The following is a 115,343-nucleotide window of genomic DNA, read 5'->3' on the forward strand; positions in this document are numbered from 1 at the left end:
CTTTTGTATTCGTGATGTCATAACCATTTACTTTGGATTCATATCCATCTACCGGTTGTTCTTTCACTTCATACTTGTATGCTTTTCCATTTGCATCGAACGCTACTAAATCTTTAAATTCATACTTCCAACCTGTTTCTTTGCTTACCTCTTGTGTCGCAATCACTGTACCGTCTTGTAGTAAGTCTACTTTGATGGCTTTATGCTCTTCCTCTGTGCCACCTTTCCACGTCTTCGTTCCTGCAACTGATGTCTTGCCTACTTTTGTATTTGTGATGTCATAACCATTTACTTTGGATTCGTATCCGTCTACTGCTTGTTCTTTCACTTCATACTTATATGCTTTTCCGTCTGCATTGTTTATCGCCAGATCTTTAAATTCATATTTCCAGCCTGTTGCTTTGCTTACTTCTTGCGTCGCAATCACTGTACCGTCTTGTAGTAAGTCTACTTTAATCATCGTCGGACGACCTTCCGCATTTCCGTCCTTCCATGTTTTCGTTCCTTCTACTTTAGTTGTTTGTACCACTTTTGTATTTGTAATGTCATAACCATTTACTTCTGTTGTGTATCCATCTATCGGTTGTTCTTTTACTTCATACTTATACGCTACTCCATTTGCATCATAAGCTGCTAGGTTGTCAAATTTGTATTTCCAACCATCTGCCGCTGTTACTTCTTTCGTGTCTACTACTTTCTCATTTTGTAGTAATTCTACTTTGATTGAACTTGGACGATCTTTCTCGTTATCGCCTTTCCACATCTTCGTTCCTGAAACAGATGTAGTTTTCACCTTATTTGGAATATCCAGTTCGACTCCATTTTCATCATTTGATTTTATTTCAAACTCTACTTTTTTCTGAGGATCGAAATCAATATAGTCTGGAGCTGAAACCTCTTGTACATAATATTTACCTGGTGATAATTGAGGAGTTTCAACTATCCCTTTTTCATTTGTTTTATATTCGCCCCCAACCTGTTCACCAGACTCTTTATACAACTTAAATGAAACATTTGGGATTACTTTTTCTTTATTTCCTTCAATATGTTTAACAATTTTCAGCTTTCCTTTTGGAACCTTGTTGCCAGTAGCACCACCGCCAGCTGTCATATTTTCGACTGGGTAACTGCCCGATTCATTAACTGGCTCTTTGTTTACAACTTGGTAATCAATCGTATAATCATTCTTAAAAAAATCTTGCTTCATTCCGGCTTCCGTTATAGTAGATGTATAGCCAATCGAAAAGGCGGTAAGACTTGCTTTATCCTTATTAAGCACAACTTTAAATGATCGGTCACCAGTAAAGGTAATCGTTCCGTAGCCTTGCTGTTCAAACTCTTGTAGCGTTAAATATTGACGACCTAGAGAATTATCTACACTTATATAGAAACTATCCTTATTAAGTGTTTGGCCTTCCTGTAAATTATCAGTCACAACAATATCGCGACTTAACTCTTCTTTATTTAAGTTTATATTCAAGAACCAACGCACTACATCGTCCTTACCTGAGTTCATATCACCAGTTTTATAAAAAAACGGTCCCGTTCCAGGATCTGTACCACCACCACTAGTTGGGCCGGTAATTGTTACAGATTGCTTATCTACAGTTGTACCGAAATTGGTTTCAATTTCTTTCTTTTCATCCGTCCCTACATTAGTAGCTTCCACGAAAAAGTTTAAATACCCATGAATATTTTCATATGTACTCACTTTATCATTAAATGTACATACCACAGTACCTGCTGTAACTTTGCAAGTACCATAGTCATCTAATGGAAACTCTCTATCTAATCCTTTTAATTCTGGAGGCAGTGTTAATGTTAGTGTGTCTCCAGGCTTCAGCCTAAGTCCATCTTTTTCACTGAAGTTTACAGTTACTTTAGTCCGTTCTGTGGTACTTAGATTTGTTTTACCAATCTGAAAACTATCCACAAGTCCTGCTGTGTTTAGCTCTTGTGCATTTGCTACTATAGGTAAGAGACTCTGGCCTATAGTAAACATGAAAATCATTATAATCGAAAAAATTGAAGTAATTCTTTTTAAATGCATATTTTATGCTATCCTCCCTATAAAATTAAATCTAAATATATTTCAGAAAAAACATACTATGACAAGGATTCTATTATTCAATGTCATTAAGCTATTTTACTAAAATATGTTTGATAGCTATTATCATCTTTTTCTCTTTTTTCAACCCTTCTATTATTTAGAAAATTGAAGTTCGACTCTTATATGGATTCATCTAATTTCTCCGACATTTTATTTCTAGCCTATGCCATTTAACAAAAACAGATACAGGACAGGACAAATTTTGATAAAGAAATTCAAATTATAAATACATATGAACCGACCATAGGATAACTTCAAAGTCAGAAGAAGACAATTCGAAAAGCGCTCACGATAAAACTCATGACAGTCATTCGCCTTATTATGGTGTAGAGTTTCCGAAATTTTTTCACACCCAGAACAAACGTTTGTTCTATAAATACAAAAATTTCATTGCCGGCAGGTACGGAAGAGTTACTTCACCCAACTTCCTTACTTATCCCCCTAAAGAATAGTAAAAAGTAATGCGTATAATCTAACCTGGCACACAAGCCAAAGAAGTTTACGGCCATGAAATGTGCTAGGATACTCGTATTCTAAAGGATGTCATTGAAGATGTGTTTTCTATTATTATGAGTTGTAGTGCAATTGATCATATGTTAAAAAGGTTTGTGTTTCATTAAACAACCGACCTACACACTGAAACAAGTAGAACAAGAAGCGTTCCACCGCCAGCATTCTATAATTAAAAACACTCTGGATGAAGTATTGTTTGCCTATGCAAGATGAAAGTCATATTCTCCAAATTTGAATACAGTGGACCGAATTTGGGGGTAACTAAAAAAGAGTATGATTGTCAACTGATTTCATATAAATCGTATATAAATACGAAATTCAGCCTTTTCATTTTTAGAGTATATAAATGGATGTCAAGAAAAAACACTTTGCCTAATGGGTTCCATGGCTATGTCGAAGAATTAAAATGAGCTTATATATGATGATAATATCAAAACCGAGAGATTTATATCCTTTCATTATTTTTTATCAAATCATGAAAACCTTAATTGTACTATATGTACTATTTTAAACATGCCACCCCTAGTTTCTTGACTAAGTTGGAAGTTTTCAAGATTCATTACTAATTGATCAGATACTTGATTAGATGCATTGTTATTTTAGTACTTGGCATAGCTGTAACAATGCTTTTTACAACAATCACACCATTTCCTAGTAACATTCCAATGACTAATAATACATATATGGATTTTTGATAATTGTACCCCCAACAGTCTATTATTCTAGAATCGTTCCTAAAAATCAATAGTTAATTGGTGTTTTACTATTTTCACTTCATCACCATAACATATATTTGTCACATGTATTTAGATTAGAAAATTGGCACAGAAAAAGAGATAGCTTTGCCATCTCTTTTTCTGTTTCAATTTCCCCTTATCAAGCCACACGACTTTTCGGTGCTCTTCTTTCTTTGACTTCTGATCAGTCTATAGACTAATCAGAAGTTTATATATCAACTTGTATATCAATTCTAAACAAAAATAGATATCTTTTCTTGACTACATCTTTTCTGGTGCAGATACTCCTACGATTGCTAATGCGTTTTGAAGTGTAGTGCGTACTGCTTTCATTAACTCGTAACGAGCTTTACTTAATTCTAAGTTATCTTGGTTTAATACTTTCTCTGCATTGTAGAAGCTATGAAGTGCTGCTGCTAATTCAAATGCATAGTTTGTAATACGGTGTGGCAGACGTTTTTGCGCTGCATCCGCAACTACAGCTGGGAATTCACCAAGTTTTTTCAGTAACTCTACTTCTTTCTCAGAAGTAACAAGTTTGTAGTTTACATCTCCACCTGTAGCTAATCCTAACTCTTCACCTTGACGAAGGATGCTGCATACACGAGCATGAGCATATTGCGCATAGTATACTGGGTTTTCATTAGATTTTGATACAGCTAAGTCCATATCGAAGTCTAAATGAGAATCACCGCTACGCATTGCGAAGAAGTAACGCATTGCGTCTACGCCCACTTCTTCCATAAGCTCACGAAGTGTAACTGCTTTACCTGTACGCTTACTCATCTTCATTTTCTCACCATTTTGGTACAGTTGTACCATTTGGATGATTTCTACTTCAAGCGTTTCTTTATCGTAACCAAGCGCTTGAATAGCAGCTTTCATACGAGGAATGTAACCGTGGTGGTCAGCACCCCAAATATTGATTAATTTATCAAAGCCACGCTCTAATTTGTCACGGTGGTAAGCGATATCTGGCGTTAAGTATGTGTAAGAACCGTCGTTTTTAATTAATACACGGTTTTTATCGTCACCGTAAGTCATAGAACGGAACCAAGTTGCACCATCTTCTTCAAAAATCTCTTCACGCTCTTTTAATACAGCAAGAGCTTGATCGATTTTTCCGTTTTTGTATAATGATGTTTCTGAGAACCATACATCAAATTTAACACGGAAGCTTTCTAAGTCTTTTTGAAGTTTTGCTAATTCATATTTTAAACCGTACTCACGGTAGAATTCGTAGCTTTCTTCAGCATCCGCTTTCGCATAACGATCGCCAAATTCTTCTGCTAAACGTTTACCGATACCGATAATATCTGCACCGTGGTAACCGTCTTCTGGCATTTCTTTATCTAAACCTAACGCTTGCATGTAACGAGCTTCAACAGAAAGCGCTAAATTATGAATTTGATTACCAGCATCATTAATATAGTACTCACGAGATACATCGTATCCTGCTTTTGCTAATAGGTTACATAAAGTGTCACCTACTGCTGCACCACGTGCATGTCCTAAGTGAAGGTCACCTGTTGGATTCGCAGATACGAACTCAATTTGTACTTTTTCACCTTTACCAGTATTTGTTTCACCGTAAGCTTCACCAGCGTTAACGATTGTTGGGATTAAGTCTGTTAAGTAACTGTTATCCATGTAGAAGTTAATGAAACCAGGACCTGCGATTTCAATTTTTTCAATAGAAGCTTTTGCTTTATCGAAGTTTGCAACTAATTCTTCTGCAATCATACGAGGTGCTTTTTTCGCAACGCGTGCAAGTTGCATTGCCATATTTGTAGAGAAGTCACCATTTGTTTTATCTTTTGGAGATTCTAATACAACGTTTGGCATTTGTTCTTCTGTCGCTAATTCTGCCTTTAATACAGCAGCTTGAATTTCTTCTTTAATCAATCCTTTTACTTGTTCTAAAGAATTCATTATTTTGCCTCCTTCAAATTAAGTGTAATTGTATATCTGCCAGCTTCTTGTTCACTTAGAAGCAATGCGTACGTTAAGAAGAGTTGTCCTTTTTTCTTTTCATCCGACCATTTAAAAAGAACGTTATCAGTCTTTGTTTGCAATGCAAACGTACCAAGTTCACTCGTATACGTACCAGTTGTCCATTCACCTTTCACATGCGTTTGACGCATCGAAACAGCACCTGAACGCATAATGAGAACTTGTTCATCTTGAATTTTAATAATTGTTTTCACTTCGCCTTGTTCGTTCGGCTCTTGGAATGTTACATATGTACCTTGACCTTTTACATAGTATTGACCATTTGCTTCAAAAGCAACGGTTTCCTTCCTCGCCCCTTCACGGATTTCTGTTACGAAATGAACGTGTACCGGCAAGCCTGCAAGTTGTTTCTTCACGTCTTGCACACCCTTCAAATGTTATAGATATTAAATACTACTTATAATAAATCACTTTTCCTATCATATCAAAAAAAGACTCTGTCTGTCTGCTGAAAAATCAGGAAAACTCCTTTTCAAAAAATAATTCACCCGCACTTTATTTCATATGTTAAAATATTTTTTAAATCTAAATATTCTTTCATTTAAAGGAGTGAATTTAGTGCTACCAACAAAATTAAAAAAAGGTGATGAAATAAGGGTTATTTCACCATCTTTTAGTTTAAGTATTGTCTCAAATGAAAACAGAAACCTTGCTATAAAAAGATTAACTGCTATGGACTTTCAAGTCACATTCTCAAAACATGCTGAAGAGATAGACCGATTCGCTTCCTCTTCTATTTCTTCACGAGTCCAAGACCTCCACGAGGCATTTAGAGACCCTAATGTAAAAGCAATTTTGACGACACTTGGTGGATACAACTCTAACGGTTTATTGAAACATCTCGATTACGATTTAATCCGTGAAAACCCAAAGTTTTTCTGTGGCTATTCTGATATTACTGCTTTAAATAACGCAATTTATACAAAAACAGGTCTTGTTACATATTCAGGTCCTCACTTCTCTTCATTTGGAATGGAGAAAGGTCTCGAGTATACAACCGATTACTTTTTAAAATGCTTAACTTCTAATGATTCTATTGAAATTCTACCATCTGAGACGTGGAGCGATGATTCTTGGTACATAGATCAGGAAAATCGAGCATTTATTAAAAATGAAGGATATGTTTCGATTCAAGAAGGAGAAGCTACAGGAGATATTATCGGAGGAAATATGAGCACTTTGAACTTATTACAAGGTACACCATATATGCCAAGCTTACGAGATAAAGTTTTATTTCTTGAAGAAGATAGTTTGACGGGAAAAGCTACACTTAAAACATTCGATCGCCATTTACATTCCCTTATGGGGCAGCAAGATTTTGAACATATAAAAGGTATTGTAATAGGAAGAATGCAAAAAGACGCAGAATGTACGATAGAGGACATTCAAGAGATGTTCGCTTCAAAGTCTGAACTTACACATATCCCAATCATCGCAAATGCAAGTTTCGGTCATACAACTCCTATTTTTACTTTCCCAATTGGCGGACGCGCAAAAATCATTTCTACCAAAGGGAATTCATCTATCACCATTTTAACGCACTAAAAAAGGAGCGAACGATTCGCTCCTTTTATGGTTTTTCTATTTTTTGCAACGCCTTTTGTGGGATTGAATCTTTCGGGATTTCAGCCCACCCTTTTCCTTGCATACCTTTTGCATAAATTTTTATAAAAGCACCCGTATGTAATTCACGGTTTACCATTTTTTTAATAACTTGTAACTTTCCGTCCTCTGTATACCCGTTAAACGTATACAAATATTCATCGTCTTTTTTCTCGCCCTTATCTATAACAGCATAATAATCTTGTATTTCTTTATTTGAAAAGAAGTTGTCCACAAAAGCATGCACACCTTCTGTTTTTGTGTTTAAATAATACGCTGTTCCACCTAAAATAATGGCGAACACAGCTAAAACTTTAATTACCAATTTCATAAATGCGCCTCCTGTTTGCACTTCTTTCTCACTAACCGTATGTCTATACCTGTATTATACGAAAAAAAGCATACTATACTCTATCGAAATGCCTTACACTTTCCTTACATTATTGTAAGGGTTTTTCACCTTACAACCATTTCCCAATAAAAAATTTTTTCCGTTTCATGCACTTTTATATTATTATTGAATGATACGAATTTTTATCCAACATTAACGGGTAGTTAACTGCCCGATTAGTGAAGACTAATATTCAGTTTGGATGGTCAACATCCCCACTGATTAAAGTTTCACTTTATTACAAAAATCAAAGGAGACAGTTTTCAAATGGCTATCTTGCAAGGTTTAGCACTATTACTTGTTGTACTTTGTCTATTTACACTTTTTAGTTACCGTGCTCCTTACGGAATGAAAGCAATGGGTGCTTTAGCTAATGCAGCAATCGCAAGTTTTCTTATTGAAGCATTTCACCGTTATATCGGTGGAGAAATGTTTCATAATGACTTTTTACAATCAGTTGGAGAAGCTTCTGGTAGCATGAGCGGTGTCGCAGCTGCGATTTTAGTAGCACTAGCAATTGGCGTTTCACCCGTATACGCTGTTTTAATCGGTATCGCTACTAGTGGATTCGGTATTTTACCAGGATTTTTCGCTGGATACGTTTGTGCATTCATCGTGAAATTTCTCGAAAAGAAATTACCAGCTGGTGTAGAATTTTTAGCAATTTTATTTATTGCCGCACCACTCTCACGCGGAATGGCGATGCTTATGGATCCGCTTGTTAACGCCACGCTCGGTAAAATCGGTTCTATGATTTCAGTTGCAACTACAGAAAGTCCTATCATTATGGGAATTATGCTTGGTGGATTAATAACGGTTATTTCTACATCTCCATTAAGTTCTATGGCACTAACCGCCATGCTTGGATTAACAGGTTTACCAATGGCAATTGGTAGTCTTGCCGTAGCAGCCTCAGCCCCAATGAACTTTATTTTCTTTAAACGACTAAAAATTTGTTCAAAGAAAGATACAATCGCTGTAGCAATCGAGCCGTTAACACAAGCAGATGTTGTCTCAGCAAACCCAATTCCAATTTATGCGACTAACTTCGTTGGCGGTGCACTTGCCGGTATTATTACATCGCTATTCCAACTTGTTAATAATGCGCCAGGAACAGCATCACCAATCCCAGGACTTCTTGTCTTATTCGGATTTAATGACGTTATAAAAGTAACGATCGCTGCCGTGCTATGTGGAATCGTTACCATTATTGTTGGATACGTCGGATCAATCGTGTTCCGCAATTATCCAATCCGTTCTGCTGATGAAATTCGTGGCATTACTTCGGAAGAGAAAGTTGCATAAGAAAAAGAGCTACTCTCATTGTTTGAGAATAGCTCTTTTTCTTTATGTCACGCGATGATAAGTGAAATTATATCGGCGATTTTTTTAATATATCGACTTACCGATACATAACGAAAAAATAAGAGCCCCTAGACCCTTGCGTCTAAGAACCTTCCCTGCCAAAAGGCAAAAAGCACCTTTTGCAGGAAAGAACCTTAGTCACCGGGTCTAAACAGTCGGCTTCACTTTTACTTTATCCAGCTACAGCAGCTAGAATAATCGGTGGCTTCGCTTCTTCCTTCGAGGCAAAAAGCGCCTCTACGTCTGAAGCTCCATCCCCCTCACATTCTGAGCGAGCTGCCTCCGCTTTTATTTCACCCAACCGAGCAGCATTTCCCGCACGAATTTGCTTGCTGCGACTGGTGTTTGATCACTATGGTCGTAGACTGGAGCTACTTCTACTAGGTCCGCCCCAACTACATTTATATTTGAATTTGCAATTGCCACGATGGAATCTAATAATTCTTTAGATGTGATACCTCCAGCTTCTAACGTTCCTGTTCCCGGAGCGTGAGCTGGGTCTAATACGTCAATGTCGATTGTGACATAGACTGGGCGTCCTGCAAGTTTCGGTAATACTTCTTTTAACGGTTCTAGTACGTCAAATTTGTATAAGTTCATACCTACTTCTTTCGCCCATTCAAATTCTTCCTTCATTCCAGAACGAATTCCGAAAGAATATACGTTTTCCGGACCAATTAAATCACACACTTTACGAATTGGTGTAGAGTGGGATAAAGGCTCCCCTTCATACGATTCACGTAAATCAGTATGAGCATCCATATGGATGATTGCTAAATCCGGATATTTTTTTGCCATTGCCTTAAAAATTGGCCAAGACACTAAGTGCTCACCGCCGAGACCTAGTGGAAACTTATCGGCATCTAAAAGTTTTGATACATACTCTTCAATCATGTCTAAGCTACGTTGTGCATTTCCAAATGGTAATGGGATATCACCCGCATCAAAATATTTTACCTCTTCTAGTTCACGATCTAAATACGGACTATATTCTTCAAGACCGATTGATACTTCACGAATACGTGCAGGGCCAAAGCGAGATCCCGGACGGTAACTTACTGTCCAATCCATAGGCATCCCGTAAATAACTACCTTTGACTCTTCAAAACTTGGATGACTTTTAATAAATACTTTACCTGAATAAGCTTCATCAAAACGCATATTCTTTTCCTCCTTATGTGGAACTTAAGGTATCCCAACCTTTCATATTTCTCAAATTTGGAGCGCACTGCTCCTCTTTCTCGATTTACCGGGGTCTTCTGTTTCATAACAAGAAGACGATTTTCTTTACAGAAGTGTAAATAGCTAGCATGTTCAAGTCTTCTGGACAAACACCTTAAATGAGCTATTTACACTTTATTTGTTAAAATTCGATTTTCTTACTTAATTAAATCGCCAACAAATTTCGGTAATGCGAATGCTGCATTGTGCAATTCTTTTGTGTAATATTTCGTTTCGATTTCATGGAAACGCTCTTCACTTACTTCTAGTGGATCATGTTTTTTAGATCCAATTGTGAACGTCCAAAGACCACTTGGGTATGTTGGAATATTTGCTGTGTATAAACGAGTAATCGGGAAAATCTCTTTTACATCTTTAAACACAGTCGTAATTAATTCTGGTGTGAACCAAGGGTTGTCCGTTTGTGCAACGAAAATACCATCTTCTTTTAACGCTTTAGAGATTCCAGCGTAGAAACCTTTCGTAAATAAGTTTACTGCAGGTCCTACTGGCTCAGTAGAATCTACCATAATTACGTCATATTCATTTTCGCTTTCCGCGATGTGTAGGAAACCGTCTCCTACTTTCACTTCTACACGCTCATTGTCTAATGCGCCTGCAATTGATGGTAAGTACTGTTTAGAGTACTCAATTACTTTTCCATCGATTTCAACAAGAGTTGCTTTCTTTACGCTTGGGTGTTTTAACACTTCACGAATAACACCGCCATCACCACCACCTACAACTAAAACGTTTTCAGGGTTTGGATGTGTAAATAAAGGTACGTGCGCTACCATTTCATGATAAACGAACTCGTCTTTTTCTGTCGTCATAACCATGCCGTCTAAAATAAGCATGTTTCCGAACTCTTCCGTTTCAACCATATCAATCTTTTGGAATTCTGTTTGCTCCGTATGTAATGTGCGGTTAATACGCGCCGTAATCCCAAAATGTTTTGTTTGTTTTTCAGTGAACCATAGTTCCATCGTACAATCACGCCTTTCAATGCAAATTTATAATAGGGACATCATTAATGTCCCCTAACAAAAATAAAACAAAACATCCAAAAAGTATAGTTAAAAGTACAAAAATACCGAAAATATATTTTAGTCAGAGGGTTCTAACATATATGTGAACAGGGTTTGCTCTGTAATAGGAAAGAAAACCCTTTCCTAAGAAAGGGCCTTCGTCTCTATTTCTACCGGTTTACGAATTGGAATTAAAATCATAATACAACCAACTAATACAACAATTCCACCGACTAAAAACGGACTTTGTGGTGAAACCGTGTGCCCGATAATTCCTGATAAAATGGGAGCAATCGCGCCTCCTAACCAACGAACGAAGTTATAAACACCTGATGTAACAGATCTTTCATAAGGTGAAATATCCATTACATAACTTGTAAATAATGCGTTATTTAATCCTGATGCTAATCCAGATAGAACGATTAACACGATTTGTAACCACATAATTTTCACAAAGAATAGCGCAATTAATAACATCGCAAATACGAGTAAACTACCCTTTAATACTGTTTTCGGTTCATATTTACCTTCTAGCTTATGCGCTAAAATTGCTGATCCGTAAGCTAGCGCTAATCCCCATCCACAAAATACAAAACCTAATTGAATGGCAGATAAATGCATAATAAGTGGTGAATATGCTAAAACGACGAAAAATCCATAGTAATATAACATCCCTGAAATGGCACCTTGCATAAATGGTTTATACTTCACCAAGTTAAGTAATTCTCCCATGCCCGCTGCTTTGCGCTTCACGTTTCGCTCCGGTTCTTTTACAAAAAAGAAAACTAAAATAAATGCTAAGAAAATTAAAATACTCGTCGCGAAAAATGGGTAACGCCAAGAATGTCCACCTAATATCCCGCCTAATAACGGGCCACCTGCCATCCCTAAACCGATAGCTGCTTCATATAATCCTACTGCTTCATGAACTTCTTTACTTAATGCAATTAATAATGTCATCGCCGTTGCGAAGAACATCGCATTTCCTAATCCCCACCCTGCGCGGAAAATAGATAATTGAGCAATCGTTTGCGATATACCGCATATAAAAGCAAATACAGTTACAATCGCAAGACCAATTGTCATCATTCGTTTATCACCAAATCTTGATGCAAATATTCCAGCTGGTAACATCATAATTGCCATCGTTAAAATATATGCTGTAAATAACATCTCGACTTGCCAATGCGAGGCACCAATTTGTTCAGCAATACTTGGTAAAATTGGATCGACTACCCCTATACCTGAAAAGGCAAGGAAGGTAGCGATCACTGTAATCAATCTCCCTAATTTTTGTTTGCTCTCCATTTTAATTACTCTCCTTTTGTACTCTCTAAAAATGTCACTGCACGATGTAAACTATCCTCGAGCTCCGCCTTCACGCGCTGCATTTGCTCCATTTTCTCGTCTAACGTTTGCACTTGATTTTCAAGCATCTCTTTAATTTCTTGAATCACTTCGCGATCACGAGGGTTCTCACTATTTCTTCTTTGCTCCATTCTTTCTTTTAATGATAAGAAATGTTGCATTTCTTGAAGCGTAATTCCAAGTACTTCTTTCGCTTCTACAATCCTTTTAATTCTTGCAATATCCTCATCTGTATACAGACGAATATTTCCCTCACTACGTTCTGGGGGATGAATTAAGCCAATTTCCTCATAATAACGAAGTGTACGCTTTGTTAAACCAACTTGCTTTGTTACTTCATCGATTTTATACATGTTTATTCCTCCCTTCACTCAACTATTACATTTTACGTTAACGTTAACTTTTGTGCAACTGTTAGATTTTTGTAAATATTTTCCCTGTTCAATTGTATTTTTTCCCAAGCAGTTTCATAATGAAAGAAAAGAGATGATAAGGAGAATCTAACATGAGTAAACCACTTATTTTCGCTCACCGCGGGGTAAAAGGAACACACCCCGAAAATACGATGATCGCCTTCCAAGAAGCTGAACGCATTGGCGCTCATGGGATTGAACTTGATGTCCATCTATCAAAAGATGGCGAACTTGTCGTGATTCACGATGAAACAGTCGATCGCACAACAAATGGCATAGGACTTGTTTCTGAAAAAACTGTAGAAGAATTACAAGCTTTAGATGCTGGCAGCCATAAAGATCCTTCTTTCCATGAAGCAAAAATCCCAACGTTACGCGAAGTATTTATTTGGCTCTCTACAACACATTTACAACTTAACATTGAACTAAAAACGGATGTGATTCACTATCCAACTATCGAAGAAAAAGTTGTTGCTCTTGTTCGAGAATATCATCTATCTAATCAAATTATATTCTCATCATTTAACCACGACTCTGTTTCATTATTAGCAAAAATTGCACCAGAAATTCCAAGAGCAATTTTGTACGATACACCACTTGCAGATCCTATTGCTGAAGCAAAAAAACGAGAAGCAACTGGATTACATCCAAACTTTCAATTATTAACGAAAGAGTTTGTCCAATTAGCACAGGAACAAGGATATATTTTCCGCCCTTACACCATTAACGAATATACAGATTTACAAACGATGATTGATTATGGCGTAGATGTCATTATTACCGATTGGCCAGCACGTGCCTTTGAGCTCCTTTCTTAATGGAATGAGCTTTTTTATTTTCGAAATTTCATTGTTTAAAATAACTCAAAACCCTCAATACTAATACAATAACGCTTGTATTAATGAGGGGCTGAAAAAAGATGGATCAAACTATGAATCCAAAACTTAAAAAATATAAACGTCTTTTCTTCACCGCAATGTTTTCTTGCGTCCTTTTCTTCGTTTTTTCCTTTTTTGTTATTCTTATAGTTGCAAAAATTATGGGACCTCCTCCTGTTGCGGTCCCACAAACAAGCGTCTTTTACGCGAACGATGATACCGTTATTGGACAAAGTAATGAAGTACAAAAACGTTACAATGTCTCTCTTAATGAAATTTCTCCTTATGTAAAAGAAGCGACACTTTCTATTGAAGATCAAAGGTTCTATAAACATCACGGCTTCGATATGAAACGTATTGCAGGTGCAATTATTGCTGATTTAAAAGCGATGGCAAAGGTGCAAGGAGCTAGTACGATTACACAACAATACGCACGTAATCTATATTTAGATCATGATAAAACGTGGAAACGAAAACTATTAGAGGCAATGTACACCGTCCGCCTTGAAGTGAACTATAATAAAAATCATATTTTAGAAGGATATTTAAATACAATTTATTACGGACATGGCGCTTATGGCATCGAGGCTGCGTCCCGTCTATATTTCGATAAAACAGCAAAAGAATTAACATTAGCCGAAGCTAGTATGCTCGCAGGTATCCCAAAAGGACCAAGTGTCTACTCTCCCTTTTTGAAAGAGGATCGTGCTAGGGGACGACAATCTCTCATATTAGATGAAATGGTGGAACAAGGTTATATTACGAAGAAACAAGCAGCTTCAGCAAAAAAAGAACCGCTGACCCTCGCCTCATTAGATACGAAAAAGGTGGCAGAGGTCGCACCTTATTTCCAAGATGCTGTACAAGCTTCTCTTCTTCGTGATATCGGATTAGATGAGCAAGCTTTACAGCGAGGTGGCTTGCGTATTTATACAACGCTAGACCCTAAATTACAATCTGTAGCAGAGCAAGCTGTAAAAGACCATATACCCGACACAACAAACATACAAACTGCTCTCGTCTCTATGAATCCAAAAACAGGTGAAGTGGGTGCCCTTGTTGGGGGAACCGATTATAATACGAGTCAATTTAACAGGGCTACACAAGCCGCTCGTCAGCCTGGTTCTACATTTAAGCCATTCCTATATTACGCGGCTTTAGAACGAGGATTTACGCCTGCTACACGCCTAAAAAGCGAATATACTGTATTCACCTTAGGCGATGGTGTATCAAAATATAAACCGAAAAACTATAAAGATTATTATGCAGATGATTTTGTAACGATGGCACAGGCACTTGCAGTTTCTGATAACGTATATGCTGTGAAAACGAATTTATTTTTAGGAGAAGACACGCTCGCAAAAACAGCGAAGCAATTCGGAATTACGAGCGCATTAACAGATGTACCTTCTCTAGCTCTTGGTACATCCCCAGTAAAGCCAATTGAAATGGTGAATGCTTATAGCATGTTCGCGAACGGTGGAAAAGAAGTAAAACCTATCTTTATTCGCCGCATTATGGATCACGAAGGGAATATGTTATACGACGCTCATTTGGAGAGTAAACAAGTTCTCGACAAGAGCAAAGCATTTGTGATGGAAGAAATGATGACAGGTATGTTTAATAAAACCCTAAGCAGTTATGCCGCTGTAACTGGTCAATCGATGTTATCAAAACTATCAAGAACATATGCCGGAAAATCTGGTTCTACTGAAACGGATAGTTGGATGATTGGATTCACTCCGCAGCTCGTAACCGGTGTATGGGTTGGATACGATCGACCTAAATCTATTTCAAATGTAGCAGAACAAGGATATGCGAAGAAAATATGGACCGATACGATGGAAAATGGGTTAGATGGACAGCCTAAAAAAGAATTTAAACAACCAAGTGATGTCGTTGCAGTCAATATTAACCCTGAAAATGGAAAAATCGCTACAAAAAATTGCCCAATTTCAGTTAAAATGTATTTCGCAAAAGGCACCGAGCCGACTGAATATTGCATGGATCACGTCGACGATAAAGAAGAATTTGAAAAAACTACTGAAGAAAAGAAGAAAACAAGTTGGTGGAAAAAATATCTTCCTTGGTAAAAGCGAGGTTATTCCAAAATAAAAAGGATGTCACCTAGTCAAAAAGCTCGACTTACGGGACATCCTTTTCTTTTATTCACCTAATAATGCACGGCGCAATTCTTCACTAGATTCGTTCCAAATTGCTTCATTATGTTCTTTCAAGAATGTACCAAGTACTTTTTTAGATGATTCATCCATATGGTCAACCATAATGTGACGCTTTAATGATTTATCCATTTTGTTTACGTGCTCCGGAAGTGATTTATATCCGCGGCGAATTTCACGATCAACTGTCATTTCACAAGCAGTTACACCTGCGTAATATGCACCTTTTGGTGTTCTTTCAATCGTTACCCAAACAAGCCAAAATGGTTTTCCGTTTGGAACTTCATCTTTATTCGTTAAAAACTTAATTCCCTTTTCTACTGTACTACGCGCATGCATCGCACCAATATCAACGAACGCATTTTTTTCTAATACATCAACAAATACAGGAGAAATATTTTCCAAACTAAGTGCTCCAACACCAAACCCACCATGTCCATCTGTTGAGTCATTTTTCACGATATTAAAACCGATTTTTTTCTTTTTCTCTGTCATATGTAAACTCCTCCTCGCTTAATAATTATAGAAGCCCGAAAATAGGCGCAATGATACTTTGTAAAAATACTAATACATACGGAATGACAACATTGAAAATAGGCTGAATTGTGTAATTGCTAAGCGGTGTAATAACAAGAATTAATAACGCAATTGCTCCATATTTTTCATACTGTGTCATTTTCGCACGCACATTTGCTGGTGCCAAATCTTCCACAACACGATATCCATCAAGTGGCGGAATCGGTAATAAGTTAAATACAAGTAAAACAATATTAAGCATGATAAAAATTTGGAAGAATTGACCTAATGTATCTGCTACTGCAAATGGAATTGAATCTAATACTCCAAATGTTAATAAACTATACCAAATAATTAAACCGATCGCACTCAAGATTAAGTTACTTATCGGTCCTGCAATGGAAACTAATATCCCTGCAAGACGTGGTCTTTTAAAGTTATACGGGTTAACCGGTACCGGTCTTGCCCAACCGAATCCAAGAATTAATACAGCAATCATACCGATAGGATCTAAGTGTGCCATCGGTGATAACGTTAAACGCCCTTGTTTTTTCGCTGTATCGTCTCCAAATTTATATGCAACATACGCATGCGCAAATTCATGCACTGAGAGCGCAATAATAATCGCCATTGCTACCAACGGAATTTGGTGCAATGGATATCTAAATAACTGATCCATACTTCATCTCCTCTTCAATATGTCAAAAAAAGAAAATATTTGTTTTTTCGATTGTTCTTCCCCATAATCCGCTATAATAAGAGTGTAACTTACATAAAAGGAGCGATTGTACATGCCATACGTAACAGTGAAAATGCTAGAAGGACGCACAGAAGAACAAAAGAAAGCTCTTGCTGAGAAAGTAACAGCAGCAGTAAGCGAAACAACTGGTGCTCCTGAAGAAAACATCGTTGTTTTCATCGAAGAAATGTCTAAAAACCATTATGCAGTTGGCGGAAAACGCTTAAGCGACAAATAATTTCAAGTTCTTTCATAAGAAGCAGCTAATGGCTGCTTCTTATTTTTTCCCTTCTAACAACTCGATAATTCTCTCTTTATATTTTCCTTTTCTTCCATCTTCATAGATTAAATCATGTGGATAGAATAATTTTTGATCCGTTCTCTTCTTACCTGTAATCGCCTCAACAATATCCGATTCACGTGAAAGTTCTCGAAGCTCTCCATTTGGCATAAGAAGTAAGATTGGTAGACGCTCTTCTTCTTCTCCAGCGCGATAAAAGTCGTACGGTAAATCCGACGTCGAATCCACAACTAAATAATACTCCGGGTCCAGTCCAATCTTTTTAAATAAACTACTTAATTCCATCCAATTATCCAAACCATGCTTATCTGTAAACTCTACATATTTAAATAGATTTCGATTCATAAAACGACGACATAAGTCACTTAAAATTGGATCTTCTTCGTCCTGCCATACTTGGAAGTAATAATACATAACGTTCTCGTCTAACTTTAAATAATCCTCTACCGTTACTTCTTCTTCAAATAAAGAATAGAAATGAACAGGATGATTTTTAAACGTATAATACTTCTCATGCAATGATTTAGCACGGTGTAGAATTTTTGTTAAAATAACTTCTGCACTACGCGTTACCGGGTGGAAATATACTTGCCAATACATTTGATAACGGCTCATAATATAATGCTCAACAGCATGCATACCACTATTTTTAATAACGACTTGATTCCCGTACGGACGCATTACACGCAATATACGTTCCATATCAAAGTTTCCATACTTCACGCCTGTGAAATAAGCGTCTCTTAATAAATAATCCATACGATCTGCATCAATTTGGCTTGAAATCATACTAATCGCTAATTTATTAGTAGACGTTTTCGCAATTACATCGGCCACTTTTTGCGGGAAGTCCTTATCCACACGACTTAATACACGATTAATTTCCGTATCTCCAACAATAATCTTTTGCGTAAATTTCTCATGATCTAATGTAAATACTTTTTCAAACGAATGAGAAAACGGGCCATGACCGACATCATGAAGTAATGCCGCGCATAAACATAACAATCTATCTTCAGCATTCCAATTTGGTCTGCCATCAAACACATCATCAATCATACGACGAATAATTTCATATACACCTAACGAATGAGTAAAGCGACTATGCTCTGCACCGTGAAATGTAAAAAATGTCGTTCCAAGCTGCTTAATACGGCGCAAGCGTTGAAATTCTTTCGTTCCGATTAAATCCCAAATAACGCGATCACGCACGTGCACATATTTATGTACTGGGTCTTTAAACACTTTTGTTTCGCTGAGTTTGTCGTTTAAATATACCATCTTCCGACATCCCCCTTCCTTTACTACATTCTTACTTTATATTATAAACGAAATGAGAAACAGAAAGAAATGAAAGACTATATTAATTCCCTTTATAAAAAGAAAAAATCACCTTTACCGAAGTAAAAGTGATTTCTTTTTATACATTATTTCCCTAAAACAAACTCAGCAACTTCGTCTAAGATCATTTCTTTACCTAATGGGAAGTAACCTTTGTTTAAGTCTTCATTGCTAATTGTGAATACGTGGTTGTTTTTAACAGCGTTCATGTTTTTCCAAATTGATTCTTCTTGGAATTCTTTTAGACGCTGAGAACCGTCACCAGTTGTAAATACGAATAAGTAATCTGGGTTGTAATCGATTAAAGCTTCTTTTTGTACTTGTACTAGCGGTTTATCAGTTGGTGTACCTTTAACTGCTGGTAACTTTAAGTCATTAAAGATTACGCTACCGTAACCGTAGTCACCGTATACGCGGAAAGCATTTGGATATGCAGCCATTTTCATGAATGTTGCATCACCAGTTTTAGCGATGATTTTGTCATGTAATTTGCTTGCTTTTTCATCATACTGTTTGAACCATTCTTTTGTTTCTTTCTCTTTACCGAAGATTTGACCTACTTCTTCGAATTTTGGACGCCATTGATCTAATGGAGTTTTTAACATAACTGTTGGTGCAATTTTGGATAATTGATCATAGATCTTTTCTTGACGATTGTTTACAAGAATTAAGTCTGGTTTTGCAGCAGCTACTGCTTCGATGTTAATTTTATCGCCCCAAGCAGAACCTACTGGTTTTACACCTTCTAATTTATCAGCAATATGTCCATCAATTTTTTCTTGTGTTGTATTTGCAGTAATAATCGGCTTCATACCGAAGATTAATAATTCTTCTGTTGAACCACTAAGGTCAGCAATTTTCTTTGGGTTTGCAGGAATTTTAATTTCCCCTTTTGCGTGTTGCACAGTGCGCTCTTCAACCTTCGCATCTGCTTTCTTTTCTTCCTCTTTGTTAGAACAAGCTGCAAATAGTACAGAAGTAACAACTAGTACCATTGCTAATAGTGCCATTTTAAAATTCTTCATATCCCCACTCCTTCTAGCTATATTTCTCTTATAATTTGCATGTAACTATAAGAAACGAAAACAACATTTAATCAATATATTTTTATTAATTGTTGTTTATAGCCCGTTCTAACGGGCGTTCAACTTCCCATCCATAGATCAGAAACTCAACGTCCATTAGAACTCCCCCTCACCTCTTTAAGAGGGGGAGGAAATTCTATGCATTATGCTTTTTTACGTAATTGATTATTAATCATTGCTAAATCGTATGTTAAACAAATTGGTTTACAGTTTACTGGACATGGAACGATTTGAGCTTCAATCTCAAATACATTACGAAGCGTTTCACTTGTCATCACTTCATCTGGCGTTCCTTGTTTCATTAACTTACCTGCTTTTAATGCAATCATATGATCAGAGAAACGAGAAGCATGATTTAAATCGTGAATAACCATCACAATCGTTCTGCCTTCTTCTTGATTTAGCTTCTTCAGTAAGTTTAATACTTCAAGTTGATGAGCCATATCTAAGTATGTTGTTGGTTCATCTAACACGAGTAAATCTGTTCCTTGTGCAAGAGCCATCGCAATCCATACGCGTTGACGTTGTCCACCTGATAAAGCTTCTGCTGGACGATTTGCGAATTCTGTCATTCCCGTCACTTCAAGCGCCCAATGAATATAGCGATAATCCTCTTCTTTCAATGTCCCAAATCCTTTTTGATGAGGAAAACGCCCATATGAAACAAGTTCAAACACAGTAAGGCCAGTTGGCACTTCTGCAGTTTGTGGTAAAATCGCCATTTTCTTTGCGATTTCTTTCGTTGGCTGTTTCTCAATTGCTTTTCCATCAAGATAAACAGTACCTCGCTTTGCTTTCAAAATACGAGAAGCCGTTTTTAATAATGTGGATTTCCCACAACCATTTGGTCCAATAATTGTTGTAATTTTCCCTTCCGGAATTTCAACTGTTAATCCATCTATAATTAACCCTTCGTTATAGCCAACAGATACCGCATCAACCGCTAAAGTTGCCATACAAAAAGCCTCCCTTTATTTTGTCCTCATAAGTAAATATATGAAATATGGTGCGCCAATTACAGAAATAACAAGACCGACCGGTATTTCTGAAGTTGGTAACACACTTCTTGAAATTACATCTGCAAATAAAAGCAAGAACGTTCCTATTAATGCAGCTGTTGGCAACATAATTTGATGCTTACCGCCAACGAGGCGCCTCGCTAAATGCGGAGCCATTAAACCGATAAAACCGATTCCGCCCGCAACGGCAACAGATGCACCTGCTAAACAAACTGCAATAAATAATAATTTCCGTCTTTCTTTTTCTACGTTTACACCAAGGCCAACTGCTGTAGAGTCGCCTAAATTCATTACATTTAATATGTGTGCTTTGCTAATAGCAAGTGGTAAGAAAATCACCATCCATGGAAGTACACTTAATACGAATTTCCAATCTGTACCCCATAGACTTCCCGCTAACCAAATCGTTGCAAAACGGAAGTCATTAGATGTCATCTTCATAGAAAAGATTAAACTAACAGCACTAAATCCTGCTGCAACTGCGATACCGACTAATATTAAGCGAGTCGATGAAACGCCATCTTTCCATGCTAATAAATAAATAATAACCGCCGCCAATATCGCACCGATTAATGCGAAGAACGGAAGAATAAATACTGATAATAGCGTTCCAGTCCCAACTTTTCCAAAGAAAAAGTATACGAATACAACAACAGTTAATCCCGCTCCGGCGTTAATACCGATAATCCCTGGGTCAGCAAGCGGATTTCGTGATAAACCTTGTAAAATCGCACCTGACATAGCTAACGCAGAGCCTACTAATATAGCAATAACCATACGTGGCATACGAAATTCAAATAAAATAACTGACTGATCTTCTGCCCCAAGTCCAACCAATGATTTCAATACATCCATTGGTGGTATTTTAAATGTCCCTGTATTTAAACTCACTAAAAATACAGTAACGATTAATCCTACTAAAATTGTTAAAATAGAAATGTTCTTTTTTGTTAAGACGCTCGTCCTCACATTTTCCCTCTCCCTTCGTTACGTGCTAAGTAGAGGAAGAATGGAACCCCAATTAGCGCTGTAATTGCCCCAATTGGCGTTTCAAACGGCGGATTAATAACGCGAGATAACATATCTGCACATTCAATTAACAACCCACCTAAGACTGCAGAACATGGAATAACCCATCTATAGTCTGAGCCTACAAGGAAACGAGTCATATGTGGAATTACAAGACCAACAAATCCAACTGATCCTGCCATAGAAACTGCAGAACCTGTTAATACAAGAACAAGTACTGTTCCTATAAATTTAATTAATTTCGTATTTTGACCAAGTCCAATCGCAATTTCTTCACCGAAACTCAAAATCGTAATATACCTCGACATCATAATTGCGATAAAGAGGCAAACGAGACCAATCGGCACTAGCATATTGATGCTTTCCCATTTCACCCCAGCAACTCCGCCTGCATTCCACATACTCACCTCTTGGGCAAGGTTGAAATACAGCGCAATTCCAGATGAAATGGCCCCTAATAAAGCACTAATTGCCGCACCTGCTAAGGCTAATTTCACAGGTGTTAATCCACCTGGTGAAGAAGACCCAATTCCATATACAATGCTCGCACCAAACGCAGCTCCAATAAAGGATGCGATAACGAACATTAAATAAGGTGAATTAGGGAAAAATGCATACATAATTGCAATTCCAAATACAGCCCCATCTGTAATTCCCATTAACGATGGGGAAGCAAGCGGATTTCGCGTCATACCTTGCATAATTGCTCCTGATACCGCTAAAAAGGCCCCTGCAACTACGCCCCCTATTGCTCTAGGCATGCGAAGTTCTTGGATTACGTTATGATGCGTGTTAGACCCATCAAACTGAAATACAGCTTGCCATACAGTCTTTAGACTAATATCTGCCGCGCCAAACGAAATAGAGACGGCCATGCTTAAAGCTAACAAAACTGTGCCCGCTACTAAAATAATAGAAGCGACAAGCGGTCTGCTCTTAATCTCTTTAACATTCTCTTCTTGCTGTTCTATACTCCTTGCACTCGCTTCCATCCCTCAACCATCCTAACCAACAACATATATTTAATAAAATGAAATTTATTCTCAAATAGCAGTAAAAAAATTAGGTGAATTGCCCCTTTTTTGATAATGATTCTCAGAATCATATACTCTCTATTCTACCTATCGTTTTAAAAGACTGTCAACCATTATTTTGAAATACGAATTTGCATAAAACATTTTACTTGTGGGCATAAAAAAAGAAGAGGAATCGGTTCACTCTTCTTTTTCTTACTTATTTAGCTTTACTTCAATTTTTGTAATTAATTCATCTTCTGTTGGAGCCGCGACCGGACGATTATTTACAAATGCAAATGATTTTTTACGACCAGGACCACAGTAAGACTGACATCCAACTTCAATCTTTGCACACGAATCTACTTTTTTTAACTTCGGAATTAACGTTTTAACGTTCGTTGCCTGACAATCATCACACACACGAAATTCGTTTCCCATTATATAAACACTTCCTCTATTTTAAACTTTTCTCAAGTACATTTAAAAATAAACACTAAATGGTATTTTACCGCTCTTTGAAGCTCGTTGCAAGTCTTCAGACATAGCCTTCTCTCTGTACAGCGCTACTTATTATTTATATTTTCTCCTTCAAAAGCTCCCACCATTCATAGTAAAAATTTCTTCCTTTCATGGAAATCTACCATATTTTTAAAAGCTTTGTATAAAAGCCTTTTTTTTTGCCCATTATAAAAATAGGAAGTTCATAAAAAGAAAGGGAGTTGAATCTATGAAAGTAAGACAAGATGCTTGGACAGACGAGGATGATTTATTATTAGCTGAGACGGTACTTCGTCATGTTCGAGAAGGAAGTACACAATTAAATGCATTTGAAGAAGTAGGAGATCAGTTAAATCGAACATCGGCTGCTTGTGGCTTCCGATGGAACGCTGTCGTTCGCTATAGCTACGAACAAGCTCTTCAACTAGCAAAAAAACATCGTAAAGATAAAATGCGTGCTGCAAGCGGCGAACAAGCAAAGAAACGTTTACTTTATACGCCACCTGCTTCAGAAGCGATAACGGATTATGAAGATTTTGTTTCACATGAAGCAACTGTACAATATAAAGAAGCTCTTCCGTATCAAGAAGCTCTTCCATATCAAGAACCAATTGTTCCTACTGCAAAAACGTCTATAACAATGCAAGATGTTATTTACTTTTTACAAACTGTTGGATCTTCGAATATAAAGGTAACCGCTCTTGAAAACGAGAATACGAGATTAAAACAAGAAATGAAAGCACAAATCCTTCGAAATGAAGAGCTAGAAAAGAAACTAGAAAAATTAGAAAAGCAATCTAATACTGTACAAGAAGATTACGAAACACTTATGAACATTATGAACCGAGCTCGTAAATTAGCAGTAATGGATGATGAAGAACGTTCCCAAACATCGTTCCGAATGGATCGAAACGGTAATTTAGAAAAAATCGCAGAATAAAAAGGATGCGTGCACGCATCCTTTTTATTATTTCACTTCAACCATATGAACTTCTTCTACGTTAGAACCTTTCTTTATATCTGGGAAAATTTCTTTCTTTGGATTCTCTTTAAAGGCTGCTAATCCAATTGTTTTTACCGGTTCATTTATCTTTGCATATTCTGTATCACTAACCACTGCATACATATCTGTATATTTACGCGCATCACCAATTACCACGTTACCTTCATACTTCATTTTCTTCCCATCAATTACTACATCTTTTTGTTCCTCTTTGGCAAATACGATTCCAACTTCATCAGAAATAGACGGCAATTCTTTAATCGGTTCTACATCTTCTTTCACTACTTTTTTCAGCATTTTTTCTTTTACCATCTTGTCGGCTGTTGTTTTATTCATAATTAAAACCTTTTTCTCATTAACAGTACCTAGTTTTGCTTCAAATTTATTTTGAGATTCAATTTTATCTTTATATTGATCCATTGTTTTTTGAACGCCTGTTTCATCTCCGTACATAACAACACCCTTTGCTTGTGGTGCAACCATATCCATAATAGAACAGCCACTAAATACAGCAGCTGACATAATCGCGACTAGTTTAACCAATTCACTTTCCTTACAACAACCTTACAATTCGGTAAGGTTTCCTCCTAAAAACTACTTTCGTTATTTTTTGTTATAATAGAGATTGTCATTTTAAAGATAAGGGGTTAGTTATATGAGCAATTCCCGTTCGATTTTATCTCAGCCGGAGTGGCGTATTGTAGATCAGTCTAGTTTAGGACCGACATTCCATGCACTTCAGTCGTTCGCAATGGACGACACATTATGCACAAGCATTGGAAAGGGCGAATCAGCTGCAACAATGCGCTCTTGGGTCCATCACAATACAGTTGTTCTTGGCATTCAAGATTCACGCCTACCACATTTAGAAGAAGGTATTTCCTTTTTGAAAGAAAACAACTTCAATGTTATCGTTCGTAATTCAGGTGGACTTGCGGTCGTATTAGATGAAGGTGTTTTAAATGTATCGCTTTTATTCCAAGAAACAGAGAAAGGTATCGATATTGATCTTGGATACGATACGATGTGGCATTTAATTAAGGAAATGTTAAAAGATTACGATGTTACTATTGAGGCAAAAGAAATTGTTGGTTCTTACTGTCCTGGTAGCTACGATTTAAGTATTCGCGATCAAAAATTCGCTGGTATTTCACAGCGCCGTATTCGCGGTGGCGTTGCTGTACAAATTTACTTATGCGCTACAGAAAGTGGATCTGAACGTGCTGCACTTGTTCGTGATTTCTACAACTTAGCAATCCAAGGAGAAGAAACACGCTTTACGTACCCTGAAATTGTGCCAAGTACGATGGCTTCGCTCTCTGAATTACTTGGCGAAACAATTACAGTACAAGATTTAATGATGCGTCTTTTAAAAACACTGCAACAATTCGCTCCAAAGTTAACACCATCCCAATTAACAGTAGATGAAATTCCTTTATATGAGACGAATTTACAACGTATTATTGATCGTAACAATAAAGCGCTTGGCTTAGAAAAATAAAAAGACCACCTTGTTCCGTTATACACGAAACAAGGTGGTCTTTTTTTTTATCAATTCGTTATAGAATTAAAGTGCTTGAGCTGCTGTAATTAAAGCTAACTTGTACACTTCTTCTTCGTTACATCCACGAGATAGGTCATTTACAGGCATATTTAAGCCTTGTAAGATTGGTCCTACTGCTTCGAAGTTACCTAAGCGTTGAGCAATTTTGTAACCGATATTACCAGCTTCTAAGCTTGGGAATACGAATACGTTAGCATCACCTTTAATTGTAGAACCTGGAGCTTTTTTCTCAGCTACAGATGGTACGAATGCAGCATCGAATTGGAATTCTCCATCTAAAGTTAACTCTGGAGCCATTTCTTTTGCAATGCGAGTTGCTTCTACAACTTTTTCTGTTTCTGGAGATTTCGCAGAACCTTTTGTAGAGAAGCTTAACATAGCAACGCGTGGGTCAATACCGAATAATTCAGCAGTTTTCGCACTTTCGATACCGATTTCAGCTAAATCTTGGCTGTTTGGTGCAATGTTAATTGCGCAATCAGCGAATACATATTTCTCTTCTTCACGTACCATGATGAATACGCCAGAAGTTTTTGTAACGCCTGGTTTTGTTTTAATAATTTGAAGTGCTGGACGAACTGTGTCAGCTGTAGAGTGAGCTGCACCACTTACTAAACCGTGTGCTTTGCCCATGTATACAAGCATTGTACCGAAGTAGTTTTCGTCTTTAAGGATTTTGCGAGCGTCTTCTTCTGTTGCTTTACCTTTACGGCGTTCAACGAAAGATGCTACCATTGCATCCATTTCTTCATATGTAGCTGGGTCATAAATATCAACGCCTGCTAATGTTAAATTCATGCTAGCAGCTTTTGCGCTAATTTCTTCTTTATTACCAACTAAGATTGGTTTTACTAACTCTTCTTTTGCTAAACGCTCTGCAGCGCCTAAAATTCTTTCATCAGTTCCTTCAGGAAGCACGATAGAAATATCTTTCCCTTGAACTTTTTCTTTTACTGTTGTAAATAAATTGCTCACGAATAAACCCTCCTACAAATGTTAAAAAACTCTATCTTTAAGAATACTGCTTTTCCTCTATATTTTAAACTTATAGCCCCCAAAAAATAGATAAAATAAAAATGATTATATTTTCATAAAATTCAGCCGAGAAATAAAGCCTACTTAAGCCTTATTTTCTCCCGTTTTCCGATAAATAGAAATGTGACAATTTTATGTGCCGAAACTTTATATAGATGATTTTAAACCTATATATGCTATAGTTAACGTGTAAAATATCATTAACTGAGGTGAATAGAATGAGTGAAGCAACAACAACGTTAGATGGCTGGTATTGTTTACATGATTTACGTTCTATTGATTGGGCTGCATGGAAAACATTATCTAGCGACGAACGCGGACAAGCAGTGTCTGAATTTTTAAATGTCGTTGAAAAATGGAACGAAGTAGCTACTGCGAAAAAAGGCAGTCATGCAATGTATACAGTTGTTGGTCAAAAAGCTGATATTATGCTGATGATTTTACGTCCAACAATGGAAGAGTTAAATGAAATTGAGACAGAATTAAATAAAACAACATTAGCTGAATATATGATTCCTGCATATTCTTACGTATCTGTTGTTGAACTAAGCAACTACCTTCCAGCTGATGAGGATCCATACCAAAATCCACAAATTTTAGCTCGCTTATATCCTGAATTGCCGAAAGCAAATCATATTTGCTTCTATCCAATGGACAAGCGTCGCCAAGGTGATGACAACTGGTACATGCTTCCTATGGAAGAGCGTAAAAAAATGATGTACAGTCACAGCAAGATTGGTCGCCAATACGCAGGTAAAGTACGCCAAGTTATTTCAGGATCTGTTGGATTCGACGATTTCGAGTGGGGCGTAACATTATTCGCTGACGATGTTCTTCAATTTAAAAAACTTATATATGAAATGCGCTTCGATGAAGTAAGTGCTCGTTATGGTGAATTTGGAACATTCTTTGTTGGAAATATTTTACCAAACGAAAAAGTAGAGACATTTTTACACATATAATAGTGAAAAAGGAACGAAATTCGTTCCTTTTTTTATTATCTCCTATATTTCCCCTCAAAAAACTTCTTTTCTCTGCAAATCTGAACAAAAATCGACAAATTATTTTCAAATTTCTTGTAAAATTGTAACCTTTTTATATGAAAAGTTATGCTAAAATGGTACGAGCTATATGCTAATAACGATGCGAAGGTGATAATGTATATGAAGAAAATCTTGTCTATTTTACTATTGTTTCTATTGTCATTTTCTTCCTTAGGAGTAACAACATCCCATGCGGAAGAAAAAATACACATAGAAGCAGCTGCTGCACTTCTATTTGATGCAGATACAGGAAAAGTACTGCATGAGCAAAATCCAGACGAATTACTAGCTATCGCTAGTATGTCAAAATTAATTATTGTGTACGCTGTTTTAGAAGCGATTAAAGAAGGGAAAATTACTTGGGATACGAAAGTAAATATTTCTGATTACGCTTATGAAGTCTCTCGTAATAATGAATTCTCTAACGTACCATTTGAAAAGGGACGTCAATATACTGTAAGAGAATTATACCATTCTATCGTTATCTTCTCTGCGAATGGATCTAGTATTGCTTTAGCAGAACTTCTTGCTGGAAGCGAGAAAAACTTCTTAAATCTTGCAAATGAACATGCAAAAAAACTAGGGTTAAAGAAATATAAATTTGTAAACGCTACTGGGTTAAATAACGCTGATTTAAAAGGGAAACATCCTGAAGGAACTGATCCGAATGGAGAAAACTCTATGTCAGCTCGCGATATGGGTATTCTTTCAAAAGAAATTATTACAAAGTATCCAGAAATGCTAGAGGATACAAAACAAAGATTTAGAAACTTCCCAGATAATCATCCGAAACCAATTCGTATGGAAAACTGGAACTGGATGTTACCAAGTGCTGCTTTCGCTTATGAAGGAACAGATGGTTTGAAAACAGGAAGTTCAGATACAGCTGGATACGGATTTACTATTACTGCAAAGCGCGGTGATTTACGCCTTATCTCAGTTATTATTAAAACAAAATCAATGGACGAGCGCTTCACCGAATCTCGTGCATTAATTGAATACGGGTTTAATAACTTTGAAAAACAAAAGTTAAAAGTTGATAAAAACAACACAATCTCTGTAGTACAAGGTAAAGAAGATCACGTAACTGTTGCACCTGAAAAAGAAATAACAGTAATTACGAAAAAAGGTAGTAAACCACCTTACAAAATTTCTACTGAAGCAGATAAATCACTTGCCGAAGACGGTCATTTAGTTGCTCCAATTAAAAAAGATGCAAAAGTAGGTTCAATCGTTTTAGAATCGACTGATAAATATGGGTTCTTAGACGGAAATAAAAGTATGAAAGTTACTGCAAAAACGACTGAAGAAGTAGAAAAAGCAAACTGGTTCGTGTTAACAATGCGTTCAATTGGTGATTTCTTCTCAAACTTATGGTCCAAAATATTTTAATGATAAAAAGCTAGCCCACGCTAGCTTTTTTTATTTTCCTCTCTCAATGTAAAACTTCGTTTGGTTGTCATATCCGAGTCTTTTTTCTCATACGTATGAACTAGTAATTGTTCCACACTTCATCTAGAAATAAACCTCTTTCTACAGTGCATTCCAAAAAGAGAGGTGACACATAATGGGTGTTATTGCGTATAACGAAGAAGATGTTAAGTTATTAGCTAGACTGATGCGTGCTGAAGCCGAAGGAGAAGGCCAACAAGGGATGTTAATGGTCGGAAACGTTGGGGTAAATCGTGTCCGCGGAAATTGTTTAGATTTTAAAAAAATACGTAATTTACGTCAAATGGTTTATCAAAATCCTGGTGGTTTTGAAGCAACGCAAAAAGGGTATTTTTATCAACGAGCAAGAGAACAAGATATCGCATTGGCAAGACGAACCATTCAAGGACAACGTTTTTGGCCTGCCAACTTTTCCTTATGGTTTTTTAGGCCTGAAGGCCCTTGCCCACCAACTTGGTATGACCAGCAAAATTCTGGTCGCTTTAAAAAGCACTGCTTCTTCCAACCATCTGGTGAGGATTGTCCTGGCGTATATTAAGGAATGAAAATGAGGAGGGATTTTTGAATGGCACAGCAACAAAACCCATACTACGGAACAGGTTTTTATCAACCATCTGGAACTTATGTGCAACCGCAACAAATGACTCCTGGGCAACAACAACAGCAACAAGCAATGCAACAACAAGTTTCTCAGGCTCAGCTTGCAGTTTCTCAAGGGATGTTACCACTAGAGCAATCGTATATTGAAAACATCCTTCGTTTAAACAAGGGTAAGCCAGCTACAGTTGTAATGACTTATGAACGTGGTAGTTCGCTTGGTACACAATCTTATACAGGGATCATCGAGGCAGCTGGCCGTGATCATATCGTTATTAGTGAACCGAAATCTGGAAAACGCTATTTACTACTAATGATTTACTTAGATTATGTAGAATTCCCAGGAGAAATTGCGTATTTACCTAGTCAACAAGCAACTTATGCTCCAAGACCATAAAAAAAAGCTGGCTCATGCCAGCTTTTGTTTTTTATAACCCTTTTACAACTGCAGTTCCTACTAGAATCCAAGCCACAATAAATGCTACCCCACCAAGAGGAGTAATTGGGCCAAAGAACTTAATACCTGTCGTACTTAATGCATACAAACTACCTGAGAACATAATAATCCCAGCTACCATTAGCCAACCAGCAGTAGTTAAAAGTGATGATTGAATCTTATCCATCAATAAAGCAACTACGAATAGTCCACCTGCATGAAACATTTGATATGTAACGCCTGTTTTCCAAACTTCTAACATTTTTGCAGAAATTTTATTTTCTAAACCGTGTGCTCCAAATGCCCCTAACGCAACAGATAGCCCCGCTGCAATACAACCTAGTAAAAAGAAAATTTTCATCTTAATTCCCCTTTTTTACTTTTATCATAAGCAATTTTTTCATATAAGCCAAACGATTTTGCTTTTAAAAATCCAATAAAGAGTTACCGTTTGCATCTTCTTCTTTTATATATACTGGCTCTCCAGAAACCGGCATAACCGGTTGCACTGTTGTCATAGGCTGTGATCCGATTATTTGTGACTGAACTTGTGGTTCTCTATACGTATGCGGCTCAGCTTGCTCTTCTAATAATAAATCACATAAAGCACGCACAACTAATACATGTTCTTTTGATTTTTGACCGTCACTACTTTTTGCCTTTGCAATTTCATTCGCCATTTTATTTAAAATCTTTTCACTCGATATATGCATTCCTTGTCACCTCTTACTTTGTAGTTCTTTCTCAAATTGCCCCAGTTTCTCTACTGAACCAAATACTATTATCATATCACGTTCTTGCAGTTTTTCCTGCCCAGTTGGATTATGAATAATATTTCCATTCCTTAAAATAGCCAAAATTGTTACATCAAACTGATTTCTCACATCACTCTCTAATAATGATTTATCGACTAATATAGAATCTTTGCCAACTAAAATTTCTTCAATGACAAATGACTGTTCTACTCCATATAGCACTGTATCAATATAATTAACTGTTAATGGATTCGCAATACCTTTTGCAATATGAATTCCCGCCATACTAGATGGATTAATAACCTTATTTGCACCAGCACGCCTTAATTTTTCTTCAGTTTCTGGCTTTTCAGCCCTCGCCACGATTTTAATTGCATCGTTTAATCCTCTTGCTGTCAATGTAATAAATACATTTTCGGCATCATTCGCTACAATAGCGACTAGACCAGCCGCCTTTGAGATTCCAGCATGATGTAAAACTTGATCTTCCGTTGCATCTCCATGTACATATAAAAGCTTTTCCTGTTCGAATATACTTTCATCTTTATCCACAACTACAAATGGAATTTTCTTCTCCTGTAATTCATGTACGACTTGAAGCCCAACTCTACCGCAACCACATACTATAATATGATTTTGTAACTGTGCTATTTGTTTATCCATCTTCTTCCTCCGCATTGCATGAAATAAATTCCCTTCAACAATCATTGCTGCTACTACCCCTATTGCGTACGTCACAATCCCTACACCCACAGGTATGATGAGAAGCGCAAAAACTTTCCCTGCGTGTGTTAATGGGACTGCATCACCATATCCAACAGTTAATACAGTAATCATTGTCATCCAAAATGCTTGAAAAAAACTAATCTCTTCAATTGTCATAAATCCAAGTGTTCCTAGAATTACAACAGAAGTCATACATATAACTGCTATCCATAATTGCTTACGTGCATTCATATTATGTTTCAACTCTTTTCTCTATCTACAATCTTTGCCAGTGGAAATAAAATACGTATATACTAGAAACGGAATCTATGAAAGAGGTTGATATAATGAAGATATTTCTTTCCGCCTTACAATGGGCACTATTTATTTTAGCTGGAAGTCTTATTGTGCCAATTAGTGTTGCAACTAGTTACGGCCTTAATGGTGCTGAAGCTATCGCATTTGTGCAAAGAACCTTATTTGTTCTTGGCTTTGCCGGTCTATTGCAAGCCATATTGGGGCATAAACTCCCTATTCAAGAAGGTCCCGCAGGCCTTTGGTGGGGAATTTTCTCCCTTTATGCAAGTTTAGGTGTCGTATTATTTGGATCAAGCACTGAAACGCTTAAAGTCCTCGGATACGCCTTCCTATTAAGCGGTATTATTTGTATTATTCTTAGCGTTTTTGGACTTATTGATAAACTCGTTCGCTATTTTACACCAACAGTCACTGGAACGTATTTATTTCTTCTTGTCGCACAACTGAGTGGCTCCTTCTTAAAAGGAATGTTTGGACTTGATGGACAACATACAGAAGTACAAGCTGACGTATTTATTCTTTCACTTATTGTTATTTTACTATCCTTTTTCATCATGAAGCTACCTTTTATTGGACGATATTCTGTTCTTGTCAGCATCGTTTGCGGCTGGGTATTATTCGCGTGCTTCGGATTATCTAATCCAGTAACACCTGTGACGGACATAATCCGCCTTCCATCCCTATTTGTTTTTGGAATGCCTCGCGTTGAATGGAACATGGCAATTACAGTCGTTTTTGTCACATTACTGCTTCTGACAAACATGTTAGCAAGTATTCGCGTTGTACAAAAGGTTGTTTCTAAGTATGAAGAAAACGCTACTGAAAATCGCTTCAAGCAAGCTGGTATTATAACCGGAATCAACCAATTGCTAGGTGGTCTCTTTTCAGCTATTGGTCCTGTCGCAATTTCTGGATCAGCAGGATTTATTGCAACGACTAATATTTATAAACGCCTCCCGTTTATATTAGGATCAATCCTTATTATTTTAATTAGTATATTCCCAAAGATTACTTCATTCTTTGCAGCGATTCCTGTCGCAGTCGGGTATGCTGCTATTTACCCTGTATTCGCAAGCATGATCGGCCTTGCTTTTCGCGAATACGATACTGTCCAAAACAAAGAAAGACTCTTTAAAGTAGCAGGTCTTTCCATCTTTACAGGCGTTGGAGTTATGTTCATTCCAGCAGGTGCATTTTCTACGCTACCACCATTTCTAGCATCCTTTTTAAGTAACGGTCTCGTTCTTGGAGCTGTAATGGCTATTTTACTCGAAATACTATTTTCTCGTTCTAACGAAAAACAACTATCGTAAATTGGAAAACTTCCATTATTGCACTCTCCCTGTAGAGTTGTTACGATAAAATAAAGCTTTTACAAACAACCAAGGTCCCCACAAATAGCGGGACCTGCTTATGATAATTGATCTATTTCTTCTCAAAGAAATTCAATGTCTTACTATTATTCCTTAACATCTTCATCAACATGTATTTCTATTTAAATAAAGAAGGGAATTTTCAATATGACTTATAAAATGATTGTTTTAGATTTAGATGATACTTTATTACGTGATGACCATACTATTTCACCTCGTACGAAAGAAGCCTTAATGACAGCGCAAGAGCAAGGTGTTAAAGTTGTACTTGCTTCTGGACGTCCAACATTTGCAATGCGTGCAATCGCAAAAGAATTACATTTAGAGGAGTACGGCAGCTTTATTCTTTCATTTAACGGTGCAAAGATTATTAACTGTAAAACAAATGAAGAAATCTTTAGTAGTACACTGTCTCCTGAAATCGTTCACAACCTATTTGAAATTAGTAAAACTGAAGATGTATGGATTCATACTTATATTGGTGATGATATCGTAACCGAAGAAAATAATCCTTATACTGAAATTGAGGGCGATATTACTGGTATGCCAATCGTTGTAGTAGATAACTTTAAAGCTGCTGTTAAAGAGCCTGTAGTAAAAGTATTAATGAATAAAGAAGCCGAACGCCTTGTTGAAGTAGAAAAGAAACTACAAAAACAACTAGAAGGCCAATTAAGCGTTATGCGTTCTAAACCATTCTTCTTAGAATTTACTGAAGCCGGTGTTACAAAAGGAACGAGCTTAAACCAACTGATTCAAAAGCTTGGCATTAAGCGCGAAGAAGTTATCGCAATGGGTGATAGCTATAACGACCAAGCGATGATTGAATTTGCTGGCCTTGGCGTTGCAATGGGCAATGCACCAGATGATATTAAAGAAATTGCAAACTACGTAACAGATACAAATATGAACGATGGCGTTGCAAAAGTTGTAGAGAAATTTGTTTTAAAAACGGAAGTACTTGTTTAATATTTTCATTCATAAAACCTATTTGAAGTCAAACACTTCAAATAGGTTTTCATTTAAATTACGATGCTTTTGTGACTATATTTTGAACTTTGTACTATTCTCGTAGTGTAAACTTTCTTTTTGTATATAATGGAACAAAATAGACTATTTTATTTTGAAAAAGAATACAAATTTACTATAAACAAGCAGACGTTAAAGGAGGCTACTTCATGTTATCTACACCAATCGGACGACTGAGAGTAATCGGCTTAGTTGAGGGGATTTCTTTCCTATTACTATTATTTGTAGCAATGCCATTAAAATATTTCGCGGGATTTGCAACAGCTGTTAAAATTACAGGTATGGCTCACGGCGTTTTATTCATACTATTCATCTTTGCGGTAATTCAAGTAACAATCGTACACCGTAAATCAATTTTATGGGCAATTGGTGCACTTGCTGCATCAGTTATCCCATTCGGTACGTTTGTACTAGATGCAAAATTAAAAAATGAACAATAATAGTAAAAAGGTAGTTAACAATTGTTAGCTACCTTTTTTGCATTTATATATTCGGAATTTCCCAATCAATTTGTCTTTCACCCATATTAGCTAAAATCGTATTTACTTTAGAGTATGGCTTACTACCAAAGAAACCACGTCTTGCTGATAAGGGACTTGGGTGTACAGACTCGATAATATGATGATTCTTATTCGTAATGAGCTTCTTCTTCGCCTGTGCATGGCGTCCCCATAATATGAAAATAACTGGTTTTTCACGTTCATTTAACAGCTCAATCACGCGATCTGTGAAACGCTCCCATCCTTTTCCTTTATGAGAATTCGCTTCACCTTGTCGAACTGTTAATACAGTATTTAATAATAATACTCCTTGCTCCGCCCACTTTACTAAATAACCGTTATTCGGAATTTCATAACCATATTCATCTCGAAGTTCTTTATACATATTTAACAACGATGGTGGCGTTTTGACACCCGGTTGCACAGAAAAGCTTAATCCGTGTGCTTGATTCGGCCCATGATACGGGTCTTGTCCTAAAATAACAACCTTTGTATTTTCATAACTTGTATACTCTAGAGCATTAAATATGTCTTCTTTCTTTGGATAAATCACATGCGTCTCATACTCTTCTTTTAAAAAACCAACTAATGATTGATAATATTCTTTCTCAAATTCTGGTGCCAATAATGGTCCCCAATCATTCTTTAACACATTTTCCATGCCTTCACTTCCTGTTCAATTAATTCACCATATCCTGCTTTGTAAATACTACAAATGAAATGATAAGAGAAACGACTGCCCAAACCGTTAAATTCATTAAAGAAAATCCCATTGATAAACCTTGTAATGCAGGCAATTTCCCTGATAAATAATCTGTTAACGATAAGTTCACACTAAAAATATATTTTGCACCTTCCCAAGACGTTGCAAATGAACTTAAAATGCCACCTGCAATTAACGCGGCTAACATAACGCCCATACCAGCTGGTGTATTTCGAATTAAAACAGAAACCATAAATGATATAGTTCCGACAACGATAGCAACAAACCAAGCTAATCCGTACGCCATTAAAATGTATTGCCACTGCGGAATAAGGTGTACAAAGTTCGTATTTAACGTTTCCTTATCAATAACGAACCCCGTTAACACAGGTACGTTCCATCCCGAGTATCCAAATACAAGCCCCGATAATACGTAAGCAAATAAACCGACAAGGAGTAATATGAGAGAAATAAAAAATAACATCGTGACATATTTACTGAGAAGTATTTTCCATCGTCTTATCGGCCTTGTCAGCAACATCTTCATCGTCCCATCACTTCGTTCTCCTGAAACAATATCAATGGCGACAATCATTACGAGAAGCGGAATAAATAATGTAATTCCTTGTTCAATAAACGCTCTTACAAAAGTCGGTGCACCCGGTGCCATCGGATTAATATCATGATCCAAATAATATTGTTGCTGTTCCACCCTTACCTTTAACCAATCACGCCACTCTTCTGGCAATCTAGAATTGTTCAAGCGGTTCTGGGAATCAACAATCTGTTGCTGCAATGATACTTTCCAATCAGTCGTACCAAGCCTTTTTTGCGTTGTTTCTATTTCACGATACTGGGCGTATACAAAAAGCGGTATCAAAATTGCTAAAATAAGCATGACAACAAAAATGCGTTTCTTGCGATAGATCTTTTCTGATTCATTTAAAACTAGATTAGCAAATTCACGCATGCTGCTCACCCCTTGTGAGTTCAATAAATAAATCTTCTAGCGTAAACACAAGCTCCTTAACACTATGTACATCAATCCCATTTTCTACAAAGTGTTTATTCCAAACATTAATAGCTGCAATGTCCATGCGACATAATAACCGTTCACCTTCTACACTCACTTCTCTTACCTCTTCAGCAGCGTCTAGCATATCTTTCGCTTTAGAAATCGGTGTAACGACCCATTCTACACGATCACTGGCTGTTTTAATCAGCTCTTCAATCGGTGCAACTGTTATCATTTTCCCTTTATGAATAATAGCGACGCGGTTGCATATCATTTGTACTTCACTTAGCAAATGACTGGAAATAAACACACTCATATTTTCTTCTTTTACAAGCTTATGTATAAATTCCCTAAGTTCACGAATCCCAGCTGGATCTAAACCATTTGTTGGCTCATCTAATATGAGTAATTTAGGATTCCCAAGCAACGCTTGCGCAATTCCTAGGCGCTGCTTCATGCCAAGTGAGTACGTTTTTACCTTGTCGTGAATTCTTTCGTCCAAATGAACCATTTTTGAAATTTCAATAATACGTTCATCTGATATATTACCTAGCATACGGGCAAATTGCTTTAAATTTTCCCAGCCCGTTAAATATGTATACAGCTCCGGGTTTTCAACGATACTTCCAATTTGACGCATCGCTTCTCTGAAATTTTCCTTAATCGAATAACCACCGATAGAAATGGTACCCTCTGTCGCTTTAATCAATCCAACTAACATTCGAATCGTTGTCGTTTTTCCGGCCCCGTTTGGTCCTAAAAAGCCAAATACTTCTCCTTGCTTCACATCAAACGAAATATTCTCTACAAGTGTCTTCTTTCCAATTACCTTCTTCACGTCTCGTACAGAAAGTATCGTCGTCATTTTACCCCTCCTTGTTCTAGTTTTAATTTACTTGCAACATTTTGAACTAATCGTTCTGCCATATACGTATACCCTACTTCGTTCGGATGAAAATGATCGGAGTATAATAAATCTTTTCCACGGTTTTGGAATAAATCAAATGTCGGTGTAATATACACATTTTTATCGTTTAACGCTAATTTCTCTAAAGCTGCATTCCAGTCTACAACAATGTTTGAAGATCCTTTTAAATCTTCTACATCTTCAAAAGGATTGTACAAACCGAGCCAAAAAATAGGGCTATCCGGATTTAATTTACGAATTTCTTCTATAATTTTCTTCGCTTCATTTTGAAATGTTTCCTTATCAGGACGATACGTCTCTAAATCTATTTTCCCGAGCGATTCCCAACCTGGGAATAAATCATTTCCTCCAATTGTTAAAACGATTACATCTGCTTGCTTAATTGAATATTGAGCGCCACTACTCTCTATTTGTTTTAATAAATCGGGCATTTTCGCACCACTAACTGCTAAGTTTGTTAATGCAACTTTCTGCTTATACTCTTTTTGTAAGTCTTCTTTCATTCGTCCAATATAGCCGATGCCTTCTTTATCACCAACGCCACGCGTTAACGAATCGCCTAAACTAACGATTTGTAACGTTCCAGTTTTCTTTTTCTCTTTTGCCAATACATCAGTTTTCTTAACTAAATTTGAAGCTTTCGGATTTAATACATCATTTACACCTGAAACAAAGCCATATGCAAATAAACAAAAAGATGCAATTGTAATGAGTAGAATTACCTTTACCACTTTTGATCTCATATCAAAACCCCTTTTACCCCTCATAGATTGTCCATAATTATACCAAACGAAATTTTGAAAAGCGATTTTCACCCCTTCCCAATTATGTCGTTTCTCTATCTATTAACTCTGGTAATAACTCTACATGCTTCACATCTAATTTCTCTTCATTGATCTTTTCATATAATAATTCAAACGCTTTTATCCCGACATTTTTACTAGGATGCGAAAGCGTTGTTATACCTAATATATCTGCCACCTCTTGATCATCGCACCCTATAATCGTAATATCTTCTGGAATTCGAATTCCTTTTCTTTTCGCTTCCGTTACCATGCCCGCTGCAATATGGTTACAAGATACGAGGAACGCCGTCGGTTTTACAGACATACAAGCCCACTCCCTGACTACATTACGTCCATCTTCCACCGTAAAACAACCTTTGAACTTCCAGTTTTCTAACGGTTTTATAGTAATCTGTTGAAGCGAATCTTCATACGCTTTTTTTCGTCTTTGGCTATTAATACTATTACTTCTCCCAATACAATATCCAATACGTGTATGACCGGCATCAATTAAGCTTTTCATACCTCGTGAAAAAACTTTATAGTAATCAATGTGTACACTTGAAATGAATTTCGAATCTATTTCTTCACACATAACAATTGGACCAAACTTCGTATATTCTTCAAGCTTTTCCTTACTATTTGCCCGAGAACATATAATAACCCCATCAAGCTTTTTCATTTTTAACATATTCAAAATTTCTAGTTCTCTTTCCTCACTATAGTTCGTCTGACAAAGCATCATATTATAATTTCTCTTTGCGGTTTCCTTTGATATCCCCTCAATAATTGCGCTATAATATTGATCATTTACGTGCGGCAATAGAACGCCAATGACATTCGTTTTTCCTTTCACTAAATGAATCGCATTCACATTTTGTGTATAATTTAATTCCTCTATAATCGCTAAAATTTCTTTTCGTTTCTGTTCATTTACGTACGGATGATTATTCAGTACACGTGAAACAGTTGAAACAGATACCCCGGCGAGTTCAGCAATTTTTCTTATATTCGTCATCTCGTTCTCCCCTTCTCGCAAAAATTCTCACTTGACCTGGTAAGCTTTCCACAATATATCCTTTCCTAGCAAATACATTTTAGAAAGGATATACAACTATGCTTCGATTCAAATTAGAATATATTTTTTTCATCGGTGGTTTACTCATTCTCTCCATCGGTATTAATATGATGACAACAATTACTTCCTTTGGACTTAGCCCTTATGATTCCTTCTTTATTGCACTATATCAAAATTTCGGGATAAGTATTGGTTTTTGGATTTTCATGATTAATTTTGTATTTACGCTTATCGTACTCTTTTGGAATAAAAAACAAATTACTATCGGTACAATTGTAACGATGATTCTTATTTCTCTTTTTGTTGATTGGATTGGTTCCATTACAACCCTTATGGACGCCATCCGCTCTCTTCCAAAATATATAACACTTATTTGCGGAAATCTATTCGTCGGAGCTGGCATTGGTCTTTACGTCTCCACAAACCTTTGCGCAGCACCTCAGGAAGCTTTCGTTTTAACGGTTGCTGAGAAGAAAAAATGGACATTTAGAAAAACAGAAATTTCATTAGCTTTTTTATTTTTAACGTTAAGTTTCTTATTAGATGGTCCCATTTATTTTGGTACAATCATCTTGTCCTTTACAACTGGCTGGATTATTCAAGCATTTATTCAAATTGGCATGCAAATTTTAAACAAAAAAGAACCTATTANNTAATAGGTTCTTTTTTGTTTTATAATAAGAAATACTACTTAGCATCTCCTTCAATTCGGTAATTTGCTTTCACACAATCAATTTCTTCATACCCTTGCAATGTATGTAGAATATAATCGTAATCCGCAAGAGAAGCACGGTGCGTTACAATTACAATTTCTGCTTTCCCTTTCTCTTCAAGCGGCATTTGAATAATCTTTTCAAAACTAACGCCGCGTTCAGAGAATAAAGATGTAATCTTTGCAAACACACCAATTTCGTCTTTCACATGAAGTCTCAAAAACTTTTTCACAATAATTTCATCTGGCTCTTTTAATACTTTTTTATACTGCGGGGATACCGCACTATTTCCGTTTACACCTAATCTAATATTTTGCATTACAGCAACTAAATCCGAAACAACCGCTGTCGCTGTCGGTAAGCTACCTGCACCCGGTCCATAAAACATCGTTTCCCCTACCGCTTCACCATACACATAGACAGCATTATATTCATTTTGAACTGCCGCAAGAGGATGCGTATTTGGAAGTAAAGTCGGTTCAACTGTCACCTCTAATTTTTCACCATCTCGCTTTGCAAGACCAATTAATTTAATTGTATAGCCTAAGCTCTTACTATATTCAATATCTTCCTCTGTAATAGAAGTAATCCCTTTTACTTTCACATCTCCAAGCTCTACATTTGTAGAAAACCCGAGAGTAGCCAAAATCGTCATCTTTCTTGCCGCATCTAAACCTTCTACATCTGATGTTGGATCTGCTTCTGCAAATCCAAGCTGCTGGGCTTCTTTTAACACTTCGTTATATGCTCTCCCTTCGTCAGACATTTTCGTCAAAATAAAATTTGTCGTTCCATTTACAATTCCCATTACCTTTGTAATAAGATCTGAAGAAAGTCCTTCTACGATGCTTCGTAAAATCGGAATCCCTCCGGCCACACTTGCTTCATAAAACAGATCAGCCTTATTATCCTTTGCTACCGCTAAGAGTTCCGCTCCGTGTAACGCCATTAAATCTTTATTTGCAGTCACAACATGCTTTCCACTTTTTAAAGCTTGTAAAATGTATGATTTTGCATCATCAATGCCACCCATCACTTCGATGACAACATCAATATTTGGATTATCTAAAATTTCATTTGCATCTTGTGTTAATAGAGTAGAAGGCACCGCGACCTCTCTCTCTTTCTCAATATTTTGTACTAGTACTCTCGTTACTTTCACAGGACAACCTACTTGGTGTATAAGTCGTTCTTGATGATCTGTAATAATACGAACTACCCCACTACCAACTGTCCCAAGGCCTAATAATCCAACTTGAATTTCTTTCATAATACTGTCCACCCCTCAAAAATTGTGTTTAGATGAAATTATACGAGTAAAAAATCTGAAAAACAATGTATTTTGAACATTCCGAAAAATAAAGGGTAATCTTTACAAAGAAAACGTTGCCACGTGTTACACAATCATTATTTACAATACATAAGGGGTTTCTTGATACACGTAATAATTCAACCAATTAGAGAATAGTAAATTCCCATGACTCCTCCACCTAACAAGCGGCTTCTCATCTGGATTATTATATTTAAAATAATTTTTTGGCACATCAATATTTAACCCTTTTTGACAGTCCCGTTCATATTCTTGCTTTAACGTATCACAACTATATTCACTATGTCCGAGTGCGAAAACTTGCCTTCCTTCTTGCCCGATAACAAGATGAACACCCGCTTCTTCAGAATTAGCTAATAACGTTAATTCTTTCACTTTTTCAATATCGCTCTCTCGTACTTCTGTATGGCGAGAATGCGGAGCAAAAAATAACTCATCAAACCCTTGTAACAGTTTCACATGTTGCTCACGAACCTCATGTTCAAATACACCGAACATTTTTTCTGCAAGAGGATACTTCGGCACACCATAGTGATAATACAAACCTGCTTGTGCCCCCCAGCAAATATGAAGCGTAGACGTTACATTCGTTTTTGAATACTCCATAATACGTTTAAGCTCTTCCCAATAATCTACTTCTTCAAAAGAAAGTGTCTCCACTGGCGCCCCTGTAATAATGAGCCCATCAAATTTTTCATTTTCAATATCACGGAACGTTTTATAAAAGCTCGTTAAATGGTCCTGCGCTACATTACGGGACAGATGCGATTCCATATGAAGTAAATGAACATCTAGTTGCAACGGTGTATTCCCCATTAAACGAAGTAATTGTGCTTCTGTCTCTTGCTTTGTGGGCATTAAATTTAAAATAGCAATTTTCAAAGCACGTATATCTTGTGTTTCTGCTCGCTCCTTCGTCATTACAAAAATATTTTCTTCTTGCAGTACTTTGCGAGCTGGTAAATCTTTATCAATTATGATCGGCATGTTGTTTGCCTCCGACTAGCGCAGCTTCTAAATCCGCAATAATATCAGAAACATCTTCTATACCAACCGATAAACGAATTAAATCAGATGTCACACCAGCTAAACGCTGATCTTCTGCGCTTAATTGTCTGTGCGTCGTACTAGCAGGGTGTATAACACAAGTTCTCGCATCAGCTACATGCGTTACAAGCGTCGCTAGTTTCACATTTGTGATAAATTCTTTTGCTGCTTCTAATCCGCCCTTAATACCAAATGTTAAAACGCCACTAGCACCTTTCTTCAAATACTTTTGTGCTAACGAGTAATTTTCATTACTATCTAATCCCGGATAATTCACCCATTCAATACGATCATGATTAACAAGCCACTTAGCAACTGCAAGAGCATTTTCGCTATGACGCTCCATTCGTAAATGCAGTGTTTCTAAACCAATATTGCTAATATAGGCATTGAATGGGCTCATACAGTTTCCGTAGTCTCTTAATAACTGAACGCGCGCTTTCACAATATAAGCTGCCGCCCCAAAATTTTGTACATAACTTACGCCGTGATAACTTGGATCTGGTTCAACAAGCTCAGGATATTTTCCGTTTGTCCAATCAAAGTTTCCTCCATCAATAACAATGCCGCCTAATGAACTCGCATGGCCATCAATGTATTTCGTTGTGGAATGCACGATAATATTTGCCCCATGTTCGAACGCTTGGCATAAATAAGGCGTTGCTAATGTATTATCAACGATAAAAGGTACTTCTAATTCTTTTGCTGCAGCTGAAAGTTCTTTGAAATTCAAAACGTTCATCGCTGGATTTCCTAACGATTCTGCATAAACGAGTTTCGTCTTATCGTTAGCAAGTGCCGCAATTTCATCTGCCGTTAAATTTGGATTAAAGAACGTAACATCAATGCCAAGCTTACGTAAGCTTACTCCAAATAAATTAAACGTTCCCCCGTAAACAGTTGAAGAACAAAGTAAATGGTCTCCACTACTACAAATATTTAAAACTGCGAGCATAATAGCTGCTTGCCCAGAAGCCGTTGCAACAGCTCCTACACCGCCTTCTAAATCTGATAATTTTTGTTCAAATGCAGCTAGTGTGGGATTCCCAATACGTGTATAAATATAGCCCTCTGCCTCTAAGTTAAATAATGCTGCTAAATCATCCGACGTATCGTATTTATACGTTGTACTTTGATAAAGCGGTAGAACGCGTGGCTCACCATTCTTTGGCGTATAGCCACCTTGCACACAAATTGTTCCCTTTCCCCATGATTCTCCCATCTCTCATTCTCCTTTCTTTTCATGCAAAATAAAAAACTGCTTCTTTCCTAAATAAGAAAGAAGCAGTTTGAAAACACGCTCTAAAATCTCTTCCTTATCTCTCAGGACTATTACCTGCAGGATTTGGCACAATTCCGTTATTCGGCTGTTGCCAAGGTTTCATCGGGCCTGTCCCTCCACCTTTTCTTGATAAGACTATGCAATTACCGTTGATTTTATAGCAATAATTTCCTAATGTCAAATTGTTTTTCTGAATGTTCTAAAAGAATTGTCAACAATCTCATATAAAGCAACAAAAGAAGTATATTCCATATTTATTCAAAAAAGACCTTTTAAAAATTCCAATCACTATATAGAATTAAATAAGTGGTTTAACTTATAGGACCCAAGCTCTAATGAAATCCCAATATATATGTTGAATAAGCCAACCTCTCACAAAGATACTATATATATCCCATTCATTTCATACTAGCATATATAATCCTTTCTCTATTACAACTTACATAACGGAGGTATAACATGACAAATAAAAAGGACATGCACTATATGCTCGCTCTATATGGCATTCTTTTAGGCTCTATAGTAGGGGCTACAGTTTGGTTATTTTTAGTTACGCTAAATATCGGAATCCACTTTATTTGGGGATATTTACCTAACCTTTTCTCTTCTCCCCCTTATTACACTCTTTGTGTAACAATCATCGGCGGTATCCTCGTTGGTTTAACACAAAAATACTTCGGTACATATCCACGTCTTATGCCAGAAGTAATGGGTGAATATAAAAAAACAGGTAGAATTGAATACCGTTTTGTACATAAAGCTACTTTAACTGCGCTTATTGTTTTAATATTTGGAGCTAGTCTAGGCCCAGAGGCCGCACTTGTTGGAATTATCGGCGGGCTTTGTACATGGGTAGGAGATCGCTTTAAATTCGCTTTAAAGGGAATGAACGAACTAACAGAAGTTGGAATTGGTGCTACTTTAAGCGTCATTTTTAACGCTCCATTATTCGGTTATTTAGCTCCGAATGAAAATGAGGGTGAACAAATTAATGGGTTTTCTAAAAGAAAAAAAGCAATTGTATATTTAACTACTACTTTTGCTGGATTTTCTGTTTATTTATTGCTTAGTAAACTCGATAATCGTGGATCCTTTATTGTTGATTTTGGGGAAGGATCTCTTTCAATCAATGAATGGATCGCCTTTCTCCCTCTTACTTGCATCGGTGCTCTCGTTGGTTTCTTGTATTTCAAAGTAGAATTTACATTAGAGAAAATCATCCATCCTTTCCGCGAATACAAACTAACACTTGGAATTATAGGTGGTATTTTATTAGGAATTGCGGGGACTTTTCTCCCATATACATTATTTTCAGGGGAACATCAATTAAAAGATTTAGTCGTTGAATGGAGCCATTTATCTTTTTGGATATTACTTCTTTCAGGAGTTTTAAAATTATGTGTTACTGCCGTTTGTTTAAATACAGGTTGGCGCGGCGGACATATTTTCCCAATTATATTTTCTGGGTCAAGTATCGGATTCGCGATGGCTTCCATTCTTCCTATAGATCCAATAGCATCTGTGGCCATCGTAACGACAGCAATCTCAAGCTATGCATTAAGAAAACCGATAGCTATAACATTGCTATTACTTATGTTTTTCCCGCTTAATTTACTATTGCCGATGCTCGGAGCAGCAGCTATCGGTAATGCATTTCCACTTCCTAAACATAACGAAGCTACAAATTAATAAAAATAGGCAGTAGGGGTAAAAACTCCACTGCCTATTTTTATTACATATGCTGCTTTAATAGTGCATATAAACCTTCAAAATTATGCACTTCATATGTTGGCACAATCCCGCTATCATTTGGTTTTTTTTCTGGATTAAACCAACAAGTATCAATTCCTGCTACATATCCACCTTTAATATCGGCGCTTAACGAATCTCCAATAATGAGCCCTTCTTCAGAAGCGAAGTTAGGAATACGTTCAAAAACATAATCAAAATACTCTTTCATCGGCTTTTGAAAACCTATATCTTCAGAAACAAAAATATCTTTAAACAAGGAATGTAATCCTGCATTACGTAAACGTTTATCTTGCGTCTTAGAAACACCGTTTGTCACTATATATAAATCATACTCATTTTGAATTTGATTTATAAACTCAAGCGCACCTTGTATGAGTTGATTCCCTTCTTCTAAGTAGATGCGATAATTATTTTCGAATAATATCCCATCTACTTCTTCCCCATACTCTTTAAACAAAATGGAGAATCGTGTATTCACGACTTCATCACGGTTTATTTCACCTTCTTCAAAAGCATCCCAAAGACCTTTATTAACTTTTTTATAATGTGCTTCAATCTCACTAGTCAGAGGCATTCCCTTCTCCTTAAAAAGCATGCGTAATGCTACCTTCTCAGCCTTTTGAAAATCTAGTAACGTATCATCTACATCAAATAGCAATGTTTTATATTTTTTCATAAACCCCTCACACTCTCTTTTCTACAAAAACAAATTTAAATAAATCGTATCATTCTTTCTTGTAAAAATAATAGGAGATATCTCATACTACAATGAGAGGTGAAACTATGAAGATTAGCAAAAATAAAGAAGAAATTTATCAATACATACAAATTCACCAATTCGATACTCTTTTTTCTTTTCATGTCTTTCCATATGTAGAACTGCATTCTTTTCAAAAGAAAGAGTTGATATGTAAAGAAGGAACCGACCTCCCTTATCTCTATTACTTAATTTCTGGGAAGGCAAAAATATATATGAGTCATAAAAATGGGAAGGTGTCCTTAATTCACTTTATTCAAGAGCCTTCGTTCATTGGGGAATTAGGATTAATTGGCGTAGAATCCGTTACGAAAGCAGTTGAAGTAATCGACGATTGTATTTGCTTAGCGCTTCCTCTTAAAGATTGTCAGCATCTTTTATTGCAAGATGCTATCTTTTTACAAAACCTTTGCAAATTTATTGGAGAAAAAACAATTACTCGAACAGAAAATTACGCCAAAAACTATAGTTATCCATTCGAAAATCGATTAGCTGCGTTTATTTTATTAACAGAACAAAATAATTGTTATACGGAAAAACATACGGAGGCCTCGGAATACTTAAACGTCAGCTACCGTCATCTTTTATATGTATTAAACCAGTTTTGCCAGCGAAACTATTTAAAAAAGAAGGCCGAGCATATTATATACAAGATCGAAATCAATTAGAAAAGCTTGCCGATGAGCTGAAAATATAAAAGAACAGCATTAACATAAACGTTAATGCTGTTTCTTTGATTGACAATTATAATTTCAATTAAAATTTGCTTGCTACTTTAGCCGCTTCTTCAAGACCTGCTGTAATGATCTCTTCTGCTTTATCTGGGAATTTGTTATGCCCTTCAATAACTACCGTTTCCATATTTGTTGCGCCAAAGAAGCCCATCATGCTTGCTACATATTTAACAGCCATTTCTACTTCAGCTGCTGGACCTTCAGAATATACGCCGCCACGTGCATTTAATAACGCAATTTTCTTATCTCCAATAAGCCCAACTGGACCTTCTGGTGTATATTTAAACGTTTTACCAGCACGGTTTAAATAATCAATATATGTGTGCAGTACTGCTGGAATTGTTAAGTTCCATAATGGGAAACCGAAAACAACTTTATCAGCTTCTAGGAATTGATTTAAATACTTATCAGCAACTGCTACTGCTTTTGCTTCTTCTTCTGTTAAATCAAATCCTTTACCTGCTTTAAATGTACCGTTAATCATGTCTACGCCTACATATGGTAATTCTTCTTTATATAAATCAAGTTCTACCACTGTATCATTTGGATGTGCTTCTTTGTAATTTGCTAAAAATGCCTCGTATAATTTCACACTTACTGCTTGGTCCGCTGGGCGGTTGTTCGCTTTTACGAATAAAACTGTTGCCATTATTTCTTCCTCCTGCTACTCTGTCTTACATTGTTATATATTACTTACGAAAAAGGATTACTCCCTTGTAATTGTTGTTGCTTACAAATACATTTTATCTTGATATCAAAGTAATTTCGTCCTCACATAGACGTATTTTTCCATAAAAAAAGTCCACCTTCTAAAGGCGAACTAGGTCTTACGACTTTCGTCTTATACAATCCCATTCTTCACTGCATATAATGCTGCTTGTGTGCGATCGGATAAGTTTAATTTACTCAAAATACTGCTTACATGCGCTTTAACTGTTTTTTCTGTAATAACTAAAACAGAAGCGATTTCTTTATTGCTCATTCCCTTTGCTAACAGCTGTAACACTTCGTTTTCTCTTGCCGTTAATACATCTACATGAATGAGATTTTCCGCCTCTTTCTCTTCCTTCGGTAATGTTTGAGAAAGAAGCGCATTTGCTATATCAGGATGTAATTGAATATTACCTTTGTGCGCGCTTCGAATAGCTTCAACAAGTTGATCTGGTTCTACATCTTTTAAAATATAACCACTTGCCCCAGCCTTCAATGCTGGCAGTACATGTGCTTGATCAGAAAAGCTCGTTAATACTATCACTTTCACATTCGGATATTCTTTTTTTATGCACGCTGTTGCCTCCACGCCATCCATTTCGGGCATATATAAATCCATTAGTACAACATCAGGATTTGTTTCTCCTACTTTCACTAACGCTTCTTGTCCATTATTTGCTTCTCCGACTAACGCTAGATCTTCCTGTGTACTTAAGAAAAATGCTAATCCTTTTAAAACAACTGTATGATCATCAACTAACAATACTTTTATTTTCACAAAATTCCCTCATTTTCACATCATAATGGCACATTTACTTTTATACTCGTTCGTTTTTTTTCACTTACAATTTTAATTGTTCCACCAATCAATTCTACTCTTTCACGCATCGTTGTCATGCCAAGAGACTTCTTCTCTTTTATGTCTTTTTCTCTAAATCCATTTCCTTGATCTACTATTTCTAACGATACATGTTTCTCAGTTACTTTAAAATAAATCGTCGCTTCTTTTATACCCGCATGCTTACTTACATTGTTTAGCGCTTCTTGCCCAATACGCCATAATGTTTCTTCTACTACACGTGGTAAATCACGAACACCTGTAACTTCTTCCCTAATTTTCAATCCTAAATTTTCACCGTACTGCTTTAAAGCTGGTAATAACCCTTTCTCCAACCCTGCTGGACGAAGCTGCCAGATTAATGTCCTCATCTCTTTTAAAGCCCCTTGCGCCAGTTCACGCATCTCATGCAAAGATCCATCTACCTTTTCATTTTGACCTTTTAAAACCGCCTCAGCGCCTTTCGTCATAAAGGTTAATGAAAATAATTTTTGTGAAACTGAGTCATGTAAATCTCTTGCTAATCGATTTCTTTCTTCCATTCGTACAAGTTCACGGCGCTGCTCATTTAATCTTAAATTCTCGATTATTAACGAGATATGATTTGCTAGTGCCTGTATTACATCTATTGTATTAACATCAAATTCTCCATTATTCAAACTAACACACAAAACACCAAATATATGATTTTGAATATGTATTGGCGTAGCAATAACAGCTCTATTTAAATGTACACTATGTCCAATTTGATATTTGAATAGAACCGGCTCATCTTGTTCTAGCGCCTTCTTTGCCGCTTCTTTTACATCCTCTTGTAACTCTTGCTGACTATAAGATGCTCGCAAAGATAATTCCTTTTCTTCCCTAATAAAAAACGCCACTTGATTCCATTGAAATACTTCACCTACGTGATTTACCACTTTTTCAGGTAATACATTAAACTTATGAATCGTTTTTAACGCTTGAATAAAACGTTCCAATTTCACGTAATACTGTGCTCTTCGCTTTTCATTTTCATATAATTTTGTTCGTTTTAAAGCCGTACCAATTTGGAAAGCAACAGATTGAAGCAACACTAATTCTTCTTCCGAAAAATGTGTTTTACCTGGGCTTGCCACATTTAACACACCAAATTTTTCTCCTCCGGCCTTTAAAGGAACTGTAGCATGATGAAGGATTCCTTCTGTATCTCCCCAATTATATTCAATTGCATTATTAATTCGTTTACATTCAATAATATTAACAGCTCGCTCTAATTTCCCATCTACAAAACCGCGTAAACACCAACATTCCCCTTCACACATCGGGCGCTTGTTTTCATATGTAAGTGCTTCTGGTAATTGGTAATCGATTAACTTCGTATACTTCCCGTTTTCATCCGCAAGAAAAATCCATCCTGTCGTTAAGCCTGTTACACTAAGTAATTTTTCTAGGACTGCTTGCAATACATGGTAAGTATCATTTGATGTATTTAGCGTTTCTGCAATTTCTTTTAATATAACTAATTCATTTGTACGATTATCTCGAAACATACCAAGTCTCCTACATGCAAGATTTTAAATCGCTTCTAAAATAAATCATCTACTTTTCACTTTGTACTTATTCATAACATTGATATAATGGTGAAAACATAGTTTTCATTATATCATTTGAGGGGGCTTTCATAATGACATTAAATAAAGCACTTACTATCGCTGGTTCTGATACAAGTGGCGGTGCTGGTATACAAGCAGATTTAAAAACATTCCAAGAACTTGGCGTATACGGAATGACATCTCTTACGACAATCGTAACCATGGATCCACATAATGGTTGGGCACATAACGTATTTCCAATCCCAGCTTCTACATTAAAACCACAATTAGAAACAACAATTGAAGGTGTTGGCGTAGATGCTTTAAAAACGGGTATGCTTGGATCAGTAGAAATTATCGAAATGGTTGCTGAAACAATCGAAAAGCATAATTTCAAAAATGTAGTAGTTGACCCTGTTATGGTATGTAAAGGTGCAGATGAAGCATTACATCCCGAAACGAATGATTGCTTACGTGACGTTCTTGTTCCAAAGGCATTAGTTGTAACACCAAACTTATTTGAAGCTTACCAGTTAAGTGGTGTGAAGATTAATTCTCTTGAGGACATGAAAGAAGCAGCGAAGAAAATCCATGCTTTAGGTGCAAAATACGTTCTAATTAAAGGCGGAAGTAAGCTTGGTACAGAAACTGCAATCGACGTCCTATATGATGGAGAAACATTTGATCTTCTAGAATCAGAAAAAATTGATACTACAAATACTCATGGTGCAGGTTGTACATATTCTGCTGCAATTACAGCAGAACTTGCAAAAGGAAAATCTGTGAAGGAAGCAGTAAAAACTGCTAAAGAATTTATCACAGCTGCTATTCGTTACTCATTCAAAATTAACGAATACGTAGGCCCAACTCATCATGGTGCATACCGTAAATTCGTTGCACAAAAAGAGCTTGTCTAACTGATTAAAAAACACCCGCAGAGTTCATACATCGTCTCCGTGGGTGTTTTTTCTGGCCATCTTATCTTTAAGACGCAGAACTGACCTGATTTCTACCATTTCTTTTTGAGTAATATAACGCGTCATCAGCCTCTTGAATAAACTGTTCCGGTGATTCTTTGTACACTGAAATCCCTACTGAAACTGTAATTTTTATCTTTGTTCCATTTAACAATTGGAATGAATGTTTTTCAACAGCGTTACGAATTTGTTCCCCAAGACGACTTCCATAAGCTAGTCCCTTCTTCGGTATCAAAAGCGCAAACTCCTCTCCACCCTTTCGAAAAACCAAATCTGGAAATGGTGAAATTTCTCGTAAAATAAGCCCTATTTGTTTTAACACTTCATCTCCTGCAGGATGCCCATACGTATCATTTACATACTTAAAATGATCAATATCTATAAATAGTAAACAAAGTGAATCATTTTTCATACTCTTATTAGCAATATGACGATTCATCTCTAAATCAAACTGCCTTACGTTTCCTAAACCTGTTAATGCATCTATCGTTGCATACTGTCTCATCGTTTGGAATAATTCATTGGATTGCAATACGTAATTTGCGCTTATAAATGTGATATATGCTGCAACACTACTACAAACTAAATATAATGACACTATAGATATATCCTTAAATAAAATAGAAAGTGGTACTACTAAAATAGACAAACTATATACATTAAACCATATCCATTTTGTAAATATAGAAACTTTCATCTGCCAAATGAAGATAATTCCAATACCTATCAATACAATAGTATAACAGGCCAATTCAGAAGCTAAAGAGTACTCAGTAAATGCTAGTCGAGTGATAAGAATAATAGCAACTGTTATACTGCTAGCTATCGGACCTCCAATTATAATTGCCAAAATAACAGCTAGATAACGTAGATCCAACATAATCTCTTCAATATGCACACCAAAATGCATCAACAGTACACTCAATATTCCAGTAAAAATACCTACTACACATTTTTGCCAAAAAGAGATTCCTTCTTTTAATGGTTTATCTCTTAAAAGCTGACCTCCAATAAAAATAAAGGAAAGAATAATTGTTGTGTTTACAAATAAATCTCTTAACATAAAATAATCTCCCTACTTTTCCATCTATCCCTTTCCCCGTTTTATTGTATACGAAATGCCTATAATTCCCAAAGCTTTTTATTTATTTTTTTCTGTTCCACGTGAAACAGAAAAAAATAAAAAGGACGAAAATTCGTCCTTTTTATTAACAGCATCGGGATATCTTTCCGCCTTTTGCATTAAATCTAGCTTCTTGTGCCTCAGCAAAGAATTGCTTTTGACATATTACCTCTTCTTCTGGATGATGCTTTTTCATATGGTCTACATATGTTTCATAACTTGGGACTCCAACAAGTAAACTAATAAATTGTTTTCTTTTTCCCCATACTTGCCGCATTCTTTTAAGCATAGTTCCTCGACTCACTTTCATCTCTAGGAATATATGGCGCTTCTTTTAACGGCATCGGCTTATTTCTTAATACTTGAATCCAAATTCGAATTGCCGAAATTAATACAGCAATTACAACTATCATAAAAATTCCGCATAGCGCCGCATCAATATAATCATTAAAAATAATTTGTTTCATTTGGGCGACATTTTTAGCTGGTGCTAACACTTTTCCCTCATCTAACGCTCCCTGAAACACCTTTGCATGGGATAGAAATCCTATTTTAGGATTTTCATGAAATAGCTTTTGGTAACCAGCTGTCATTGTTACAATAAGCAAGCCAACAGTTGGAATAAGTGTAACCCAAACATATGCCTTTTTCCCCATTTTGAATAAAATTGTCGTACCAAGTAACAATGCAATGCCTGCTAACATTTGGTTTGCAATACCGAAAAGTGGCCATAACGTATTAATTCCACCAAGCGGATCTACTACCCCTTGATATAAGAAATAACCCCATCCTAATACACATAACGTTGTAGCTATTACATTCGCTATTGTAGAATCCGTTCTCGCAAACGGCTTATATACATGCCCTAAAATATCTTGAATCATAAATCGTCCTACACGCGTTCCTGCATCAATTGTTGTTAAAATAAATAGTGCTTCAAAGAGAATCGCAAAATGATACCAAAATGCCATCATTGCCGTTCCACCTATTACTTGTGAGAAAATATGTGCCATACCTATCGCCAACGTTGGTGCGCCACCTGTACGTGATAAAATCGTTTGCTCTCCAACGTTTACAGCAAGGTCTTTTAATTCATTTGGTGTAATAGCAAATCCCCATGAAGAAATAACTTGAGCTGCCTGCGTCACATCTGTACCGATCAGTGCTGCCGGACTATTAATCGCAAAATAAGTGCCTGGTGTTAATACACAAGCCGCAATCATAGCCATAGCTGCTACAAACGACTCCATCAACATTGCTCCATAACCGATTGGCTGTGCATGTCCCTCTTGTTCAATCATTTTTGGCGTCGTACCTGATGAGACGAGAGCATGGAATCCAGACACAGCACCACAAGCAATCGTAATAAATAGGAATGGGAATAAATTCCCTGAGAAAACAGGACCTGTTCCATCAATAAACTGAGAAACTGCTGGCATTTTCAAATCCGGTGCTACAATTAAGATACCGATGGCTAATCCAAGTATCGTTCCTACTTTTAGAAATGTACTTAAATAATCACGTGGTGCTAAAAGCATCCAAACTGGTAATGCTGATGCAATGAATCCATATACGATAAGCATAATAGCAATCGTTTCACCACTAAACGTGAACATACTTGCAAGTGTTGGATTTTCAGCTACATACTGTCCTCCAACAAGAGATAAAATAAGTAGAATAATACCAATTATTGATCCTTCACCGACCCGTCCAGGTCTAATGTAGCGCATGTATACTCCCATTAAAATAGCGATAGGAATCGTTGCTGCTATCGTAAACATTCCCCATGGGCTTCCAATAAGTGCCTTTACTACTACTAATGCTAGTACCGCTAATAAAATAATCATAATGCCTAAAATACCTATCATTGCAATGAGCCCAGTAACAGGACCAATCTCATCTTTAATCATTTCACCTAATGATTTACCATTACGTCTCATCGAAGCAAATAGAATGACAAAATCTTGTACAGCCCCAGCGACAACTACCCCAACAATAATCCAAATGGTACCTGGTAAATAGCCCATTTGCGCTGCCAGAATCGGTCCAACTAAAGGTCCTGCCCCAGCAATTGCTGCAAAGTGATGTCCGAATAATACCCACTTATTTGTCGGAACATAATCCTTTCCATCATTTAATATATGGGCTGGCGTTTGCCGATTATTGTCTAAACCAAAAACCTTTCTCGCTATAAATCTACTATAAAATCGATAAGCAACTGCATACACGCATACTGCAGCTACTAAAAGCCACACAGCATTAATAGTTTCACCTTGCGATAAAGCTATTACCCCAAAGGCACCTGCTCCTACTGCTGCGATAACTCCCCAAAGTAAAATCGACTTCAACGTCTTCACATACAATTCCCCCTATACTACTTCTTAGTGGAGATTGTACTAAATTTTCTGAATATTTAATTTGAATCCTCCTTATCATGAAGGATTTTTAGGTTATCATGTTAAAAAACTCTCATTACCTGCTATAATTCAATTTTATTTCGAAGTCGTTTTACATAATTACGGCTAACTGGAATCGGTTGCTCATCATATCTATCTAAATACAAATTATATGTACCATTATAATAAGGCTTTAGTTCTTGTACATATGACATATTAATTAAATAGCTTTTATGTACGCGTAAAAAATCATACGCACTTAGCTTATTTTCTAATTCTTGAAGTGTATATGTTGAAATATAATGATTATTCGTTGTATAAATGGAAACTGTTTTATTTTCTTTATTTTTACTTACATATACAATATCTTCCGGGAAAACATATCTAATTCCCTCTTGACCTTCTATTGGTAGTTTTCGCAAATAACTCTTTGCTCTCTCACCTTGCTCTTTACCCATTCTATATAAAAGAAATTGTAAATCTTCTTCACGAAATGGTCGTAGTAAATAATAAAATGCTTGGAAACGAAATGCTGCAATGGATTCTTCTATATCCTCACCCATAAAAATAAATTTCGTATAACAATTTACTTCCCGTAATAAACTCGCATATTCAAAACCAGTACCATCTATTAATTGCGAACTTAAAAAAACAAAATCAGGTGTATGTTTTTTCATTATTAGCAAAGATTCTGTTCCTGTTTTCGCTTCGAAACATTCTATGTTTCGAATATTCTCAGTAAAGTTTTCAACTAGTTTTCTTCGCTCTTCTGTCTCTTCCATGATAAGTAAAATTTTCATTTATCCAACCACCTAATTCCTTTGTCCATATGTCCTGTTGTATACATTCGCTTTATTAAGAAACAATCCCTTTTTCTTACTATACCATTATTTATCTAAAAAAACAGAAAAAAGGAAACCACCTCGGTTCCCCCTCTCCTTTTACACTAATTCTCGTTGCTTCGTTTCTTGTCCAAGTATAACTACAGCAAGTGCTCCAATTAAAATGGATCCACAGAAAATCGTAAATATTAGCGAAAGTGACGCTTGTGCACCAACTAAATAACCTACTAATAACGGGCCAATGATACCACCAATACGACCAAATGCGGCTGCCATTCCTGCACCTGTACCACGAATAACTGTCGGATACTGTTCAGGTGTATAAGCGTATAATGCACCCCAAGCACCTAAATTAAAGAACGATAGTAACATGCCTGCCACGATTAAAACTGTTAATGAATCTGCAACTCCAAACAAGTACGCACTACACGCTGTACCGATTAAATAGGTAACCAAAACAAACTTACGCCCAAGACGTTCGATAAACCAAGCAGCTGTGAAATACCCTGGAAGTTGAGCTAATGTCATAATAAGTACGTACTGGAAACTTTTTATTAAACTAAATCCTTTTAATACCATTACACTAGGTAACCAAAGGAATATTCCATAATAGGAAAATACAACACAAAACCATAAAACCCATAACATAATGGTAGCTTTACGATATTCTCCAGACCAAACTGACTTTATATTCTCGATAACAGACGGTCTTTTTTCAACCTTTTGGAATCTCGGGGAATCTGGTAAGTTCCATCTTAAATATAAAGCATATAGTGCAGGAACCGCACTTAATACCATGGCCACTTCCCAACCATATTTCGGAATAACGAAATATGAGATAAGAGCTGCAATTAGCCACCCACCTGCCCAAAAACTTTCTAATAGCACAACTATTTTGCCACGTTCATGTGCTTCAACACTCTCTGATACTAGTGTCGAGGCAACTGGAAGCTCTCCGCCAAGCCCCATACCAATTAAAAATCGTAGAACGAGGAACACCGAGAGTGTCGTCGTTAAAGCAGTTAAACCACTACCGATAGAAAATAGTAATAATGTAATAATAAAGACCGATTTCCGTCCTATTTTATCTGATAGTATCCCAAAAATGAGCGCTCCTACTGCCATACCAATTGAGTTAATACTACCTATCCAGCCCATTTCTTGACTAGTTAATCCCCAATCTTTTTGCAGTGCTACCATTACAAATGAAAGCATTCCAACATCCATTGCATCGAATAGCCATCCAAGCCCCGCTATACCAAGTAGCTTTCGCTTCGAAATTTCTTTTATTTTGCCCACAAGAAGTCCTCCTTACACAAGTGTCTTTACACATCATTTTACATGTGTGAATTGTATAAGTAAAATACTTTCGTGTAAAAAATTCTCCTTCATCATTCCCAAAAAGTAAAATGCTTATCCCGCTATTTGTGGCAGTAAAAATCCCGCCTCAAAATCCAGCTGGAGTAAAGAAGTTAGTTGGGAGCCCTGCTGCCCGTAAACGCCCGGTTGGTGTGGGCTAATAATCAGTGAGGAGTGAACAAATAAAAAAAGTAGCGATGTTCCGCTACTTTTTTGAACGCATTACTTCTTTTAAAAACTCAGCCAATACTAACTGACGACGCCAGCGTGTTGGATTACTACATAATCTATAAAACCATTCTAAGTTAATAGCTTGGATCCATTTGGGCGCACGTTTTACCTCTCCGGCCCACACATCTAAACTACCGCCTACTCCAACAGCCATTTTCGTTTCTAAACGATGCTTATTGTTTTGGATAAAGTTTTCTTGTCTTGGGAAACCAAGTGCAACAAGTAATAGATCTGGTTTTGCTTCTTGAATGCGAGAAACAATATTCTCTTCTTCTTCTTGTTTAAAGTACCCATCTTGTGTACCCACAATAGATACCGCCGAATACGTCTTCGTTACATACTCTGATGCAGCTTGTACAACATGTGGTTTTGCACCTAATAAGAAAACAGATACTGGTTTATTCTCTTCCGATAACTTCGCTAATAAATTACACATTAAGTCAAAACCTGCCACACGCTCTTTTAAAGGTGTACCAAGCATACCACTTGCTTTAACAACCCCGATACCATCAGGTGTAATTAAATCTGTATTTAATAATGTTTTATGGAATTTTTCATCCTTTTTTGCACACATAACAATTTCAGGGTTTGCTGTTACTACCTGAAAAGTATGAGTTTGCTCCACTTCTAATTGTTCCTTTAAATATTGGACCGTCTCATCCATTGTCATTGTAGAGAAAGGAACACCAAGAATATCAACTGTTTGTACTGCCATAATTAACTATCCTCTCTATTATTAAAGGTTTTTCTCTATTAATCGCTTATATGTTTCTTTCGTATCTTCATATAACTTTTGTAGTGAGAAATTCAGAGTAGCATGCTCATAAATATGTTTACCCATTGCTGCTAATTCTCCAGTCTTCCACTTATCATAGGCCTCTTCTAATGCCACCGCCAATGCTTTCCCATCACCAGTTGGCACAATCCATCCGTAAGTTTCATCTGCAATTAACGGTTCGATTTCCCCCGCTCTCGTCACGATAGATGGAACGCGTTGATTTGCCGCTTCTAACAGAACTAATGGGAATCCTTCGCTATGTGATGTTAATAAGTTTACATGCGATGATGCAAATAATTGTTTTACATCTTGACGATGCCCTAAAAATTCAACTTTATCATTAATCCCTTTTTCAGTAGCTAACGCCTTTAGCTCTCCTTCTAACGGTCCGTCACCAACTAATAATACTTTAATTTTCTCCAATTTTGTTTGTTGTAACGCATCGAATAGAACTTCATGTCCTTTAACAGGATGCAGACGTGCTACTTGGATTGCTGTAAACACATCTTCATCAATATTAAACATTTCTTTTTTATTATAGCCATCTGCTTTTTCCTGATCATATTCAATTCCGTTATAAATCACATGCATCTTTTCGTTTGAAATACCTAATGCCGCCAAGCTCTTTTTCAATCTATTCGTTACAACAAAAAATAAATCTATATTTTTTAAGGCTTTTAAATTTAACTTGGTAAAAATCCAACCTTTTAAGCCTTGTTTAGTAAAATCTTGAAATGGATCACTATGAATTGTCGTTACCCATTTTGCCGCGAATTTCTTTTTCATTAAAGAAACAAAGAAATTCGCCCTAGGACCGTGTGTATGAACTACATCAAATTTTTCTTTATTGATGAATTCACTTATGTTTTTTAAAATGGATAAATCATAGCGAGATTTTTGTGAAAACACATGAACTTTTATCCCTAACTCTCTTGCTTCTTTCGCAACAATTCCATCTTCAAATACTGCTAATTCTACTTCGCCAGTTGGAAACTGATCGAGCAGTGAAATAATATGTGTTTTTCCTCCACCATCTTCTGCTCCTGCATTCATATGCAATATCCTCATATTTTTTCCTCCTTTAAATCCTCGCTACATTTCCATCTATATTTATTTTACTGTACTAAAAAATAAAAGCTAACAAAAGTTAGCTTTTATTTTTATCATTCAATTTCTAGATCTACGATTAGATACGCTAACACTACTACAAAGTAAATCCCAACTCCTGGTGCTGTCAAAATATGCCCTGCAATATATGCAATACCTAATGCTAATAATAAGCTTACTGAAATCATTCCATATTTTATATTAAATATTTCCTTAAATCTCGTAACAAATGCTAGTAGGATTCTTAGGCCATAATAAATAAGTGGAAGCATCAATAACGCAAAACCAATAATCCCAAAATCATAAAACCAATCATGGAAGTCCATTTCAATTAACTTTGGATCTGGCTGCTTTTGCTCATTATATTTAAAGTTACCTGCATAACCCATTCCGAATAATTTTTGTGACGTTGGTGCTTCATTAAAGAACTGCTTATGCCTTTCTTCATATACTTGACGTCCACTGAAAATAAGATTCTCTTGATTTTCTTTCTTTTGCTCTTTCTCAAGCTCTTTCTTAACTTCTTCTTCTATCTTTGCTTTCTCTTCCGGCTTTTCAGCCTTATGTTGCTTTTCTTCTTTTTCTTTAACTTCTTGTTCTTTTTTTATTTTATCTTTAATTTCTTTTTCTTTTTGCCCTTGTTGTGCTACGTTTTGTTCTGCTAAATAGTTAGTATGAATACCCATATTTTGTGCTAATGGTGTCTTTTTAAACGTTCCAGCAACACCAGCTAATAGAACAATAGCAATTAATGCATTAAGTACAAGAGCTTTTTTGTTTGGATTTTTTCTATCAAATAATAATTGTAGTACAATAATCCCGATTGCTGCCGCTAATGTAGCACCAATTGAACCCATTCCTACTTTTGTTCCAACTTGAATTAAAGAGTAAATCATTAACAGCGATGGAATCCAATATAAAACGTGTTTCATGCTCTTTGTTTTTTGAATAGAATATAGTACCACAATAGGGAAAATAATAGCTAAGATTGATCCTAGTTCATTACCTGCGTAGAACCACCCTCGGGAACCAACTTTCATCCATTCATAACTACCAAAGTCTGTAGATGTTGAAATAGAGATCACCATAATTACGTTAGTGATTAATGTAGAATATACAATACTATTTCTAACCTTATCACTAATGTTAACCGTCTTTTTCAATGATTTTAAAGCTAAAATGTATGAGCCTAGCATGACATATATATATAATGCCTTCGCAACAAACTTAACTTCTTCACCAAGTACAATAGGATTCTTAACCATTGTATTATTAATAAATCCTATACCTAAAACTACTGCTAATACTATTAGGTAAATTAAAAACTTCCTATTTTCCTTCTCTCTAGCCTGAATTAAAATGTAAATACCACCAACGGCCATGATAAGAAATCTTACCAAAATCCCAACAGTGGCATTTGCTTTTAATACAATGATGCTAAGAGAAGTTAATAAATCCAAAACAGGCTGTAAAATAATAAAAAAGAGCAAAAAATGCTCAAATCTAATCCTAGCTTGATTTGCTAACATTCCAAAGACCTCCATACAAATCTTTACATTATCTTTTAATCATAGTTTTCTACTGTCTAAACATACTTAGCAATTATAACATAACTCATATTTAAATTGAGAACTATTTTTCATGCCGAAACTAGTCAAATCAAGCATTCATTAGTACTAAGAATTATTGTCCTTTAGCTATACTTCCCTATTCCTACTAAAACTATCTAACACCCTTTTATTTATTTTCAACATAGAAACGTTTAATCACTTTATATGAATTTAAAAATGATTGTATACTAGAATAACACCCTTTTCGCTAATCCACAGCAAAAAATTATAAAAATTTATCTTTCCACACTTTTTTATTTTATCAATCGCTTTCTTTTAAACATTTTCAAACGCTTTCTTTATGTATTTCATCCGTTTTTCTACATGTAACGAAAAGTAATTGTTATTTCCAAAACTTTAGTGTATATTTTTTCTCTGGAACATCTTTAGGAGGAAGGGATTACAGCCATGTTATTAATCGACATATTTACGTTTCTTGGCATTATCGCCGCTGCTATTTCCGGTACATTAGTTGGTTTAAAAAAAGATTTAGATTTATTCGGTGTTCTTTGTTTAGCTGTAGCTACTGCGCTCGGCGGCGGTATTATTCGTGATATTATGATCGGTAACCTGCCTCCTGTCGCATTTGTAAAACCCATTTACTTTTTCGTAAGCGTATTATCAGCACTATTTACTTGTATGTTTTTTGAACGTATTAATAAACTTCAAGTCGTTATTATGCTTTCTGATGCTGTTGGCTTAGGTGTTTTTACAGCTATTGGTGCAAATGCAGCAATGTCACATCACGTTGACGCATCATTTTTAGTAGTTTCAATGGGAGTCATTACAGGTATTGGAGGCGGTATTTTGCGTGACATTTGCGCTCAAGATATCCCTTACGTATTCCGAAAAGAAATTTACGCAATCGCTTCTATCTTAGGAGCAATTAGCTTCCTAATCACACATGCAATGGGCGCGCACGTATTAGCTTTCTATGTTTGTTTATTAGTAACATTCGTTATTCGTGTCGTCACTGTAATATATAATGTACATTTTCCAGTTTTCTTTAAAACACATGCTAAAATTAATAAAGGCCATTAAGAGAATTCTGCATAGAATTCTCTTAATTTATATACCATTCTATACACTAATATGGAGTAATTGCATATAAAAATATATAATTATATAGGAACCTAAATTGAAAACGCTTTACAAACAGGGGGAAGAACGATGCTTGGTTTTTTAAAAAAACATAATAATAAAACAAACGCCAGTATAATTGAATTAAGTAAGGGCCAACAAGTAACTTTTAACATACCTGCTAATTCTGAACTAAAAATCCAAATGGATATGCTACATATTTCAAAAGAAGATTTACAAATTGTAAAAGTACTACAGCCTTTTATTTATGCGGAGATAGACTGGATTACGGAGAAATTCTATGCCAATATTACAAAACAACCTAATTTAATTACTACTATTGAACGGTACAGCTCTATTCCAAAACTAAAACAAACTTTAAAAACACATATAAAAGAATTATTCAGTGGAAATATGCACGAAAATTTTATTGAACAACGTGTTAGAATTGCCAAAAGACATGTACAAATTGGTTTACATAGAAAATGGTATACTGCTGCATATCAAGAATTATTCCGCTCTATCATGAAGATCTTGCAAACAAAAATTACAACAATCGATGATTTTTCATATTCTATAAATGTAATAAATAAATTATTAACACTCGAGCAAGAACTTGTTCTTGCGGCTTATGAATCTGAATATGAAAAAATCCAAAAAGAGCATGAAAAAGAAAAAAATATAACGGCCATGACGATTACGCATATTGCAACAGAACTAGCAGCTGTATCCGAAAAAACGAGCTCTTCTATTCAAAAACTATCGACTAAATCAGAAACTATTGTAGCGATCGCCAAAACAGGTACATCATTAGCTACAACATCCGAAGAAAAAGCGAATAAAGGGAAAGAACAATTAAACCAACAAAACAAACGAATGGAATACATTCAAGCGAATATGGAAACTATCATTACAGATACTCATGAACTTCTCGATATTTCTAACAAAATTAACGAAATTATAGATATCGTGAAATCAATTGCGGAGCAAACAAATTTACTCGCACTGAATGCCGCTATCGAGTCTGCACGTGCCGGAGAATTTGGTAAAGGTTTTTCTGTCGTAGCTGGAGAAATCCGAAAGTTATCCGAGCAAACGAAAGAATCTATATATAACGTTACAAAGCTCGTTGAAAAAACAAATGAACAGATTATTCGTGTCTCTTCTTCCGTGAAACAAATTAGCTCTCTCGTATCTGAAGGGACAGACAGTATGTCTGCGACAGATCAATACTTCCAAGAAATTGTAAAAGATATGTCTAACTCGAAAGAACAGAATAAAAAAATTGAAAATGAGTTAGAAATTATTTCACAAGTAATGAAGGGGATTCAAGACGATTCCTCAAAAATGGCTCTAACAGCTGATAATTTACAACTAGAACTAAACCGATAAGATGAAAGTTGGTAGTCAGTGGTGATGTTTCATCTTCACTGACTACCAACTTTCATCCTCCATCAACAAAAAAAAGAATCCAAAAAGGATTCTTTTTATTTTCTGAAAAATATTTTTTGACAGTAAACATAACTCGTATAAACACCAAAGCTTTGTAAAATAAACAATGCCGGTACAATAATATTGTAATATGCCATATCTACTTGGAAGATTCTTAACAATACATATCCACTAATTAACAGTAAGAACAACATATATCCTTCGTTTTGTTGTGTCTTAATAAGGAAATATAATAAAGCTACAGCCATAAATAACGTTACCACTACATATGTAAGTTTTTCGTATTTAAATAGAATAGAATTTACTCCCTCATCTGAAAACTGATTTATTACTGGTTTTAAAAGGTTAAATCTTTCTTCTTCAATCTCTTTTAGCTCTTGATCAATATGCCCTGCTACACTTTGATTTTTCGGTATTTCCCCCTCATTTTTACCTTCTCCAATTAAGACAGCTTGAACATACGTCTCATTGGAAATCGTATATTGTGACATTCCCATTGTCTTAATTCCGTAATTCACACCAAAATGAGTACTATAAAATAAAATAAGCATCCCTATCATCTTTAAAAACACTTTTTGTTTCGTTGCTGATTGAAAGAATTCAATTAATAGCACATATACAGCGATAAAAATAGGAAGGAATAACCCCATTGGGAAAATCATATTGCTACATGCAAATAAAATTGCCGAAAACGCCCACATATAAGGATGATCTAAGCCTTTATGTAAAAGTATGTAACAAGCAAAATAAAATAGAAATATTGCGAGTGATTCCTGCGTTAATAAAGAACTCATAAATATATTTGGAATATATAAAGCGTAAAACACAGACGCAATTCGACCACATTCTTCCCCAAAAATCATCGCTGCAATACGATAAATGAAAAATACGGTTCCTGTACAGAACAAAATATTAAATAACTGTAAAATAAATACCGTATCACCAAATATACGAATAACAATCGATTCATAAATAATAAAAGGTAACTGCATTACATTCTCTATATTATTACCAATTACAATCTGCTTTGCAGCCTCATACATAGCCTTCATATCACCGATTACTGGAACGTCTACAAATAGAACCACACTAAGTCTCACAACTGTAGATATACTTATAAGAAAAATAAGAAATTGTTTATCTGTAAAACGATATTGTAAAATTGATGCCACTAACAAAATGAGGATAACGAAAATTGCCAATACAATTGTCACACTTGTATTACTTCCGCCCAAAAGTTGCTTGCTTGCTTCAAACGCTGACCAACAACTATAAACAAAAAATGCGAGCATCGCACCGATTATTATTTTACTGAAGAAAAATGAAAAATTTGTTTTTATATGATTCATATGTCCATTGCCCCTCTATTTCCATTCATAACAAAACGATTCTATCATGAATAGGCACACAGCTGATAGGGAATTTCTATGACAAATACATAGTCATTACTTTTTCACTTGCAATGTAAGCGAATCCTCTCTTACACTACACTTTAGACAAAACAATAATTTTCTTTCAGTTACATGAATACAAATACAGAAGTTTTAATAAAGTGGAACTTTAATCAACGGGTTTTTTATTCATCCCCACTGATTATTAGCCCTCGCCAATCCGGCGTTTACGGGCAACCCGACTCCTACCTAGCTTCTTTGCTTTACAGCCGGATTTTGAGGTAGGGCTCTTACTGCTCGCAAATAGTGGGCTAACTCTCTTTCAGAACACTTTACTTCATTAAGTATCTAGTGTTTTTTATAATTGAGGACTCCGCTTACACATATGATTGAAAAAGGAAAATAGGGGCTGAATATATGGAAAAGAAATTCATGCGAGAATCAAAAGCAATTAAAACAACACGTGTTTTTCCTAATGATTTAAATAATCATCAAACACTTTTTGGAGGGAAATTATTAGCAGAAATTGATAGTATCGCGTCAATCGCTGCTGCGAGACATAGCCGTAAACATTGCGTAACGGCATCTATCGATTCCGTTGATTTTTTAACTCCAATTCACCAAGCGGATTCTGTTTGTTATGAAGCATTCGTATGTTATACAGGGAAATCTTCAATGGAAGTTTTCGTAAAAGTAATTGCAGAGGATTTATTAGCAGGCGAGCGTAGAATAGCCGCAACTTGCTTCATTACATTTGTCGCATTAAAAGATGGCAAGCCTTCATCTGTACCGCAAGTGCTACCTGAAACAGAGGAAGAGCATTGGTTACATACAACCGGTTCAGAGCGCGCAGAAAATAGAAAAAAAGGGCGTTTGAAAAGCAAAGAAATGGCTGCAGTATTAACTTTGAATAAACCTTGGAGTATTTAATACCTGATTTACCTTCCTTTTTTCTAATCAAAAAGGAAGGTTTTTTATATAAAGCACTTGTTTACATATGTTTTATATAAAATACATAAAGTTGATTTGCAAAGTTTATATGCGGTAAACTTATACAGATGTTCTTGTAATCATATTCCTTTTAAAAGGCTTATATATAAGTGTAAAACATACAAAATTTAAGGAGCTAATAATTATATGATGGAACAAAAACAAATCGTTTCCGTTGTGATCCCACTGTATAATGCGGAAAAATACATCGAAGAGACAATAGAATCAATACTAAATCAAACATATAAAAATATTGAAATTGTAATTGTAGATGACGGGAGTAAAGATCAATCATCTTCTATTGTAAAAAATCTTGAACAGAAATATCCGGGACAATTAAAATACGTTCCACAAGAAAATCAAGGCGTTTCCGTTGCTCGTAATACAGGAATTGAAAATGCTAGCGGAGAATACGTTGCTTTTCTTGATAGTGATGATTTATGGCATCCAACAAAAATAGAAAAACAAATCGAAAGCATGCATAAAAACAATATGAACGCTTGTTATTGTGGCTATATGAACTTTTACGAAGAGACTGGAGAAAAAGTTGAGCACACGACAAACTTTATTAAAGGTGATATGACAAAGGCTTTCTTAACACATCAAGTTGTTGCTCAAACGAGCACTTGGATTTTCAAAAGATCTATCGTGATGGACCACGACATTCGTTTCACGCCAGGATGTAGCTGGGGAGAGGACTTAGAATTTCTATTTAAATTAATGAGTGTGACAAATGTATGCTATGTAGATGAATACCTAACATATTATCGAATCTTATCAGAAGGAAATCTTTCTTCAAAATATAAAGATTATGAATTAAAAACAACAAAAGAATTAGAAGTGTTTAATCGAATGAAAGATTGGGTTCATACTAAGTCAAAAGATTTAATCGTGAATGATTCTACAGAACTTATTGAAATCCTTGAAACTTATTTATTCCCATATACAGTCATTAATAATGCTTGTATATACATTAAAGGTAGCTCTAAGTTAGATAAATCACAAGTTCAACTGATCAAAAGCGATATAAAGAAATATTGTCGTAAAATTTATCCGAAAAATGGAAAACGAAGCAAGAAGTTATACGCAATGCTTTGGTTTGTACGAATTAAGTTTATGTTTTCTTAAATTAAAGGTATGCTTCTAAACATTCTTTCCGTAAACAAATCAAATTTACAACTAGGACAAAGTACGTCCTAAAGAATAGAAAGGTCTTTTTCATGAAAACAAATAAAATTCTTAAAAATGCCTCCTACCTCTTTGTAGGAAATATCACCGTTCGATTTGTACTTGCTATTGCTACCATTCTCTTTGCAAGATATGTTTCACCTAGTGATTATGGGATGTTTACAATTGCATTAGCAGTTTCCGCTGTTATTTGTTATTTTACAGATGCAGGTTTAACACATACGTTTATGCGTGAGGGAACGAGAGACGGCGCTAATATTAGCGTATTAATAAGTAGTTATTTACGTATTCGTTTAGTATTAGCTATCGTAATTTCTGTGCTCTTCGCTATTTTCGCTCAGTTCTTCTATACAGATCCTTACTTACGTGCCATGGTATATTGGGTCGTACTACCAACCATGTTTGGAGCCACTTTACAAGGTGTTGGGATGGCTTACTTCCAAGTAACAGAACGTATGCAATTTACAGCGATTATTTCTGTAATACAAGGTGTAACAGCCGCAGCTGCTCTTCTACTAGGGATGTCATTTAAATGGTCACTTATGATGGTCGCTGCCATGTACGGAATATCTAGCCTTGTAACAGGAGTCATTGCCTTTATAATGACAATCCGTTATACAACAATTCATAAGGGCTGGGATAAAGGCATTTTAGATCAATTACTTATTTTCACAATCAATGGCATTATCATTATGCTTTTACCGCAGTTAGGTCCCATTATATTAGAAAAAGTTTCAACGAATGAGCAAGTTGGATTCTTTGGGGCCGCCTATAAAATACCTGCTGTTCTGTATCAAATACCCGGTGTAATTGCAGCAGCCTTTTATCCAAAGTTGTTTGCTTTTGGAAATGAAAAGAATCTTGATGAACATAGAAAACTATCTCAATTCGAATTAAAACTTATGTCTTTTTTAGGAATAGGAATCTCGATTCCATTTATCGCCGATCCAAGTTTTTGGATTGTAACTTTATTAGGTGAAAAATATGCACCAGCTGGTGATGCCCTTGCAATTTTAGCCTTTATGGTTATTTTACAATCTATCAACTACCCACTTGCTGATAATTTAACAACAGCTGGTCAACAGTGGAAGCGTGCGACAACGATGGGAATTGGATTAGCTGTTGCTATCATAAGTTACATCGCATTAGGTAGCCAATTTGGAATGATGGGAGCAGCTGTAGCTGCTATCCTTACCGAGATTACATTATTAATCGGATTTACTTTATTCGTTCGTAAAGGCTTTACATTACTATTCAAAGGTATCATATTCAATGCACTAGCATTTATAATCAGTTACGCCCTATATCGCACTGTGTTAATTAACTTACCACCACTAGTAGCTTTAACACTTACTGGTATATTGTATGGCATTATCGGTCTTGCAATTGACCCACAAATACGCGGGTTACTTTTAGGATTCATAAATAAAAAGATCGGTAAGAACATAGCATAAAAGTCGCTTTCTTTCTCGAATTTATGAGAAAGAAAGCGACTTTTTATTTATTATTATTCATATATAAAATTGTTTCTTTTAATCCTTCATAATATGGAGTTTTAGGTAGAATACCTATATGCTTCTCATATTTTTCCCCACTTAATACAACTGGTTTTTCTGTCAAATATAACATTTCTACATATTCTTTCATCTGCTTATCAAATAAACCAATGAACTTGATCATACCTTTTTTTACCGTCATTACTCGTTTTGTATATCCCGTTAATTCACGTATATGTTGAATCATCTCTTCTCCGGTAATAACGCCACACCCGGGTATGTTCCAATGTTGCCCATAAACCTCATCACGTAACGATAATTCCACCATTGCCTTCGCACCATCTGGTGTAAAAATATACTCACGTGCAATTCCCTTATCTCCAACAAAACTAGACATTTTATTTGCAAGCACGCCATTTAAAGTATGATGAACGAGTGTGCTTTCTGCTTTTGGACCGTAAAAATCAGGAAAGTGAGCAATAAACATTTTGACATCACTCTGCTCTGCCATCATTTCAAGTTGCAATCTAATTCTCCCTTTCTTCGTATGAGGCTTCTTTTCAGCATCCTCTTTAACAAGTCTTTGGCTTTGTCTTCCATATGCATAAATATTATCAACGATCCCTAACTTAATATCGTTCTCTTTTGTTACTTCTAATATATTTCTTAATAATTTAGGTTGTTTCTCTTCCCAATCTGAATATGGAATATTTACAGCATGGAATATAACATCCACGCCTTTCGCTGCATCTAGGATGTCTGCTTTTACAAATACATCTCCTGCTACTGTTTGTATATTTTCTTCTCCTTGAAATAAATCTTCCAACTTCCCCTTATTCCTTGCAAAAGCCACCACATCAATCCCTCTATTACATAGTTCTTTTGTAATTGCATATCCCATTGATCCAGATGCTCCCAGTACCAACGCTTTTCTCATCATAATTCCCCCCTTCAATTAATTAACCACCGTTCAATTAATAACAAAAAGAAAATCACTTATATTAGAAGCGATTTTGAAATAAATTCTACATGTACTTGGGCTAACCCCTTTAACTCGTCAAATGTTTGCCCACTTCCGCAATAATGCGCTACAAACCCATGTAATGATAAAAAGACAGACCATATTATCATTGCATTTATGTTTTTATTACATAAAGAAGAGACAACCTTTGCAAATTTTTCATAACTAACATTTGGACCGTCTGCTAAACATTCCTTTAACTCATCATCTTTAATTAAAAACATAATTTCATAATGACTTTGATTTTTCAAACCAAACTCTATAAAACCAAATAAAACAGCTTTTAATTGCTCCTCTTGAGATAATTTTTTTTTACTAATTTCATCTAACTTTTTATTTAGCAATTGAAAATCTTGTTCTACCATCGCATAAAAAAGTTCAGCTTTATTTTTAAAATGGTAATAAATTGAACCATGGCTATACCCTAGTTCCATCGCAATTTTACGCATTGAAGTGTGTTGATAACCTTGTTGTACAAATAAATCTCTTGCTACGTTCATAATCATTTCTCTTGTTAACTCTTGTTTGACTGCTCTTCTTGGCGACATTTTTTATACCTCACGATTTAATTAACCACTGTTCAAATATCATTATATATTTTTTCCAAAATAATGCAACTTCTTATTTTCAAAAATATACATTTTTGAAATGATAGCATTATATCAAAGAATTTAGTATCATGATTCAAGACACTATTTAGAATTGAACGGAGGACATTATGAGCTTATTAACTGTTGAAAAATTAGGCCATACATTTGGTGATCGTACATTATTTAAAGATGTATCCATGCGCTTACTCGCAGGAGAACACGTTGGATTAGTTGGAGCAAACGGTGTTGGTAAATCAACATTTATGAATATAATTACTGGTCAACTTATCCATGATGAAGGCCGTGTCGAATGGACACCTGGCACAAATTACGGTTACTTAGACCAACATACAATTTTAACACCTGGCCGTACAATTCGTGACGTATTAGCAGATGCGTTCTTACCTTTATTTGAAAAAGAAAAAGCTTTAAATGAAGTTACAGAAAAAATGGGAACTGCTACACCTGAAGAATTAGAAGAACTTCTTGAGCAAATGGCGGAAATACAAGATGCTCTTGAAGCAGGCGGTTTCTATTTATTAGATATGAAAATTGAGGAAGCAGCGCGTGGTCTTGGAATTGACGCAATTGGTTTAGATCGTGATGTTGCTGCATTAAGTGGTGGGCAACGTACAAAAGTATTACTTGCAAAGTTACTACTTGAGCAGCCAGAAGTATTACTATTAGATGAGCCTACCAACTATTTAGACGTTGAACATATTCACTGGTTAACAAATTATTTAAAAGAATATCCACACGCATTCCTATTAATTTCCCATGATACGGAATTTATGAATAAATGTGTCGATGTTATCTTCCACCTAGAATTCACAAAGATGACGCGTTATACAGCGACATATGAAAAATTCCTAGAGCTAGCGGAAATTAATAAAAACCAACATATTAATGCTTATGAAAAACAAAAAGAGTTTATAAAAAAACAAGAAGATTTTATTGCGAAGAATAAAGCACGCTACTCAACGACAGGTCGTGCAAAGAGTCGTCAAAAACAACTCGATCGTATGGAACGTATCGATCGTCCTGAAACAGCAATTAAACCTGAATTTTCGTTTAAAGAAAGTCGCGCAAGTAGCCGATTCGTCTTTGAAGGGGAAAATGTAGAAATTGGATATACACACCCGTTATTACCAAAACTAACAATGACAATTGAACGCGGTGAAAAAATTGCGATCGTCGGATGTAATGGCGTAGGTAAATCTACACTATTAAAGACGATTTTAGGTAAAATCCAACCATTAAGCGGAAAAACAAGTCTTGGTGATTTCTTAAACCCATCATACTTCGAACAAGAAGTGAAAGCTGATAATATAACGCCAATTGATGATGTTTGGAACACGTTCCCTAGCTTAGACCAACATCAAGTACGTGCAATGTTGGCAAAGTGCGGTTTAAAAAACGAACATATTTCTCGTCCTCTAAGCCAATTAAGTGGTGGCGAACAAGCGAAAGTCCGTTTATGTAAGCTAATGGGTGAAGAGAGCAACTGGTTACTATTTGACGAGCCAACAAATCACCTTGATGTTACAGCAAAAGAAGAATTGAAGAAAGCGATGAAAGCTTACAAAGGAACAATTCTTTTAGTATGTCACGAACCAGACTTTTATGAAGATTGGATAACAAAAGTTTGGAATGTTGAAGAATGGTCACAACAAAATTCATAACTTTCCACTACATTTTTCTTACATATTAATTTCCATGTAAGAAAAATGTATTTTTATATTCCATCCTAATAAAAATATAAAATACATCTCCTATATAACCCCGGGCGTATTTTGACAAGTAAACCAATCATGGTATTCTTTTAGGTGATACTCTACATACCAAGAATAGAATATCCTCAATTACTAACAATATAATTGATTTGAAGGAGTGTATAAATTTAATGCCGATTACAGCATTTAATAGAATCAATTCTTTTTTGACTAAAGCTTTATTAATACTATGTCTCATTATCTTTTCATGGATTACATGGGAATCATATCTCACAATTAGCGATAAACTAGAAATTCCAAATTCAGTAAGTCTTCCTATTATGATTGGAATCGGACTCGTTTTTCTTATAGTAGCGTACTTAATAAATAAATATATGTCATCGCTAACATTCGTGATTTCACTTGCTTTATTAGCTTTTACCGTTCGCTTAATTTGGGTTCTACAAATACCAAGCGTACCTTTATCAGATTTTGCAATAATGTATAATAGCGCTATTCAGGCTGTTCATGGTGATTTTAGTTTTACAAATACTACATATTTCACTTCGTGGGTGTATCAACTTGGATTTACGATGTATGAAGCGCTCATTATAAAGGTTTTTGGGGAAGGAATATTTGCTTTACAATTTTTAAATGTCCTATATTGTACGGGAACTACAATATTTGTTTATAAAATTGCTGCGAAAACATTTAATGAATGGTCCGGGCGTATCGCTGGATTGATTTATGCATTATATATTCCAAGTATTATGCTAAGTTCTGTGTTAACAAATCAACATCTAGCTACTTTCTTCTTTTACTTTGGATTTTATTTACTAGTAACTAAAGGATTGCAAAGTAAATACATGTGGATTTTTATTGGTATCTTATTATCTTTAGGGGACATCATGCGACCACTTGGTATGTTAATTTTAATTGCTGTCGCTATTTACATCTTCCTACAAGGAATGCTGGGGAAACCTAAAAAAATCATTTTCAATTCTTTTAAGAAATTATGTGGGATTTTTATTGTTTTCTACTTAGTTCATTACATGATAAGCTTTGCATTTATCTCTTCTGGAATTACACAATATCCATTATCGAATCGCGATCCTCTTTGGAAATTTGTAGTCGGTCTTAACCATGAAACAAAGGGTGGGTATTCCCATGAAGACGCAGTACATATTATGTCTCTAGAGATTGGCGAAGAACGTACTTTAGAAGAAAAGAAAATTATTAAAGAACGATTAGCTGACAAGGACAAGGTGATATCATTATTTGAAGAGAAGTTTGCACTTATGTGGGGTGATACCGATTCTTCTCCATCATGGAGCTTATATACACCAAATTTTGAAATTATGGATGGGATGCACGATTTAAAAGAGAATGCTACTCTATATGAGCGCTATATGTATACAGCTGCGATGTTCTTCGGAATAATAGCGATTCTTTATCTTATAGTAACAAAACAAGATAATCTTCATTACACATTATTTTTACTACTAATTGTTGGGTATGTATTAATTCATCTATTAATTGAATATCAAACTAGATACAGGTATTTCGTAATACCAAGTTTTACTATAATACAAAGTTATGGGATATACGTATGTTTTCAATTCATTCGAAAATTTAAAAAAACTTAAATACAAAGTACCTCCTTTTCAACATTGGAGGTACTTTCTTATAAACAGATAATATGAAGTTCGAAAGTATGTTATAATGTCTACTGGTATCTTTTTGTCTATACCACCTAAATTTATATATTTTATAAAAATGAGGATAATATTATGGAGAAACTTTTAAAGTTTGGTTTAGTAGGAATCTTTAATACACTCATTACAATTATTAGCTTTAATATATTGGTGAAACTCGGGATGAACTACCTTGTTGCTAATACCATTTCCTATTTAATTGGAGTTGCCAATAGCTACTATTGGAATAAAAATTGGGTGTTTAAATCTAATAATAAAAGCATGTCAGTGTTTTTCAAATTTCTAACTGTAAATTTAATTGTATTGGCTTTTAATACATTAAGTTTGTTTATATTAGTAGATAAATTTGCTTTCCCTACATTTATTGCACAAATATTTGCAATTGGTGTCGGAATGATTATGAACTTTTTCCTTAATAAAATTTGGACATTTAATCAAACTGAAAGCCATACTAATTAAAATTAAAATTGAAATAATTTATTAAAACTACGGAGGATACAACATGGAAAAATTAATTTCGGTTGTAGTTCCTATGTACTTCGAAGAAGAAGTAGCACAGGAATGTTATAATCGTTTAAAGTCAGTTATGATTCAAAATAATATTAATTATGAGTTTGTCTTTGTAAACGATGGTAGTACAGATCGTACAATGGAAATCCTATCAGAAATAGCTGCAAATGATTATCGCACAAAAATTGTTAATTTCGCACGCAACTTCGGACATCAAATAGCTGTTACAGCGGGTATTGCTGCTGCAAAAGGTGACGCTATTGTAATTATAGATGCAGACTTACAAGATCCACCAGAAGTTATTCCTGAACTTATTGCAAAATGGGAAGAAGGATATGAAGTTGTTTATGCAAAACGTAAACAACGTAAAGGTGAAACTTGGTTTAAACTTTTAACAGCGAAATATTTCTATAAATTCTTAAACTATATGTCTGATATCGATATCCCAAAAGATACTGGTGATTTCCGAATCATCGATCGCAAGATTGCCGATGTTTTCAATCAAATGACGGAGCGAAATCGCTTCATTCGCGGTATGATGTCTTGGGTTGGCTTCCGCCAAACATATGTTGAATATGAACGTGATGAGCGCTTTGCTGGTGAAACAAAATATCCATTAAAGAAAATGATTAAATTTGCATCCGATGGCATTATTGCATTTTCAACAAAACCGTTACGAATCGTTATGTCTTTAGGCCTATTATCAGTTCTCATTTCCATAATTGTCTTGCTGTATACAATTACTGTGAAAATCGTCGGAGATGGTACTCAAACAGGTTGGGCATCTATTATGGTCGCTATTACATTCTTTAGCGGTATTCAGTTACTTGGCCTTGGAATCGTTGGTCAATATATTGCTCGTATTTATGACGAAAGTAAAAACCGTCCGATTTATATCGTGAAAGAAACAATTAACATTGAAAAAGAAGAGACTGTACAGAAAAAAGAAACAGTGAATATATAATACAAAAGGTAACAATGAAAGCCATCATTGTTACCTTTCTATATTATAATACCCCATAAGTCGCAAACGGAATTCTTTTAAATTTGGATATGCCTCTAAATTAGACAGCATCCCTTGAATAACTGGAATCCTTGGATTTGGTAATCTCATTTCTGCCTCCAGAACATCTAGCGTAACAAGCAATTCATCATCTTCTAATTGATCCGCTAATGTACGCTTGAACACAATGATTTCTTTTAAAAAATGTTCTTTCACTTGTTCCTTAATAAGCTCTGATTTACAAAAAAACTCTCCAAGCCTTTCTTCATGTAAAACGGGTTCTTCCAAAGATTCTATGAGTCCATCTACTAAATGATCTACCCTTTTTAAAATAAACGTCGATACATAGGACAAATCAATTTCTAGTGTTTGTAAAATAATTAGTTCTAAATATCCACGACATATCCCTTCCACTATAATTACTAAATCCAATAAATATGGCATAACCCTGTCACCATAAATAGACAATAAACTATTCCGATAAAATGCGTGAGACTCTAATTTCATCCGCATCATAAATTCTTCCACTTCTTTATTAAATGGAATCGCATTTTCCCTTGCATGCATAATAATAAATTCCTTATGCTTCTGTATATCAGTAAACTGGCAATACAATTGTTTTGCAAATTTTTCACGTGGTAATAATGATTCTTTATCAATATCCATCATTTTCTTTTGAATTTTGTCATAGTAATATCGAAGTGTCGCTAATAACAACTCATCTTTCGATTTGAAATATAAGTAAAAAGCCCCTTTTGATATACCGCAGGCTGTGACGATTTCTTGTACTGATGTCGCATTCACACCCTTGGTCGCAAATAACTTCATAGCCATCTCTATAATTAAGCGCTCTTTTTCTTTCATATCTTCTCTCCTAAATTTAATCTCGCATCTTATACTGCATATATCTCGCTACTTGTGGCAGTAAAAATCCCACTTATTAAAACTTTATTATACCATCTCTTTTCATTGACTACTGACCAACCAGTCAGTTATATTATGTATTAGACTGACCGATTGGTCAATACAATAAAAAGGGAGCGCAAACATGAACAAAATCATCAATTTTTCGTTAAAAAATAAGTTCGCGGTTTGGCTATTAACCATTATTGTTACTATTGCAGGGATCTATTCTGGACTCAATATGAAGCTGGAAACAATTCCTGATATTACAACACCGATTGTAACAGTAACTACGGTTTATCCTGGTGCTACGCCAGAAGAAGTAGCTGATAAAGTGTCAAAACCGATGGAAGAACAACTACAAAATTTAAGTGGTGTAAACGTTGTTAGTTCATCATCTTTTCAAAATGCATCTTCTATTCAAATAGAATATGATTTTGATAAAAATATGGATAAAGCTGAAACAGAAGTTAAAGAGGCACTCTCAAATATGAAACTGCCGGAAGGTGTGAAAGATCCGAAAGTCTCTCGAGTAAACTTTAATGCCTTTCCTGTTATTTCATTAAGTGTAGCCAGTAAAAATGAATCTTTAGCTACCTTAACTGAAAATGTTGAAAAAAATGTTGTTCCAGGTTTAAAAGGACTTGATGGCGTCGCATCCGTTCAAATCGCAGGTCAACAAGTAGACGAAGTACAACTTGTCTTCAAACAAGATAAGATGAAAGAATTAGGTTTAAGTGAAGATACTGTAAAAAATATTATTAAAGGTTCGGATGTATCTTTACCACTTGGCTTATATACATTTAAAGATACGGAAAAATCAGTTGTTGTAGACGGTAACATTACAACAATTAAAGCATTAAAAGAATTAAAAATTCCAGCTATCCCTTCATCACCGAACGGTCAAGGTAGTCCAAACGCTGGCGCTGGTGCACAAACGTCGCAAATGAATCCAGCTGCTATGAATGGAATTCCAACCGTTACATTAGAAGAAATTGCTGATATTAAAGAAGTCGGGAAAGCAGAATCGATTTCTCGAACAAATGGAAAAGAAGCAATTGGAATTCAAATTGTGAAAGCTGCTGATGCAAACACAGTTGATGTTGTAAATGCTGTTAAAGATGAAGTAAAAGATCTTGAGAAAAAATATAAAGACTTAGAAATCATTTCAACATTCGACCAAGGTGCACCGATTGAGAAATCAGTTGAAACAATGCTTAGCAAAGCAATTTTCGGGGCTATCTTTGCGATTGTTATTATTATGTTGTTCCTACGAAATATCCGAACAACGTTAATCTCTGTCATTTCTATACCACTTTCTTTATTAATTGCTGTTTTAGTCATAAAGCAAATGGATATTACGCTTAACATAATGACACTTGGAGCAATGACGGTCGCTATCGGACGCGTTGTCGATGACTCCATTGTTGTTATTGAAAATATTTACCGACGTATGTCGTTATCAGAAGAGAAATTACGCGGGAAAGATTTAATTCGGGAAGCTACGAAAGAAATGTTTATCCCGATCATGTCTTCTACCATTGTAACAATTGCTGTATTCTTACCGCTTGGACTTGTAAAAGGTATGATTGGTGAAATGTTCCTGCCATTCGCCTTAACTATTGTCTTTGCTTTATTAGCATCATTACTAGTGGCAATTACAATCGTACCAATGCTAGCTCACTCCTTATTTAAGAAAGAGAGCATGAGAGAAAAAGAAGTGCATCATGAAGAAAAACCAAGTAAATTAGCAAACGGCTATAAACGTATACTTGAATGGGCTTTAAACCATAAAATTATTACATCAAGTATCGCTGTCCTTCTGTTAATTGGTAGTCTTGCACTTGTCCCAATTATCGGTGTAAGCTTCTTACCATCTGAAGAAGAAAAAATGATTATCGCAACGTACAATCCTGAGCCAGGTCAAACATTAGAAGACGTTGAAAAAATTGCAACGAAAGCTGAAAAGCACTTCCAAGATAATAAAGACGTCAAAACAATCCAATTCTCATTAGGTGGCGAAAACCCAATGAGCCCTGGTCAATCAAACCAAGCGATGTTCTTCGTTCAATATGATAACGACACGAAAAACTTTGAAAAAGAAAAAGAACAAGTCGTGAAAGACCTACAGAAAATGTCTGGAAAAGGCGAATGGAAAAACCAAGACTTCGGAACAAGTGGCGGTAGTAATGAAATTAAACTATACGTTTACGGAGATAACTCGGAAGACATTAAGCCTGTCGTGAAAGATATTCAAAACATCATGAAGAAAAACAAAGACTTAAAAGACGTGGACTCTAGTATTGCAAAAACGTATGCAGAGTACACTTTAGTCGCAGATCAGGAAAAACTAAGCAAAATGGGTCTGACGGCCGCTCAAATTGGAATGGGACTTTCTAATCAACATGATCGCCCTGTTCTCACAACAATTAAAAAAGACGGTAAAGATGTAAATGTATATGTAGAAACTGAGAAACAGAATTATGAAACAATCGATGATTTAACGAATCGTAAAATTACAACACCACTTGGCAATGAAATTGCAGTTAAAGATGTAATGACTGTAAAAGAAGGTGAAACTTCTAATACAGTCACACATAGAGATGGCCGAGTTTATGCAGAAGTGAGTGCGAAATTAACATCGGATGATGTTTCAAAAGCATCCGCAGCAGTTCAAAAAGAAGTAGATAAAATGGATCTTCCTTCTGGTGTAGATGTTTCTATGGGTGGTGTTACAAAAGATATTCAAGAATCATTTAAACAACTTGGCTTAGCGATGTTAGCTGCAATTGCCATTGTATACTTCGTTCTTGTCGTTACATTTGGCGGTGCCCTTGCACCATTTGCAATTTTATTCTCGCTACCATTCACAATCATTGGTGCACTTGTCGCCTTATTAATCTCTGGTGAAACATTAAGTGTATCTGCAATGATTGGTGCGCTTATGTTAATCGGTATCGTTGTAACAAACGCAATCGTACTTGTCGATCGTGTTATCCATAAAGAAAATGAAGGTGTATCAACACGTGAAGCATTAATAGAAGCTGGTGCAACACGCCTGCGACCTATTTTAATGACTGCAATTGCAACAATCGGGGCTCTTATCCCGCTTGCATTAGGCTTTGAAGGTAGTGGCTTAATTTCTAAAGGACTTGGTGTAACCGTAATTGGTGGATTAACGAGTTCAACGTTATTAACACTTCTTATTGTTCCAATCGTTTATGAATCACTAAGCAAATTTAAAAAGAAAAAAGTAAAATAAAAAGAAATAACCTCGCTAACTGCGAGGTTATTTTTTATCTCCAAACAAGATTAGGAAATCACCATATCCTTCTTTCTCTAGCTCCTCTTTTGGGATAAATCGAAGAGCTGCTGAATTTATACAATAACGAAGTCCATTTGGCCCTGGACCGTCTGGAAATACATGCCCAAGATGTGAGTCTCCTTCTTTGCTTCTCACTTCCGTACGCGTCATATTATGACTCACATCCATTTTTTCTTTCACACTAGCTGACATAACCGGTTTCGTAAAACTCGGCCATCCACATCCACTATCAAATTTATCTACAGAAGTAAATAACGGTTCCCCTGAAACGATGTCTACATAAAGACCTTCCTCTTGATGGTTCCAATACTCATTTCGAAATGGTGGTTCTGTACCATTTTCCTGCGTTACATAAAACTGCATCTCGTTTAGTTTTTCTTTTAAATGGGCATTATTCTTTGGCCAATGTTGTTTAATAAAAGCATCACGCCCTGAACCTTTACGATATAACTCATAGCGGAATGTGTTTTTCTTATGATATCCTTGATGATATTCTTCAGCTGGATAAAATGTAGTAGTGGGCAATATTTTTGTCGCAATTCGTTTTGAAAAGCGCCCACTCTGTTCAAGCTCTTCTTTTGAAGCTTCTGCCTTTTTATGTTGTTCTTCACTATGATAAAAAATCACTGTTTCGTAAGACTGTCCGCGGTCGTGGAATTGTCCTCCGATATCAGTCGGATCAATTTGTCTCCAATATATATTTAATAACTCTTCATACGACATTTTATTTGCATCGAATGTAATTTGTACTGCCTCATAATGTCCAGTTGTTTCCGAGCACACTTCTTTATACGTTGGATTCTCTGTATGGCCACCTGTATAGCCTGAAACAACTTGTATAATCCCTTCCATCTCTTCAAATGGCGAAACCATGCACCAGAAACATCCTCCAGCAAATGTAGCTAGTTCTATCTTTTCATTTACAGCCATTATTTCACCCCTATTCTATATTCTCCTTACAGTATGGCATAAGAAACACCATGTTATAAAAGAAAAAGCATCGAATATCGATGCTTTTTCTTTACTCTATTGTTTTCCTACATCCTGATCCATTTCATCACTTGTCACATCTAAAACATCTAATAAGAAAATGAAGATTGGAATACCGATAATTAGTCCCCACACACCTAAAAAGTGTTCAGAGAAAATTAGTATCATAAACGTGTAGAAGATCGGTAAATTTGTTTTTTGTGACATAAATTTCGGGTTTAACACATAGCTTTCGAGCGCATGGATTACTGTTACGATAACTATAATATAAACGACATACATAATACCGCCGATATTGTAAGCAATCATACAAAGCGGGAATAGCGAAATAATAACACCTGCCACTGGAATTAAACCAAGCAAGAAAATCATTAACCCTAAACCTAATAATTGTGGGAAGTCTAATATCCATAATGCGATAACAGATAAAACACAGTTAACAATCGCAATTAAAAATTGTGCTTCAATTACTTTTCCGAATGAACGTGCAAATTTCTTTCCAAAATACTCAATTTCAGTATAGAAAATGGCAAGCCTGCTTTCTTTAAACTTCGCAGTAAAAGCAACGATACGCCCTTTTTCAAGTAAGAAAAATAAGCTTAAAATTACAGAAAGTAAAACTTGAAGGCCGAATTTCCCAACATTTGTAATGGATTTATACAAAATGTCTACGCCTTGCCCTACATATTTAGAAAGTTCCATATGATTAACAGCATTAACCGCATACTTAATTAATTCACTATCAGGTGGATTTCTTAAAAATACATTGAATTGATAAATCAATTGTGAAATTTGTATTGTTAATACCGGTAAATATTTAAATAGCGTAATGGCAATTCCCGCCACTAACATTACATATAAAAGCGCTATAATAATTTTCCGATTGATTGGCATGAAATGTTCTAATTTACGAGAAATAAACTTTTGGAATCGATCCATTAAATACGTCAACATAAACGTAATTAAAATTAAATTTAACATACTTTGCATCCCATACAATATGAGAGCAAGTAATACTAATACGATTAACCTCTGAAATCCTTTGCTTTGAAACAGGTTTTTTATTTGCATAATCGACGAGTACTCTCTCCTGTCCTATAAAGTAAAACTTTAATAAGTAGATTTTTTCTCTCTTTTCTACCTTTAATTATTCGTTCATATTAAGACTCTTATAAGCTTAGTATACCTATCCCTTGTCAGACCACATAATCGCTTACTTCTTATTTTACAATACAATGACCTAATTCAAAACGTATTCTCCGTAGTATTAATGAAGATTTAAAGAAACTTGCATTTTATTAAACATAGGTCTTACCACTACTGTAACATAAAAAGCAAGCTATCAGTAGAAATCCGTCCTACAAATAGCTTGCTTTTCTCGTTTTTTTAAGTAAGTTTTACTATCCCATGAATGGCATGAACATCGGTATGACAACTACTGTTACAACCCCCACTACTGTTACAGCAATACTCGCCATAGCTGCCTCTACTTCACCCATTTCAATTCCTACTGCAACGCCTAATGCATGACCTGCTGTTCCAAGCGCTAGCCCTTTTGCAATTGGATGTTTCACTCTAAATGTTTTTAAGAATAATGCTCCTAATGCGTATACGATAACTGCGTTAAAAATAACCGCAAACGATGTAATTGCTGGAATACCACCGATACTTTCAGAAATTGGTAATGCAATCGCTGTTGTTGCCGCCTGTGGTAACATTGAATTCATTACTGCTGTATCTAAACCAATTGCTTTTGCAACAATGAACACAACAATTACTGAACAAATAGATCCAATCACGATAGCTGATAAAATTTGCCACCAATATTTTTTTAACTTATCAACTTGTTTATATAATGGAATTGCAAAGGCGATTGTCGCTGGCTCTAAGAAGAAACTAATCATCTTCCCACCAGTATTATATTCTTCAAAAGTAAAGTTACCTACCTTTAAAAATACGATCCCTAATACCATTGCTACGAATAATGGTGTAAATAAGAAGAATCCTTTTGAGTGTTTGAATAAAAACGTTCCGATTCCGTATGCAATTAATGAAACGACGATTCCGAAATATGGAGTCATTGTACTTGTCATGTTCATTACCTCCTAGCCATGTATGTTCTAAAATAGTTACGCGACTTTTCCGTGTTTTCTTCCTTTGTTTACAACTTTCAATTCTTTTGTATCTTTTGTTTCTTTGTCATCTTTACCTAACATTAATTGTGCAGATAAACCTGTTACAGCAAGTAAAATAATTGTTGCGACAACAATTACAGTTAGAATTTGTACAAAATTTTGGCTCATTACACCAAGAGAGTTAATAACTGAGATACCTGATGGGACGAAAAGAAATCCGATAATACCTGTTAAGGCTGTTCCAAATGATTCAACTTGCTCCAATTTAATAACCTTTAAACATAATAGACTAAATAAAACGACTAACCCAATTACTGATGCGGGCATCGGAATGGGTAAATGGGTTGAGATAATATTAGAAACTAACATAATAGCTGAAAAAACGAATATTTGTGATAAAAAACCATATACTTTTTTTGTGCTCATTTTGGCCACCTCTTTTGATTTGGTACCTTTATTTTATAGGATATAAATGTAAAAGAAAGCGTTTGCATAACAGAATGTCAAATATAAACAGTCAATTACAAAAATTATACAGTGAAATACAAAAGCTGCTTCTTAAATACGAAGCAGCTTCTTGAGCTCTTTTGCATATGTACGACTAACAGGTACTTTTGAACCTTCTTTCATGATTAAATTATAAGTAGAATTGAACCATGGCTGTATTTCTGTAATATGATTAATATTTGCAATAAAACTACGATGAACACGCATAAAAATTGTTTGTGGTAATTTCTTTTCCAAAATGACAAGCGTATCATGTGTTACATATTTTTCTTTCATCGTTTTTACAGTTACTTTCCCATCTTCAAGTCCTACATAAATAATATCTTCAATATTAACAAGTACAATTGACTCTTCAATTGGTAGTGCTAATTTATGCATCTCGGTCGTTACATCTACACTCTTTACATCTTGCTTTGTTTCTATTTTTGTTTGCTTTTGTTTCTTATATTTCTTTAATGTCTGTACGATACGCTCTTCATCAAATGGTTTTAAAATATAATCTAACGCATCTACTTCAAAAGCTTGCAGTGCATATTGATCATATGCAGTTGCAAACACGATTGAAGGTGGATTTTTCATCTTTTTCAATATATTTGCGATTTCAAATCCGTTATCATCAGATAGTTGAATATCTAGAAAAACAATGTCTGGCTTATTTTTCATTAATTCTTCTAAAGCGTCCTCTACACAATCCGCCTCACCGATTATCTCCACTTCTTTCGTTTGCTCTAATAAATATTTCAATTCATCCCGTGCTAACATTTCATCATCAACTACCAATACTTTTAACACTCGGTTCTTCCTCCCCTATTTTTTTTGGAATTACAAAGATAATCTCCGTCCCCTTGTTTAATTCACTTTCAATTTGAAGCATTGTCTCTTTCCCAAATAACCCGATAAGTCGTTCATTAATATTATATAAAGCTGTTCCAGTCCCTTTCTTTGATGAAACTACCATTTTTCCTAATTGCTCTAGACGTTCACTCTCAATCCCTTGCCCATTATCTTTCACTTCAAAATGAACCATCCCCTCTTTTTCAAACACATGCACCTCAACTTGGCACAATGGCTGCTTTTTCGGAAAAGCATGGCGCAATGCATTTTCAACTAATAACTGAAGCACAAATGGTGGAACTAAAGTTGTCTTTAATTCTTCTTCAATGTACATCTTTACTTCATACTTATTTGGAAATCTCGCTTGCTCTAACGATAAATATGCTTGTACATGATTCAATTCTTGTTCCAATGGAATAAGTAATTGACGTGCACCTTGCAAATTACAACGAAAATAGACGCTAAGCTGCAGCAATAATTTTCTCGCCTTCTCTACATCTGTTCGGCATAAAGCTGATACTGTATTAATCGCATTAAATAAAAAGTGTGGATTAATTTGTGCTTGTAGCGCCTTTATTTCAGCATCTTGTAATAACTTACTTTGTAACTCCGCTTCACCTAACTCAAGCTGTGTGGAAAATATTTTAGCTAGCCCTTCCGCTAACTCTTCTTCAACACGGCTTAATTGACTAGCGTTTTTAAAATAAAGTTTTAATGTTCCTATCGTATTCCCATGTGAAGTTAATGGAATAACAACTGCCGCTTGCAATGGACAGCCATCATGTTGGCAATTAATAATTTCACGCGATTTCGCTTTCATTATTTTCCCTGTATGTAGGACCTCTTTCGATAAACCTGTTATTAAACTGTGTGAAGGAATATGATGATCTGATGCTAATCCAACGTGAGCTAAAATTTTCTCTGTATCTGTTAAGGATACCGCATCTGTTCCTGTAAAGCGGTGAATAATTTGTGCCACATGCTTACAAGATTCTTCTGTTAAACCCCGGCGAAAATAAGGTAACGTTTTATCAGCAATGCGCAATACTTTATGCGTCTGCAATGCTTTCGCATTCTCTTCCTGACGCAAAATAGCTTGGATCATAGAAAGTAAAATAAAGCTCCCGAAACTATTCACAAGGATCATCGGTATCGCAATTGTTTTCACAATACTCATTCCATCCTCTACAATTAATAGAATCATAATCATTTCTAAAGAAACGATAAACACACTTAAAACCGCTGAAAATTTAGGCGTAATTGCACGATTATATTTTTTAAAAATGTATCCAATATAACCTGCTATAACTCCTGCTAAAATTGAAGAGATTGCACAACTTGCCGCTGTCGTCCCACCAAGCATATAACGATGAATGCCAGCAATCGATCCTACTCCAATTCCGACGATAGGTCCACCGAGCAATCCACTAATTCCAACACCCATAATACGTGTATTCGCAATTGTACTCGATGAAGAAACACCTTGTAGCCAATTCTCATTCATAATCGTATTCCCTGCAATTTCAATCCCGGTGTAATTGCTTACAATTGTAAACACTGAAAAAATACAAATAAGCTTAAACTTATCTACATATCCGTCTTGCTTATAAAGAAGACGCCGGAACGTTTTAGTATGAGAAAGTAAAAATCCTAAAATAACAATAAGTCCGACGCGTTCAATCATCATAAGTACTAAATTTAGCATCTGTGATTCATTCCTTTTTGTTTAGTCAGTTTTATCCCAGTTGATGTAGGCTAATAATCAGTGATGGATCAGAAAAATCCTCACCAATTATAGCTTCACTTTATTATCGAAAAATAATAAGGTAACCGTCAAGGGGGATGGATATATTTTAAAAAATCCCACCAATACAATTAAACTTTTAGCGGACATAAAAAGAGAGGAAGCTCCCCAAAATAAGAACCTTCCTCTCTTTTTATTATCTATTTTGATTTACTAGCTTTTTGAAATAAGAAGGCAGTTTTATCTTCTTCTTTTACAATACCTTGTTTTAATGCTAATTCTCCTGCAACTTTAGGCGCTAACCATAGCATTGGGAATAACAGGATGGATACCGGAACTGCTGTCACTACAATGAATGATTGCAACGCATTAATACTTCCCTCACCCATATATAAAAGAATTGCTGCAACTGTGCCCATAATAAGCGACCAAAAAACTCGCAAGCTAATTCTAGGATTGCCATCTCCAGTCACTGCCATTGAAATAGAATAGGCCATTGAATCCCCTGTTGTCACTACGAATAAAATGGTTAATAAAAGAAATGCAGGTCCGATAATATTAGAAAGCGGCAATTGCTCGGTAATTGCAATCATTGCTGCCGGCATACCAGACTCACTTAACGCGTCCGAGATGGAACCAGGATTCATTAACTCATAAAACACACCTGATCCACCCAAAATCGTAAACCAAAACGTTGTAATAATAGGTGCAATAATTCCAATTGCAACGATGATTTCTCGAATCGTTCTTCCTCTTGAAATTCGACTCACTAAAATTGCCATCATCGGTCCATATCCAATAAACCATCCCCAGAAGAAAATTGTCCACGATCCTAACCAACTTGCATCACCACGATATGTGCTTATTGGAATAAATTCATGTACATAAAATCCAAATGAAGAAACAAACGAATCAATAATAAATCCACCTGGCCCAAACAGTAATATGAATGCCATTAACAAAATTGCTAATCTAACATTTAAATTACTTATAATTTGAATCCCTTTATCAATACCTGTTACTGCAGATATAGTAGACACAGCCACTACACAAACGATAATTGCTAATTGAGTAGTAAACACATCAGAAATTCCAAATAATTCTTGCAAACCATAACTTGCTTGTAATCCTAAAAAACCAATTGGACCAATTGTTCCTGCAGCCACCGCAATAATGGCAAACGCATCGATCATCGTTCCAAGCATGCTCTTTCGTAATTTCTCTCCAAAAATAGGATATAAAAGTGTTCTAGGTTTTAATGGCATCCCTTTATGATAATGCCCATACATCATAACTACTGCACTAATTGTTCCTAGAATTGTCCAAGCTAAGAAGCCCCAATGCATATAACTTTGTGCTAATGCGGGCATGACTGCTTCTTTCGTTCCAGCAGATATCCCCTCATGTATTGGTGGCACCGTCATCAAATGGTACATCGGCTCTGCTGCCGCCCAAAAAACGCCGCCTCCAGCAAGTAATGTAGACATAATAATAGCAAGCCATTTTGCCGTACTAATCTCAGGTTTTTCTAGCCCTCCAAGTTTAACTCTCCCATATTTCGAGAATGCCATACACATCGCAACAATAAATGTACCTAACAATAACACTTGCCAAAAGGCACCGAAATATTTAATTGAAGCTGCAAAACCGCTATTAATGACTCTCTCTACATAACTTTTATTTAAAAAAACTGCTATTACAAATAATAAAAGTGAGCCACCACTAATAAGAAATACAGGCCAATCCGTTTTTCGACTCTTCATCCTCATTTATACTTCCTCCTTCCTTAGCAATCTAAAAAAACAACTTTATTATGTTTTCTTGTTTAAACCCAAAACACAATAATTATATATGCATAATAATTTATTAGTTTTCCACATACTTATGTTGTCCCTAAAAATATGCTAAATCCCTTATTTCAAAGAAATTATCTATTCCTCCTACATAAAAAGACAAAACAAAAGACCTTATATTTCTATAAGGTCTTCGAAACAGAAATTTGATTATAACATACGGAACTCCATGGTTCAAAAAGCCCCTTCCCTAAATAACTAAGAGTAAAGGCTTCCAATTGCTACATAGCAGTAATTAAAAAAAATTATATTTTACAGGAAACGCCCTATACTACAAACTATTTATGAAAGAAATTCGGCTTCAGAATATCATTTGGATACGGTTTATGATAAATATGAGTAGCAGCTGGCGACAGCGGCGGAATTAACCATACCCAGTTCCCTGTTACAACACGGCCACAAGCAGCTTCCTGCTTCTCAAACTGTTGAAATTGTTGTGCAGCAGTATGATGATCTACAATACTAACTCCTTGTTTTTTAAAGGAATGTAACACAGCAATATTTAACTCAATTAATGCCTTGTCTTTCCATAACGTACTATTTCTTGATGTGTCCAAATCCATCATTTCTGCAACTGCTGGGAGTAAATTATAACGATCATGATCCGCTAAGTTACGAGCACCAATCTCCGTTCCCATATACCATCCATTGAAAGGAGCAGCAGTATAAGAAATACCACCAATCTCTAAACGCATATCTGAAATCATCGGTACTCCATACCATTTCACTCCGAGCGAGGCTACAGGGTACTCTGGATGCTCAATTGGTACTTCTTTCACTTCTTCTTTTGGGATTTCCTTATATATAGGTGCTTTCCCGTCTATAGAAAAGACGAGCGGTAATACATCAAAATTCGTGCCTTCTCCTTGCCAACCAAGCCCCTGACAAAAATCCGTAAATGTAGCAGAATGGGAATCACCGATCACTCCCATTTCCGTTTTATATCCTGCATATCGAATTAATTGATGATTATAAATCCGAATATTATTTTCTTCCCCTTGATATTGCTTAAAAATCGTAATTGTCGGTTTCACTTTCCCATCGTTCGTTGCATACTTAATATGATGAATTAATGCATTATATACACCTTCTTCATCATTCACTTCACGTGCGTCTAATATGTGCATCTTACTCCAGAATAGTCTCCCAATACATCTATTACTATTGCGCCACGCCATTCTCGAACCATGAACAAGTTCTTCGAATGTATGCTCATACGTGCCCGTCTTCTCTATTTCAATTTGAATTTCTTTTATACGCTCTTCTATTAATTGCTCTTTATTAAGCTCTTTATAGCAAATCGTAACAAAATTACTTGCTTCCTCTATTAATTGTTTCGTTTTACTCATAAACAATCTCCTTCTATTTCAACAAAACGCTACTACTTTACAGTATAAGCAAAAAAGATAAGAGTCACAAACGAAAGTGAAATCATTAGTCATGCATGTAAGGGGAATTTTGTAATGTAAAATGATATTGTCGAAATCCTCCAGAATCCCCCGGATTGCCACCCGGGATTTATGATTACTTCATTGTATTTATGTAATGACGTAAAACTTTTTCCGTCTCTGGTTTCAACTCTCGGAATGAAAATCCCAATTCACGAGCCTTTCCATTATGTAACGTACAATTCGTCACTTCATTATAAGGAGCTATATTGCCTCCTGCCTTTTGAATACACGCTTTTATCCCAGTGTTCTCTTCTATGAAACGAATAACTTCTCTGGTAGAGACTACCCCGTTACTACAGGCATTAATTGGCCCTTCTATATTTTCCATCCCGCGCCAAGCTAAAAACTCCCCTGCTTCTTTTTCATGTATAAATGACAATTCTCCATCTACATGCTCCACAGCGATCGCCTCTTGTTTCTTAATATGTTCAACATAAAATTGTAATCTTTTTGTATAATCATTTTCTCCGATAACAACTGGAAAACGCACCGCAACGACTGGAAATGTTGCATGTTGAAATAACACCGCTTCTGCTAATTTCTTTCCTTCATTATAAGTAAAATCTTTCCTATCTCCGTACGTAATTGCATACTCATATGGATTAAAATTCTCTTCTAACAAGTCTAGTGCCGGCTCATAAACAGCCATTGAGGATGTCATAACATATTTCTTCACTCTCCCACGCAACACTTTACATATAATTTCCGCTGCATTTGGGCTATAGCATAAATTATCATATACAATCTCATAACTTTTGCCTTCTAAATGCTTTGTTAATTGTTCCTCGTCTTCCCTATCTACTACAATTCTTTTTACTGCATTTCCAAAAGAATCCTCAGTAAATCCCCTTGTAGCAATCGTTACATCATGACCAGCTTGCAAAAGTGATTCCACTAAATGTTTACCAAAAAACCTTGTTCCTCCTAACACTAACACTTTTTTCAACCTCATCATCCCCGTTTGTATCAATTGTAAAATACTACCTCTATTATAAACGCTACTAGATAAAAAGCATGGAATCAGTTTAACGATTCCATGCTTTTCTACAAATGATATATTAACGGACTCTATATTTAAAAATACAATAACAGAAATATAAAATTGAAATTACCGATACATAAACCCAGAGTTCATATACAAATCCCTCTCCCCATACTCCCATAAAATAAAAGAGCGAAGGCAAAGTCAACGTTACCCATGATTGTACAAAGGCAATTCTTCCAAGATATTGATTAATATTCTTTTTTTGTGTATTTAACACAAAGAATAAATACCAAAGTAATGCCCACATAAACCATGTTAACGCATTAACAACATCATGGAATTGAACAAATGAAACAACCATATAGAATAAGGCTATAATCGCTACCCAAATACAAAACCATCCTAGACCACTACTATCCATTCCTTTTATAAAAGTAACACCTACATATAAATATGTTAATCCAAATAAAAAAGTAGCTGCATATGAATACACTGTCCAATTACTTTGGTCAGAAATCATGATCAGATAGAACGGAATAATAATTTGTAATGCACCCACAAATAAATTAAACACACCCGCACTTTTCATCTCTGCTTTTCCTAAAATGACAAGGCTATTTAAAAATAAAGCTGCCCCTGAAAGTAATAATCCTACATAACCCATATATATTCGTGTGAAAATCTTTGCCTTTCACACTTTTAACCTCCCCACACTATAAAGTGATACCTATATTATTTTTCTTCCTATTTAAAACTACATACATAATTTTTCATCCGAATAAGTCAGACCTCCTACCTTAAAAAAGAGCAAACTTAAAACGCTTTCAATAATAAATAATCCTATCAAAACATGAAATAGGATTCCTTGATTATAAACGTACTCTAACAATGTTACAAGTGTTGGCATACTTTTCAATAATACGTTTTTAATTTCTATAAAAAATTGATAGAATGATACATTTTACCTATCTCATTCTATCAATTATCTGCATAGAATATCGTACACTCATATTAATTTAGAAAGGTTTGATATTTATGCCTCTTCATTATCCAAATCATTCTGTTTTTCACTCCACAGGTGTATTAACAAGAGAGCCCGCAACTATTTCTGCAGTTGTAAACATTGTAAATCTAGATGCACATTACGCACACTATGTAAATATAGAGGTTTGGGATTGGTCTAACTATTCTAATCCTGTAAAATTACCTGTGCGAATTGGTGAAAATACGGAAGCAGAATTCCCATACCTTTTATCTGGCAATCATTTAGCAGTCTTTTATGCTGATTTAGATGACTCTATTGATTTGTATGAAATTCGTATTTCTTATCCTGGCCACTCCAACATTATTGCAAATTGTTTCGGACGAAGCCTCCCGCCATATGCAAGTCAAGAAGGTAATACAGTGTATCATAAACAACTTGTTCGAATTCATTAATTCCTCCTATTATGTAATAGGGGCTGGTCAGTAATACATTCTTCTCTACGAGAGAATTGTATTACTGACCTAAAACGCCATGGTTGCCCTTAATAGCCTTTAATTTGGAACAACTGCTATTTATCATAAATGTCATTCGGATTCATAGTAGAAACAAATCCATTTATAGAAGCATATTTTTTAGATACGTTATCTGGGGTAACAGTAAATGTTACAATTTTATTGCTTTGTTGCTTAAAATAGCGCATCCAATTTTGACTCCATTCATCTTTTGCAATAACTTGTTTATTGAAGTCTTCCCACAATACACCCTGTATAAAATTCAAGGATGTACTTTTGATTGTTTCAAATCCCCAATTTTGTATAAGGAACAGGTTTGAATCAAGACTTTTAATTTCTTTTAATAAATTTACATATGCTCCCCGGAATTTTTCTTGTGTGGCTGGTTGATCGTAAAAATAATCATCAATATCACCAGCTGTATCTAAAAACACTCCATCTATACCCTTTCCGATAATTTGCTGTTTTACTTTATTTACAACAATACCTCGGTAATGGTCATCAGCTAAATTCATAATATATGTATCCCACTGCTCAATCTTCATTTTCTTACCATCTCTATAATAATAGTCTGATTCAACTACTTGTGATTTATGCCACGCTTCTAATTCTAAAACACTCACATATCCAAGAACCACCGTTCCTGATTTTTTTAATTGCTGAATTTGTTCTTTCGTAAACGCATACGGCTCAATAATAACCATGTCATACTTTGAAAGCCTCTCAATCACTTGCTCATTTGCTTCACCATAATAAATTTTATAACTTTGTACATTCTTTAATATCGGATTCACCACATTCGCTTGTGCGGATGTACTTACGGAAAAAATAAAAGAAAATATAGTTAAAAAGCATATGGAACGTTTTAAAACCATTATAATATTACCTCCTATACAACTGTAATTCCCCAATTTTAACACCTTCAAATTTAATAAAAATATAGTATGCACCTGCTATTTTATCGTTTTACGAACTTAATAATTATATAAAAAATAACAAAAACACATTACATTTACAAAGATTGGAATTTATTTCTCTTGAATTTACTGTATTCCTATTGATAAAATAATTTAGGTCTTAAATATTATCTATCTTAAAATAATTCTTTTAAATTATGTATTTTACTTCAATATAATATTCCTCAAACTTAAACTTGCAAATGAAAGAAGGGATTTATTTATGCATTATAAACAATCCAATTTATTCCGAAAAATGATTGAACCTACAATTCTCTTTATTGCACTTTTTTTTCTCACGATACTAACTGATTTTCTAACACCTACGTATGAATATTTCATACTCCTATTTATTGCATTAATCATTTCTAGCCGTTACGGTATATCTATTGCTCTCTTCGTCTTTCTTGAAGCAATGATTTACATTTTTATAAGCGGTATATATAAGGGAAATGATATATTATTGTACTTTTATTCAACAGATTATTGGATGAGTTGGATTTTCTTACTCATTATTAGTTTATATTGTGGACTAATGAGTACTTCACAAAAGGAACGTTATGAAGATATACAGATGATAAATAATGAGCTGAAAGCTGAAAATAAAGAGTTAAAGTATGTTGTGAAACAATTGGATGAAACACGTATTACATTACGCTCTCGTGTACTTGAATCAAATAACCACTTATCTAAAATGTATCATATGTTTAAAGCTTTAAATCATACACACCCTGAAATTGTATTGGATGAAGGAATGAATGTATTAAAAATGTATTTTGGCGCAACAAAGATTGGTATTTACCATGTTGATAATAATAAACAATCATTGCGTGTTAAATTAAGATCAGAAACTGGTGAAAATACATTACCTCAATCTATTTTTGTTAAAAATGCTTCATTAGTCATCAAAAATGCCCTAGCGCATAATCGACCTTTTTTCCGTACAGATGAGGATTCTCAGGATGCCCCACTTTTAGTTGGCCCTGTCCTATTCCAGGATGATGTACAATACGTCATTATATTAGACGAAATTGAGTTTTCAAAAGTAACTTCTGAGCAGTTCGAACTTTTCACATGGTATTTACGCTGGATGGGTGATCGTTTACAAAATGCTTCTAATCTTTGGTTATCTAGTCAAGAGGATCGTACATTTCCTAACACAAGTATTTACTATGAAAATGAATTCGAACATTTACTAAAAATTGAAAAGAAACGTTACGAAACATTATCTTATCCATATTCCTATTTTGAGTTCAACGCTCCACAAGATTCTTTAGAAATGATACATTCTATTTTACAAGAGCACTTGCGAGATATTGATATATTAGGATATAGCACATTTAAGGAAAAAGTTATGATTTTATTACCCGGCACAGAAGAAAAGTTTTTACTACAAATTCAAACTCGTATACAAAATGCCCTTTCTGCTAAAGGAGTGATAGCCTGATGACTTTACTCCTTCTTTATGTTATTTATGCTATTTTAGTTTTTCTCTTATTTCGTTTTACAAAAAATTTAATTACAGAAGATAAAAAGGGGATTATTGAATTTTGCTTGATCCTCTCTCTTCTTTTCCCGCTCATCGGACTCCTTGTATCAGCAATCATGTTATTACTTAATATAAGAAAATCCAAAACAGAGTGGTTACAGCAATACTCTGATTATGTTTCTTTTCAAGTTGATAATTATGAAGATATTTTAGAATCGGCTAAACAAGATATGGATTTAATTTCATTTTCCTCTGGATTAGAACTAGATAGGCCTGAACTTCATAAACAACTTATTGTTCAGTTAAGTTCCTCCTCTATTTCTAACGAAGGCGGATTGTTGAAAGAAGCAATCCACCATAAAGACCCTGAAACTGTACATTATGCAGCGACTACTATTAATTTTCTGAATGAGCGCTACGAAAAACAGATCGAATACTTAAATAAGCAATTTTTACAAAGTCCACAAAATGACATTGCAAAAGAGCTGGTTTCTAACTATTTAAGATATATAGATAGTGGTCTTCTTTCTAATCAACAAAAAGAAAAAATAATCGATGAGTTTATGAATTTTATTACATTAAGTATAGAAATATTCCCTAAAGAATCTCTTTACTCTTTCCAACTTGGAAATCTATTTCTACACAAAAAACAATATGCAAAATCTGAAGAACAATTTTTAAATCTTATTTATCTCTATCCTGAATCATATTACGGTTATGTTGGATTGCTTGAAATATATTATGAACAAAAATTATGGGACAAGCTTTATGAATTAATCAATAATCTAACAGATACAAAAATAATTCATATACTACCGCGCAAATATCAATTGTTTGTAGGGCAGTTTGGAGGCGTACACATTGAAAAAGGGGATTAATATATATATTGGGATTATTAGTATCATTTTATTTCTCTTAATTATATCCATTCTTATATATCGAACCGAGAATTTCTACCAAAAATTCCCTGAACCTAAAGCGAAAGAAACAAATCCGGTTAAGGCACTCACGGCAAAAGATGTACCTCAAAATGGGCAAAAAATGCAATTATACGTTTTGAAAACGGATAATAATTTAGGGCAACAAGTTGAATTTAATACGAAGAAGGCAATGGATTACGCACATATACACTATAAAGATATTTCAGCTAATGAAGTTAAGGGACTTACTCCCTCCCCCTATACAGGGATTATTATTACAGGCGAAGGAATGGATCAGCTTCCACAAGCTGATCTTCAAAATTTTGTACAAATGGGTGGAAGAATTATTATTGCAAACCGACTTGATTCAAATCCTTCCTGGAACGCTCTATTTGGTATTACAAAAAAAGAAGGCTTCAAAGATGCAAAAGGATTAACCTTTGAAGAGGTTTTATTCCCTGGTTATCCAGATCTCCCAAGTTCTTCTGCGCTGTTTACTCATAGCTCAATGAATATTACGTTAGATGAAAATACAACCACTCCTTGGATTACAGCGGAAGATACTCCTATCCTCTGGACCAATGACTATGGTGAAGGAAAAGTCTTATATTGGAATACAACAGCATTGAACGACAAATTAGGTAGAGGTATGTTCGTTCAATCACTAGGAACTATTTTCCCTGCTTTTGCCACAGCACAGCTTGGGGCGGAGATTATGTATATCGATGACTTCCCATCTCCAATTCCAAATGGAGAACTAAAAAACTTAACGACTGAAAAAATATCCGTTGAAGAGTTTTATAAAAAACATTGGTGGAAAAATATGAAGGATATCTCCGACGAATTTCATATTAAATATACGGGTGTTGCAATTGGGACATACCAGAATAACGTAACTCCACCTTTTGAAGATTTTGCAGGTAAGAATAGAAATACTTACTTATTATTCGGAAGAGAATTATTAACTCATGGCGGGGAAATTGGAATTCACGGCTATAACCATCAACCTTTGTTATTACCATCAGATCCGGTAGACAAATCGCTTGAATATGTTCCTTGGAATTCAAAGGGGGATATGGAGAGCTCTTTAGATTCTCTACAAAAGCTCGTGTATAACTTCTTTCCAAATGAAAAATTAAAAACCTATGTACCGCCATCTAATATTATAAACACAACTGGATTAAGTGCATTAAACAACGCTGTTCCAACTCTAGAAACGGTTGCTTCTCTATATGTGGGAAGTACAAGTAACGGCAGTTTAATTCAAGAATTCGGACCAGATATACAGAACAAAAACATTTATCACTTCCCGCGCATTACGAGTGGATATGCTATCACGGATGAGGAACAATTCATATTAACTGATGTTACCGCAAACTTAGGTGTTATATCACATTTCGTCCATCCAGATGATATCCTTGATGAAAAACGCTCAGGTAACTTAACATGGGAAGAATTATTTAAAGCTTATAAAACAACAATCAAAGAAATTCGAGAAAGATATCCTTATATAAAAAGTATGACTCAAAGTGAAGCAACTGCTTCTATGAAAATTTATCAAACAGGTGATCTGGACGTTTCTTACGAAGAAGATGCTGTTCATATTGCATATAAAGGGTTACCAAGCCATACTTCAACAATTATACGTGTAGAAAAAGGAAAGGAATTGAAAACTGGCTCTTTCCCATACGGTACAGTTACAAAACTAGATTCCCAAATCTATAGCGTTACATTAAAAAAAGCCAGCGCTACAATTCCAATTAAAGGAGCATAGCAGATGAGAATAGGTTTAGTCGTTGAAGGAAGTTATCCTTTTGTCAGTGGTGGAGTAGCAAGCTGGGTGCAAATGATTATCCAGCAATTTAAAGAACATGAATTTACCATATTTGCAATCGTACCGCAAATAAAAACAGAAGAGGAATATCAATACGAAATCCCAAGCAATGTAAAAGATATCATTCTGATTCCCTTACAATCAGAATGTGAATCAAAACGCATGAAAACCCATTTAACTACTGAAGAAGTACAAACACTTCAAAAATGGTTTACATTTCAAGCTAACGATACAACAGCATTACAAATATTAGGAAACAAACAAAAGCTAGGAACACTCCATTCCTTCTTCGAAAGCCGTGAGTTTTATGAAATTGTTAAAGAAAGTTATTTATATGAAGAAAGTAGTGGTTCCTTCTTAAATTACTTTTGGATGTGGAGATCTATGTTCACACCAATCATTCAAATTTTACAAATTGATTTTCCTGAATTAGATCTAATTCATTCTGTATCTACAGGCTATGGTGGGCTTCTTGGCGCTGCAATTAGCGCCAAGTCTGACATACCATTTATTCTAACTGAGCATGGTATTTATTCTCGGGAGCGTGAAGAAGAAATACTCCAATCTACTTGGATACCAATTGAATACAAAAAAAGATGGGTTTCTTTCTTCCATCATTTGTCTCATCAAGCATATGAACAGGCTAATGATGTAATTACCTTGTTCGGCCGAAATAGTGCCTATCAAAAAGAATTAGGTGCTCCATCTCATAAACTAAAAATCATTCCGAACGGAGTTACTCTATCTGATTATAACGGGCTTCGTAAATCGGCATACAACTCAGAGAAACTCATTATTTCTGCCATCATTCGTGTTGTACCAATTAAAGATGTAAAAACAATGATTTATGCGGCTAAATTATTATTAGAGAAAGATGTTCCTTTTGTATTTTATCTGTTAGGGCCCGATACAGAAGAGCCAGAATACGCTCAAGAATGCCGAGATTTAATTCAACAATTAGGGCTAAAAGATTATGTCATAATGACTGGCAAGGTGAATATTAAAGATTACTTAAAACAAACAGATATACTCGTATTAACAAGCATCTCTGAAGGACAACCTCTAGCTATGTTAGAAGGTATGGCAGCAGGATTACCATGGGTTGTTACAGATGTTGGTTCTTGCAAAGAATTGATTTATGGGCAAGATGGCGATTCATACGGTCAATGTGGATTTGTTGTGCCACCTGTATCTCCCGAACAAGTTGCTATTTATTTAGAATGGTATTACCGCCATCCTGAATCCATTCAACAGTTTGGAGATAATGGACGTAATCGTATTGAAGCATACTATCAATTATCAGGTGTAGTTGAGAGCTATCGTAAGCTTTACTTAGAAAGAGGCGAGGAAATGTGGCAGGCATAGGATTTCGATTACAAAAATTATTTCAAGAAGATTATTATTCTTCAAGGGTAAAGGCTTATGGATTTTCATTATTTGTTACAGCCGGCCCTTGGTTAGTCGTTATTTTAGCAGTAACGGCTATTCGATACATTTTAAGTTTGTTCCATTCGATTTCAGTTGACGAACAACGCCTTTTTACCATTTCAATTTCATACTGCTTTATTTTTTCTCAAATTATATACGGAGCATTACAACTCATCGTAACTAGATATGTGGCTGACCTCTTATACGAGCAAAAAGCTGATAAAGTATTTTCTTCATTTTTAGGAATGACGAAGATCACACTTTTTTTAGCTATTATTTTATGGCTTTTGTTTGCATTCTTCACACCATTAGCCTTGTATTATAAAATCGTGATGTTATTTTTATTTTTAGCTTTAAATATCATTTGGATTCAATCCATTTATTTAACGGCAGCTAAAGATTATCAATCAATTGCTCTTGCATTTTTAATTGGTTCTATCTTTTCCTTATCCGGAATTGCACTAATAGCTTACTGGCATCCAACACTTGGACTAGAACACGGATTTGCCTTATTACTTTTAATTGCTTTTACAATTGGAACTTTCATTACATTGGTATGGTTAAGTATCGTTATTGTACGAATGTTTCCAAATAGTGACGCTACTGAACAATTTACCTTTCTTTCTTATTTAGATAAATATCCAGAACTATTTTGGTCAAGTTTATTTTACAATATTGGTATTTGGGTATGTAACTTTGTTATTTGGTTTGGAGAAGGGCGAGGAAATATTGAAGATACATTTATTTATCACCAAGTCTATGATACTTCTGTTTTCTGGGCCTATTTAAGCATTATTCCAACCTATATTTTCTTTGTAGTATCCATTGAAACAAGGTTTTATGAAAGATATAAAAAATTCTTTGGTTCGGTGAACAACGGTGGAACATTAAATACAATTTTACAATTAAAAGATTCCATGAACTTTGTTCTAAAACAAGAAATGGAACGAATACTGCGTAATCAAGGTATTGTTTCTTTACTTATTATTTTTATAATATGGATGTTTAGTTCGCAATCTGGAAAAATGTCACTTGAATACTCTATTTTGCAACTGACTATAGTTGGGGCTTATGCAAATGGAATGGTCCTCGTTATTACATTACTACTGTTATACTTCGAGGATCGTAAAGGTGCCTTTCGAACATCAGCCTTATTCTTTTTTGCAAACTTGATATTAAGTCTTCTTCTACTTCCGTTTGGATTCAATGGTTACGGTATTAGTTTTGCAATTGGGTCTTCTATTACATTTCTATATGCTATTTCTAGACTTTTTACTTATATTAAAGATATTGATTACTATACGTTTTGCCAGTCAAATGCTCCTATAAAACAGCGAACTTTCTTTACTAAATTGGCTTATAAACTTAATAGGAAACGAATATAGAAAAAATGACCTATTGCTTATGCAAAGGTCATTTTTTCTATATATTAAACTTCTAGATAGCCATTTTTGTTATTTGATTGCCATCTCCAGGAATCTGCACACATCTCTTCTAATCCACGTGTTGCTTCCCATCCTAATTCACGCTTTGCTTTCGATGCATCAGCAAAACATACGGCCACATCACCAGGACGACGCTCTGTAATTTTATAAGGAACTTTCTTGCCTGAAACTTTTTCAAATGCTTCAACCATCTCTAACACACTATAACCCGTACCTGTGCCCAGATTATAAGCATCTACTCCCGTTGTGTTCAGTACTTTCTCAAGTGCTTTTACGTGACCATTTGCTAAGTCTACAACATGAATGTAATCACGGACACCTGTTCCATCTTTAGTTGAGTAGTCGTTTCCAAATACGCTTAATTCCTTTAGCTTGCCTACCGCTACTTGTGTTACATACGGCATTAAGTTATTTGGAATTCCATTTGGATCCTCTCCAATACGCCCACTTTCATGTGCACCAAATGGATTGAAATAGCGAAGTAATGCGATACTCCATTCTGCATCCGCAAATGCTACATCACGCATAATTTGTTCAATCATTAATTTCGTTTGACCGTATGGATTTGTTGCACTTAACGGAAACTCCTCCGTAATTGGTGATGTTTCTGGGATACCATATACCGTTGCAGACGAACTGAAGATCATCTTCTTCACATTATGCTTCCGCATTACATCACATAACACTAATGTGCTTGTAATGTTGTTATGATAATATGTTAATGGGATTGCCACTGATTCTCCTACAGCCTTAAAGCCTGCGAAATGAATGACAGCTTCAATTGTGTTTTTTTCAAAAATCATATCAAGTGCTTCGCGATTTAAAACGTCTTCTTGATAAAATTTAAATTGTTTTCCTGTTATCTCTTTCACCCGATTGATAGACTCTACCGAGCTATTCGAAAGATTATCCACTACTATAATTTCGTAACCGCCATTCAGTAATTCTACGCATGTATGACTACCAATATATCCTGCTCCACCTGTTACAAGTATTGCCATAATTATAGTCCTCCATATTTCATTCATTATAAACTTCTCAAAGTATATCACATATTTCTTATCCTATGTTTATTATGCGAACACAGAAACTTACATTTTATCCCATACTTATTTTGTACAATACACGATTTCACTGGAGCAATCAAAAAATGCTACATAACAAAAGTCATGTAGCATTTTTAATTAAATTACGTAACAATATACACTTAGAAAATGTGCAAGACTACCTAATAATACAAAAATATGAAAAATTTCATGATGACCCATATATTTAAACTCTAACCATTTTGGCTTCGCACCGTAAATAAATCCACCAATTGTATAAAAGATACCTCCAAGCACCAAGAATACGATACCTCCTGTGCTTAGACTCTCAGCTAATGGTGCAAAGAATAGAACGATTAACCAACCCATCGTAATATAAATCGCTGTCGATAACCATCTCGGACAATTAAACCAAAACATTTTAAAAACAATACCGCAAATTGCAGTTGCATAAACTAAGCAAAATAATAACAAACCATTTGCAGAATGTAATGTAATTAAGCAAAAGGGTGCATATGTACCTGCAATTAATATAAAAATCATAGAATGATCTAATTTCCTAAAGAAATAAATAACACGTTCACTGGCTACAACACTATGATATACAGCTGATGCCGTATAAAGGACCATCATCCCGATACCAAATAAAATAACAGCTGTGATCGCAGCAAATGACGGCATCTTAATAGAAACTTTCACAAGCATAGCTAATAATGCAATAAATGATAATACAGCTCCACCTAAGTGAGTAAATGCATTAACCGGTTCTCTTACATAAGCGTTCATAATAACACCCCTCATATAATTACATGTAGTTTTAATAACTACATGTAATTATATACACATTATTTATATAGGTCAACATTTACAATTCATTTGTTTCGTAATACCATATTTAAAGGCATATCAAACATTCAATTCCACTACGTTATAAAAGTGAGGGATTCTACGTGGAAAATATAAATACATTACTTGAATCATTACAATTAGAAAAAAATATTAAACTTGAGGATATTCCGAATGTCGACTTATATGTAGACCAAGTTGTCCAACTATTTGAGAATACTTATGCGGATACAACAAGAGCTGCTGATGAAAAAGTATTAACAAAAACAATGATTAACAATTACGCAAAAGGGAAACTATTCATCCCTATCAAAAACAAAAAGTATTCAAAAGAGCATATGATTTTAATTAGCTTAATTTATCAATTAAAAGGAGCCCTTTCCATTAACGACATAAAAAGCTCCTTAGAAAATATAAATGACTCCTTATTAAACGATGATACGTTCGAATTAAATACACTATATAAAGACTATCTCGCTCTTACTGAAAACAATGTCGAGAACTTTAAACAAGACGTAAATAACCGCATTACAGAAGTAAATGAAAATTCTTCCGCAACAGATCCAAAGCTAGAAAAGTTTTTATTACTAACATCCTTCGTGACGATGAGTAATATGTATAGACGTTTAGCAGAGAAGTTAATTGATGATCTAAAAAAATCTTAATAATTGCAAAACGCTGCCTAAAAATAGACAGCGTTTTATTTCTTATTACTTTATTAGGATACCTTCTGTTATCAGAATGATTCTAGAAACTTAGTAACTCAAATTTCTGAAATACTCAGCTATTCCTACCATTATCCTTGTACTAACGGTATTAAAAACACGTTTCTTTTGAGAAAAACATAAATCAAATATGATGTATAAGCCTATATTCTTATTCTTCTAAAGTAAAAAAGCACATTCTATAGACTAACAGAATGTACTTTTCTCTAATTTCTAAAATTTGTATCCCCTCAATGTTTCCTTATTAACAATTCAAAGCGATCATAATACTCTTTTAATAATAATTTACACATAGAATAGAAAATGAAAACATTAATAGTCACTATGAACATTCCCATATTCGTATTTAATTTAGCGTACAGAACCATTACTAAATTTAAAAAGATTGTTACAGTTAATCCTAATGTTATCCCTGTCCACTTCATTTCATATAACAGTAAAAACATCACAAATACTAATGCTGGAAAAGAATATCTTTCATGCATTTGTGTAGGCAACATAAAAAATGCGAAACTTATAAAAGTCGCAGCTTTCAACAGAACTGGCGTATTCATTTGACGATGGAAAAATACATACAGACAAGTTAATGCTGTGGCGATAGATAAAAGTATTAATCCCACTGTTTTCAAAGTGATATGCGGTAAAATTTGAATAGTATCTAATGTATCAGGACTAGTACCAATTGCATAATACCAAATATTCATGGCATACACCGTTACCGTCGGGAAAGTGCCCACTGCATTTAAATATGCTTGTTTTAACATAGTACTAAATGTGCCATGAGCTGCAAAATAAACGCTAAATAGTAATAAAGGTATACAGAATCCTATTACAAATTTAGACAATTGTTTCCATTCTCTTTTTTCCCATATTACTTTTAAGAAATACATAGCGAATACAGGCGCAATTACAATCGATTGAAATTTAGCTAATAATGCTACAGCATAAATAACCCCAGACCAAGTTGGTTTAGACATTAGTAATAAAAGAGAACTAACCATCAATATACTATGTAGCATATCCACTTGACCCCAAACGGTCCCATCCACTATAAAAGCTGGACTCAATGCAAAAAATGTTACTAATGCTGCTCTGATAATTGAATTACCTATTCTTTTAGAAGCTATAGCAAAAATAATTATAGCCATTATTTCAAATAAAATAGATGGTATTCTAATTAACACACCGGCAGCATCCACGTGTATATTAAAAAATGACAATATCTCTCCATAAATACCTAAAAGAGCTAATAGGAATGGTGGATAGTTTACTAAATCTCCATGTGCATACACATCACCTAATCCATATTTACCTACAGTATTCATCCAATCCACGAAAAAAAGTTGATCTCGTTCAAATCCTTCTAAATGCGATGCTAAATATAAACGTAATAAAAAAGAAGCGGCAATTACAAAAATGAAATAAAAAGAGAGCCAATTTAAATTACGCTTATTCTCAGTCAAACTCATCAATCAAACACCTTCTCTACTCTCATATATTTTTCAAAAATAATATTTAAAATTAATTTATATAAAAAATTCACCAACCTACAGTATAACATTTCCATTACGTACTAAGAGGAATTAAATGCAAATGCTACTATATAACTTAACAATTGTATGTTGTTCAAACGTTTTGGAATTAACCCCCATGCGAATACTAGTAACAATCGTATTAATCCCTATTCAATAAGAAAACCATCCACTTTAAAAGTGGATGGTTTTCTTACTTAATTGCTTCATGAACCTTTAATTGTTTCCCTTTAATCGTTGTATTTTTCATGATTTTTAAAACAAGCGGCCCTTTTCCATTTAATATTTCAACATAAGAAACATTGTCTTGGATTGTAATAATGCCTATATCTTCTGCTGTAACGCCTTTAATTTTAGCAATTGTACCGACGAAATCTACCGCCCTAATTTTCTTTTTCTTCCCGCCATTAAAGTACAATTTCATAATTCCTTTGTTTAGGTCTGCATTTTTATCTTTCTTTATAATTGGTTTAGCATGTATCTTTTCCTCAAATACTGCTCTCTCTTTTATAACTTCTTCTTTTGAAGGTGCAAGTGACTTTGGAATTTCAAATCCGATGTATTCCTCGATCTCTTCTAAAAATCTATTTTCATGCGGCGTTATGAATGTAATAGCCTTTCCATTATTACCAGCGCGTCCCGTTCTTCCCGTACGATGTACATAACTTTCTTTTTCTAGTGGGATATCGTAATTAATAACATGTGTAATATTATCAATATCAATTCCTCTTGCAGCTACATCTGTTGCTACTAAGTAACGGAACTTTCCTTTTCGAAAATCATCCATAACTTCGAAACGATCTTCTTGTACCATACCACCATGGATTTTATCACAAGGATAGTTAACGCGCTTTAACTGTCTAAATACGTGATCTACATTTTCTTGTGTACGGCAAAAAATAATACAACTATCTGGATTTTCAATCGTTGTTACATCTTTAAGAAGTGAAAGTTTCTCCTCTTCTCTCGCCTCGAAAAGTGTATGTTCAATTTTGTCTGTTGTAATCCCAGCAGCCTTAATTTCAATATGCGTTGGCGAATCCATATACGTACGAGATAACTTTTCAACATCTTCTGGAAGTGTTGCCGAAAATAGCATTGTCATTCGTTTTGTAGGTAATTCGTCAATAATTGCCTCTACTTGATCGATAAAGCCCATATTTAGCATTTCATCTGCTTCATCAATCACTAAATACTTCAAACGATCTAAAGAAAGGGTACCTTTTTCAATATGATCTAACACACGGCCAGGAGTTCCAACTACAATATGTGTCTTTTGCTTTAACTCTAATTTTTGACGTGCAAATGGAGATTTACCATAAATCGCGGCAGCCTTAATTCTTTTGAAGCGACCTATATTCGTAATATCTTCTTTCACTTGCACCGCAAGCTCTCTCGTCGGTGTTAAAATTAGCGCTTGTGGCTTATTCTCTTCCCACTCCACCATTTCACAAAGTGGTATACCGAACGAAGCTGTTTTTCCACTTCCAGTCTGTGACTTTACGACAAGGTCTTTCTTTTGCAAAGCAACTGGAATAACCTCTCCTTGCACTTCCGTTGGATGCTCATATCCTAAACCAGTAAGTGCCCTTACAATTTCTTTACTTAATGCATACTCGGCAAAGCTTCTTTTACTCATGTACTAACCTCATTTTATTCTGTATTTAATAATTATATGTTTATTCCCCTACATTTAATTATACTAAGATGATATATCAAACTAATATTTGTCATTCACTAAGATATCAACTTAACCTAAGTATAACTCTTTTTTATATTGTTTTTTTAACAATATAAAAAAAGAGCAGACTTACTAATAAGTCTGCCCACCTACATAACGTAAAATATATTTTTTTAGGTAAAATATTTTTACGGAACTAACCTTTTTACAACTGGTATTCTTTGCAATACTAACGTTATTACCATACTAAGGACAAGTGTAATAATTACATTTATAGGTATTGCCAATATCGCATGTACATGTGCATTCACCTTTGGAATAATTATGTATAGATAATTATTTAATAAGAAAAAGTGAAGAATATAAATTCCAAGACTTGCTTTGTTTATGCCACGTAATAAAAATGGTAATTGTCTTTCTGAATTTTGGAAAGCATATCTGAAAAAGACAAATAATCCAATTGCCATAAGTACAACACCTGGCGCAAAATATTCATACCAATATTGATCTAGCTGCCCATTGGCTTTGACTGTATAATGGTATGTAATAAAGAATGTACCAATACACCCTACAAGTCCTCCAATATAAGAAATATTCCTCCATTTTTTCGCAATCTCATAATTCGATAAGTAATAACCAAGTAGAAAATATCCTACATAATTTGTAACGTAAAATAATTCGATATTAAAGTTGATAGGATAATAATAATTTACTAGTTTAACTATAACAGATGCATATAGCCATAAAATTAAGAAATATTCTATCTCTCTCTTCTTAGCATTTTGCACAAATACTTTCAATAAAGGTGTGATTAAATATATTCCTACAATCATGTATAAGAACCATAGATGTAACCCGATATTATTTGTTAAAAAGTACTTTATCCCTTGCTTTAAAGAAGCTGGAAAATATCCTACACAAGCCCCATAGATGTAAAATATAGCACTCCAACCTATAAAAGGTATGATCACTTTACTTGCACGTTTCTTTAAAAATTCCCCAATAGAAGTATCTTTTGTTCCCTTTAATAATAAGGCTCCACTAATCATTACAAAAATTGGAACACTTGCACGCGAAAGTGAATCATAAAAATTACCAGCCAGCCAACGCGACACATTATTTGAATCTAACGTAGACACATACCCTGCAGCAACGTGAATTGTAACGACCGCAATTGTCGCTAATACACGTAGCCAATCCATATATACTAAACGCCCCATAAAATCTCCCCTAAAATAATATATTTATCTATTATTTCCCCTATATAATTCTACAGTAAACGCTTACACATTGAAATACATTGCAACCATATAAATCCAATAAATATTAAATTAACTTTTTTTCAAATTAAACATTAAAACCTTTGACTTATTACTAAAAATACTGTAAATTATCATTTGGACGAACATTTTTAAATAAACTAAATAAAATATTCGTATTTTAGGGGTGTAAATGATGGAAAACGTATTTGACTACGAAGATATTCAATTAATTCCTGCAAAATGCATTGTAAATAGCCGATCAGAATGTGATACAACTGTCACTTTAGGAAAACATAAATTTAAATTACCTGTCGTACCTGCAAATATGCAAACGATTATTGATGAAAGAATCGCAACTTATTTAGCTGAAAATAATTACTTCTATATCATGCATCGTTTCCAACCAGAGAAACGAATCTCATTTATTAGAGATATGCAATCTCGTGGATTAATTGCTTCAATCAGCGTTGGTGTTAAAGAAGACGAGTATGAATTCGTACAACAATTAGCTGCTGAGCAACTTACACCTGAATACATCACGATTGATATCGCACACGGTCATTCTAATGCGGTAATCAACATGATTCAGCACATTAAAAAACATTTACCAGAAAGCTTTGTTATCGCTGGAAACGTTGGAACTCCAGAAGCGGTGAGAGAATTAGAACACGCTGGCGCTGACGCAACAAAAGTTGGTATTGGACCTGGTAAAGTTTGTATTACTAAAATTAAAACAGGCTTTGGAACTGGCGGTTGGCAACTAGCTGCACTTCGCTGGTGTGCAAAAGCTGCAAGTAAGCCTATCATCGCTGACGGTGGTATCCGTACGCACGGTGATGTAGCTAAATCTATTCGATTTGGGGCGACTATGGTTATGATCGGTTCTCTATTCGCGGGTCATGAAGAGTCTCCAGGGGAAACAATCGAAAAAGATGGCAAACTTTATAAAGAATATTTCGGTTCAGCTTCTGAATTCCAAAAAGGTGAGAAGAAAAACGTTGAAGGTAAAAAAATGTTCGTAGAGCATAAAGGTTCTTTAGAAGATACATTAATCGAAATGGAACAAGATCTTCAATCGTCTATCTCTTATGCTGGCGGAACTAAATTAGACGCTATTCGTACTGTAGATTATGTTGTCGTTAAAAACTCTATTTTCAACGGTGACAAAGTATATTAATTTTCAAACAAGAAAAAGGACAAGCCTCTTATGCTTGTCCTTTTTTTATTTTCCAAACCTTTTGCGGTACCCACATTTTCTGCATAACTCTTCAACCGCAACTCTTTTCGAAAATCCATCCACAATATTGTTCGCTCTTTCACCTTCAATAATGTTAGAAAATGAGTCATTATTAATATTTCCGAGATTAATAATACCTTCACCATCTAAACAACAAGGTATAACCGTTCCGTTTGCCAAAATACCAGCTTGATTACGGAGACCATGACAGAAACCTTTTCCATCATCCTCTTCTTCATGTAAAGCTGGCCACTGGAATTCATAGTCTTGATTAATAAAGACACGTTCCGCAATTTTTATGCCTTTTCCTGGTGTAAGCTTCTCTTCAATTTGATAAGGCAGATCAAACTCATTTTCAATTATGGATAATAAATCTCTATTTTTCTGGATTTCAATATTTGTTTTGTTATCCTGAGTTAAATTCCATAACCTTAGTGAAACGATTAAGTCCGATTGACTAGTCGCCTCTCTAATGAAAGAAAGTATACTTCTTACATACCCTTCTTTATCTTCCGAACCTGGATGCCCGTCAAAACTATGAAGTGAAAAGTTTATTTGCCTTAACGCAGGTTTATTTAACAGTCTATGCCTTCTCTTATTAATTAACGTTCCGTTCGTTGTAATATTTACTTTAAACCCTTTTTCATGGCTTAGATCAAGCAATTGATCTATCTTTGGATGCAGTAAAGGCTCACCCTTCACATGCAAATAAATGTAGTCTGTGTGGGGTTTAATTTGATCTAATCTTTTAGAAAAATCCTCCACAGAAATGAATTGCTTCTGCCTTTCTGTCGGCGGACAAAAGCTGCACGCAAGATTACATACGCTCGTAATCTCCAAGTAAAACTTCTTAAACTTTTTCACCTTTGATTCCTCACTTCTCTGACTACTTATAATTTTTTCCTCTTCATATTACAGCATACTTTTTTAGAAATAGAAACATACTTATTTTAGGAAATCTACAAGCCATCTTTTAATGTTCAAAAGACCATCGGTGATTTTTATCCAATGGTCTTTCCCACTATTAATTACCTTTAACCTCTTTTACATACTCCCATGTTTCACCTTGATTTTTTGATTGATAAAGTAGACTACTATTACCATTGTAGTCTCCATCTTCTCCTTGCCCTACTAGCATGTTAAAAACTCCATCCTTCTCATAAGGCATACTAGGAAAATCAAACGGATTTATTAACTGTCCACTTTCTAGTTTCACTTCATAATTCGTATAGCTCACCTTTTTAAAAGTTATACCACCATCATCTGTACGGTATAGCCCTCCTTCATTGCCAGAAGGTCTGGCTGCCCTTAAAAATCCGAGCTTTTCATTAAAAAAGATGATTCCTGATGCACTACCAACCGCTTCATTAAACGGGTCTTCATTTATAACTCCCCATGTTTCCCCACCATCAATTGTATTGCTTAGTGTATAAAAGGTACTCCCTAATGCTTTATCTGTAACATTTAGTTTATAACCCACTTCTTTTGAAAAGTAAAATTGCTCATTATTATTAGTTAAATCCTTCTTTTTCTTTTTAGAACTACTTTCCTTACTCCAGTTTGGATCACCTAGTAAATTATATCTAGCAGGTACTATCTCTTTCTCTTTTCCAGGGATAAATATAGATACCGTATATCCAATTATTTCAGATTTTGCGTCTTCTAGCTTCTCCGATTTCCCATCTTTATTAATATTAATAATTCCTTCTCTATTGTAACCCCAATTCCTTTTCCCGTAATAAACCAGTCCATACTGATTTTTATTCCACTTACTAACAGTTTGTTTAACTGGAATGGCTTGAACTGTTTTAATTAAAGGTTGTACTAATTTATCTTCATTATAATCAGCGTTAACATACCCATTTAGTCCTACAAAAATATCTTTTGATTTATTTTTATTATAAGATATTAAGTAGCTTTCCTCTTTTCCAGCAGCGTTTTTTCCATAAAGAAAGGTATCAAATGATGTAATTGTTCCATCTGAGTTAAATTCTAAAGTAAAATCATCCGACATATATAACTTCTTTGGCAAAGTATATTTCTTATTTATATCTTCAAAAATACCCTCTACACCATACTTATATATATTATCACGCTCAAATTCAACTGATCTTTCGTTTTTTACACTTTCTATAAACCATGCTAGTTTACCACCATAATTCGTCGCACTTTTATAAATTTTTATCCCATAAAAAAACGTTATAAAGATAAGGATGATAACCGAAATGTATTTCCATCCCTTTACATTTAATAATTTTGACGATTCACGTTCCCTATTTTTTATAACTCTAATTGTAGTAAATATAATAATAAATATTAAAAATGCTATACATAATAGCCAAATGTAAATATTATTATTCATTCTCCCATACATACATAACAAAGCTAATTCATAACAAAAAATCCAGTATACGATTATTACTAATGGATTTTTTAGTAATGATATCAATATTTTTTTCATATCTCCCTTAAATATGTTAAGCCCCCCCCTAAGTACATCTCATACTTCTTTTCTCCTATATTGAGTATACTTGATTTCACAAAACACTTTCATATCCCCATATTTATTGTACATTTTCATTACATATCGTTTAAATCTAAAAAAGTAAAATGCGTATAAAAAAGCACTCTATCTTGTAAAGATAAGTGCTAATTTCTTGATCATATTTTTATTCAATTTGTTAATACACAAAGCAGTATTAGTTTTCGATTACTGCTCACTATTTATGATAAGGTTCCCCACGATTAATCCGAAACGCTCTATACACTTGCTCAAGCAATACTAATCGCATTAATTGATGTGGTAATGTCATCTTTGAAAAAGAAAGTGATTCGTTTGAACGCTTCATTACTTCTGAACTTAGTCCAAGTGATCCACCAATTACAAATGCAACTTTACTCTTTCCATATGTAGCAAGGCGATCTAGACTTACCGCAAATTCTTCTGATGATTTTTGTTTTCCTTCTATAGCTAGCGCAATGACATGCGTATCATCAGAAATTTTATCCAGTATACGTATACCTTCTTTTTCTTTTACAATTAACATTTCTGCTTCACTTAAATTTTCTGGTGCCTTTTCATCTGGCAATTCAATTACTTCTACTTTTGCGTATGCAGATAATCGTTTTAAGTATTCTGCTATACCTTGTTTTAAGTATTTTTCTTTTAATTTTCCGATTGAAATAATCGAGATATTCACATCTATTCCCCACCTTACAAACACGTTATACACAGGACTTATCCACATATCCACAAATGTTACCCACATATTGTGTGAGAATCTGTGTTCGATACAACATATGTCGCCTCGTTTTGACAAAATTCACATGTTTTTTTCTCTTTTTCAGAGTTATCCACATTGTTGATAACTGGTGCAACCTCACACTCATCCACAATAATATCTAACGCTAATTCAACATGTTCTAAACAACAAGGTAAATTCATATTCTTCACCTCACTTTTCTACAATAGAAAACAGGAGGTAGGCCCTCCTGTTTCTAATACTTTTGAATGCCTAATTTTACAGTTGTTGTTGCTCGTTTAGTACCACGATAAAACGTAAGAGTCATTTTATCATTAATTTTTTTATCATATAACGCCGTACGGAATCCAATAATATCGTAAATCGGTTTTCCATCCACAGCCACAATAACATCATGTTCTCGTAAGCCAGCATCAGCACCTGGGGAAGGACCTTTTACATCTAAAATGCAAACACCGTCTGTTATATTATTTGGTAAATGTAGTGTTTGGGACCAATAATAATTCGGAATCTCATTTAGTGATCTAAGCTCAATTCCAACATAAGGTCTTCTCACTTTTCCCTGCTTCTCAAGTTCATTCATAACCGGAACAGCTCTAGTCACCGGAATAGCTAGTCCGATCCCTTCTACTTCTTTGGCAGCAATTTTCATTGAGTTAATACCAATTAATTGTCCTGCCATATTTATAAGCGCACCACCACTATTACCGGGATTAATCGCTGCATCTGTTTGTAATACTTCTACTTGCCAATCATAATGTCCATCTTGATCCAAATCTACAGGAACAATACGTTCATTAGCAGAAATAATACCTTGTGTGACAGTCCCAGAAAATTGCAATCCAAGTGGGTTCCCAATCGCAATGACCGGTTCCCCTCTACGAACGGTATTAGAATCACCAATTTCAATCACTTTTTTCACATACTTCGCGTCTATTTCTAGTACTGCTAAGTCCGTGACTACATCAGTTCCTAATACTTTACCTGGAACTTTCTTACCGTCACTTAAGCTCACCTCAATACGATTCGCCCCAGAAACAACGTGGTTATTTGTTACAATATACGCATGTCCATCTGTTTTCTTATAAATCACACCAGAGCCTGTACCAGCTTCTGAATCAGCCTCTGAGAAATCGTCTCGTTGAATATTAATAACCCCAACAACAGCATCTGAAGCACGATCAACAGCGTCGACAAAGCTAACTTGTTTAACAGGCACATTTCCATTTTGAGCTTCAGCCATATTTTTTTCACTTGCTTCAGCCTGCGGGAGCTTACCTGCATCATTTGAAAATAAAGGAGCTCCAAATGCAAACAATGAAGCCCCTACAATTGTTCCCGCTATACTAGAAATAACAATACCTTTATGTTTCTTTTTCCCTGCACGTTTAATACGATATTTTTCTTCATCAATAAAGGACATATTTGTTCACCTATCTTCCTGAAAACAACTATATTCACCTTTATTGTTTACTAAAATGAAGAATTATACGTATTGAATTTTCGTAGGCATTTTTGGATCCGTATCGTGAATTTCAAAGGATTCTCCTACTCCAAATCCCTTTTCCTCTAATACTTGTGATACAGACATACGTGCTAATTCTTTCATATTGTTATCTAAACTTAAATGGGCTAAATAAATATGTTTTGTTTCATCTGTAATTACATCTGCCATCGCCAATGCAGCATCCTCATTACAAACGTGGCCAACGTCGCTTAAAATACGTCGTTTAATACTCCACGGATAACGTCCCATACGAAGCATTTCCACGTCATGATTACTCTCAAATACGAAAGCATTTGCTCCCTTAATAACACCTTTCATACGGTCACTTACGTATCCTGTATCTGTAATAAGGGCTAGTTTTCTATTATTGTTATGAAAAGCATAAAACATCGGCTCTGCCGCATCGTGAGAAACTCCAAATGACTCAACCTCAATGTCACCAAACGTTTTCACATCTCCAACTGAGAAAATAAACTTTTGCTCAGTTGGGATATTACCTATTAAATGTTCCATTGCATTCCATGTTTTCTCGTTCGCATAAACAGGTAAATCATATTTACGCGCCAATACACCTAATCCTTTAATGTGGTCACTATGCTCATGTGTTACAAGAATGCCTGATACGTCCTTTATATTCAGTTCAGCTTGCTTAAATAAGGCCTCTGTAGCTTTACCACTTAAACCTGCATCAACAAGTAATTTCTTTTCATCTGTTCCTACATATAGCATATTCCCTGTACTTCCACTTGCAAGTACACTAAAGTGCATACTCATTCTTTCTCACTCCATTATGCTCTTCTGGCACTTGAGTTTCCCCTAATTCCATAACTTGCCCTTCAATTGCATTCACAAAAAAGTCCTTTTTCTGCTCTGTCTTTAAGTTCCAAGTTGGCGCAAGCACTTGTATATTAGAAGATGATTCAGCTAGAGTCGCATATCCAATCTGCGCCTCTTTCACGTGCGTATTTTCTGCAATTTTATTTTTTAAATATATATTTTCTAAAGCTGTTTGAGCAGTAATAATTTCTTGTTCTTTCGTTTTTTCACTTTCGCCCATTTCCTTCAAATCCGTTAACATTGTTTGTGTATACGAAACAAGCTCATTTTTTTCATTTAAATCTACAACAATCATTGCATGATTGTTGTAAAAAATCGGTTTATCCTTATACTTTTGAAAGAAATAAATTTTAGAGTCTTTCATTGCCCCAAATTCATATTTCTGTCCATCCAGCACGTAGTTTTTTAAAAAATCATTATACTTATCCTTTGATAATGATTTTGTATTTAAAAACGGTTCTTTTAACTTACTTTCTATCTTATATTCATCTTGCAGATGAGCTGTTTGATTTTTTAAAGATTGCACATCTTCTTCTTTAAAATTTTTATTTTTCGCCATAATAAATGACTCTTTCTTTGGCTCTTTAGGAAAACTCCCCATAGTAATTTTGGACTCTTTTAATTGTTGATCTATTTTTGTTTCTGTCACAAGTTCCAATTGATTACTATCTTGCTTTTGAATGAACTGGAAGATAAGAAAGAGGTCTAAAACAAAAAAGGTCACAATAAATATTGTTTTAATTCGATCCCAATCCATTTAGTCCCCCCTCACTCCACTCATATGTTTTTTGCTTACCTTCTTCATCATATTTTACATACCATATTGGCTGTAAGGTAACAATTTTTCCGCCGTTGAGAGATGGTTCTGCTAACATTTTATAACCAATCCCAACATCTCGAATTAAATTTTTGTCAATCTCCGGGTTATTCTCTAATGATGTCATCACTGTATGTCCTGATGCAAGAGGATAATCTGGAGATTGTTTACTAGGTAAATTGATACTGAAATTAAAAAGAGGTCTCTCATACTGCATGAGTTCACCTGAACCCCATGCTTGTTTTAATTCAGCCATTCCATCTTCGTTGAATACTGGCAAACCGCCCTCATATAAACGGAATGAAGTTTTCCCCTTATTAATATAATCAAAACGATAAGACTTTAAGGTATCACTATGTCCACTTACAAAGTCAAAGCTTTTCTTTAAAAGCACAGCATTATCCGTAGATTTATCACTATATACTGCGGAGTTTTTGTACCTCAACATTAAATTCGACTTATCAATTTCCATAGTTCGAATACCATCTGTAAATGTTTCCTTCGATTTCTCAATAATAGGGCTTAAATAACGTGGATCACTGAATAAAGCATTTTTAAATGGCTCTGCGTCTAACTCATATGCAAGATACTCCACCTGACTTAATTCTGTAATTCCATCTGGCAAAAACAGCTTTTTCGTATCATTTATTTGATATTCAAAATATGGTTTTGTTAATGTAATAAGTTGATTTTGAGCATTTATAATATCTTTTACATAAGCGCCACTCAATGTCGCTTGGTATATTTTACGAGAATTATCATAGGGAACAAAATTAACTTTAATTTCTTGATCCTTACTTCGAGAAGGATCAATTACAATACGATTAAAGCTTCTGTTATACTCTAAATTCTTATCTTTTATATTGAACATATCCTTAATCGTATCAAGTGGTATGTTTGTAGGAAAAACAAATTCAATTTTTTCTTCCCCATGTACATAAGAAAGAAAATCACCTTTAGAAACCGTCCCTGTTATTTCCCTAAAATCATGTAATTCTCCATTTTCAAGAATTTTATAAATCAAATCCACATTGCTCGCATTTTCACTCACATAATGGTTTTTATCTTTATGAACAATAACAGAGGATGGACGAATAACCTCTGAAATCTTTATTGGATTTACCTCTTCATTACCTTGAACAAACTTTGTGTTTTGCACAGAAGTGGAATCGGGAACATATGTCCATAAATTAAAAGTTAAAAATAGGCTAATAACAACTAAATTAATTAGAACTATCGTTTTAAAGTTTTCCATACTCATTCCCAATCGTCCTCTTCATCTGGTGCCATTGGCAGTGTGAAA

At 35.1% G+C, this 115,343-nt stretch carries 106 protein-coding genes, 2 pseudogenes and 1 riboswitch (1 of these 109 running past the window's edge); of the genes and pseudogenes, 37 read left to right on the plus strand and 71 right to left on the minus strand.

The window, feature by feature from the left end; all coding sequences use genetic code 11:
• From COI75_RS06210 to COI75_RS06220, 3 genes are all read right to left on the minus strand, one after another.
• Window positions 1–2,050 (minus strand): Cna B-type domain-containing protein (locus COI75_RS06210; protein WP_141535085.1); only part of this gene is annotated, 2,050 nt, incomplete at its 3' end.
• Between the two features lie 1,571 nt (window positions 2,051–3,621).
• On the minus strand, window positions 3,622–5,292 hold the full coding sequence (gene argS / locus COI75_RS06215) for an arginine--tRNA ligase (protein WP_001086470.1): 1,671 nt from the start codon (window positions 5,290–5,292) through the stop codon (window positions 3,622–3,624).
• Window positions 5,292–5,729 carry a DUF1934 domain-containing protein gene (locus tag COI75_RS06220; protein WP_000744345.1) on the minus strand — a complete coding sequence of 146 codons (438 nt, stop codon included), beginning with the start codon at window positions 5,727–5,729 and terminating at the stop codon, window positions 5,292–5,294. Before COI75_RS06220 ends, argS begins: the two co-directional genes overlap by 1 nt.
• Window positions 5,730–5,931: 202 nt before the next feature.
• On the opposite strand from COI75_RS06220, the gene COI75_RS06225 reads away from it, so the two are divergent.
• The gene (locus COI75_RS06225) at window positions 5,932–6,918 is read left to right on the plus strand and encodes a S66 family peptidase (protein WP_000938077.1); all 987 of its coding nucleotides are present in this window, start codon (window positions 5,932–5,934) and stop codon (window positions 6,916–6,918) included.
• A 25-nt stretch (window positions 6,919–6,943) separates the two neighbouring features.
• Here the strand turns inward: COI75_RS06225 and COI75_RS06230 are convergent, their stop codons facing one another.
• A complete protein-coding gene (locus COI75_RS06230; RefSeq protein WP_000779918.1) occupies window positions 6,944–7,306 on the minus strand; it encodes a YxeA family protein in 363 nt (120 codons plus the stop codon).
• 327 nt (window positions 7,307–7,633) lie between these two features.
• Between COI75_RS06230 and COI75_RS06235 the strand changes: the two genes are divergently transcribed.
• Window positions 7,634–8,671, plus strand: a complete 1,038-nt coding sequence (locus COI75_RS06235) for a PTS sugar transporter subunit IIC (RefSeq protein ID WP_000996306.1) — start codon at window positions 7,634–7,636, stop codon at window positions 8,669–8,671.
• 232 nt (window positions 8,672–8,903) lie between these two features.
• Here COI75_RS06235 and COI75_RS27225 read toward each other — a convergent pair whose 3' ends face one another.
• The 5 genes from COI75_RS27225 to COI75_RS06260 form a co-directional block, all read right to left on the minus strand.
• Window positions 8,904–9,032 (minus strand): hypothetical protein, encoded by a 129-nt coding sequence (locus tag COI75_RS27225; RefSeq protein WP_000503874.1) that lies wholly within the window; start codon window positions 9,030–9,032, stop codon window positions 8,904–8,906.
• Window positions 9,020–9,892 (minus strand): agmatinase, encoded by an 873-nt coding sequence (gene speB, locus COI75_RS06245; protein WP_001209831.1) that lies wholly within the window; start codon window positions 9,890–9,892, stop codon window positions 9,020–9,022. The genes COI75_RS27225 and speB overlap by 13 nt, the downstream gene beginning before the upstream one ends.
• Before the next feature lie 218 nt (window positions 9,893–10,110).
• The gene (gene speE / locus COI75_RS06250; RefSeq protein ID WP_098448260.1) at window positions 10,111–10,938 is read right to left on the minus strand and encodes a polyamine aminopropyltransferase; all 828 of its coding nucleotides are present in this window, start codon (window positions 10,936–10,938) and stop codon (window positions 10,111–10,113) included.
• 186 nt (window positions 10,939–11,124) lie between these two features.
• Window positions 11,125–12,288 (minus strand): MFS transporter, encoded by a 1,164-nt coding sequence (locus COI75_RS06255; protein WP_000444214.1) that lies wholly within the window; start codon window positions 12,286–12,288, stop codon window positions 11,125–11,127.
• Window positions 12,289–12,293: 5 nt separating this feature from the next.
• Window positions 12,294–12,701: a MerR family transcriptional regulator gene (locus tag COI75_RS06260; protein WP_000276571.1), complete on the minus strand. Its 408-nt coding sequence runs from the start codon at window positions 12,699–12,701 to the stop codon at window positions 12,294–12,296.
• Between the two features lie 152 nt (window positions 12,702–12,853).
• Between COI75_RS06260 and COI75_RS06265 the strand changes: the two genes are divergently transcribed.
• Together COI75_RS06265 and COI75_RS06270 are read left to right on the plus strand one after the other, a co-directional pair.
• Window positions 12,854–13,579, plus strand: coding sequence for a glycerophosphodiester phosphodiesterase (locus tag COI75_RS06265; protein WP_000042773.1), 726 nt, complete (start codon window positions 12,854–12,856; stop codon window positions 13,577–13,579).
• 101 nt (window positions 13,580–13,680) lie between these two features.
• Entirely contained in the window at window positions 13,681–15,732 is a 2,052-nt protein-coding gene (locus tag COI75_RS06270) for a transglycosylase domain-containing protein (RefSeq protein ID WP_098448261.1), read from the plus strand.
• 72 nt (window positions 15,733–15,804) lie between these two features.
• Here the strand turns inward: COI75_RS06270 and COI75_RS06275 are convergent, their stop codons facing one another.
• Complete coding sequence (locus COI75_RS06275) at window positions 15,805–16,314, minus strand: YwhD family protein (RefSeq protein WP_000136674.1); 510 nt, start codon at window positions 16,312–16,314, stop codon at window positions 15,805–15,807.
• 25 nt (window positions 16,315–16,339) lie between these two features.
• The gene (locus COI75_RS06280) at window positions 16,340–17,014 is read right to left on the minus strand and encodes a site-2 protease family protein (RefSeq protein ID WP_000372450.1); all 675 of its coding nucleotides are present in this window, start codon (window positions 17,012–17,014) and stop codon (window positions 16,340–16,342) included.
• Window positions 17,015–17,126: 112 nt separating this feature from the next.
• On the opposite strand from COI75_RS06280, the gene COI75_RS06285 reads away from it, so the two are divergent.
• Window positions 17,127–17,312 (plus strand): 2-hydroxymuconate tautomerase, encoded by a 186-nt coding sequence (locus tag COI75_RS06285; protein ID WP_001147171.1) that lies wholly within the window; start codon window positions 17,127–17,129, stop codon window positions 17,310–17,312.
• Between the two features lie 39 nt (window positions 17,313–17,351).
• On the opposite strand, the gene COI75_RS06290 is transcribed toward COI75_RS06285, so the two are convergent.
• The 6 genes from COI75_RS06290 to COI75_RS06315 form a co-directional block, all read right to left on the minus strand.
• Window positions 17,352–18,656 (minus strand): HD domain-containing protein, encoded by a 1,305-nt coding sequence (locus tag COI75_RS06290; protein ID WP_000262746.1) that lies wholly within the window; start codon window positions 18,654–18,656, stop codon window positions 17,352–17,354.
• 146 nt (window positions 18,657–18,802) lie between these two features.
• The gene (locus COI75_RS06295; RefSeq protein ID WP_000787732.1) at window positions 18,803–19,741 is read right to left on the minus strand and encodes an ABC transporter substrate-binding protein; all 939 of its coding nucleotides are present in this window, start codon (window positions 19,739–19,741) and stop codon (window positions 18,803–18,805) included.
• A 203-nt stretch (window positions 19,742–19,944) separates the two neighbouring features.
• Window positions 19,945–20,757 carry an ABC transporter ATP-binding protein gene (locus COI75_RS06300; RefSeq protein WP_000212071.1) on the minus strand — a complete coding sequence of 271 codons (813 nt, stop codon included), beginning with the start codon at window positions 20,755–20,757 and terminating at the stop codon, window positions 19,945–19,947.
• 15 nt (window positions 20,758–20,772) lie between these two features.
• Window positions 20,773–21,789 (minus strand): FecCD family ABC transporter permease, encoded by a 1,017-nt coding sequence (locus COI75_RS06305; RefSeq protein ID WP_001260760.1) that lies wholly within the window; start codon window positions 21,787–21,789, stop codon window positions 20,773–20,775.
• The gene (locus COI75_RS06310) at window positions 21,786–22,841 is read right to left on the minus strand and encodes a FecCD family ABC transporter permease (RefSeq protein ID WP_000388285.1); all 1,056 of its coding nucleotides are present in this window, start codon (window positions 22,839–22,841) and stop codon (window positions 21,786–21,788) included. Before COI75_RS06310 ends, COI75_RS06305 begins: the two co-directional genes overlap by 4 nt.
• Window positions 22,842–23,078: 237 nt before the next feature.
• On the minus strand, window positions 23,079–23,303 hold the full coding sequence (locus tag COI75_RS06315) for a DUF1450 domain-containing protein (protein WP_000526072.1): 225 nt from the start codon (window positions 23,301–23,303) through the stop codon (window positions 23,079–23,081).
• Between the two features lie 289 nt (window positions 23,304–23,592).
• On the opposite strand from COI75_RS06315, the gene COI75_RS06320 reads away from it, so the two are divergent.
• Entirely contained in the window at window positions 23,593–24,303 is a 711-nt protein-coding gene (locus COI75_RS06320) for an RsfA family transcriptional regulator (protein ID WP_000868361.1), read from the plus strand.
• Between the two features lie 27 nt (window positions 24,304–24,330).
• Here the strand turns inward: COI75_RS06320 and COI75_RS06325 are convergent, their stop codons facing one another.
• Window positions 24,331–24,909 (minus strand): lipoprotein BA_5634 family protein, encoded by a 579-nt coding sequence (locus tag COI75_RS06325; RefSeq protein ID WP_000240118.1) that lies wholly within the window; start codon window positions 24,907–24,909, stop codon window positions 24,331–24,333.
• Between the two features lie 112 nt (window positions 24,910–25,021).
• Here COI75_RS06325 and COI75_RS06330 point away from each other — a divergent pair, with 112 nt between their 5' ends.
• Window positions 25,022–25,867: a lipoate--protein ligase family protein gene (locus COI75_RS06330; protein WP_000071934.1), complete on the plus strand. Its 846-nt coding sequence runs from the start codon at window positions 25,022–25,024 to the stop codon at window positions 25,865–25,867.
• 66 nt (window positions 25,868–25,933) lie between these two features.
• On the opposite strand, the gene pta is transcribed toward COI75_RS06330, so the two are convergent.
• Window positions 25,934–26,905 carry a phosphate acetyltransferase gene (pta, locus tag COI75_RS06335; protein WP_000067211.1) on the minus strand — a complete coding sequence of 324 codons (972 nt, stop codon included), beginning with the start codon at window positions 26,903–26,905 and terminating at the stop codon, window positions 25,934–25,936.
• Window positions 26,906–27,183: 278 nt separating this feature from the next.
• On the opposite strand from pta, the gene hemQ reads away from it, so the two are divergent.
• From hemQ to gerQ, 4 genes are all read left to right on the plus strand, one after another.
• On the plus strand, window positions 27,184–27,927 hold the full coding sequence (gene hemQ / locus COI75_RS06340; protein ID WP_001287593.1) for a hydrogen peroxide-dependent heme synthase: 744 nt from the start codon (window positions 27,184–27,186) through the stop codon (window positions 27,925–27,927).
• 195 nt (window positions 27,928–28,122) lie between these two features.
• Window positions 28,123–29,400 (plus strand): serine hydrolase, encoded by a 1,278-nt coding sequence (locus tag COI75_RS06345; protein WP_002095089.1) that lies wholly within the window; start codon window positions 28,123–28,125, stop codon window positions 29,398–29,400.
• Between the two features lie 175 nt (window positions 29,401–29,575).
• On the plus strand, window positions 29,576–29,998 hold the full coding sequence (gene cwlJ / locus COI75_RS06350; protein ID WP_000538162.1) for a cell wall hydrolase CwlJ: 423 nt from the start codon (window positions 29,576–29,578) through the stop codon (window positions 29,996–29,998).
• Window positions 29,999–30,025: 27 nt separating this feature from the next.
• Window positions 30,026–30,454, plus strand: coding sequence for a spore coat protein GerQ (gene gerQ / locus COI75_RS06355; RefSeq protein ID WP_000068642.1), 429 nt, complete (start codon window positions 30,026–30,028; stop codon window positions 30,452–30,454).
• 31 nt (window positions 30,455–30,485) lie between these two features.
• Here gerQ and COI75_RS06360 read toward each other — a convergent pair whose 3' ends face one another.
• The 3 genes from COI75_RS06360 to COI75_RS06370 form a co-directional block, all read right to left on the minus strand.
• On the minus strand, window positions 30,486–30,854 hold the full coding sequence (locus tag COI75_RS06360; RefSeq protein ID WP_000688311.1) for a DUF423 domain-containing protein: 369 nt from the start codon (window positions 30,852–30,854) through the stop codon (window positions 30,486–30,488).
• 64 nt (window positions 30,855–30,918) lie between these two features.
• A complete protein-coding gene (locus tag COI75_RS06365) occupies window positions 30,919–31,206 on the minus strand; it encodes a YwdI family protein (RefSeq protein ID WP_000548257.1) in 288 nt (95 codons plus the stop codon).
• A gap of 6 nt (window positions 31,207–31,212) precedes the next feature.
• Window positions 31,213–32,205, minus strand: coding sequence for a potassium channel family protein (locus COI75_RS06370; protein WP_000994009.1), 993 nt, complete (start codon window positions 32,203–32,205; stop codon window positions 31,213–31,215).
• A gap of 95 nt (window positions 32,206–32,300) precedes the next feature.
• On the opposite strand from COI75_RS06370, the gene COI75_RS06375 reads away from it, so the two are divergent.
• From COI75_RS06375 to COI75_RS06385, 3 genes are all read left to right on the plus strand, one after another.
• Entirely contained in the window at window positions 32,301–33,584 is a 1,284-nt protein-coding gene (locus COI75_RS06375) for a purine/pyrimidine permease (RefSeq protein WP_000688896.1), read from the plus strand.
• Between the two features lie 207 nt (window positions 33,585–33,791).
• A complete protein-coding gene (locus tag COI75_RS06380; protein WP_000221369.1) occupies window positions 33,792–34,613 on the plus strand; it encodes a Cof-type HAD-IIB family hydrolase in 822 nt (273 codons plus the stop codon).
• Window positions 34,614–34,822: 209 nt separating this feature from the next.
• The gene (locus COI75_RS06385) at window positions 34,823–35,113 is read left to right on the plus strand and encodes a DUF3817 domain-containing protein (RefSeq protein ID WP_000953397.1); all 291 of its coding nucleotides are present in this window, start codon (window positions 34,823–34,825) and stop codon (window positions 35,111–35,113) included.
• A gap of 43 nt (window positions 35,114–35,156) precedes the next feature.
• On the opposite strand, the gene COI75_RS06390 is transcribed toward COI75_RS06385, so the two are convergent.
• From COI75_RS06390 to COI75_RS06410, 5 genes are read right to left on the minus strand one after another with little or no spacing between them, the layout of a single operon-like run.
• Window positions 35,157–35,834, minus strand: a complete 678-nt coding sequence (locus COI75_RS06390) for a uracil-DNA glycosylase (protein WP_000432528.1) — start codon at window positions 35,832–35,834, stop codon at window positions 35,157–35,159.
• A gap of 19 nt (window positions 35,835–35,853) precedes the next feature.
• Window positions 35,854–36,846, minus strand: coding sequence for an ABC transporter permease subunit (locus COI75_RS06395; RefSeq protein ID WP_001206486.1), 993 nt, complete (start codon window positions 36,844–36,846; stop codon window positions 35,854–35,856).
• Window positions 36,839–37,756, minus strand: a complete 918-nt coding sequence (locus COI75_RS06400) for an ABC transporter ATP-binding protein (RefSeq protein ID WP_000207751.1) — start codon at window positions 37,754–37,756, stop codon at window positions 36,839–36,841. Before COI75_RS06400 ends, COI75_RS06395 begins: the two co-directional genes overlap by 8 nt.
• Complete coding sequence (locus tag COI75_RS06405; protein ID WP_141530715.1) at window positions 37,753–38,634, minus strand: SGNH/GDSL hydrolase family protein; 882 nt, start codon at window positions 38,632–38,634, stop codon at window positions 37,753–37,755. The genes COI75_RS06400 and COI75_RS06405 overlap by 4 nt, the downstream gene beginning before the upstream one ends.
• Before the next feature lie 10 nt (window positions 38,635–38,644).
• Window positions 38,645–39,622 (minus strand): LacI family DNA-binding transcriptional regulator, encoded by a 978-nt coding sequence (locus COI75_RS06410; protein WP_000181993.1) that lies wholly within the window; start codon window positions 39,620–39,622, stop codon window positions 38,645–38,647.
• 98 nt (window positions 39,623–39,720) lie between these two features.
• On the opposite strand from COI75_RS06410, the gene COI75_RS06415 reads away from it, so the two are divergent.
• The gene (locus COI75_RS06415; RefSeq protein ID WP_097807580.1) at window positions 39,721–40,338 is read left to right on the plus strand and encodes a YczE/YyaS/YitT family protein; all 618 of its coding nucleotides are present in this window, start codon (window positions 39,721–39,723) and stop codon (window positions 40,336–40,338) included.
• A 31-nt stretch (window positions 40,339–40,369) separates the two neighbouring features.
• Here COI75_RS06415 and COI75_RS06420 read toward each other — a convergent pair whose 3' ends face one another.
• The 3 genes from COI75_RS06420 to COI75_RS06430 form a co-directional block, all read right to left on the minus strand.
• Window positions 40,370–41,665, minus strand: a complete 1,296-nt coding sequence (locus COI75_RS06420) for a homoserine dehydrogenase (protein WP_000659118.1) — start codon at window positions 41,663–41,665, stop codon at window positions 40,370–40,372.
• A 141-nt stretch (window positions 41,666–41,806) separates the two neighbouring features.
• Window positions 41,807–42,712: a homoserine O-acetyltransferase MetA gene (gene metA / locus COI75_RS06425; protein ID WP_001121525.1), complete on the minus strand. Its 906-nt coding sequence runs from the start codon at window positions 42,710–42,712 to the stop codon at window positions 41,807–41,809.
• Window positions 42,696–43,994 carry a bifunctional O-acetylhomoserine aminocarboxypropyltransferase/cysteine synthase gene (locus COI75_RS06430; RefSeq protein WP_000504776.1) on the minus strand — a complete coding sequence of 433 codons (1,299 nt, stop codon included), beginning with the start codon at window positions 43,992–43,994 and terminating at the stop codon, window positions 42,696–42,698. The genes metA and COI75_RS06430 overlap by 17 nt, the downstream gene beginning before the upstream one ends.
• Before the next feature lie 91 nt (window positions 43,995–44,085).
• Window positions 44,086–44,190, minus strand: a riboswitch (SAM riboswitch).
• 323 nt (window positions 44,191–44,513) lie between these two features.
• Between COI75_RS06430 and COI75_RS06435 the strand changes: the two genes are divergently transcribed.
• Window positions 44,514–45,743: a chloride channel protein gene (locus COI75_RS06435; protein ID WP_000182460.1), complete on the plus strand. Its 1,230-nt coding sequence runs from the start codon at window positions 44,514–44,516 to the stop codon at window positions 45,741–45,743.
• Between the two features lie 43 nt (window positions 45,744–45,786).
• Here COI75_RS06435 and COI75_RS06440 read toward each other — a convergent pair whose 3' ends face one another.
• Window positions 45,787–46,482 carry a YjjG family noncanonical pyrimidine nucleotidase gene (locus tag COI75_RS06440; protein ID WP_000760184.1) on the minus strand — a complete coding sequence of 232 codons (696 nt, stop codon included), beginning with the start codon at window positions 46,480–46,482 and terminating at the stop codon, window positions 45,787–45,789.
• A 107-nt stretch (window positions 46,483–46,589) separates the two neighbouring features.
• Between COI75_RS06440 and COI75_RS06445 the strand changes: the two are divergent.
• Window positions 46,590–47,260 (plus strand): annotated as a pseudogene (locus tag COI75_RS06445) (transcriptional regulator YeiL).
• Between the two features lie 59 nt (window positions 47,261–47,319).
• On the opposite strand, the gene COI75_RS06450 reads toward COI75_RS06445, so the two are convergent.
• From COI75_RS06450 to COI75_RS06460, 3 genes are all read right to left on the minus strand, one after another.
• Window positions 47,320–47,946, minus strand: a complete 627-nt coding sequence (locus tag COI75_RS06450; RefSeq protein ID WP_000246717.1) for an FMN-dependent NADH-azoreductase — start codon at window positions 47,944–47,946, stop codon at window positions 47,320–47,322.
• Window positions 47,947–48,138: 192 nt separating this feature from the next.
• Complete coding sequence (locus COI75_RS06455) at window positions 48,139–48,786, minus strand: response regulator (protein ID WP_000695796.1); 648 nt, start codon at window positions 48,784–48,786, stop codon at window positions 48,139–48,141.
• A gap of 20 nt (window positions 48,787–48,806) precedes the next feature.
• A complete protein-coding gene (locus COI75_RS06460; RefSeq protein ID WP_000488145.1) occupies window positions 48,807–50,378 on the minus strand; it encodes a GAF domain-containing sensor histidine kinase in 1,572 nt (523 codons plus the stop codon).
• Between the two features lie 134 nt (window positions 50,379–50,512).
• On the opposite strand from COI75_RS06460, the gene pdxK reads away from it, so the two are divergent.
• Window positions 50,513–51,337: a pyridoxine/pyridoxal/pyridoxamine kinase gene (gene pdxK, locus COI75_RS06465; protein ID WP_000174256.1), complete on the plus strand. Its 825-nt coding sequence runs from the start codon at window positions 50,513–50,515 to the stop codon at window positions 51,335–51,337.
• Window positions 51,338–51,404: 67 nt separating this feature from the next.
• Here the strand turns inward: pdxK and COI75_RS06470 are convergent, their stop codons facing one another.
• From COI75_RS06470 to COI75_RS06505, 8 genes are all read right to left on the minus strand, one after another.
• Window positions 51,405–52,460: a GGDEF domain-containing protein gene (locus tag COI75_RS06470; protein ID WP_000942908.1), complete on the minus strand. Its 1,056-nt coding sequence runs from the start codon at window positions 52,458–52,460 to the stop codon at window positions 51,405–51,407.
• Between the two features lie 145 nt (window positions 52,461–52,605).
• The gene (locus COI75_RS06475; RefSeq protein WP_000919909.1) at window positions 52,606–52,809 is read right to left on the minus strand and encodes a YbdD/YjiX family protein; all 204 of its coding nucleotides are present in this window, start codon (window positions 52,807–52,809) and stop codon (window positions 52,606–52,608) included.
• Window positions 52,802–54,877, minus strand: a complete 2,076-nt coding sequence (gene cstA, locus COI75_RS06480) for a carbon starvation protein CstA (RefSeq protein WP_000854298.1) — start codon at window positions 54,875–54,877, stop codon at window positions 52,802–52,804. Before cstA ends, COI75_RS06475 begins: the two co-directional genes overlap by 8 nt.
• 122 nt (window positions 54,878–54,999) lie before the next feature.
• Window positions 55,000–55,716: a LytR/AlgR family response regulator transcription factor gene (locus COI75_RS06485; RefSeq protein WP_000698274.1), complete on the minus strand. Its 717-nt coding sequence runs from the start codon at window positions 55,714–55,716 to the stop codon at window positions 55,000–55,002.
• Window positions 55,717–55,857: 141 nt separating this feature from the next.
• Window positions 55,858–57,057, minus strand: coding sequence for an MFS transporter (locus COI75_RS06490; RefSeq protein WP_000516244.1), 1,200 nt, complete (start codon window positions 57,055–57,057; stop codon window positions 55,858–55,860).
• Between the two features lie 265 nt (window positions 57,058–57,322).
• Window positions 57,323–58,063, minus strand: coding sequence for a WecB/TagA/CpsF family glycosyltransferase (locus COI75_RS06495; protein WP_000290758.1), 741 nt, complete (start codon window positions 58,061–58,063; stop codon window positions 57,323–57,325).
• Between the two features lie 21 nt (window positions 58,064–58,084).
• Entirely contained in the window at window positions 58,085–59,194 is a 1,110-nt protein-coding gene (locus COI75_RS06500) for a glycosyltransferase family 4 protein (protein WP_001221219.1), read from the minus strand.
• 95 nt (window positions 59,195–59,289) lie between these two features.
• Complete coding sequence (locus tag COI75_RS06505) at window positions 59,290–60,762, minus strand: O-antigen ligase family protein (protein ID WP_000880744.1); 1,473 nt, start codon at window positions 60,760–60,762, stop codon at window positions 59,290–59,292.
• A gap of 489 nt (window positions 60,763–61,251) precedes the next feature.
• Between COI75_RS06505 and COI75_RS06510 the strand changes: the two genes are divergently transcribed.
• The 3 genes and pseudogenes from COI75_RS06510 (at window position 61,252) to COI75_RS27770 (ending at window position 63,315) form a co-directional block, all read left to right on the plus strand.
• Window positions 61,252–61,884, plus strand: a complete 633-nt coding sequence (locus COI75_RS06510; protein WP_000924371.1) for a trimeric intracellular cation channel family protein — start codon at window positions 61,252–61,254, stop codon at window positions 61,882–61,884.
• Between the two features lie 249 nt (window positions 61,885–62,133).
• A pseudogene (locus COI75_RS27765) lies at window positions 62,134–62,511 on the plus strand (protoglobin family protein); the annotation flags it as partial.
• A complete protein-coding gene (locus COI75_RS27770) occupies window positions 62,509–63,315 on the plus strand; it encodes a methyl-accepting chemotaxis protein (protein ID WP_439897250.1) in 807 nt (268 codons plus the stop codon). The pseudogene COI75_RS27765 and the gene COI75_RS27770, both read left to right, overlap by 3 nt.
• Window positions 63,316–63,410: 95 nt before the next feature.
• Here COI75_RS27770 and COI75_RS06520 read toward each other — a convergent pair whose 3' ends face one another.
• Window positions 63,411–64,724 carry an ArnT family glycosyltransferase gene (locus COI75_RS06520; protein WP_001015567.1) on the minus strand — a complete coding sequence of 438 codons (1,314 nt, stop codon included), beginning with the start codon at window positions 64,722–64,724 and terminating at the stop codon, window positions 63,411–63,413.
• 459 nt (window positions 64,725–65,183) lie between these two features.
• Between COI75_RS06520 and COI75_RS06525 the strand changes: the two genes are divergently transcribed.
• The 3 genes from COI75_RS06525 (at window position 65,184) to COI75_RS06535 (ending at window position 68,398) form a co-directional block, all read left to right on the plus strand.
• A complete protein-coding gene (locus COI75_RS06525; RefSeq protein ID WP_000412117.1) occupies window positions 65,184–65,696 on the plus strand; it encodes an acyl-CoA thioesterase in 513 nt (170 codons plus the stop codon).
• A gap of 207 nt (window positions 65,697–65,903) precedes the next feature.
• The gene (locus tag COI75_RS06530) at window positions 65,904–66,884 is read left to right on the plus strand and encodes a glycosyltransferase family 2 protein (RefSeq protein ID WP_000970509.1); all 981 of its coding nucleotides are present in this window, start codon (window positions 65,904–65,906) and stop codon (window positions 66,882–66,884) included.
• Between the two features lie 92 nt (window positions 66,885–66,976).
• Window positions 66,977–68,398 (plus strand): flippase, encoded by a 1,422-nt coding sequence (locus COI75_RS06535; RefSeq protein WP_000856153.1) that lies wholly within the window; start codon window positions 66,977–66,979, stop codon window positions 68,396–68,398.
• Window positions 68,399–68,441: 43 nt separating this feature from the next.
• Here the strand turns inward: COI75_RS06535 and COI75_RS06540 are convergent, their stop codons facing one another.
• Both COI75_RS06540 and COI75_RS06545 read right to left on the minus strand, forming a co-directional pair.
• Complete coding sequence (locus tag COI75_RS06540) at window positions 68,442–69,377, minus strand: NAD(P)H-binding protein (RefSeq protein ID WP_001224014.1); 936 nt, start codon at window positions 69,375–69,377, stop codon at window positions 68,442–68,444.
• Between the two features lie 59 nt (window positions 69,378–69,436).
• The gene (locus COI75_RS06545) at window positions 69,437–70,009 is read right to left on the minus strand and encodes a TetR/AcrR family transcriptional regulator (RefSeq protein ID WP_000074997.1); all 573 of its coding nucleotides are present in this window, start codon (window positions 70,007–70,009) and stop codon (window positions 69,437–69,439) included.
• 170 nt (window positions 70,010–70,179) lie between these two features.
• Between COI75_RS06545 and COI75_RS06550 the strand changes: the two genes are divergently transcribed.
• From COI75_RS06550 to COI75_RS06565, 4 genes are all read left to right on the plus strand, one after another.
• A complete protein-coding gene (locus COI75_RS06550; RefSeq protein ID WP_000055400.1) occupies window positions 70,180–71,733 on the plus strand; it encodes an ABC-F family ATP-binding cassette domain-containing protein in 1,554 nt (517 codons plus the stop codon).
• A 221-nt stretch (window positions 71,734–71,954) separates the two neighbouring features.
• The gene (locus COI75_RS06555; RefSeq protein ID WP_001122908.1) at window positions 71,955–73,409 is read left to right on the plus strand and encodes a glycosyltransferase family 39 protein; all 1,455 of its coding nucleotides are present in this window, start codon (window positions 71,955–71,957) and stop codon (window positions 73,407–73,409) included.
• 144 nt (window positions 73,410–73,553) lie between these two features.
• Window positions 73,554–73,937, plus strand: a complete 384-nt coding sequence (locus tag COI75_RS06560; protein ID WP_000413275.1) for a GtrA family protein — start codon at window positions 73,554–73,556, stop codon at window positions 73,935–73,937.
• Between the two features lie 43 nt (window positions 73,938–73,980).
• On the plus strand, window positions 73,981–74,952 hold the full coding sequence (locus tag COI75_RS06565; RefSeq protein ID WP_000413113.1) for a glycosyltransferase family 2 protein: 972 nt from the start codon (window positions 73,981–73,983) through the stop codon (window positions 74,950–74,952).
• Between the two features lie 30 nt (window positions 74,953–74,982).
• On the opposite strand, the gene COI75_RS06570 is transcribed toward COI75_RS06565, so the two are convergent.
• On the minus strand, window positions 74,983–75,855 hold the full coding sequence (locus COI75_RS06570; RefSeq protein WP_000659600.1) for a TetR/AcrR family transcriptional regulator: 873 nt from the start codon (window positions 75,853–75,855) through the stop codon (window positions 74,983–74,985).
• Window positions 75,856–76,039: 184 nt separating this feature from the next.
• Here COI75_RS06570 and COI75_RS06575 point away from each other — a divergent pair, with 184 nt between their 5' ends.
• The gene (locus COI75_RS06575) at window positions 76,040–79,156 is read left to right on the plus strand and encodes an efflux RND transporter permease subunit (protein ID WP_098448262.1); all 3,117 of its coding nucleotides are present in this window, start codon (window positions 76,040–76,042) and stop codon (window positions 79,154–79,156) included.
• Between the two features lie 27 nt (window positions 79,157–79,183).
• Here COI75_RS06575 and msrB read toward each other — a convergent pair whose 3' ends face one another.
• From msrB to COI75_RS06625, 10 genes are all read right to left on the minus strand, one after another.
• On the minus strand, window positions 79,184–80,149 hold the full coding sequence (gene msrB, locus COI75_RS06580) for a peptide-methionine (R)-S-oxide reductase MsrB (protein WP_000290147.1): 966 nt from the start codon (window positions 80,147–80,149) through the stop codon (window positions 79,184–79,186).
• A gap of 96 nt (window positions 80,150–80,245) precedes the next feature.
• A complete protein-coding gene (locus COI75_RS06585) occupies window positions 80,246–81,280 on the minus strand; it encodes an AI-2E family transporter (protein ID WP_001166004.1) in 1,035 nt (344 codons plus the stop codon).
• 329 nt (window positions 81,281–81,609) lie between these two features.
• The gene (gene lrgB, locus COI75_RS06590; protein ID WP_000204772.1) at window positions 81,610–82,302 is read right to left on the minus strand and encodes an antiholin-like protein LrgB; all 693 of its coding nucleotides are present in this window, start codon (window positions 82,300–82,302) and stop codon (window positions 81,610–81,612) included.
• A gap of 36 nt (window positions 82,303–82,338) precedes the next feature.
• Entirely contained in the window at window positions 82,339–82,770 is a 432-nt protein-coding gene (gene lrgA, locus COI75_RS06595) for an antiholin-like murein hydrolase modulator LrgA (protein WP_000104890.1), read from the minus strand.
• A 132-nt stretch (window positions 82,771–82,902) separates the two neighbouring features.
• Window positions 82,903–83,643: a LytR/AlgR family response regulator transcription factor gene (locus COI75_RS06600; protein ID WP_000921826.1), complete on the minus strand. Its 741-nt coding sequence runs from the start codon at window positions 83,641–83,643 to the stop codon at window positions 82,903–82,905.
• Window positions 83,621–85,390 (minus strand): two-component system sensor histidine kinase LytS, encoded by a 1,770-nt coding sequence (gene lytS, locus COI75_RS06605; protein ID WP_000933606.1) that lies wholly within the window; start codon window positions 85,388–85,390, stop codon window positions 83,621–83,623. Before lytS ends, COI75_RS06600 begins: the two co-directional genes overlap by 23 nt.
• A 239-nt stretch (window positions 85,391–85,629) precedes the next feature.
• Window positions 85,630–87,198: a BCCT family transporter gene (locus COI75_RS06610; protein WP_001242475.1), complete on the minus strand. Its 1,569-nt coding sequence runs from the start codon at window positions 87,196–87,198 to the stop codon at window positions 85,630–85,632.
• Window positions 87,199–87,560: 362 nt separating this feature from the next.
• Window positions 87,561–88,631, minus strand: a complete 1,071-nt coding sequence (locus COI75_RS06615) for a nitric oxide synthase oxygenase (RefSeq protein ID WP_000047641.1) — start codon at window positions 88,629–88,631, stop codon at window positions 87,561–87,563.
• A gap of 175 nt (window positions 88,632–88,806) precedes the next feature.
• Entirely contained in the window at window positions 88,807–89,688 is an 882-nt protein-coding gene (locus COI75_RS06620) for an NAD-dependent epimerase/dehydratase family protein (RefSeq protein WP_080020330.1), read from the minus strand.
• Window positions 89,689–89,791: 103 nt separating this feature from the next.
• Complete coding sequence (locus COI75_RS06625) at window positions 89,792–90,382, minus strand: AmiS/UreI family transporter (RefSeq protein WP_000542567.1); 591 nt, start codon at window positions 90,380–90,382, stop codon at window positions 89,792–89,794.
• Between the two features lie 371 nt (window positions 90,383–90,753).
• Here COI75_RS06625 and COI75_RS06635 point away from each other — a divergent pair, with 371 nt between their 5' ends.
• Window positions 90,754–91,155: a hypothetical protein gene (locus COI75_RS06635; protein ID WP_001128272.1), complete on the plus strand. Its 402-nt coding sequence runs from the start codon at window positions 90,754–90,756 to the stop codon at window positions 91,153–91,155.
• A 116-nt stretch (window positions 91,156–91,271) separates the two neighbouring features.
• On the opposite strand, the gene COI75_RS06640 is transcribed toward COI75_RS06635, so the two are convergent.
• Window positions 91,272–92,090, minus strand: coding sequence for an endo alpha-1,4 polygalactosaminidase (locus tag COI75_RS06640; protein WP_000243350.1), 819 nt, complete (start codon window positions 92,088–92,090; stop codon window positions 91,272–91,274).
• Between the two features lie 304 nt (window positions 92,091–92,394).
• On the opposite strand from COI75_RS06640, the gene COI75_RS06645 reads away from it, so the two are divergent.
• From COI75_RS06645 to pelG, 5 genes are read left to right on the plus strand one after another with little or no spacing between them, the layout of a single operon-like run.
• Window positions 92,395–93,618: a GAF domain-containing protein gene (locus tag COI75_RS06645; protein ID WP_000559011.1), complete on the plus strand. Its 1,224-nt coding sequence runs from the start codon at window positions 92,395–92,397 to the stop codon at window positions 93,616–93,618.
• On the plus strand, window positions 93,618–94,538 hold the full coding sequence (locus tag COI75_RS06650; protein WP_000173545.1) for a tetratricopeptide repeat protein: 921 nt from the start codon (window positions 93,618–93,620) through the stop codon (window positions 94,536–94,538). Before COI75_RS06645 ends, COI75_RS06650 begins: the two co-directional genes overlap by 1 nt.
• On the plus strand, window positions 94,522–96,354 hold the full coding sequence (locus COI75_RS06655; protein WP_000715309.1) for a DUF2194 domain-containing protein: 1,833 nt from the start codon (window positions 94,522–94,524) through the stop codon (window positions 96,352–96,354). Before COI75_RS06650 ends, COI75_RS06655 begins: the two co-directional genes overlap by 17 nt.
• A gap of 3 nt (window positions 96,355–96,357) precedes the next feature.
• Entirely contained in the window at window positions 96,358–97,779 is a 1,422-nt protein-coding gene (gene pelF / locus COI75_RS06660) for a GT4 family glycosyltransferase PelF (RefSeq protein WP_001219506.1), read from the plus strand.
• The gene (pelG, locus tag COI75_RS06665) at window positions 97,767–99,227 is read left to right on the plus strand and encodes an exopolysaccharide Pel transporter PelG (protein ID WP_000907288.1); all 1,461 of its coding nucleotides are present in this window, start codon (window positions 97,767–97,769) and stop codon (window positions 99,225–99,227) included. Before pelF ends, pelG begins: the two co-directional genes overlap by 13 nt.
• A 44-nt stretch (window positions 99,228–99,271) precedes the next feature.
• Here pelG and galE read toward each other — a convergent pair whose 3' ends face one another.
• Together galE and trhA are read right to left on the minus strand one after the other, a co-directional pair.
• A complete protein-coding gene (galE, locus tag COI75_RS06670; protein ID WP_000996523.1) occupies window positions 99,272–100,288 on the minus strand; it encodes a UDP-glucose 4-epimerase GalE in 1,017 nt (338 codons plus the stop codon).
• Between the two features lie 183 nt (window positions 100,289–100,471).
• Window positions 100,472–101,119 carry a PAQR family membrane homeostasis protein TrhA gene (gene trhA, locus COI75_RS06675; RefSeq protein WP_000995374.1) on the minus strand — a complete coding sequence of 216 codons (648 nt, stop codon included), beginning with the start codon at window positions 101,117–101,119 and terminating at the stop codon, window positions 100,472–100,474.
• Window positions 101,120–101,283: 164 nt separating this feature from the next.
• On the opposite strand from trhA, the gene COI75_RS06680 reads away from it, so the two are divergent.
• Window positions 101,284–101,844 carry a DUF1836 domain-containing protein gene (locus tag COI75_RS06680; RefSeq protein ID WP_000427933.1) on the plus strand — a complete coding sequence of 187 codons (561 nt, stop codon included), beginning with the start codon at window positions 101,284–101,286 and terminating at the stop codon, window positions 101,842–101,844.
• A 290-nt stretch (window positions 101,845–102,134) separates the two neighbouring features.
• Here the strand turns inward: COI75_RS06680 and COI75_RS06685 are convergent, their stop codons facing one another.
• The 3 genes from COI75_RS06685 to COI75_RS06695 form a co-directional block, all read right to left on the minus strand.
• Window positions 102,135–103,373: a hypothetical protein gene (locus COI75_RS06685; RefSeq protein ID WP_000059696.1), complete on the minus strand. Its 1,239-nt coding sequence runs from the start codon at window positions 103,371–103,373 to the stop codon at window positions 102,135–102,137.
• A 256-nt stretch (window positions 103,374–103,629) separates the two neighbouring features.
• Window positions 103,630–105,075, minus strand: a complete 1,446-nt coding sequence (locus tag COI75_RS06690; RefSeq protein WP_000044731.1) for a DEAD/DEAH box helicase — start codon at window positions 105,073–105,075, stop codon at window positions 103,630–103,632.
• A gap of 230 nt (window positions 105,076–105,305) precedes the next feature.
• The gene (locus tag COI75_RS06695; protein ID WP_000533186.1) at window positions 105,306–106,337 is read right to left on the minus strand and encodes an acyltransferase; all 1,032 of its coding nucleotides are present in this window, start codon (window positions 106,335–106,337) and stop codon (window positions 105,306–105,308) included.
• Between the two features lie 235 nt (window positions 106,338–106,572).
• Here COI75_RS06695 and guaC point away from each other — a divergent pair, with 235 nt between their 5' ends.
• The gene (gene guaC, locus COI75_RS06700) at window positions 106,573–107,556 is read left to right on the plus strand and encodes a GMP reductase (protein WP_000432441.1); all 984 of its coding nucleotides are present in this window, start codon (window positions 106,573–106,575) and stop codon (window positions 107,554–107,556) included.
• Between the two features lie 45 nt (window positions 107,557–107,601).
• Here guaC and COI75_RS06705 read toward each other — a convergent pair whose 3' ends face one another.
• From COI75_RS06705 to walK, 9 genes are all read right to left on the minus strand, one after another.
• Window positions 107,602–108,480 carry a radical SAM/SPASM domain-containing protein gene (locus COI75_RS06705; protein ID WP_000713640.1) on the minus strand — a complete coding sequence of 293 codons (879 nt, stop codon included), beginning with the start codon at window positions 108,478–108,480 and terminating at the stop codon, window positions 107,602–107,604.
• A gap of 160 nt (window positions 108,481–108,640) precedes the next feature.
• Entirely contained in the window at window positions 108,641–110,077 is a 1,437-nt protein-coding gene (locus tag COI75_RS06710; RefSeq protein WP_000721961.1) for a WD40/YVTN/BNR-like repeat-containing protein, read from the minus strand.
• 259 nt (window positions 110,078–110,336) lie between these two features.
• Window positions 110,337–110,816 carry a 23S rRNA (pseudouridine(1915)-N(3))-methyltransferase RlmH gene (gene rlmH / locus COI75_RS06715; protein ID WP_001027003.1) on the minus strand — a complete coding sequence of 160 codons (480 nt, stop codon included), beginning with the start codon at window positions 110,814–110,816 and terminating at the stop codon, window positions 110,337–110,339.
• Between the two features lie 59 nt (window positions 110,817–110,875).
• Window positions 110,876–111,061, minus strand: a complete 186-nt coding sequence (locus COI75_RS06720) for a CxxH/CxxC protein (RefSeq protein WP_001052827.1) — start codon at window positions 111,059–111,061, stop codon at window positions 110,876–110,878.
• A 53-nt stretch (window positions 111,062–111,114) separates the two neighbouring features.
• Window positions 111,115–112,302 (minus strand): S1C family serine protease, encoded by a 1,188-nt coding sequence (locus COI75_RS06725; RefSeq protein ID WP_000008022.1) that lies wholly within the window; start codon window positions 112,300–112,302, stop codon window positions 111,115–111,117.
• A 63-nt stretch (window positions 112,303–112,365) separates the two neighbouring features.
• A complete protein-coding gene (locus tag COI75_RS06730) occupies window positions 112,366–113,160 on the minus strand; it encodes an MBL fold metallo-hydrolase (protein WP_000061684.1) in 795 nt (264 codons plus the stop codon).
• On the minus strand, window positions 113,144–113,980 hold the full coding sequence (locus COI75_RS06735; protein WP_000383743.1) for a two-component system regulatory protein YycI: 837 nt from the start codon (window positions 113,978–113,980) through the stop codon (window positions 113,144–113,146). The genes COI75_RS06730 and COI75_RS06735 overlap by 17 nt, the downstream gene beginning before the upstream one ends.
• Window positions 113,961–115,301, minus strand: coding sequence for a YycH family regulatory protein (locus tag COI75_RS06740; RefSeq protein WP_098448263.1), 1,341 nt, complete (start codon window positions 115,299–115,301; stop codon window positions 113,961–113,963). Before COI75_RS06740 ends, COI75_RS06735 begins: the two co-directional genes overlap by 20 nt.
• Window positions 115,298–115,343 carry the final stretch of a cell wall metabolism sensor histidine kinase WalK gene (gene walK, locus COI75_RS06745; protein ID WP_000755359.1) on the minus strand. Its footprint extends 1,796 nt past the window's final position, so 46 of the gene's 1,842 nt are visible here — the last part of the coding sequence; its start codon lies beyond the right edge, outside the window; it ends in the stop codon at window positions 115,298–115,300. The genes COI75_RS06740 and walK overlap by 4 nt, the downstream gene beginning before the upstream one ends.

It is taken from the genome of Bacillus cereus, from assembly GCF_002564555.1.
GTDB classification, from domain to species: Bacteria; Bacillota; Bacilli; order Bacillales; family Bacillaceae_G; genus Bacillus_A; species Bacillus_A cereus_K.

Coding starts and splice junctions, on each gene's coding strand:
- COI75_RS06555 (WP_001122908.1), top strand. CDS start 71,955: ATGCCGATTACAGCATTTAATAGAATCAATTCTTTTTTGACTAAAGCT.
- hemQ (WP_001287593.1), top strand. CDS start 27,184: ATGAGTGAAGCAACAACAACGTTAGATGGCTGGTATTGTTTACATGAT.
- lytS (WP_000933606.1), bottom strand. CDS start 85,390: ATGCTAAATTTAGTACTTATGATGATTGAACGCGTCGGACTTATTGTT.
- COI75_RS06330 (WP_000071934.1), top strand. CDS start 25,022: ATGAGCAATTCCCGTTCGATTTTATCTCAGCCGGAGTGGCGTATTGTA.
- gerQ (WP_000068642.1), top strand. CDS start 30,026: ATGGCACAGCAACAAAACCCATACTACGGAACAGGTTTTTATCAACCA.
- msrB (WP_000290147.1), bottom strand. CDS start 80,149: ATGGCTGTAAATGAAAAGATAGAACTAGCTACATTTGCTGGAGGATGT.
- COI75_RS06440 (WP_000760184.1), bottom strand. CDS start 46,482: ATGAAAAAATATAAAACATTGCTATTTGATGTAGATGATACGTTACTA.
- COI75_RS06285 (WP_001147171.1), top strand. CDS start 17,127: ATGCCATACGTAACAGTGAAAATGCTAGAAGGACGCACAGAAGAACAA.
- COI75_RS06270 (WP_098448261.1), top strand. CDS start 13,681: ATGGATCAAACTATGAATCCAAAACTTAAAAAATATAAACGTCTTTTC.
- COI75_RS06545 (WP_000074997.1), bottom strand. CDS start 70,009: ATGTCGCCAAGAAGAGCAGTCAAACAAGAGTTAACAAGAGAAATGATT.
- COI75_RS06235 (WP_000996306.1), top strand. CDS start 7,634: ATGGCTATCTTGCAAGGTTTAGCACTATTACTTGTTGTACTTTGTCTA.
- COI75_RS06695 (WP_000533186.1), bottom strand. CDS start 106,337: ATGGGGCGTTTAGTATATATGGATTGGCTACGTGTATTAGCGACAATT.
- COI75_RS06385 (WP_000953397.1), top strand. CDS start 34,823: ATGTTATCTACACCAATCGGACGACTGAGAGTAATCGGCTTAGTTGAG.
- COI75_RS06720 (WP_001052827.1), bottom strand. CDS start 111,061: ATGAATTTACCTTGTTGTTTAGAACATGTTGAATTAGCGTTAGATATT.
- COI75_RS06475 (WP_000919909.1), bottom strand. CDS start 52,809: ATGCTTAAAAGAATGCGGCAAGTATGGGGAAAAAGAAAACAATTTATT.
- COI75_RS06300 (WP_000212071.1), bottom strand. CDS start 20,757: ATGGCAACTTTAGCGGTTGATGCGGTATCTGTTGGCTATAACGAAGGG.
- COI75_RS06435 (WP_000182460.1), top strand. CDS start 44,514: ATGACAAATAAAAAGGACATGCACTATATGCTCGCTCTATATGGCATT.
- COI75_RS06685 (WP_000059696.1), bottom strand. CDS start 103,373: ATGAGTTTGACTGAGAATAAGCGTAATTTAAATTGGCTCTCTTTTTAT.
- COI75_RS06730 (WP_000061684.1), bottom strand. CDS start 113,160: ATGAGTATGCACTTTAGTGTACTTGCAAGTGGAAGTACAGGGAATATG.
- COI75_RS06540 (WP_001224014.1), bottom strand. CDS start 69,377: ATGAGAAAAGCGTTGGTACTGGGAGCATCTGGATCAATGGGATATGCA.
- COI75_RS06460 (WP_000488145.1), bottom strand. CDS start 50,378: ATGTTTCGAGATAATCGTACAAATGAATTAGTTATATTAAAAGAAATT.
- COI75_RS06230 (WP_000779918.1), bottom strand. CDS start 7,306: ATGAAATTGGTAATTAAAGTTTTAGCTGTGTTCGCCATTATTTTAGGT.
- COI75_RS06260 (WP_000276571.1), bottom strand. CDS start 12,701: ATGTATAAAATCGATGAAGTAACAAAGCAAGTTGGTTTAACAAAGCGT.
- COI75_RS06320 (WP_000868361.1), top strand. CDS start 23,593: ATGAAAGTAAGACAAGATGCTTGGACAGACGAGGATGATTTATTATTA.
- COI75_RS06295 (WP_000787732.1), bottom strand. CDS start 19,741: ATGAAGAATTTTAAAATGGCACTATTAGCAATGGTACTAGTTGTTACT.
- COI75_RS06365 (WP_000548257.1), bottom strand. CDS start 31,206: ATGCATATATCGAGTGAAAAGATTTTAAATAAAATGGCGAATGAAATT.
- metA (WP_001121525.1), bottom strand. CDS start 42,712: ATGCCGATCATAATTGATAAAGATTTACCAGCTCGCAAAGTACTGCAA.
- COI75_RS06395 (WP_001206486.1), bottom strand. CDS start 36,846: ATGCGTGAATTTGCTAATCTAGTTTTAAATGAATCAGAAAAGATCTAT.
- COI75_RS06610 (WP_001242475.1), bottom strand. CDS start 87,198: ATGAGGATGAAGAGTCGAAAAACGGATTGGCCTGTATTTCTTATTAGT.
- COI75_RS06635 (WP_001128272.1), top strand. CDS start 90,754: ATGCCTCTTCATTATCCAAATCATTCTGTTTTTCACTCCACAGGTGTA.
- COI75_RS06640 (WP_000243350.1), bottom strand. CDS start 92,090: ATGGTTTTAAAACGTTCCATATGCTTTTTAACTATATTTTCTTTTATT.
- COI75_RS06650 (WP_000173545.1), top strand. CDS start 93,618: ATGACTTTACTCCTTCTTTATGTTATTTATGCTATTTTAGTTTTTCTC.
- COI75_RS06310 (WP_000388285.1), bottom strand. CDS start 22,841: ATGGAAGCGAGTGCAAGGAGTATAGAACAGCAAGAAGAGAATGTTAAA.
- COI75_RS06410 (WP_000181993.1), bottom strand. CDS start 39,622: ATGACGAATATAAGAAAAATTGCTGAACTCGCCGGGGTATCTGTTTCA.
- trhA (WP_000995374.1), bottom strand. CDS start 101,119: ATGAACGCTTATGTAAGAGAACCGGTTAATGCATTTACTCACTTAGGT.
- COI75_RS06625 (WP_000542567.1), bottom strand. CDS start 90,382: ATGGGTTATGTAGGATTATTACTTTCAGGGGCAGCTTTATTTTTAAAT.
- argS (WP_001086470.1), bottom strand. CDS start 5,292: ATGAATTCTTTAGAACAAGTAAAAGGATTGATTAAAGAAGAAATTCAA.
- COI75_RS06530 (WP_000970509.1), top strand. CDS start 65,904: ATGATGGAACAAAAACAAATCGTTTCCGTTGTGATCCCACTGTATAAT.
- COI75_RS06290 (WP_000262746.1), bottom strand. CDS start 18,656: ATGGTATATTTAAACGACAAACTCAGCGAAACAAAAGTGTTTAAAGAC.
- speE (WP_098448260.1), bottom strand. CDS start 10,938: ATGGAACTATGGTTCACTGAAAAACAAACAAAACATTTTGGGATTACG.
- pelF (WP_001219506.1), top strand. CDS start 96,358: ATGAGAATAGGTTTAGTCGTTGAAGGAAGTTATCCTTTTGTCAGTGGT.
- guaC (WP_000432441.1), top strand. CDS start 106,573: ATGGAAAACGTATTTGACTACGAAGATATTCAATTAATTCCTGCAAAA.
- COI75_RS06430 (WP_000504776.1), bottom strand. CDS start 43,994: ATGGGAGAATCATGGGGAAAGGGAACAATTTGTGTGCAAGGTGGCTAT.
- COI75_RS06265 (WP_000042773.1), top strand. CDS start 12,854: ATGAGTAAACCACTTATTTTCGCTCACCGCGGGGTAAAAGGAACACAC.
- COI75_RS06575 (WP_098448262.1), top strand. CDS start 76,040: ATGAACAAAATCATCAATTTTTCGTTAAAAAATAAGTTCGCGGTTTGG.
- COI75_RS06495 (WP_000290758.1), bottom strand. CDS start 58,063: ATGGCAGTACAAACAGTTGATATTCTTGGTGTTCCTTTCTCTACAATG.
- COI75_RS06370 (WP_000994009.1), bottom strand. CDS start 32,205: ATGAATGCACGTAAGCAATTATGGATAGCAGTTATATGTATGACTTCT.
- COI75_RS06690 (WP_000044731.1), bottom strand. CDS start 105,075: ATGAGTAAAAGAAGCTTTGCCGAGTATGCATTAAGTAAAGAAATTGTA.
- COI75_RS06315 (WP_000526072.1), bottom strand. CDS start 23,303: ATGGGAAACGAATTTCGTGTGTGTGATGATTGTCAGGCAACGAACGTT.
- COI75_RS06280 (WP_000372450.1), bottom strand. CDS start 17,014: ATGGATCAGTTATTTAGATATCCATTGCACCAAATTCCGTTGGTAGCA.
- COI75_RS06375 (WP_000688896.1), top strand. CDS start 32,301: ATGAAGATATTTCTTTCCGCCTTACAATGGGCACTATTTATTTTAGCT.
- COI75_RS06560 (WP_000413275.1), top strand. CDS start 73,554: ATGGAGAAACTTTTAAAGTTTGGTTTAGTAGGAATCTTTAATACACTC.
- COI75_RS06400 (WP_000207751.1), bottom strand. CDS start 37,756: ATGACGACGATACTTTCTGTACGAGACGTGAAGAAGGTAATTGGAAAG.
- COI75_RS06735 (WP_000383743.1), bottom strand. CDS start 113,980: ATGGATTGGGATCGAATTAAAACAATATTTATTGTGACCTTTTTTGTT.
- COI75_RS06380 (WP_000221369.1), top strand. CDS start 33,792: ATGACTTATAAAATGATTGTTTTAGATTTAGATGATACTTTATTACGT.
- COI75_RS06620 (WP_080020330.1), bottom strand. CDS start 89,688: ATGATGAGGTTGAAAAAAGTGTTAGTGTTAGGAGGAACAAGGTTTTTT.
- COI75_RS06525 (WP_000412117.1), top strand. CDS start 65,184: ATGGAAAAGAAATTCATGCGAGAATCAAAAGCAATTAAAACAACACGT.
- COI75_RS06565 (WP_000413113.1), top strand. CDS start 73,981: ATGGAAAAATTAATTTCGGTTGTAGTTCCTATGTACTTCGAAGAAGAA.
- galE (WP_000996523.1), bottom strand. CDS start 100,288: ATGGCAATACTTGTAACAGGTGGAGCAGGATATATTGGTAGTCATACA.
- COI75_RS06645 (WP_000559011.1), top strand. CDS start 92,395: ATGCATTATAAACAATCCAATTTATTCCGAAAAATGATTGAACCTACA.
- COI75_RS06520 (WP_001015567.1), bottom strand. CDS start 64,724: ATGAATCATATAAAAACAAATTTTTCATTTTTCTTCAGTAAAATAATA.
- lrgA (WP_000104890.1), bottom strand. CDS start 82,770: ATGAGCACAAAAAAAGTATATGGTTTTTTATCACAAATATTCGTTTTT.
- COI75_RS06255 (WP_000444214.1), bottom strand. CDS start 12,288: ATGGAGAGCAAACAAAAATTAGGGAGATTGATTACAGTGATCGCTACC.
- COI75_RS06420 (WP_000659118.1), bottom strand. CDS start 41,665: ATGAAAGAAATTCAAGTTGGATTATTAGGCCTTGGGACAGTTGGTAGT.
- COI75_RS06505 (WP_000880744.1), bottom strand. CDS start 60,762: ATGTTAGCAAATCAAGCTAGGATTAGATTTGAGCATTTTTTGCTCTTT.
- cwlJ (WP_000538162.1), top strand. CDS start 29,576: ATGGGTGTTATTGCGTATAACGAAGAAGATGTTAAGTTATTAGCTAGA.
- COI75_RS06535 (WP_000856153.1), top strand. CDS start 66,977: ATGAAAACAAATAAAATTCTTAAAAATGCCTCCTACCTCTTTGTAGGA.
- COI75_RS06450 (WP_000246717.1), bottom strand. CDS start 47,946: ATGGCAACAGTTTTATTCGTAAAAGCGAACAACCGCCCAGCGGACCAA.
- pdxK (WP_000174256.1), top strand. CDS start 50,513: ATGACATTAAATAAAGCACTTACTATCGCTGGTTCTGATACAAGTGGC.
- COI75_RS06570 (WP_000659600.1), bottom strand. CDS start 75,855: ATGAAAGAAAAAGAGCGCTTAATTATAGAGATGGCTATGAAGTTATTT.
- COI75_RS06390 (WP_000432528.1), bottom strand. CDS start 35,834: ATGGAAAATGTGTTAAAGAATGATTGGGGACCATTATTGGCACCAGAA.
- COI75_RS06585 (WP_001166004.1), bottom strand. CDS start 81,280: ATGCAAATAAAAAACCTGTTTCAAAGCAAAGGATTTCAGAGGTTAATC.
- COI75_RS06470 (WP_000942908.1), bottom strand. CDS start 52,460: ATGTTAAGAGATTTATTTGTAAACACAACAATTATTCTTTCCTTTATT.
- speB (WP_001209831.1), bottom strand. CDS start 9,892: ATGCGTTTTGATGAAGCTTATTCAGGTAAAGTATTTATTAAAAGTCAT.
- lrgB (WP_000204772.1), bottom strand. CDS start 82,302: ATGACAAGTACAATGACTCCATATTTCGGAATCGTCGTTTCATTAATT.
- COI75_RS06485 (WP_000698274.1), bottom strand. CDS start 55,716: ATGAAAATTTTACTTATCATGGAAGAGACAGAAGAGCGAAGAAAACTA.
- COI75_RS06345 (WP_002095089.1), top strand. CDS start 28,123: ATGTATATGAAGAAAATCTTGTCTATTTTACTATTGTTTCTATTGTCA.
- COI75_RS06710 (WP_000721961.1), bottom strand. CDS start 110,077: ATGAAAAAAATATTGATATCATTACTAAAAAATCCATTAGTAATAATC.
- COI75_RS06725 (WP_000008022.1), bottom strand. CDS start 112,302: ATGTCCTTTATTGATGAAGAAAAATATCGTATTAAACGTGCAGGGAAA.
- COI75_RS06500 (WP_001221219.1), bottom strand. CDS start 59,194: ATGAGGATATTGCATATGAATGCAGGAGCAGAAGATGGTGGAGGAAAA.
- COI75_RS06275 (WP_000136674.1), bottom strand. CDS start 16,314: ATGACAGAGAAAAAGAAAAAAATCGGTTTTAATATCGTGAAAAATGAC.
- COI75_RS06740 (WP_098448263.1), bottom strand. CDS start 115,301: ATGAGTATGGAAAACTTTAAAACGATAGTTCTAATTAATTTAGTTGTT.
- COI75_RS06615 (WP_000047641.1), bottom strand. CDS start 88,631: ATGAGTAAAACGAAACAATTAATAGAGGAAGCAAGTAATTTTGTTACG.
- COI75_RS06550 (WP_000055400.1), top strand. CDS start 70,180: ATGAGCTTATTAACTGTTGAAAAATTAGGCCATACATTTGGTGATCGT.
- COI75_RS06360 (WP_000688311.1), bottom strand. CDS start 30,854: ATGAAAATTTTCTTTTTACTAGGTTGTATTGCAGCGGGGCTATCTGTT.
- COI75_RS06510 (WP_000924371.1), top strand. CDS start 61,252: ATGTTATTAATCGACATATTTACGTTTCTTGGCATTATCGCCGCTGCT.